This is a genomic window from Pseudomonas syringae (assembly GCF_002157375.1).
Classification (GTDB): Bacteria; Pseudomonadota; Gammaproteobacteria; order Pseudomonadales; family Pseudomonadaceae; genus Aquipseudomonas; species Aquipseudomonas syringae_T.
Genome location: NZ_MTSA01000001.1, coordinates 285855 through 401197, shown reverse-complemented (window position 1 = coordinate 401197; position 115343 = coordinate 285855). Strand labels below are relative to the sequence as shown.

At 57.8% G+C, this 115343-nt stretch carries 95 protein-coding genes and 6 pseudogenes; 45 read left to right on the top strand and 56 right to left on the bottom strand.

The window, feature by feature from the left end; all coding sequences use genetic code 11:
- Positions 1–98 precede the first annotated feature (98 nt).
- The 4 genes from BW686_RS01805 to BW686_RS01790 all read left to right on the top strand — a co-directional run bounded on the left by BW686_RS01805 (position 99) and on the right by BW686_RS01790 (position 5223).
- Complete coding sequence (locus tag BW686_RS01805; protein WP_084913935.1) at positions 99–1871, top strand: N-acetylglutaminylglutamine amidotransferase; 1773 nt, start codon at positions 99–101, stop codon at positions 1869–1871.
- Between the two features lie 3 nt (positions 1872–1874).
- Positions 1875–3623, top strand: coding sequence for an N-acetylglutaminylglutamine synthetase (gene ngg / locus BW686_RS01800; RefSeq protein WP_084913934.1), 1749 nt, complete (start codon positions 1875–1877; stop codon positions 3621–3623).
- An 81-nt stretch (positions 3624–3704) separates the two neighbouring features.
- Positions 3705–4901, top strand: a complete 1197-nt coding sequence (locus tag BW686_RS01795; RefSeq protein WP_084913933.1) for an osmoprotectant NAGGN system M42 family peptidase — start codon at positions 3705–3707, stop codon at positions 4899–4901.
- Between the two features lie 94 nt (positions 4902–4995).
- Positions 4996–5223 (top strand): YheU family protein, encoded by a 228-nt coding sequence (locus tag BW686_RS01790; protein ID WP_003314533.1) that lies wholly within the window; start codon positions 4996–4998, stop codon positions 5221–5223.
- A gap of 19 nt (positions 5224–5242) precedes the next feature.
- Here the strand turns inward: BW686_RS01790 and csrA are convergent, their stop codons facing one another.
- The 4 genes from csrA to BW686_RS01770 all read right to left on the bottom strand — a co-directional run bounded on the left by csrA (position 5243) and on the right by BW686_RS01770 (position 7420).
- Positions 5243–5437 carry a carbon storage regulator CsrA gene (gene csrA / locus BW686_RS01785; protein WP_084913932.1) on the bottom strand — a complete coding sequence of 65 codons (195 nt, stop codon included), beginning with the start codon at positions 5435–5437 and terminating at the stop codon, positions 5243–5245.
- A 171-nt stretch (positions 5438–5608) separates the two neighbouring features.
- A complete protein-coding gene (locus BW686_RS01780) occupies positions 5609–5941 on the bottom strand; it encodes a YnfA family protein (protein WP_084913931.1) in 333 nt (110 codons plus the stop codon).
- 181 nt (positions 5942–6122) lie between these two features.
- Positions 6123–6938 (bottom strand): SDR family oxidoreductase, encoded by an 816-nt coding sequence (locus tag BW686_RS01775; RefSeq protein ID WP_084913930.1) that lies wholly within the window; start codon positions 6936–6938, stop codon positions 6123–6125.
- Between the two features lie 104 nt (positions 6939–7042).
- Entirely contained in the window at positions 7043–7420 is a 378-nt protein-coding gene (locus BW686_RS01770) for a DUF2784 domain-containing protein (protein WP_084913929.1), read from the bottom strand.
- Between the two features lie 318 nt (positions 7421–7738).
- Between BW686_RS01770 and BW686_RS01765 the strand changes: the two genes are divergently transcribed.
- Positions 7739–7897 (top strand): DUF3309 family protein, encoded by a 159-nt coding sequence (locus tag BW686_RS01765; RefSeq protein WP_002552554.1) that lies wholly within the window; start codon positions 7739–7741, stop codon positions 7895–7897.
- 111 nt (positions 7898–8008) lie between these two features.
- Here BW686_RS01765 and BW686_RS01760 read toward each other — a convergent pair whose 3' ends face one another.
- From BW686_RS01760 to BW686_RS01750, 3 genes are all read right to left on the bottom strand, one after another.
- On the bottom strand, positions 8009–9667 hold the full coding sequence (locus BW686_RS01760; protein ID WP_084913928.1) for a cation acetate symporter: 1659 nt from the start codon (positions 9665–9667) through the stop codon (positions 8009–8011).
- Positions 9664–9975 carry a DUF485 domain-containing protein gene (locus tag BW686_RS01755; protein ID WP_002552552.1) on the bottom strand — a complete coding sequence of 104 codons (312 nt, stop codon included), beginning with the start codon at positions 9973–9975 and terminating at the stop codon, positions 9664–9666. Before BW686_RS01755 ends, BW686_RS01760 begins: the two co-directional genes overlap by 4 nt.
- Before the next feature lie 234 nt (positions 9976–10209).
- Complete coding sequence (locus BW686_RS01750; RefSeq protein WP_084913927.1) at positions 10210–11064, bottom strand: glycine betaine ABC transporter substrate-binding protein; 855 nt, start codon at positions 11062–11064, stop codon at positions 10210–10212.
- 1178 nt (positions 11065–12242) lie between these two features.
- Here BW686_RS01750 and BW686_RS01740 point away from each other — a divergent pair.
- The 3 genes from BW686_RS01740 (at position 12243) to BW686_RS01730 (ending at position 15066) form a co-directional block, all read left to right on the top strand.
- Positions 12243–13541 (top strand): serine/threonine protein kinase, encoded by a 1299-nt coding sequence (locus BW686_RS01740; RefSeq protein ID WP_084913925.1) that lies wholly within the window; start codon positions 12243–12245, stop codon positions 13539–13541.
- Positions 13534–14346, top strand: a complete 813-nt coding sequence (locus tag BW686_RS01735; RefSeq protein ID WP_084913924.1) for an MlaA family lipoprotein — start codon at positions 13534–13536, stop codon at positions 14344–14346. Before BW686_RS01740 ends, BW686_RS01735 begins: the two co-directional genes overlap by 8 nt.
- 132 nt (positions 14347–14478) lie before the next feature.
- Entirely contained in the window at positions 14479–15066 is a 588-nt protein-coding gene (locus tag BW686_RS01730) for a polyribonucleotide nucleotidyltransferase (protein ID WP_084913923.1), read from the top strand.
- A gap of 39 nt (positions 15067–15105) precedes the next feature.
- On the opposite strand, the gene BW686_RS01725 is transcribed toward BW686_RS01730, so the two are convergent.
- Positions 15106–16014 carry a LysR family transcriptional regulator gene (locus BW686_RS01725; protein ID WP_084913922.1) on the bottom strand — a complete coding sequence of 303 codons (909 nt, stop codon included), beginning with the start codon at positions 16012–16014 and terminating at the stop codon, positions 15106–15108.
- 109 nt (positions 16015–16123) lie between these two features.
- On the opposite strand from BW686_RS01725, the gene BW686_RS01720 reads away from it, so the two are divergent.
- Entirely contained in the window at positions 16124–17326 is a 1203-nt protein-coding gene (locus BW686_RS01720) for an MFS transporter (RefSeq protein ID WP_084913921.1), read from the top strand.
- A gap of 292 nt (positions 17327–17618) precedes the next feature.
- Entirely contained in the window at positions 17619–18695 is a 1077-nt protein-coding gene (locus tag BW686_RS01715) for a diguanylate cyclase (protein ID WP_084913920.1), read from the top strand.
- Between the two features lie 3 nt (positions 18696–18698).
- Here the strand turns inward: BW686_RS01715 and BW686_RS01710 are convergent, their stop codons facing one another.
- The 5 genes and pseudogenes from BW686_RS01710 to BW686_RS01690 all read right to left on the bottom strand — a co-directional run bounded on the left by BW686_RS01710 (position 18699) and on the right by BW686_RS01690 (position 25035).
- Positions 18699–19571, bottom strand: a complete 873-nt coding sequence (locus tag BW686_RS01710) for a hypothetical protein (RefSeq protein ID WP_084913919.1) — start codon at positions 19569–19571, stop codon at positions 18699–18701.
- Positions 19572–19774: 203 nt separating this feature from the next.
- Positions 19775–20494, bottom strand: coding sequence for a hypothetical protein (locus tag BW686_RS01705; protein WP_102047993.1), 720 nt, complete (start codon positions 20492–20494; stop codon positions 19775–19777).
- 197 nt (positions 20495–20691) lie between these two features.
- Positions 20692–20948 (bottom strand): annotated as a pseudogene (locus BW686_RS01700) (helix-turn-helix domain-containing protein).
- A 481-nt stretch (positions 20949–21429) separates the two neighbouring features.
- Entirely contained in the window at positions 21430–22746 is a 1317-nt protein-coding gene (locus tag BW686_RS01695; RefSeq protein WP_084913918.1) for an MFS transporter, read from the bottom strand.
- A gap of 117 nt (positions 22747–22863) precedes the next feature.
- A complete protein-coding gene (locus tag BW686_RS01690) occupies positions 22864–25035 on the bottom strand; it encodes a TonB-dependent siderophore receptor (protein ID WP_084913917.1) in 2172 nt (723 codons plus the stop codon).
- Positions 25036–25334: 299 nt separating this feature from the next.
- Here BW686_RS01690 and BW686_RS01685 point away from each other — a divergent pair, with 299 nt between their 5' ends.
- Positions 25335–25643, top strand: a complete 309-nt coding sequence (locus BW686_RS01685; RefSeq protein WP_084913916.1) for a PepSY domain-containing protein — start codon at positions 25335–25337, stop codon at positions 25641–25643.
- 94 nt (positions 25644–25737) lie between these two features.
- Here the strand turns inward: BW686_RS01685 and BW686_RS01680 are convergent, their stop codons facing one another.
- The 8 genes from BW686_RS01680 to BW686_RS01645 form a co-directional block, all read right to left on the bottom strand.
- Complete coding sequence (locus BW686_RS01680; RefSeq protein WP_084913915.1) at positions 25738–26901, bottom strand: PQQ-dependent sugar dehydrogenase; 1164 nt, start codon at positions 26899–26901, stop codon at positions 25738–25740.
- 62 nt (positions 26902–26963) lie between these two features.
- Complete coding sequence (locus BW686_RS01675; protein ID WP_084913914.1) at positions 26964–27284, bottom strand: hypothetical protein; 321 nt, start codon at positions 27282–27284, stop codon at positions 26964–26966.
- A gap of 349 nt (positions 27285–27633) precedes the next feature.
- Positions 27634–28830 carry a GAF domain-containing sensor histidine kinase gene (locus BW686_RS01670; RefSeq protein ID WP_084913913.1) on the bottom strand — a complete coding sequence of 399 codons (1197 nt, stop codon included), beginning with the start codon at positions 28828–28830 and terminating at the stop codon, positions 27634–27636.
- A 132-nt stretch (positions 28831–28962) separates the two neighbouring features.
- Positions 28963–30138 carry a PAS domain-containing sensor histidine kinase gene (locus BW686_RS01665; RefSeq protein ID WP_084913912.1) on the bottom strand — a complete coding sequence of 392 codons (1176 nt, stop codon included), beginning with the start codon at positions 30136–30138 and terminating at the stop codon, positions 28963–28965.
- The gene (locus BW686_RS01660) at positions 30128–30949 is read right to left on the bottom strand and encodes an alpha/beta fold hydrolase (protein WP_084913973.1); all 822 of its coding nucleotides are present in this window, start codon (positions 30947–30949) and stop codon (positions 30128–30130) included. Before BW686_RS01660 ends, BW686_RS01665 begins: the two co-directional genes overlap by 11 nt.
- A gap of 181 nt (positions 30950–31130) precedes the next feature.
- On the bottom strand, positions 31131–31568 hold the full coding sequence (locus tag BW686_RS01655) for a nucleoside deaminase (protein WP_084913911.1): 438 nt from the start codon (positions 31566–31568) through the stop codon (positions 31131–31133).
- 28 nt (positions 31569–31596) lie between these two features.
- Positions 31597–32097: a hypothetical protein gene (locus BW686_RS01650; protein ID WP_084913910.1), complete on the bottom strand. Its 501-nt coding sequence runs from the start codon at positions 32095–32097 to the stop codon at positions 31597–31599.
- 133 nt (positions 32098–32230) lie between these two features.
- Entirely contained in the window at positions 32231–33244 is a 1014-nt protein-coding gene (locus tag BW686_RS01645; RefSeq protein ID WP_084913909.1) for an ABC transporter substrate-binding protein, read from the bottom strand.
- A gap of 133 nt (positions 33245–33377) precedes the next feature.
- On the opposite strand from BW686_RS01645, the gene BW686_RS01640 reads away from it, so the two are divergent.
- A complete protein-coding gene (locus BW686_RS01640; RefSeq protein WP_179149142.1) occupies positions 33378–33788 on the top strand; it encodes a GNAT family N-acetyltransferase in 411 nt (136 codons plus the stop codon).
- A 24-nt stretch (positions 33789–33812) separates the two neighbouring features.
- Here BW686_RS01640 and def read toward each other — a convergent pair whose 3' ends face one another.
- The 3 genes from def to BW686_RS01625 all read right to left on the bottom strand — a co-directional run bounded on the left by def (position 33813) and on the right by BW686_RS01625 (position 35790).
- Complete coding sequence (def, locus tag BW686_RS01635) at positions 33813–34352, bottom strand: peptide deformylase (RefSeq protein WP_084913972.1); 540 nt, start codon at positions 34350–34352, stop codon at positions 33813–33815.
- A 46-nt stretch (positions 34353–34398) separates the two neighbouring features.
- Positions 34399–35370, bottom strand: a complete 972-nt coding sequence (locus tag BW686_RS01630; protein ID WP_084913907.1) for a YihY/virulence factor BrkB family protein — start codon at positions 35368–35370, stop codon at positions 34399–34401.
- Positions 35371–35598: 228 nt separating this feature from the next.
- Positions 35599–35790: a CsbD family protein gene (locus BW686_RS01625; protein ID WP_084913906.1), complete on the bottom strand. Its 192-nt coding sequence runs from the start codon at positions 35788–35790 to the stop codon at positions 35599–35601.
- A gap of 241 nt (positions 35791–36031) precedes the next feature.
- On the opposite strand from BW686_RS01625, the gene BW686_RS01620 reads away from it, so the two are divergent.
- On the top strand, positions 36032–36412 hold the full coding sequence (locus BW686_RS01620; RefSeq protein ID WP_084913905.1) for a hypothetical protein: 381 nt from the start codon (positions 36032–36034) through the stop codon (positions 36410–36412).
- A gap of 89 nt (positions 36413–36501) precedes the next feature.
- Here BW686_RS01620 and BW686_RS01615 read toward each other — a convergent pair whose 3' ends face one another.
- Positions 36502–36903 carry a DUF2177 family protein gene (locus BW686_RS01615; protein WP_084913904.1) on the bottom strand — a complete coding sequence of 134 codons (402 nt, stop codon included), beginning with the start codon at positions 36901–36903 and terminating at the stop codon, positions 36502–36504.
- Between the two features lie 1058 nt (positions 36904–37961).
- Positions 37962–38798 (bottom strand): CvfB family protein, encoded by an 837-nt coding sequence (locus tag BW686_RS01595; protein ID WP_084913902.1) that lies wholly within the window; start codon positions 38796–38798, stop codon positions 37962–37964.
- Between the two features lie 305 nt (positions 38799–39103).
- Here BW686_RS01595 and BW686_RS01590 point away from each other — a divergent pair, with 305 nt between their 5' ends.
- From BW686_RS01590 to BW686_RS01575, 4 genes are all read left to right on the top strand, one after another.
- On the top strand, positions 39104–39292 hold the full coding sequence (locus BW686_RS01590) for a hypothetical protein (RefSeq protein ID WP_002554403.1): 189 nt from the start codon (positions 39104–39106) through the stop codon (positions 39290–39292).
- A 165-nt stretch (positions 39293–39457) separates the two neighbouring features.
- Positions 39458–39973: a hypothetical protein gene (locus tag BW686_RS01585; protein ID WP_084913901.1), complete on the top strand. Its 516-nt coding sequence runs from the start codon at positions 39458–39460 to the stop codon at positions 39971–39973.
- Positions 39974–40113: 140 nt separating this feature from the next.
- Positions 40114–40842: a TorF family putative porin gene (locus BW686_RS01580; RefSeq protein WP_084913900.1), complete on the top strand. Its 729-nt coding sequence runs from the start codon at positions 40114–40116 to the stop codon at positions 40840–40842.
- Positions 40843–40911: 69 nt separating this feature from the next.
- Positions 40912–41775, top strand: a complete 864-nt coding sequence (locus BW686_RS01575) for a DUF6279 family lipoprotein (protein ID WP_084913899.1) — start codon at positions 40912–40914, stop codon at positions 41773–41775.
- Between the two features lie 208 nt (positions 41776–41983).
- Here BW686_RS01575 and BW686_RS01570 read toward each other — a convergent pair whose 3' ends face one another.
- From BW686_RS01570 to BW686_RS01550, 4 genes are all read right to left on the bottom strand, one after another.
- Positions 41984–42286 carry a hypothetical protein gene (locus tag BW686_RS01570; protein WP_084913898.1) on the bottom strand — a complete coding sequence of 101 codons (303 nt, stop codon included), beginning with the start codon at positions 42284–42286 and terminating at the stop codon, positions 41984–41986.
- Between the two features lie 184 nt (positions 42287–42470).
- Entirely contained in the window at positions 42471–43808 is a 1338-nt protein-coding gene (locus BW686_RS01565; RefSeq protein ID WP_084913897.1) for a DEAD/DEAH box helicase, read from the bottom strand.
- Between the two features lie 313 nt (positions 43809–44121).
- On the bottom strand, positions 44122–45150 hold the full coding sequence (locus tag BW686_RS01555) for an alpha/beta hydrolase (RefSeq protein ID WP_084913896.1): 1029 nt from the start codon (positions 45148–45150) through the stop codon (positions 44122–44124).
- A gap of 49 nt (positions 45151–45199) precedes the next feature.
- Positions 45200–46408 carry an MFS transporter gene (locus tag BW686_RS01550; protein ID WP_084913895.1) on the bottom strand — a complete coding sequence of 403 codons (1209 nt, stop codon included), beginning with the start codon at positions 46406–46408 and terminating at the stop codon, positions 45200–45202.
- A 106-nt stretch (positions 46409–46514) separates the two neighbouring features.
- Between BW686_RS01550 and BW686_RS01545 the strand changes: the two genes are divergently transcribed.
- A complete protein-coding gene (locus BW686_RS01545; protein WP_084913894.1) occupies positions 46515–47423 on the top strand; it encodes a LysR family transcriptional regulator in 909 nt (302 codons plus the stop codon).
- On the opposite strand, the gene BW686_RS01540 is transcribed toward BW686_RS01545, so the two are convergent.
- On the bottom strand, positions 47424–48464 hold the full coding sequence (locus BW686_RS01540; protein WP_256897980.1) for an XAC2610-related protein: 1041 nt from the start codon (positions 48462–48464) through the stop codon (positions 47424–47426).
- A 260-nt stretch (positions 48465–48724) separates the two neighbouring features.
- On the opposite strand from BW686_RS01540, the gene BW686_RS01535 reads away from it, so the two are divergent.
- Complete coding sequence (locus tag BW686_RS01535) at positions 48725–50035, top strand: mechanosensitive ion channel family protein (RefSeq protein ID WP_084913893.1); 1311 nt, start codon at positions 48725–48727, stop codon at positions 50033–50035.
- A 267-nt stretch (positions 50036–50302) separates the two neighbouring features.
- Entirely contained in the window at positions 50303–50545 is a 243-nt protein-coding gene (locus BW686_RS01530) for a hypothetical protein (protein ID WP_084913892.1), read from the top strand.
- 107 nt (positions 50546–50652) lie between these two features.
- Here the strand turns inward: BW686_RS01530 and BW686_RS01525 are convergent, their stop codons facing one another.
- A complete protein-coding gene (locus BW686_RS01525) occupies positions 50653–50958 on the bottom strand; it encodes a MafI family immunity protein (RefSeq protein WP_084913891.1) in 306 nt (101 codons plus the stop codon).
- A gap of 184 nt (positions 50959–51142) precedes the next feature.
- Here BW686_RS01525 and BW686_RS01520 point away from each other — a divergent pair, with 184 nt between their 5' ends.
- The 3 genes and pseudogenes from BW686_RS01520 to BW686_RS01510 form a co-directional block, all read left to right on the top strand.
- The gene (locus BW686_RS01520) at positions 51143–51700 is read left to right on the top strand and encodes a nucleotidyltransferase family protein (protein ID WP_084913890.1); all 558 of its coding nucleotides are present in this window, start codon (positions 51143–51145) and stop codon (positions 51698–51700) included.
- Positions 51701–51752: 52 nt separating this feature from the next.
- On the top strand, positions 51753–52166 hold the full coding sequence (locus BW686_RS01515; RefSeq protein ID WP_084913889.1) for a hypothetical protein: 414 nt from the start codon (positions 51753–51755) through the stop codon (positions 52164–52166).
- A gap of 220 nt (positions 52167–52386) precedes the next feature.
- Positions 52387–52560: pseudogene (locus tag BW686_RS01510) on the top strand (transposase domain-containing protein); the annotation flags it as partial.
- 87 nt (positions 52561–52647) lie between these two features.
- On the opposite strand, the gene BW686_RS01505 reads toward BW686_RS01510, so the two are convergent.
- Positions 52648–53187, bottom strand: a complete 540-nt coding sequence (locus tag BW686_RS01505; RefSeq protein ID WP_084913888.1) for an adenylate kinase — start codon at positions 53185–53187, stop codon at positions 52648–52650.
- A gap of 167 nt (positions 53188–53354) precedes the next feature.
- On the opposite strand from BW686_RS01505, the gene BW686_RS01500 reads away from it, so the two are divergent.
- Complete coding sequence (locus BW686_RS01500; protein WP_084913887.1) at positions 53355–53765, top strand: NUDIX hydrolase; 411 nt, start codon at positions 53355–53357, stop codon at positions 53763–53765.
- A gap of 23 nt (positions 53766–53788) precedes the next feature.
- Here the strand turns inward: BW686_RS01500 and BW686_RS01495 are convergent.
- Positions 53789–53923, bottom strand: a pseudogene (locus BW686_RS01495) (transposase domain-containing protein); the annotation flags it as partial.
- Positions 53924–53991: 68 nt separating this feature from the next.
- Between BW686_RS01495 and BW686_RS01490 the strand changes: the two are divergent.
- On the top strand, positions 53992–54285 hold the full coding sequence (locus BW686_RS01490) for a hypothetical protein (RefSeq protein WP_143514125.1): 294 nt from the start codon (positions 53992–53994) through the stop codon (positions 54283–54285).
- Positions 54286–55227: 942 nt separating this feature from the next.
- Here BW686_RS01490 and BW686_RS01480 read toward each other — a convergent pair.
- From BW686_RS01480 to BW686_RS27285, 4 genes and pseudogenes are all read right to left on the bottom strand, one after another.
- On the bottom strand, positions 55228–57081 hold the full coding sequence (locus BW686_RS01480) for a phospholipase D-like domain-containing protein (RefSeq protein WP_179149133.1): 1854 nt from the start codon (positions 57079–57081) through the stop codon (positions 55228–55230).
- A 1-nt stretch (position 57082) separates the two neighbouring features.
- Positions 57083–60835: a DEAD/DEAH box helicase gene (locus BW686_RS01475; RefSeq protein WP_084913885.1), complete on the bottom strand. Its 3753-nt coding sequence runs from the start codon at positions 60833–60835 to the stop codon at positions 57083–57085.
- A 1653-nt stretch (positions 60836–62488) separates the two neighbouring features.
- Positions 62489–63666 (bottom strand): annotated as a pseudogene (locus BW686_RS01460) (IS3 family transposase).
- 62 nt (positions 63667–63728) lie between these two features.
- Positions 63729–63800, bottom strand: a pseudogene (locus tag BW686_RS27285) (arsenical resistance protein ArsH); the annotation flags it as partial.
- Positions 63801–64520: 720 nt separating this feature from the next.
- Between BW686_RS27285 and BW686_RS01455 the strand changes: the two are divergent.
- Entirely contained in the window at positions 64521–64958 is a 438-nt protein-coding gene (locus BW686_RS01455) for a DUF3757 domain-containing protein (RefSeq protein WP_084913884.1), read from the top strand.
- A 57-nt stretch (positions 64959–65015) separates the two neighbouring features.
- Here the strand turns inward: BW686_RS01455 and BW686_RS01450 are convergent, their stop codons facing one another.
- Positions 65016–65591: a DUF1349 domain-containing protein gene (locus BW686_RS01450; protein WP_084913883.1), complete on the bottom strand. Its 576-nt coding sequence runs from the start codon at positions 65589–65591 to the stop codon at positions 65016–65018.
- 462 nt (positions 65592–66053) lie between these two features.
- Here BW686_RS01450 and BW686_RS01445 point away from each other — a divergent pair, with 462 nt between their 5' ends.
- A complete protein-coding gene (locus BW686_RS01445; RefSeq protein WP_084913882.1) occupies positions 66054–66599 on the top strand; it encodes a BRO-N domain-containing protein in 546 nt (181 codons plus the stop codon).
- Between the two features lie 78 nt (positions 66600–66677).
- Positions 66678–67412, top strand: coding sequence for an SDR family NAD(P)-dependent oxidoreductase (locus tag BW686_RS01440; protein WP_084913881.1), 735 nt, complete (start codon positions 66678–66680; stop codon positions 67410–67412).
- Between the two features lies 1 nt (position 67413).
- On the opposite strand, the gene BW686_RS01435 is transcribed toward BW686_RS01440, so the two are convergent.
- Together BW686_RS01435 and BW686_RS01430 are read right to left on the bottom strand one after the other, a co-directional pair.
- Positions 67414–68292: a carboxylate/amino acid/amine transporter gene (locus BW686_RS01435; protein ID WP_084913880.1), complete on the bottom strand. Its 879-nt coding sequence runs from the start codon at positions 68290–68292 to the stop codon at positions 67414–67416.
- Between the two features lie 42 nt (positions 68293–68334).
- Positions 68335–68574 (bottom strand): hypothetical protein, encoded by a 240-nt coding sequence (locus tag BW686_RS01430; RefSeq protein WP_143514123.1) that lies wholly within the window; start codon positions 68572–68574, stop codon positions 68335–68337.
- Here BW686_RS01430 and BW686_RS27365 point away from each other — a divergent pair.
- The gene (locus tag BW686_RS27365) at positions 68561–73393 is read left to right on the top strand and encodes a M10 family metallopeptidase C-terminal domain-containing protein (protein WP_084913878.1); all 4833 of its coding nucleotides are present in this window, start codon (positions 68561–68563) and stop codon (positions 73391–73393) included. The two genes, BW686_RS01430 and BW686_RS27365, sit on opposite strands and share 14 nt — an antisense overlap.
- A 214-nt stretch (positions 73394–73607) precedes the next feature.
- Here BW686_RS27365 and BW686_RS01420 read toward each other — a convergent pair whose 3' ends face one another.
- The gene (locus BW686_RS01420; RefSeq protein WP_084913877.1) at positions 73608–73922 is read right to left on the bottom strand and encodes a 3-phosphoglycerate kinase; all 315 of its coding nucleotides are present in this window, start codon (positions 73920–73922) and stop codon (positions 73608–73610) included.
- A 67-nt stretch (positions 73923–73989) separates the two neighbouring features.
- Between BW686_RS01420 and BW686_RS01415 the strand changes: the two genes are divergently transcribed.
- The 4 genes from BW686_RS01415 to BW686_RS01400 all read left to right on the top strand — a co-directional run bounded on the left by BW686_RS01415 (position 73990) and on the right by BW686_RS01400 (position 78350).
- Complete coding sequence (locus tag BW686_RS01415; RefSeq protein WP_084913876.1) at positions 73990–74913, top strand: LysR family transcriptional regulator; 924 nt, start codon at positions 73990–73992, stop codon at positions 74911–74913.
- A 13-nt stretch (positions 74914–74926) separates the two neighbouring features.
- A complete protein-coding gene (locus tag BW686_RS01410; RefSeq protein WP_084913875.1) occupies positions 74927–75715 on the top strand; it encodes an alpha/beta fold hydrolase in 789 nt (262 codons plus the stop codon).
- 137 nt (positions 75716–75852) lie between these two features.
- Positions 75853–76416, top strand: coding sequence for a peptidylprolyl isomerase (locus tag BW686_RS01405; RefSeq protein ID WP_084913874.1), 564 nt, complete (start codon positions 75853–75855; stop codon positions 76414–76416).
- 101 nt (positions 76417–76517) lie between these two features.
- On the top strand, positions 76518–78350 hold the full coding sequence (locus tag BW686_RS01400; protein WP_084913873.1) for an ABC transporter ATP-binding protein: 1833 nt from the start codon (positions 76518–76520) through the stop codon (positions 78348–78350).
- Positions 78351–78484: 134 nt separating this feature from the next.
- On the opposite strand, the gene BW686_RS01395 is transcribed toward BW686_RS01400, so the two are convergent.
- The 5 genes from BW686_RS01395 to BW686_RS01375 all read right to left on the bottom strand — a co-directional run bounded on the left by BW686_RS01395 (position 78485) and on the right by BW686_RS01375 (position 89073).
- The gene (locus BW686_RS01395) at positions 78485–79612 is read right to left on the bottom strand and encodes a GNAT family N-acetyltransferase (RefSeq protein ID WP_084913872.1); all 1128 of its coding nucleotides are present in this window, start codon (positions 79610–79612) and stop codon (positions 78485–78487) included.
- Between the two features lie 120 nt (positions 79613–79732).
- A complete protein-coding gene (locus tag BW686_RS01390) occupies positions 79733–80854 on the bottom strand; it encodes a beta-ketoacyl-ACP synthase III (protein ID WP_084913871.1) in 1122 nt (373 codons plus the stop codon).
- A gap of 239 nt (positions 80855–81093) precedes the next feature.
- The gene (gene hrpA, locus BW686_RS01385; RefSeq protein ID WP_084913870.1) at positions 81094–85005 is read right to left on the bottom strand and encodes an ATP-dependent RNA helicase HrpA; all 3912 of its coding nucleotides are present in this window, start codon (positions 85003–85005) and stop codon (positions 81094–81096) included.
- Positions 85006–85324: 319 nt separating this feature from the next.
- Positions 85325–87016: a long-chain-fatty-acid--CoA ligase FadD1 gene (gene fadD1 / locus BW686_RS01380; RefSeq protein ID WP_084913869.1), complete on the bottom strand. Its 1692-nt coding sequence runs from the start codon at positions 87014–87016 to the stop codon at positions 85325–85327.
- Between the two features lie 368 nt (positions 87017–87384).
- The gene (locus tag BW686_RS01375; protein WP_084913868.1) at positions 87385–89073 is read right to left on the bottom strand and encodes a long-chain-fatty-acid--CoA ligase; all 1689 of its coding nucleotides are present in this window, start codon (positions 89071–89073) and stop codon (positions 87385–87387) included.
- A 402-nt stretch (positions 89074–89475) separates the two neighbouring features.
- On the opposite strand from BW686_RS01375, the gene BW686_RS01370 reads away from it, so the two are divergent.
- Together BW686_RS01370 and BW686_RS01365 are read left to right on the top strand one after the other, a co-directional pair.
- Entirely contained in the window at positions 89476–89946 is a 471-nt protein-coding gene (locus BW686_RS01370) for a MaoC family dehydratase (RefSeq protein ID WP_007248673.1), read from the top strand.
- A gap of 173 nt (positions 89947–90119) precedes the next feature.
- Positions 90120–91628, top strand: a complete 1509-nt coding sequence (locus BW686_RS01365; protein WP_084913867.1) for a pectate lyase family protein — start codon at positions 90120–90122, stop codon at positions 91626–91628.
- A 267-nt stretch (positions 91629–91895) separates the two neighbouring features.
- On the opposite strand, the gene BW686_RS01360 is transcribed toward BW686_RS01365, so the two are convergent.
- Together BW686_RS01360 and BW686_RS01355 are read right to left on the bottom strand one after the other, a co-directional pair.
- Entirely contained in the window at positions 91896–92051 is a 156-nt protein-coding gene (locus tag BW686_RS01360) for a hypothetical protein (RefSeq protein WP_084913866.1), read from the bottom strand.
- Positions 92052–92138: 87 nt separating this feature from the next.
- Positions 92139–92477, bottom strand: coding sequence for an aspartate-semialdehyde dehydrogenase (locus BW686_RS01355; protein ID WP_084913865.1), 339 nt, complete (start codon positions 92475–92477; stop codon positions 92139–92141).
- Positions 92478–92707: 230 nt separating this feature from the next.
- On the opposite strand from BW686_RS01355, the gene rapA reads away from it, so the two are divergent.
- Complete coding sequence (gene rapA / locus BW686_RS01350; RefSeq protein WP_084913864.1) at positions 92708–95554, top strand: RNA polymerase-associated protein RapA; 2847 nt, start codon at positions 92708–92710, stop codon at positions 95552–95554.
- A 471-nt stretch (positions 95555–96025) separates the two neighbouring features.
- Here rapA and BW686_RS01340 read toward each other — a convergent pair whose 3' ends face one another.
- Positions 96026–97405 carry a spinster family MFS transporter gene (locus BW686_RS01340; RefSeq protein ID WP_086934786.1) on the bottom strand — a complete coding sequence of 460 codons (1380 nt, stop codon included), beginning with the start codon at positions 97403–97405 and terminating at the stop codon, positions 96026–96028.
- Between the two features lie 234 nt (positions 97406–97639).
- Here BW686_RS01340 and BW686_RS01335 point away from each other — a divergent pair, with 234 nt between their 5' ends.
- On the top strand, positions 97640–99937 hold the full coding sequence (locus BW686_RS01335) for a putative bifunctional diguanylate cyclase/phosphodiesterase (protein ID WP_084913861.1): 2298 nt from the start codon (positions 97640–97642) through the stop codon (positions 99935–99937).
- Positions 99938–100085: 148 nt separating this feature from the next.
- Here BW686_RS01335 and BW686_RS01330 read toward each other — a convergent pair whose 3' ends face one another.
- Positions 100086–100391, bottom strand: a complete 306-nt coding sequence (locus BW686_RS01330) for a DUF2288 domain-containing protein (protein WP_084913860.1) — start codon at positions 100389–100391, stop codon at positions 100086–100088.
- On the opposite strand from BW686_RS01330, the pseudogene BW686_RS27000 reads away from it, so the two are divergent.
- The 8 genes and pseudogenes from BW686_RS27000 to BW686_RS01290 form a co-directional block, all read left to right on the top strand.
- Positions 100390–100644, top strand: a pseudogene (locus BW686_RS27000) (hypothetical protein); the annotation flags it as partial. The gene BW686_RS01330 and the pseudogene BW686_RS27000 sit on opposite strands and share 2 nt — an antisense overlap.
- A gap of 73 nt (positions 100645–100717) precedes the next feature.
- Positions 100718–101842, top strand: a complete 1125-nt coding sequence (locus BW686_RS01320) for a branched-chain amino acid ABC transporter substrate-binding protein (protein WP_084913859.1) — start codon at positions 100718–100720, stop codon at positions 101840–101842.
- Between the two features lie 224 nt (positions 101843–102066).
- Positions 102067–102990, top strand: coding sequence for a high-affinity branched-chain amino acid ABC transporter permease LivH (livH, locus tag BW686_RS01315; RefSeq protein ID WP_084913858.1), 924 nt, complete (start codon positions 102067–102069; stop codon positions 102988–102990).
- Positions 102987–104252, top strand: a complete 1266-nt coding sequence (locus tag BW686_RS01310) for a high-affinity branched-chain amino acid ABC transporter permease LivM (protein ID WP_084913857.1) — start codon at positions 102987–102989, stop codon at positions 104250–104252. The genes livH and BW686_RS01310 overlap by 4 nt, the downstream gene beginning before the upstream one ends.
- Positions 104249–105016: a high-affinity branched-chain amino acid ABC transporter ATP-binding protein LivG gene (gene livG, locus BW686_RS01305; RefSeq protein ID WP_084913856.1), complete on the top strand. Its 768-nt coding sequence runs from the start codon at positions 104249–104251 to the stop codon at positions 105014–105016. The genes BW686_RS01310 and livG overlap by 4 nt, the downstream gene beginning before the upstream one ends.
- Positions 105017–105718: an ABC transporter ATP-binding protein gene (locus BW686_RS01300; RefSeq protein WP_084913855.1), complete on the top strand. Its 702-nt coding sequence runs from the start codon at positions 105017–105019 to the stop codon at positions 105716–105718. It abuts the gene before it with no gap.
- A 331-nt stretch (positions 105719–106049) separates the two neighbouring features.
- Positions 106050–106730, top strand: a complete 681-nt coding sequence (locus tag BW686_RS01295; RefSeq protein ID WP_084913854.1) for a COG3650 family protein — start codon at positions 106050–106052, stop codon at positions 106728–106730.
- Positions 106731–106825: 95 nt separating this feature from the next.
- Positions 106826–108439: an NAD(P)/FAD-dependent oxidoreductase gene (locus BW686_RS01290; RefSeq protein WP_084913853.1), complete on the top strand. Its 1614-nt coding sequence runs from the start codon at positions 106826–106828 to the stop codon at positions 108437–108439.
- 594 nt (positions 108440–109033) lie between these two features.
- Here BW686_RS01290 and BW686_RS01280 read toward each other — a convergent pair.
- The 5 genes from BW686_RS01280 to dinG all read right to left on the bottom strand — a co-directional run bounded on the left by BW686_RS01280 (position 109034) and on the right by dinG (position 115246).
- The gene (locus BW686_RS01280; protein WP_084913852.1) at positions 109034–109498 is read right to left on the bottom strand and encodes a glycine zipper 2TM domain-containing protein; all 465 of its coding nucleotides are present in this window, start codon (positions 109496–109498) and stop codon (positions 109034–109036) included.
- Between the two features lie 147 nt (positions 109499–109645).
- Positions 109646–110293: a pyridoxamine 5'-phosphate oxidase gene (gene pdxH / locus BW686_RS01275; protein WP_084913851.1), complete on the bottom strand. Its 648-nt coding sequence runs from the start codon at positions 110291–110293 to the stop codon at positions 109646–109648.
- A gap of 235 nt (positions 110294–110528) precedes the next feature.
- On the bottom strand, positions 110529–111689 hold the full coding sequence (locus BW686_RS01270; protein ID WP_084913850.1) for an OmpA family protein: 1161 nt from the start codon (positions 111687–111689) through the stop codon (positions 110529–110531).
- Between the two features lie 153 nt (positions 111690–111842).
- Positions 111843–112991, bottom strand: coding sequence for a serine hydrolase domain-containing protein (locus tag BW686_RS01265; protein WP_084913849.1), 1149 nt, complete (start codon positions 112989–112991; stop codon positions 111843–111845).
- 110 nt (positions 112992–113101) lie between these two features.
- Positions 113102–115246, bottom strand: coding sequence for an ATP-dependent DNA helicase DinG (dinG, locus tag BW686_RS01260; RefSeq protein ID WP_084913848.1), 2145 nt, complete (start codon positions 115244–115246; stop codon positions 113102–113104).
- Between the last annotated feature and the right edge of the window lie 97 nt (positions 115247–115343).

The window sequence follows — 115343 nt, the reverse complement described above, 5'->3', positions numbered from 1 at the left end:
TAACTTTTTGATCTAAAACTACCCCGCTCTCGTTAGGTCAGTTTCTGGGTGACTGCACTTTCTCAGTCACTTCCCCAACGGAAACCCGGTAAGGACTTATGTGCGGATTAGCAGGTGAACTTCGTTTCGACCATCAACCAGCGGACCTCGCCGCGGTTGAACGCATTACCCATGAGCTGGCGCCTCGCGGCCCGGATGCGTGGGGTTTTCATAGCCAGGGGCCGATTGCCCTTGGGCATCGCCGTCTGAAAATCATGGACCTGTCGGATGGGTCGGCGCAGCCGATGATCGACAGCAACCTCGGCCTGTCGATGGCCTTCAACGGTGCGATCTACAACTTTCCCGAACTGCGTGCCGAGCTAGAAAGCCTTGGCTATCAGTTCCATTCCGGTGGCGACACCGAGGTGCTGCTCAAGGGCTATCACGCATGGGGCGCAGACATGCTGCCCAAGCTCAACGGCATGTTCGCCTTTGCCATCTGGGAGCGCGACAGCAAGCAGCTGTTCATCGCCCGGGACCGCCTCGGCGTCAAGCCGTTGTACCTGTCGAAAACCGACAAGCGTCTGCGCTTCGCATCCTCGCTGCCTGCCCTGCTCAAGGGCGGTGATATCAGCGGGATGCTTGATCCGGTGGCGCTCAATCATTACCTCAACTTCCACGCTGTTGTGCCGGCGCCGCGCACGCTGCTGGCGGGCGTCGAGAAGTTGCCGCCTGCCAGCTGGATGCGTATCGACGCCAGCGGCAAGGTCGAGCAGAAAGTCTGGTGGACCTTGCCTTACGGCCCGCATGAAGACGAAAAAAACCTGACCCTCGAGGACTGGCGTGACCGTGTGCTGGACAGCACGCGTGAAGCGGTGGCGATTCGTCAGCGTGCCGCCGTGGATGTCGGTGTACTGCTTTCAGGCGGTGTCGACTCCAGCATGCTGGTGGGTCTGCTGCGTGAAGTGGGCGTCGAAGACCTGTCGACGTTCTCCATCGGCTTTCAGGATGCCGGCGGCGAACGTGGCGACGAATTCCAGTACTCGGACCTGATCGCCAAGCATTACGGCACGCGCCACCATCAGTTGCGCATTCAGGAAAGCGAGATCATCGATCAGTTGCCTGCGGCGTTTCGCGCCATGAGCGAACCGATGGTCAGCCACGACTGTATCGCCTTCTATCTGTTGTCGCGCGAAGTGGCCAAGCACTGCAAAGTGGTGCAAAGCGGCCAGGGTGCTGACGAGCTGTTTGCCGGTTACCACTGGTACCCGCAAGTCGACGGCGCGAGCGACCCGGTTGCAGCCTACCGCGATGCGTTCGTGGACCGCAGTTATGCCGAATACGCTGATACCGTTCAGCCAAAATGGCGCACAGCCAACGATGCTGCGGGCGACTTCGTTCGCGATCACTTCGCCCAGCCGGGCGCCAGCGCTGCGGTGGACAAGGCATTGCGTCTGGACAGCACCGTGATGCTGGTCGATGACCCGGTCAAACGCGTCGACAACATGACCATGGCCTGGGGCCTTGAAGCACGTACGCCGTTTCTCGACTATCGTCTGGTTGAGTTGTCTGCCCGTATTCCCGGCAAGTTCAAGCTGCCGGATGGTGGCAAGCAAGTATTGAAAGAAGCTGCACGGCTGGTCATCCCTTCGGAAGTGATCGACCGCAAGAAGGGCTACTTCCCGGTTCCCGGCCTCAAGCATTTGCAGGGCGATACCTTGAACTGGGTACGCGAGCTGCTGACCGATCCGAGTCAGAATCGTGGCCTGTTCAATCCGGTCATGGTCGACAAACTGCTGACCAACCCCGAAGGCCAGCTCACGCCGCTGCGCGGCTCCAAGTTGTGGCAGTTGGCTGCGCTGAACCTGTGGCTCAGCGAACAAGGACTGTGATTGATGAAACAGAACGCGACGACTTATAGCCAACGCCTGTTGCGCGGACAGTCGCCCTCGTACGAACGTCTGCAAGCGCGTCTCGCCGAAGATGGCAGCCAGATCGATGCGGAGCCTCTGGCACTGCATTGTGGCTGGGGGCGCCTGCTGATCGGTCACACGTATCCTGATCCGGCAGCGCTGGCGCAGGACTTGCTGAACGAAAAAGCCGGCGAGCGCGACATTGCCCTGTACGTGGCAGCGCCACAGCAGGTGCTGGCGCAAGCGCCGCAGCAGCTGTTTCTCGACCCGTCAGACACGCTGCGCCTGTGGTTCAGTGACTATCGCCCGGCACAGCGTGTGTTTCGGGGTTATCGCATTCGTCGGGCGCAAAACGAAGCCGACTGGCAGGCCATCAACAACCTGTACCTGGCGCGAGGCATGCTGCCCATCGACCCTGCCCTGCTCACGCCGCGTCACCAAGGCGGCCCGGTGTACTGGGTGGCCGAGGACGAAGGCAGCAACACGATCATCGGCAGCGTCATGGGCCTGAACCATCAAAAGGCGTTCAACGACCCGGAAAAAGGCAGCAGCCTATGGTGCCTGGCGGTTGACCCGCAATGCACACGCCCAGGCGTGGGTGAAGTGCTGGTTCGGCACCTGATCGAGCATTTCATGAGTCGCGGCCTGAGCTACCTTGACCTGTCGGTGCTGCACGACAACGAACAGGCGAAGGCGCTGTACGCCAAGCTGAGCTTTCGCAACCTGCCGACCTTCGCCATCAAGCGCAAGAACGGCATCAACGAATCGCTGTTCCTCGGGCCAGGCCCGCAGGCGGACTTTAACCCTTACGCGCGGATCATTGTCGAAGAGGCTCATCGTCGCGGTATCGATGTGCAAGTGGACGATGCCGACGCCGGTCTGTTCACGCTCAGCTACGGCGGCCGCCGCATTCGTTGCCGGGAATCGTTGAGCGACCTGACCAGCGCGGTCAGCATGACGTTGTGCCAGGACAAGAGCCTGACGCATCGTGCGTTGAAAGCAGCCGGGCTGCGTTTGCCGGCGCAACAACGCGCAGGTGACGAGGCTGACAATCGCGCGTTTCTGGAAGAGCACAAACAGGTCGTGGTCAAGCCGCTGGACGGTGAGCAAGGCCAGGGCGTTGCGGTTGATCTGCGCACGCCGGACGATGTGCAGAGCGCCATCGAACAGGCGCGTCAGTTCGACAGCCGTGTGATTCTGGAAAGCTTCCACGAAGGTCTGGACCTGCGCATCGTGGTGATCGGCTTTCAAGTGGTGGCCGCAGCGATACGTCGCCCGGCAGAAATCATTGGCGATGGCCGTCACACCATCAAGCAATTGATCGAGGCCCAGAGTCGTCGTCGTGCGGCAGCCACCGATGGCGAAAGCCGTATCCCGATGGACCAGGAAACCGAGCGCACAGTGCGTGAAGCCGGCTATGACTACGCCGATGTGCTGCCGATGGATCAGCGTCTGGCCGTGCGCCGCGCTGCCAATCTGCACACCGGTGGCTGCCTGGAAGACGTCACCGCGATTCTGCACCCGGTGCTCAGTGATGCGGCGGTGCGCGCTGCGCGAGCACTGGATATTCCGGTGGTCGGCCTGGACCTGATGGTGCCTGCCGCCGATCAGCCCGAGTACGTGTTCATTGAAGCCAATGAGCGCGTCGGGCTGGCCAATCACGAACCGCAACCCACTGCCGAACGCTTCGTCGATCTGCTGTTTCCGCACAGTTTGCCTGTGCATATCTGATCGCAGCTGCGAGTAACAGGCTGCCAACAGGGTTTCGACCCAGGCAGCCTGCGGCTTGCAACTGCTCCATAAGGAGCATTCATGACCCCTGCAACCATTCCCGATCCGGATCTGAAATACCTGCAGAAAGTTCTGTTGGAAATGCTCGCGATCCCAAGCCCCACGGGCTTTACCGACACCATCGTACGTTACGTGGCCGAGCGCCTCGAAGAACTGGGTATCCCGTTCGAGCTGACCCGTCGCGGCACGATTCGCGCCACGCTGAAGGGCAAACAGAACAGCCCGGACCGCGCTGTTTCAGCGCACCTCGACACCATTGGTGCCAGCGTTCGTGAAGTCAAAGACAACGGCCGACTGGCGCTTGCCGCAGTCGGGTGCTGGTCCAGCCGGTTTGCCGAGGGCAGCCGCGTCAGCGTGTTCACGGACACGGGCGTGATTCGCGGCAGCGTTCTGCCGTTGATGGCTTCCGGTCATGCGTTCAACACCGCTGTCGATGAAATGCCGATCAGTTGGGATCACGTCGAATTGCGCCTGGACGCGTATTGCACCACGCGCGCCGACTGCGAATCATTGGGCATCGGTATCGGTGACTTCGTGGCATTCGATCCACTGCCGGAGTTCACTGAAAGCGGCCACATCAGTGCTCGCCACCTGGATGACAAAGCCGGCGTTGCGGCGCTGCTGGCGGCGCTCAAGTCGATTGTCGAAAGCGGTGCCGAGCCGTTGATCGACTGCCATCCGCTGTTCACCATCACCGAAGAAACCGGCACGGGGGCGGCGGGTGTCCTGCCTTGGGACGTGAGCGAATTCGTCGGCATCGACATCGCCCCCGTCGCACCCGGCCAGCACTCGAGCGAGCATGCGGTCAGCGTGGCGATGCAGGATTCCGGTGGTCCTTACGACTATCACCTGTCTCGCCATCTGCTGCGCCTGGGTGTGGAAAACGAATTGCCGGTGCGTCGCGACCTGTTCCGCTACTACTACAGCGATGCGCATTCGGCAGTGACCTCGGGGCACGACATTCGCACCGCCCTGCTGGCATTCGGCTGCGACGCAACTCATGGCTATGAGCGCACGCACATTGACAGCCTGGCAGCGCTCAGCAAACTGCTGGGGGCGTACATCCTTAGCCCGCCGGTGTTTGCCAGCGACGCCAAACCGGCGCAGACATCACTGGAGCGGTTTAGCCATCAGCTCGAACACGACGCGCAGATGGAGTCCGATACCCGCGTGCCGCCGGTCGACAGCCTGATCGGTCAGAATCGCGAAGAGAGTTGAGGCCAGGGTCTGTTACCGCAGCCCCCAGGTGAATTGAATTGCGGTGCGTGGCACCGCAGTTCTATCATCGCCGCTCATCGACAAGAGATCCCTCATGCTTATCCCCTACGATCAACTGGAACCTGACACCCTCACCCGCCTGATCGAGGATTTTGTCACCCGCGAGGGCACTGACAATGGCGACGAAACACCGCTGCAAACCCGTGTCCTGCGTGTTCGGCATGCGCTGACCAAAGGCCAGGCGGTGATCTTTTTCGACCTTGAGAGCCAGCAGTGTCAGTTGATGCTCAAGCACGATGTACCCAAGGAGTTCTTCGAGTAAGGCTTGCTGCCCGATGGCGTTATTGGGGAGGTGCGGAGGTTTGTTGCGAAAGCTTGTGGGCGATTCGCTTGTACACCTCGGCGCGGTGGACCTTGATGTGCTTGGGCGCATTGATCCCGAGCCTGACCTGATTGCCGTTCACCCCCAGAATCTGCACGGTGATGTCATCACCGATCGAAAATGTCTCGCCAATTTCCCGTGTCAGTACCAGCATCGTCCTGCCCTCTTGGTGCGCAAAAGAGTCAGGGTGCATGCCGCACGCAGTGGCTTCAATGTGATGATGGCAAATCAGTAACGTCCTGCAAGGTCGTCGGAATTGACTGAAGGATATGTCTTACTTTCAAGCCAAATCTGTAGGAAAAGTCCTTAGGTAGCGCGCTCTTCCTCAGGACGCCGACCATCGCGGCCCCAGCAGAATAATGGTCGCGCCGATGACACAGAACGCCAGCCCCAGCCAATCGGTGCCCAGAGGCCTGATCCGCTCGACCAGCCCCAGCCAGGCAATCGACGCCACGATGTAAATCCCGCCATACGCCGCATAGGCACGCCCGGCATACGCTGCTTCCACGCGTGTCAGCAGCAACGCAAACACGGTCAGGCTGATCAGCGCCGGAATGACCCACAAGGCACTTTTACCCTGACGCAACCACAGCCAGAAGGCGTAGCAGCCGAATATCTCGAACAAGGCGGCGAGGAAGAACCACAGGTAATTGAGCATGAAGGGTTCTCAGGACAGGGCTGCAAGATGCCCGCAACCCTATCAGAAAACCGGGCGGTCATGACCGAGATGGCTTCGGGCATCTCAACCAAGACCACTACCCACTTGTGAGAGTGAGCCTGCTCACGAAGAGGCCATTGCAATCGTGCCCACGCTCCGCATTCGGTGCTGGCGCCCCGCGTCAGGCATGCCCTTTCTGGGCCTTGGCGCGCATTTTTGCGCACATGAGGGTCATTTCGTCGTACATTGCCTGAGGCTGCCTGCGCTTCATGTCCCAGGCCATACGGCCTTCGTCGTGGGGCAGGATCATGAATTCGCCTTTGGCAACTTCGTTGAAGATGCAGTCGGCAATGTCGGCCGCAGTAATCGGCGATTTCTCCAGTAACCTGCCAATCTGCGCTTTCATCGCGGGGGTCGGTCCCCGGAAGGAATCCAGCAGGTTGGTCTGAAAGAACGATGGGCAGACGACATGCACGCTCACCTCCTGATCGTGCAGTTCCACCAGCAGGCTTTCGGAAAGCGCCACGACGCCTGCCTTGGCAACGTTGTAGTTGCTCATGGCAGGTGCCTGCATCAGTGCAGCCATCGAAGCGATGTTGATGATCTTGCCCTTGCTCGCCTGCAGCATCGGCAGAAACGCCTTGCAGCCTTTGACCACACCCATGAGGTTGATCGCGATCTGCCAGTCCCAGTCCTCCAGTGACAGCTCGTTGAAAAAGCCGCCCGACGCCACACCTGCGTTATTGACGATGACGTCGATGCCGCCGAAGCGTTCCTCGCACGCCTGTGCAAACGCGGTGAGCTGGCTGTAATCACGAACATCGCAGCGTTGGACGAAGCCGTCACCGCCCGCCTCGCGCACCAGCCTGAGGGTCTCCTGCAAACCTGCGTCATTGACGTCGGACAACGCCAGTCGCCACCCTTCGCGCGCCCAGCGCAGTGCAATTTCACGGCCCAGACCTGAGCCGGCGCCAGTAATCATGATGCGGTTATGCATAGCCGAATGCCTTGTGATGTGCAGGAGTCGCCTGAGTGTAAACACAGCCGAGGCCCGGCAACCCCACCATCAAGGCGCTGAATGACTGGAGCAAACCTGCGGCTTTACGTTCGCCTGATCCGGGCTGCGCTTCGCACAAGCAAAACGCCATACACGAACACGTTGACCAGCAGGACAATGCTGCCCAGCCAAAGCTGTATGCCCGGCGTGAGCCCAGCGGGATAGATCAGCGGAATCAGGTAGTGCTCTACAAAACCGCCGTCGTAACCTTGCTCGCCGGCGCTGGCGCGCAGAGCGTTCTCCAAGGGCGTCAGCGGGCAATACAAGTGCAGAAACTCGACCGCTGCCCCCCACGCAATGGCCGGGACATGCAGCAACGCCAGCCAGGGCCTTCTCAGCACCAGCAGACCACCGAACAACACGAACAGAATGAACACCAAGTGGAATACAACCACCGCATCGGCGGCTATTCGATACACCATCAGCACCACCTCCAGGGGAACACTTGCTTCACCGGCCCCACGACCAACCCGGATACTTTATCGATTTTTTAGTTCAACGTTTTTTAAGACCGTTTAGTCCGATAAACGGCAAATCCCACGGATTTATTGTCGGACAAAATCAAGCTAAGCCTATGATTTGGATGATTTTTAAAATGTGTAAGGTTTTATTAAAAATACCCCGAACCTTTCCCGAAAGAGCGCAGTCGGATACGTCAAGCTGATCAATTTCTTACCGCACGGTTTGAAGAGCTGAATGGCATTCATTATTTACCTGGACTTTAAAGAAGGAACTCACCCATGGGCATCGGCACTATTCTTATCATCGTTCTGATTCTGCTGCTGGTCGGCGGTCTGCCAGTATTCCCGCACTCCCGCAGCTGGGGCTACGGTCCGTCGGGCATCATCGGTACGATCCTGGTGATCCTGCTGATTCTGGTGTTGCTCGGCAAGATATAACGGCAGCGCCTGCCACCGGCAGTAAAAAGAAACCCCGCGTGGCTACGCGGGGTTTTTTATGGCCCATGAAAAAAGCAGCCATAAGGCTGCTTTCTTCACTACACCGTTGAGTTAATGCGACACCGCGCCGCTGGCACCCAGCCCCGTTTGCGACCGTACGAATTGCGGGTAGAACAAGGCACGCTCGCCCTCTGCCGCTTTCGACTTGTCGGTGATGGAGAAGAACCAGATACCCACGAATGCAATGGCGATGGAGAACAGCGCCGGGTATTCGTAAGGGAAAATGGCTTTAGGGTTGTGCAGGATCTGCACCCAGATGGTCGGCCCGAGCACCATCAATACCACGGCGCTGATCAGCCCCATCCAGCCGCCAATCATGGCACCACGGGTGGTCAGGTTTTTCCAGTACATGGAAAGCAGCAGGACCGGGAAGTTACAGCTGGCCGCCACCGAGAATGCCAGGCCTACCATGAACGCGATGTTCTGACTTTCGAAAGCGATACCCAGAAGAATCGCCACTACAGCCAACGCAATGGTGGTCATCTTCGAGATACGGATCTCATCTTTCTCGTTGGCTTTGCCCGCCTTGATCACGCTGGCGTACAGGTCATGGGACACCGCCGACGCACCGGCCAGGGTCAAGCCCGCAACCACCGCCAGGATGGTGGCGAATGCCACAGCGGAGATGAAGCCCAGGAACAGGCTGCCACCGACCGCATCGGCGAGGTGAACCGCCGCCATGTTGTTACCGCCCAGCAAGGCACCCGCCGCATCCTTGAACGCCGGGTTGGTGCTGACCAGCAGGATCGCGCCGAAACCGATGATGAAGGTCAGAATGTAGAAGTAACCGATGAAGCCAGTGGCATACAGCACCGACTTGCGGGCTTCCTTGGCATCGCTCACGGTGAAGAAGCGCATCAGAATGTGTGGCAGACCGGCAGTACCGAACATCAGCGCCAGGCCCAGCGAGAACGCCGAGATAGGGTCTTTCACAAGGCCGCCAGGGCTCATGATCGCTTCACCTTTGGGGTGAACCTTGATTGCCTCGGAGAACAGCATGTTGAAGTCGAAGTTGACGTGTTTCATGACCATCAGCGCCATGAACGACGCACCGGACAGCAGCATCACGGCCTTGATGATCTGCACCCAGGTGGTGGCCAGCATGCCGCCGAACAGCACATACAGGCACATCAGGATACCGACCAGCACCACCGCGACGGTGTAGTCCAGACCGAACAGCAACTGGATGAGCTTGCCGGCACCGACCATCTGCGCAATCAGATAGAACGCCACCACCACCAGCGAACCGCAGGCAGACAGGGTGCGAATCTCTTTTTGCTTGAGGCGGTAGGACGCCACGTCGGCGAACGTGTACTTGCCCAGGTTACGCAGGCGCTCGGCAATCAGGAACAGAATGATCGGCCAGCCCACCAGGAAGCCGATGGAGTAGATCAGGCCGTCATAGCCGGAGGTGTACACCAGCGCGGAAATACCCAGAAAGGAGGCTGCCGACATGTAGTCACCGGCAATCGCCAGACCATTCTGGAAACCGGTGATCTTGCCGCCTGCCGAGTAATAGTCCGACGCAGTCTTGTTCTTTTTCGATGCCCAGTACGTGATGTACAGCGTGAAAGCGACAAACACGACGAACATGACAATCGCGGCAACGTTGAGGGGTTGTTTCTGTACTGCGCCGGTCAAAGCGTCTGCCGCCCAGAGGGTCGGAGCGAATGCGGCAAGGCCAAGTGCTGCTGATAGGCGCCGGATCATTGCTGAGCCTCCTTCAGGATCGCGTTGTTCAGGTCATCGAATTCGCCGTTTGCACGACGAACATAGATGGCGGTGAGCACGAACGCGGAAAGGATCAGCCCTACCCCTATCGGCATTCCCCAGGTAATGGTCGACGTGGGGCTTAGTTTGGCGCCCAGAATATGGGGTCCGTAAGCAATCAAAAGAATAAAGGCCGCATACAGGCCAAGCATGATCGCCGAGAGAATCCAGGCGAAACGCTCTCTTTTTGAGACCAGCTCCTTGAAACGGGGGCTGTTTTGAATCGAGAGGTAAATGCTGTCGTTCATTGTTTTTGTCCTCGCAGCACAGATGAGATGTTACGTAATGCACTTTAGTCGGGTCCGGCGCGCACTCCAGACGACCTTAGTATTAGAACGACATTAGTCGTCGATCGCGCCACACGCACGGGCGCGACGTACCGCCAGTCGGTCATACCCAAAATACATGGCTCCAGAACTGCAAAAGGCCGCCTGACGATAACGTCAGGCGGCCTTGAGAACCTCATTGCAGAGAGTGTCTGATTATTTGGCGGTCCAGGCAGCGACGCGATCCGGGTGTTTGGCCAACCAGTCCTTGGCAGCCGCTTCAGGTTTTGCACCTTCCTGAATCGCCAGCATGACCTCACCGATTTCGTCTTTGGATGCCCACTGGAATTTCTTCAGAAACGCCACGACGTCTGGCGCTTTCTTCTCCAGGCCGAGGCTGCCGACGCTGTCAACTGTCTCGGCAGCGCCATAGACGCCTTTGGGATCATCCAGGAAGCGCAGCTTCCATTTGGCGAACATCCAGTGCGGCACCCAACCAGTGACGACAATGGATTTTTGCGCCTTCTCGGCACGGGTGAGTTCGGCAATCATGCCCGCGCCGGAACTGGCCTGCAGTTTGTAGCCGTCCAGCCCGTAATCCTTGATGGCCTGATCGGTCTTGAGCATGACCCCCGAACCGGCGTCGATGCCGGTAATCTTCTTGTTGAAAGAGGCATCCGTCTTGAGGTCTTCGATGGTCTTGGCTTTCACGTACTCAGGCACGATGAGGCCGATCTTGGCGTCCTTGAAGTTGGGACCGTAGTTGACGACCTGGTCCTTGTACTTGGCGTAGTACTCACCGTGGGTGCCGGGCAGCCAGGCAGACAGCATCAGGTCCAGCTTGTCGGAGGCCACCGCCTGCCACATGATCCCCGCCGCCACGGATTGCAACTTGACGTCGTATCCCAGCTTTTGCTTGATCACTTCAGAAGCCACGTACGTGGTGGCGACACTGTCGGACCAGCCTTCTACATAACCGATGGTCAGGGTCTTGGTTTCAGCTATCGCCAGCGTGGAGCTGACAGCAACTACCAGAGCGGCGCCCGCCCCCAGTATTTTTCGCATCATCATTGTGGCTTCCCCGGAAGTCTGCACCGACGGTTGTCGGGCATCGTTAACGTTGTTTTTTCAGGACCGCACCCACGCCCGTCTTTGGGGCACGCCGCACCCTGCACGCTTTGATCGACGACGTGCGCAGTGACACACACTGCAACGTCACCTTGATCATCAACCTGCCGGGCCACCCGACATGCTCTGTCTGCGACACCGGGACAACGGGAAACGACAACAGACAGTCAGCAGCGACACGCCGACCGGAAAAACGTCAGGTTTCAGAAGAGGCGGTACATTCAAGCGCGCCAAGGCGCGTCAGGGTTACCGGGGAATGGAGGATCGTCGCACCGTCGTGCAAGTCCGGCTGCGCACCATCCTGGCCCACGCGGCAAAGGAAACAGGATGTGTTACCGCAGCATGACAGTGGCCAGCCTGAACGGGTAACACGGAAACATTTTTTGTGTCACTCAAGCCGCGTGATTTACGCCAATCACACCAACCCTATGTTTTAAAAGGAATTTATAAAACTGGCACGGCTTCTGCTATAGCTCTTGTACAACAAAAACAAGAAATGACGCAGCACCCCATAACAACAATAAGACGTAACGGCTCTGAGACAACAAGAACAACACGGACAGAGACGCAGCTAACAGATTTTTTTGGAGTGGATCAGCTTTACAGGGACCTTTCATAGAAAGGCCTCGCGACCGGGCAGAGAACAACAACACTACCGTCAGGTAGCGCCAGTACCGGTGGGATCATGATGTTGTGCAGACAGATGATTAAAGCAAGTCAGCGCTCAAAAAAATACGTTTGCTCTTGACCCTGAGTGGGGGTCGCGCAAGAACGCTGTAAACGGTTGGCCGCCAACAACAATAACAGGCCGACCGATAACAATAAAAAGAGCACGTAAACACATTGGAGGAGAGCGAAAGCTCTCCTTTGTGCTTTCTGCCGTCCCGCGCGCCTGCCGGTCGCTGAATGCCATGACGCTCAAGACGCCCCAACGGGCTGATCAAAGCAGCTCATTCCCGCTCTGTGCGAAAAATAAACCGCAGACCTGCATTGAAAAATCCCCAGACCGTGTATTGTTCCGTCATATTTACACGGTTAACCGGTGGATGCGGCACTTTGGCACTACACCTTGGTCATAGCCTGCGTATCTCATCAGCACTTCTTTCCCAAGGGATTTAGTCATGCTCCGTTTTCTGCGCTTCGCTACCGTTATAGGTGGCTTGTGTTTAAGTGCGTCCGCTCTGGCGACCAATGTCGACCCCGCCACCTATGGCTATCCGCTGACTAATCCGTTTGAAGCGACCATTGCCACCACGCCGCCCGATCTGCGTCCCGACTTGCCTGACGATGAGGATATCGATCAGGACGTCTACACGCTGAACCTGCACCCTGAACGCGAGTTCACACTGCCGGACAACTTCTGGGCCGTGAAAAAGTTGCACTACCGTCTGGCCAAACAGGACCACGCCGCACCGTTGATCTTCCTGATCGCCGGTACCGGTGCGCCGTATAACAGCACCATCAACGAGTTCCTGAAAAAGCTCTACTACGGCGCGGGCTACCACGTTGTGCAGCTGTCGTCGCCGACCAGCTATGACTTCATGACCTCGGCATCGCGTTTTGCGACCCCGGGCATCTCGTCGGACGATGCAGAAGACCTTTACCGCGTCATGCAGGCCATTCGTGCCCAGCAGGCGAAATTGCCGGTGACCGACTACTACCTCACCGGCTACAGCCTTGGGGCGCTGGACGCCGCCTTCGTCAGCAAGCTGGATGAAACGCGACGCAGCTTCAACTTCAAGAAAGTGTTGCTGCTCAACCCGCCGGTCAACCTGTACACCTCGATCAGTAACCTGGACAAACTGGTCCAGACCAACGTCAAGGGCATCAACAACACCACCACATTCTATGAGCTGGTGCTCGCCAAGCTGACGCGCTACTTCCGGCAAAAAGGTTACATCGACCTGAACGACGCGCTGCTGTTCGACTTCCAGCAGTCCAAACAGCACCTGACCAACGAACAGATGGCCATGCTGATCGGCACGTCATTCCGCTTCTCGTCGGCCGACATCGCGTTCACGTCCGACCTGATCAACCGTCGCGGCCTGATCACGCCACCGAAATTCCCGATTTCCGAAGGCACCAGCCTGACGCCGTTTCTCAAGCGCGCCCTGCAATGCGACTTCGATTGCTACCTGACCGAACAAGTCATCCCGATGTGGCGCGCACGCACCGACGGTGGCAGCCTGCTGCAACTGGTGGATCAGGTGAGCCTGTATGCACTCAAGGACTACTTGCACAGCAACACCAAGATCGCCGTCATGCACAATGCCGACGACGTGATCCTGGGCTCGGGCGACCTGGGCTTCCTGCGCAAGACTTTTGGTGACCGTCTGACCGTCTATCCTTACGGCGGCCACTGCGGCAACCTTAATTACCGCGTCAACACCGACGCCATGCTGGAGTTTTTCCGTGGCTAAACGTCTTTTATTACTTGCTGCTCTGCTCTGTGCCGGCACAGTCCAGGCCGCTGACGCGGATACCAGCAACAAAGCTCAGCACCCGGCCACCGTGGCCCGCCAGACAGACGCGGACGGTTTCACTCAGCCGCTCAAGTCGCTGCAGTTCAACCCGGGGCTGGATCAGCGCGAGTTCGAGCGTGCGTCCATCAACGCGCTGGAAGTCTACGACCCGCTGGAGTCCTGGAACCGTCGGGTCTATCACTTCAATTACCGTTTTGATGAATGGGTGTTCCTGCCGGTCGTTGACGGCTACCGCTATGTCACCCCAGGCTTCGTGCGCAGCGGCGTGAGCAACTTTTTCAGCAACCTGGGCGACGTCTCCAACCTGCTGAACAGCCTGCTGCAGTTCAAGGGCGAACGCTCACTGGATACCACCGGTCGTCTGTTGCTCAATACCACCATTGGCATCGCGGGCCTCTGGGACCCGGCGACCATGATGGGGTTGCCGCGCCAACCCGAAGACTTTGGCCAGACACTGGGCTTTTACGGTGTGCCTGCCGGGCCTTATCTGGTGTTGCCCCTGTTCGGCCCCTCGAACCTGCGTGACACGGGCGGCATGCTGTTCGACTACACCGCTGAAAACCAGATCAACTTCCTGAACGTTGCGGAAGTCAGCAGTGACCATCCGGAAATCACTGTATTGCGCGCGGTTGATCGCCGTTACGTGACCAGCTTCCGCTATGGCCAGTTGAACTCGCCGTTCGAGTACGAGAAGGTCCGTTACGTGTACACCGAGTCGCGCAAACTGCAGGTCGCCGAATAAGCGAGCCGCTTTGAAAAACGGCCAGCCAGGGTGATCGGGCTGGCCGTTTTTTTGTTTCTACAGTCCCTGACAATTCCAGGGCCGAGGCACACTACGCCCTCGGCTCGATACCCCATCAGAAAAGGAATTTCCATGAAGTCGTTCGGTTTCAAGGCAATGGTTGTATGTATCGCGCTGGCCGCTGGCCAGGCCGCCATCCATGTGCAGGCAGCCACCAAGCCTCAGGCTGGCGTACCGGCCGCTGCCGCTCAAAAGGTTTCGCTGCTGGGCGGCAAACTGGCGTTTACCGTGCCTGCGGGCTATGTCGCGGCCGAGATACCGGAAATTGACGAGAAGGCAAAAGCTCAGGGTATATCCGGTATGACCTACACCAACAAGGCTGAAAAGCGGGTAATCATCGTCACTGAGACACCTATCCCGATGGGCGTTGAGGCCAGCGATAACGACGAAATCGTACTGAGTGGCATGGCCACCGGCACGCTTGCTCAACAGCGCACCAGCTACAAGGATTTCAAGAAGCTGAACGAGCGCACGATCCTCAAGAAGAACGGGCTGGGCGTTCGTCAGGTCGATACCTCAGCCACGATGAGCGACATGAAAGTGTTGAGCACTACTGTTTTTGCCGCTTCCGGCTCACGGGCAGCAACACTGAATGTGCTGTCCAGAATCGAGAACCCGAAAGAGCACGCAGCACTGGTTAAAACCGTCATCGGTCAATGAGTTGAACCCCGGATGTTGATGCCGGATTCGGCCATCGGGTCAGTCCACTCGCAGCGCATCGGACAGCAACTCAACCAATACCTGCACCTTGGGCAATGACTCGCGACTGCGCGGCCAGGCCAGGTGCAGATCAAGACCTGCCGTGGCCAGTTGCGGCAGGATCTCTACCAGTTCGCCGCGCTGCAATTGCTCCTTTATCAGCCAGGTCGCCAGTTGCGCAATGCCCCAGGCCGACTTGACCGCCGCAACCTGAGCCTCGCCATTGCCGATCACCAGCCGCGCTTCGACGGCGCGAGCCTCCTGCTGCCCCTGCTCATCAACGAACAGCCAGGGGCTTGTGCTGCCATCCCCGCGACCAAACAGAATGCAGGCATGTCCGGCCAGGTCATCAAAGGTCTGCGGCGTACCGTGCCGATGCAAATACGCCGGGGCTGCGCAGAAGATCACCCGCTCGGTGCCCAGATAACGATGTGCAACGCCGGCAGGCCAGACCTGCGGCCCGCCAATGCGTACCGCCAGATCAATGCCGTCTTCAAGAAGGTCCACGAAGCGGTCGGTGAACGTCACGCGGGGGCGCAGCTTCGGATGCTGGCCCGCGAACTCAAGAATGAGCGGCAGCACATGCAAACGGCCAAAAGTGGCAGGCAAATCGATGCGCAGTTGCCCGGCGGGCTCAGAGCGCTGCGCCGCCAATGCAGTTTCGGCGTCGTCCAGTTCGGCAAGCATACGCGTACACACCGCGTGATAGGTAGCGCCCTCCTCTGTCAGCGCCAGGCTGCGGGTGGTTCGCTCGAACAGTCGCATACCGAGACGGCTTTCCAGACGCGCCACACTTTTGCTGACCGCAGAGTTGGTCAGGTTCAGACGCTCCGCCGCTGCGGTAAAGCTGCCTGCGTGGGCAACGGCGACAAATGTTTCGATGCCTTTGAGGCGGTCTGTGGACAACACGGAAAGCCCTGTTCTTGAATTTAATTCCACAATGTACGGAATATTCGCCAAAGATAGGAAACGATTTCTGCAATAAGCTGGCGGACTTATTTTTTCATGGGTTTGTATCATGCCGTCTCTGGAAACTGCCGCCTCCGGCACCACACGCGAAAGCGCGTCCGGTGCTGGCTTGTCCATCGCGATTCTGGCCCTGGCCGGTTTCGTGATCGTGACCACTGAATTTCTCATCATCGGATTGCTGCCTTCACTGGCGCGCGATTTGGGAATTTCCATCTCGACCGCCGGCTTGCTGGTCACGCTTTTCGCGTTCACTGTCATGCTGTTCGGCCCGCCGCTGACGGCCATGCTGTCGCACCTGGATCGTAAACGAACGTTCATCGTCATCCTGCTGATCTTCGCGGCTTCCAACGCACTGGCGGCAGTTTCGAGCAATATCTGGGTGCTGGCCTTCGCGCGATTCATTCCGGCGCTAGCACTGCCTGTGTTCTGGGGCACCGCCAGTGAAACCGCCAGCCTGCTGGCAGGGCCTAAGCGTGCGGGCAAGGCCGTCGCGCAGGTGTATCTCGGGATTTCCGCTGCCATGCTGTTCGGCATCCCGCTGGGCACGGTGTTTGCCGACGCAGTGGGCTGGCGTGGCGCATTCTGGGCTTTGACCCTGCTGTCTGGCTTGATGGCCGTGCTACTGGCGCTGTCGATGCCGCGCCTGGAGCCCACCGCCAAGGTGGGTCTCGCCGAGCAGGCGAAAATTCTGCGTGACCCGCACTTCATCGCCAATCTGCTGCTGTCGATTCTGCTGTTCACGGCGATGTTCGGTGCCTACACCTACCTCGCCGACACTCTGGAGCGCATCGCCGGTATCGAATCCGCTCAGGTAGGCTGGTGGCTGATGGGCTTCGGTGCCGTAGGACTGATCGGTAACGCGCTGGGCGGCCGTTATGTCGATCAAAGCCCACTGGGCTCGACCGTGGCGTTCGCCCTGCTGCTGGCACTGGGCATGACGGCCAGCGTACCCGCCGCTGGCTCCATGCCGTTGCTGGCTGTGGTGTTGGCGGTCTGGGGCATCGCGCACACCGCATTGTTCCCGATCTGCCAGATCCGCGTCATGAAAGCCGCACCTCAGGCACAGGCCCTGGCCGGTACCCTGAACGTGTCGGCGGCCAATGCCGGTATCGGGCTGGGTTCTATCATCGGCGGCCTGACTATCGAACACCTGGGCCTGGGCGCAGTGGGGTATGTAGCGGCCATCGTGGCGTTACTGGCCATTGCCGTCGCCTGGGTGACCAAGCTTCAGAAAAACAAGGTTTCCGCTTAACACTCAGTTGCCCTTCCTGCATCACCGGTCAACCGGGCTATCACTCATAGTCCGGTTGCCAACGATGCAAACATGCCTCTTCCCTTATGTTTCGTCATATTTTTGAACCGCTTTTACAGCCCTTTCTGTCAGTTAATTGACTCTAAGACAGTCAAGCCTTGCCAAGATGTAGTTATTTGACACTCCCCGGCAAAATACTCTTCCCATGACACTAGTGAACGCTCAAACTCCTGCCTTTCGGTCACGGGGTGGCAATTCTGACCGATTCAAAAGCAATGTTCGGTAAGAAACCATGAGTACATATCACCGCAGGGGACTGGCATTCGCCAAGCGGATTTATGCCCCGAGGATACTCGGTGTCGGCATTGGCTTTTTTACCATTGCCGTGTCTTTGTATTACGTGAATGCTGCGCACTGGGTCTGGTACCTGGCGCTGCTCAACTCATTGATATGGCCACATATCGCCTATCAGATTGCCCGCCGCTCACGGCAGCCCTACGAGGCCGAATGGCGCAACTTGTTGACCGACTCACTGTTCGGCGGCTTCTGGATGGGTGCCATCGGGTTCAGCATACTTCCGTGCGTCACGATCATCGCCATGATGGCCATGCATAACATGGCCGCCGCCGGTCCGCGTCTGATGCTGCAGGGCGTATGCGCACAGGCCCTGGGGGTTCTGATATCGCTGGCGGTGCTCAACCCGGTCGTCAATCTGCAAGGTAATATGGCGCAAATCTACGCCTGCGTACCGGTACTGGTGATCTATCCCATCGTCATCGGCTGGCTGAGCCACCAGGTCACGCTCAAGCTCTGGGAACACCGCAACATCCTGCGCAAACTAAGCCGCACGGACAGCCTGACCGGCCTTCTCAATCATGGCGCGTGGAAGGATCTACTCGATCTGGAATTCACCAAAAGCCAGAACGCCTATCAGAAATGCGTGATTGCCTTGATCGACATCGATCACTTCAAGATCGTCAATGACACTTATGGCCACCTCATGGGTGATACCGTGCTGCAAAATATCAGCGAGGCGCTACTTGGTAACCTGCGCGACTCCGACCTGATCGGGCGCTGCGGCGGGGATGAATTTTGCGTCATTCTGCCCGATACCAGCCTGGTTCAAGCAAGGGAAATCCTTGAGCGCATGCGCCTGGCCATTGATGAAATGACTTACTCGCTGCATTGCGATCTCAGGGTAAGCCTCAGTATCGGCATTGCTGCCTACACGCCGGAAATGTCCGATGCCGCTTCATGGCTGCATGAGGCCGACAAGGCGCTCTACCTCGCCAAAAGCACCGGCCGCAATCGCGTGGTCATCGCCCAGAACGAGTCGCCGGAACAACTGACCCTGGGCGCCAAGGCCTGAGCTTCAACGCCGGTCCTTGAACAGGGTATCGAACAGAGACGAAAAGCTCTCGACCCCCATCGCTTTAAAGAACGCCTTGCGCATGTCGTCGCGCAGGCTTTCCAGGGTTATTTCTTTTGGCTTTACGGCTTTTTTTGTGGGCGTCAGAATGTCCAGGGTGTCACCCTCGCCGGGTGTGTAGGTTTCCTTGGACAAGGTTCTTATATAGTCGTTTTTCTCGCTTTTAAACACGGCGAACTCAGCGCCCAGTGGCTGACTCCTCTCCCCCGACGTTGAAAACCGGTTGATCACTTTTTCCATGAACTCAAAATTATTGTGGCCTATCGCTCCGTAGTCCCTGTCAGTGATAAAGCGAATAAAACCCTGATCCAGCCGCGTCGTCTTTAACGCATCGCCCTCGATAATGCGCTGGGCCGTGGCCGCGTGCCGATCGGTAAAACGGTAGAACACCTTGTGACCTTCCATGTCATAGGTTTTGCCTTGATTATGACGAGACCATACTCTTCCATCATCTTTCTCCCTATACGATGCCAGCCCAAAGGCCAGATCATCGACATAACCCAGATCAGCACCCTGATCAGCCGCCCACTCATAAACGTCGCCCAGTAGCCTTCTATCATCCCGGTTTAAAAAAGAGGCTTGAGGCATCGACGTTCCGCATTCGCTCTTTCCGAGCAAAGGTGCGGAACGATTGGGGTCCACGAGCCCGAACACCCTTTGTTTGAGAAGGGCCTGACCGCTGATGGTCACTGCTGAGTCTGGCGAACTGAATCGCCGGGAAGTATCGGTCAATGTAGACGTAGTTTTTGCTGTCCTTTTGTCATCAAGTTGTTGCGCGGCGATCAGTGCTTCTGCGCCAGAACTTATAACTCGCATAATGCTGACTCCTGATGGATCAAGTCCCTGGCAGCGATCGCCGAAGGCTCACCATCACTGGGTTAAAAGAGAATGATGAGTACTCGCCTGAACTCATCAAACTTAAGAACACTCATTCGACTGGGACCTAACGCCATACTCGGCGTATTGCCGACAGAGACCCACACACTCGTGGAACATCGCAGCACCCGAACAGCGCAGGTTCAATCAATCGAAAGTTCAAACGAAGACAGGTTCTTCAACAACCACTCGGGGGTGTGAACCTTAAGCAATGCGGTGATGGGCTGTTCCATGATCAACTTGCCGTACAGGGCTTCTTCCTGTTCCAGGTAGGCCAGTTGAACGGCGCGGTAATCCAGCGGATAGATGCTTTTCTCAATGGGCAGCAAACGGTCGAAGTGTTCGAGCAAACCATGAAAGACAAGCCGTCGCTCGACAGTGTTTCGTGTGGTGGCGATGAGTTTGACGAAATACTCGCCGTCCTGACGCCGCAACGCTTCAAAGGCGGCATAACGCTCGACCAGTGTGTGCATTGAGGCATCATCGAACACGATGCAGCACAGGTCCTCTCGCAGCCTATCCTTGAAAGGGTTGTCGACTTCGGGTCGGCGACAATGCTTGCCGAGTGCGAATTGCACCGCCCGCTCGGCCAGCCACTGGCGCTTGCGCCCTTTCAGCCGTTCGACGTCCTGCAGCAGCGGCGACAGACGCCCCGAGGAACGGAGCTGTCGAGAAAGCTTCACGAACACGCCAACGGGACCCGACAGTTGTGCCTGTTGCTCGACGAGTTGCACGACAGACAGTGCGGCCTGCCGGGTGGCGAGGCGATGGAAGTCCGTCGTCAGATTCAAGCCAGGCCGATGCGGATCCAGCCGCAATGACTGATCGGATTCTGATTCGCTCCGAAGAAAACAAACAGTCATGAGTTGCTCCTTTTTATTGTTGACGATAGGGCGTGCAAGCAAGTCTTTTAACACCATACGTTTCGGATAAGTAGCCGATGCCTGCACATTCAGCAACGACAGCGCACTAGGCATAAGTAGACGCTGCCCGGCAGCGCTACTGCCCTGCTGACTGAACTAGTAAACAGCAGAAGTGACAGAACTCATTATGTAGCGAATCACGCGTTACACAATCCTACAGATGTAGGGGGTCAAAGTTTTTCCTGGGCAGCAGCAAAGAAACACAACGAGCCATGAGCTCGACACGCGTCTTTACCTGATTCTTTCTGAGCAGCGAAGACACGTGGTCACGCACGGTATAGTCACTGATACTGAGCTGCCTGGCTATTTCCTTGTTCGTACAGCCCTGCAGTAACAGGCCGAGTACCTCTTGCTCTCTGATTGTCACCGACATGATCTTCCCTCTTGCCATCATTTTGCCTAAAGGCAATTCTTGTAGGATGCTTCTTACATCTGTCCTCCATGACTTGAATACTGAATCGGCACAGAGATCGTTTTATTGAGTATTGTTTTCGCGCTTCTCCCGATTACGTAGCCTGACGCACAGAAAGAACAAGCCCATGTGTAAGAAAGTTCTTACCAACAGCTAAGTACCAAAGAAATTTCCTACACCATATAAGGAACAATCACTGCGACTTGTGTATAAAAATCGCAAACAGGCGATCCGTATGAATAGCTCATACTGGACAAACTCGAGAACAAACCATATTAAAAGCGTCAGTGATATAGACAGGCGCAAGATAGACTTGAGCAAACAGAATTACAATCAGTTGTTACAATTGAAACCGGTGAAGAGCAAACTTTCCTGATATCCGTTATGTGACCACTCCGCCCACGAAGGTGAGCGGAGGGATGTCACGGTGTTTCGAGCAGACACTGCAACTGTCCGGTGATTGTTATCCGGCTTTGCAGCCTTCGATAGCGTCCACGCTGACTCCACGGCGCAGGCCGAACACCGCAGCGGTCGTCAGGCCCACGATGCCCATGATCACGCTGTACCACACGCACACCCAGAGATTCCAGGGCATCAGTGCGATCAGCAGCAGCGGCGTGGTGCTGGCCCAAAACGCATAGGCGATGTTGTAGGTGAAGGAAATACCCGACACGCGAATGTGTGCGGGGAACAGTCCGACCATCACCGAAGGCACCACCCCGACGATTCCGCAGCCAAGGCCGGCAATCGCATAGGCAAGACCGAGCGGCAGCCATTGCTGGATGAGACTGGCGTAAAGCACGCCGATCCCCGCTGGCAGCAGCAGGCTGTAGATCATGACCCCGCGCCAGGCACCGATGCGGTCGACCAGCATGCCGGCCAGCACGCAACCGATATTGAGAAACACGATGCCGACAGCGCTCAGGGTAAAGGTCTGGCTGGCGCTGATGCCAAAGCGCTGCTGCATGACGGTCGGGGTGATCACCACCAGCACGACCACGGCAGAGGTCAGCACGAACGTCAGCAAGGCTGCGGGCAGCAGAGACCGTCGGTGATTACGCAAGACCTGGCCCAACGGCAGTTCTGGCGTATTTTCACGCTGGGCGTGCATGGCGATGAACACCGGCGTTTCACTCAGACAGCGTCGGAGCCAGACCCCCACCACGCCGAACACGCCCCCCAGCAGAAAAGGGATACGCCAGGCCCATTCAAGAATCTCTGCCGGGCTGAAGACGCGCGCCAGCCACGTGGCGGTCAGCGCGCCGAGCAGATAACCGAAGGTCAACCCCGCTTGCAGCACCCCGAGTGCGTAACCTCGATGCCCTGTGGGGGCATGTTCCGCCACGAAGGCCCAGGCACTTGGCACCTCGCCACCGACCGCAGCGCCCTGCAGGATACGCAATGCCAGCAGCACCAGCGGCGCCCAATAGCCGATCTGTGCGTAAGTGGGCATGACGCCGATCAGCAGACACGGCAGCGCCATCATCAGGATACTGAGGCTGAACACCCGCTTGCGCCCTAAGCGGTCGGCGAAATGCGCCATCAGGATCCCGCCCAGCGGGCGTGCAAGGTAACCGGTCACGAAGATCCCGAAGCTTTGCAGCAGGCGCAGCCACTCGGGCATGTCGGGCGGAAAAAACAGCTGGCTGAGGGTCAGCGCAAAAAAGACGAAGATGATGAAGTCGTAGATTTCCAGCGCCCCGCCCAACGCCGCAAGACTCAGGGTCTTGTAATCGGCTTTGGTGAACGGTTGGGGAGTGGGTTGAACGATGGCCGTCATGAAGCCCCCGAAACATGGCTGAAAAAAGCGTCTGGCGCTCACAGGGCGCGAAGAATAGCAAAGCTTGCAGCGCGTGTACTGCGAAGTTCCGCACCCGGCACACGCGAATCCACTGACTTAGAAATTGACCGACGCGGATAATCTGGCGGTTCTGGGCGCGCCCATGAACAGGTAATCGTCGCCCAGGTACTCACCGGCATCGCGCCAGTAGCGCTTGTCGAACACATTGTCGACGGTGAAGCGCAAAACAGTGTCGTACCCGCCCACCTGAGTGCTGTATCGACTGCCGATGTTGAACAGCGCGTAGTCATTGACCTGCACCGAGCCTTCGCGATCAGCGTATTTGCTGGCGCTGTACTGCACGCCGCCGAGTAACGCCAGGCCGCGAATCGGCAGGCTGTAATCGGCTTGCAGCGTACCGCGGTACTTGGGCACGTTGAGCGCCTGATGGCCTTCATAAGCCTCGGTGCCGCTGCCGTCGACCCGAGCCTTAATGGCCGCCGCACTGGCGGACACCTGCAAGCGGTCGGTCAACCAGCAGCTCGCGCCCAGTTCCAGCCCTGTGTTTTTCTGTTCGCCCTGCTGCACGTAGGTAAAGGTGCCGTCATCGTTGGGCCGGGAATACTGGTAGGCCTGACGGGCCTGAAACAGCGCTGCCGTGAAGCTCATGCGTTGCCAGTCATACTTGATGCCCGCTTCGAGCTGACGCGAGACCGTCGGCGCGAGGGTTTCGCTCGCATTGGTGGTGAACCAGGCCGCTGTCCCGCCCAGCGAAAGGCCCTTGCTGTAGCGGGTGTACAACGAAACGTTGTCCAGCGGCATGTAGATCAGCGCGGCTTGGGGCAGGAACACGTAGCGTTCGGTGTGCCGCGCGTCGCTGCCGTCTTCGTTGAACGCCTGCTCGTCGAGCCGTACCTGACGTCCGCCGAGCACGGTTTGCCAGTGTTCGTTGAAGCTGATCCGGTCGGTGACGAACAGCCCGTACTGGCGGCTGTCCAGGCGGCGCTCGGTGTGCGGCAGAGGCAGGCTGGACGGCTCGACCGACTCAGGCGGTTCATTGATGTTGCCCGAGCCCACAAATTCGTTGAAGGTGCCGCGCGTGTCCACGGTGCGGCGGTAGGCACTGGTGCCGAAAGTCAGTTGATGTTCGAGAGCCCCGGTCGCGAATGTGCCAGACATCGCCGCCTCGACCTCATCGTTGCGACGCGTGTCGTCGGGGCTGCGGAAGTCATAGATGTCGTAACCGCCTTCGGCGCTGAAGTGGTTGGGCACGGCCTCTGTCGCACAACTGGCCGAACCGTAGCAGCCCCAGGCGAAGGCGCTGTAGTCATCAATGACCACCCGGCTGCGCGACGCGCTGAGGCTGCCCTTCCAGCTGTCGTTGAATTGGTATTCGAACCGCCCGTTCATGTTCAACGAGTCAATGCCTACCGGGTTGGACCAGGACTGATAACCCAACAACTTACGTGGCGAAGCGTCGTGAGGCAGCGCGGTGCCGCCAAGCAGCTGATAGCCGGGCACCGAGCGCTGTTGTTTGTTCTGGTACTCGACGTCCAGTTGCAGCGAGGCACGCTCGCTGATGGTCCAGTCAAACGCCAGCGAGGCAAAATCACGCTGGCCGTCGGCGTGCTCCACGTACGAGCGAATGTCTTCATGAGCCAGATTGGCGCGCAGGCCGAACTGTTGTTCGCTGCCGAACCAGCCGCCGATATCGGTCGCGAGGTAACGCTCGCCATGCTCATTGGTGGAGACCGTCACAGAGCGGACGTCCTGCGGGCGCTTGGTCTGATAATTGACGACGCCGCCAGGTTCGGACACGCCGCTCTGCAGGCCAGACAACCCTTTGAGCAACTCGACCTGCTGCTTGTTTTCCAGTGCAACATTTTGCTCGCCGGCAATGCTGCGACCATTGATGCGATAGCTGTTGGCTGCGTTCAACGCAAAGCCACGCACCACAAAATTTTCGTAATACCCCACCGGTGCATAGCCGTCGCCTACCGACGCGTCGTTGCGCAGCACGTCGCTCAGCAGTTTTGCCTGACGGTCCTTGATCAGCGCTTCGCTGAAGACCGAAACCGACGCGGGCGTGTCCAGCAATGCTTGCTCAGACCCGGCGACCGAGGCGCGATCAGCTTTATAGTCGGACCTGCTGTCCTGCTCGCTGAAGCCCGTCACATTGACCGCCTCCAGACTGACCGGCTCGGCAGCCAGCAGCGGCGAGGCCACGGCCATGCCCAGAGGCAACAAACGCCAGGCGTAACGCATGGCAGGTCGGTAGGGCGTACTCATCGATCAGACTCCGCAAGGACAGGCGCCCGGACAGACGCGATGCACCTTCCGGCAGGGGCAACCTTTTACGTTCACCACCGTTTTTTTTCAACCTTTACGTGCAGTCAGCGGTTAAACACATTGCACTGGAAAACATCGCTGACAAAACAGGCAACACACACGCGGGTGCAAAAAGCGCAGCGGAGCGAAATAATTAAGCGTGAATTAAGTAAGCGTGGCTAATCTGAATTCAACAAAACCGCTGAACTCATCAGGGTTTCACGAATCCATTAAAACAGATCAATCAGAAGGAACACCGTATGAAACGTATGTCTGCCCTCTTCGCTGCTGTTGCCCTTACTGCTGCTGCCGGTGTTGCTCAAGCCGATATCGGTCCCGATGAAGTAGTACGCTTGCACAAGGCCGGCACAGTCGGTGATTTCGAACAGTTCAACAAAGATGCGCTGGCCGCCCACCCCGGTTTCACGATTCACGACACCGAGCTGGACAAAACCGCCACCGGCCAACTTGTTTACCAGATCGAACTCAAAGGCCCTAATCGCGTTGAATGGAACTACGACGTTGACGCCAAGACGGGCAAAGTGATGCGTGACGCGGAAGACCATTAATCCCGCAGCCTGATACTTGAATCAGGCCTGTAGCGCGCATAAGAAAATTCCCACGTAATTGTGGGAATTTTCGTTTTAGGCCTTTAATGCTTTATTACTTGGCCAACCCAACCTTCAGCACACTTCCCTTGTCGTCATCGGTCAACAGGTACAAGTAACCGTCCGGCCCCTGACGCACATCGCGTATACGCTGTTTCATATCTTTGAGCATCCGCTCCTCATGAACGATCTTGTCGCCATCGAATTGCAGCCTGATCAGTTCTTCGGTGGCCAGCGCGCCGATGAACAGGTTGTGATCCCAGTCCTTGATCAGGCTGTGGTCATAAAACGCCATGCCGCTGACGCCCGGTGACACTTCCCAGACCTGGAACGGTACTTTAGTGCCTTCGACAAACTTGCCTTTGGCTTCTGGAATCGGCTCGCCCGAGTAATTGATACCGTGGGTTGCAAGCGGCCAGCCGTAGTTCTGACCACGCTCGATGATGTTCAACTCGTCGCCGCCCTTGGGGCCGTGCTCATTGGTCCACACTGTGCCGGTCCACGGATTCAGCGCTGCACCCTGCTGGTTGCGGTGTCCGTAGGACCATATCTCGGGGCGGACGTTTTTCTGTCCCACAAAAGGGTTGTCTTTCGGCACGCTGCCATCCGGGTAGATACGCACCACTTTGCCTTGCAGCTTGTCCAGGTCTTGTGCGGTAGGCCGATCATTGTTCTCGCCCAGCGCGATAAACAGGTAACCGTCGCGATCAAAGACCATCCGCGCGCCAAAATGATTGCCGACCGACAGTTTAGGTTGCTGGCGGAAGATCACTTCAAAGTCTTCCAGCCGGGTCATGTCAGCCGACAGACGACCACGGCCTGCCGCGGTGCCTGCCGTGTCGCCTTCGGCGGCGGTTTTGCCGCTGCCCTCGGAATAGGTCAGGTACACCATGCGGTCCTTGGCGAAGTCCGGCGAAAGCACGACATCAAGCAGGCCACCTTGCTTACGCGCCCAGACTTCCGGCACGCCGGAAAGCGGTTTGGACAGCTTGCCGTCAGCCGACACCAGGCGCAGGTTGCCGGAACGCTCGGTCACCAATATGCCCTGCCGGTCAGGTAAGAACGCCAGCGCCCACGGATGGTCCAGCCCTTCAGCCACTGAGCTGACCGTCACAGTGCCCAGCTCGCTTTTGTATTGTTCCGTGGCAGCGTTCGCCGCCATCGGCAGGCTCAGAACGGCCGCTGTACACCATGTCGCGATCAGGGTTTTTTTAAGCATGAGCGTTTCCTTATGCATTGAGTCGGCGTCCCGTCAGGCAACGGGACCGCTTGATTGAAAATTCAGTTGCCGCGTTTGGGGTCGGTTGTCGGCGTGGACGGACGCGGTGCCGTCTGGCGCGTCGGGTAACCGTTTCCGATGCCGCCGTTCTCCAGGGTGGGTTTGCGCACGGGTGGCGCAATGTTGGGACCGGGGGCACGCGGCGTGCTCGATTCTGTGCCTTGACGGCTGTTGGGGTTGGACCGTTTGATCGGGCTGTTGTAGGGGTTGCTGGAGGCACCGTTGTTCAGGGTGCTGTTCGGCAAGGTCTGCGCCTGAATGGCGCTGACACCGGCCAGTGCCACGAGCACAACGCCCACACACTTGCGCACAAAACTGTTCATCACATACCTCTGGGTACAGGTGAAGACTCCGGGTAACGATGGAGACTCAGCCCTTTGATGGCAACCGAGGCGTCAGGTTCGACCCGAGACCGTCGATGAGCAAGTAAAGCGATGCGCGAGTTTGTAACAAGGATGGTCAAAGCCCGATGCGCCTGTAAAGCAAGACGCCAGGCAGGCGATGTTTTCCGCACGACCTGAGCCGGCAGGCAAGGTTTTGTACGAAAAGTCGGCGAGCAAAGGTCAGGCAAGGCAAAAACAGACGAGGAAGCGGAGTCTGTGTGTTGTAAATGAGCATTCTGAGCCTGTTTTTAACGCAGCATCACCGAGCGCAGCCACTTTCGTACAGAGCCTAGGAGCAGGCACTGGCCGGCTTCAAAGGCATGCTGAAGGTGAATACGGTGCCGCCCTCGTGCGTTGAGTTCACCTCAAGCGTGCCACCGTGGGCCAAGGCTATCTGGCTGGCGATATACAGACCCAGCCCCAGTCCGGCCTGCGGTTCACTGGTGATAGGCCGCGAGTAAGGCAGGAACAGTTGCGAGCGAACCGACTCGGGAATGGGCTCGCCCTGATTGGCAACGCTGAGCACAAACAGATCGCCGCGTACTCCGGCAACCACCTCGACCGAGCTTTCGGAGGCGCCATGAGTGATTGCGTTGGACACCAGGTTGGAGAGCAATTGGGCGATCCGCTCATGGTCACAGCGAATAAGCTCCAGCGCTCCGATGTCCGATCGAATCAGCCGGTCTGGATGCACACGCTGTATCTCGGACACAACATGCTCAAGCGTTTTATCCAGACCATGAGCGTTCTGGATGCTCAACGGAATGCCATGCCCCATACGGCCGCGGGCGAAATCCAGCACATCATCGACCAATTGCGAGGCACGATTGCCCGACGTCAGGATGTGCCGGGCAACCTGCAGCGTCTTGTCATCCAGCGGGCGGCGCAACAGCAGCTCGGCGCTCGCATTGATGGCGAACAGCGGATTACGCAAGTCATGCCCCAGAACCGCGATGAACTGATCACGCAGTTCGGCCACTTCCCGTTCGGCCAGCAGATCAGCCTGCACCCGCTGCATGTTTTCCTCGGCCTCGATCTGCAACGCCAACAGGCGCGCGAACGACACCATCATAGCCTCGATAGGCGTGCCGGTCAGTTTGGCGGGTTTGGGGTCCAGCGCGCAGATGGTGCCGAAAAAACTGCCATCGGTGAGAAAAATGGGTATCGATATGTAGCTCTGAAAGTTGTAGCGACGCGGCGTGTGATGCGCGCAGAACAGCTTGTCCTCAGCGACGTGATCAATCACCACAGGCTTATGAGAGGAACGTATTTCGTGGCAGATGGTGCTGGTCAGCTCCAGTTCGCCTCCGGGTTTCAACCCGAAACCGAGGTTGTCCAGAACTGCGCAGGCCGTCCAGGAATCTTCGGTTACACGCGCCACTGCCGCGAACCCCAAGCCGGTGGATTCGGTAATGACTTGCAGGATCGCCGGCACTGCGCTGATCCGGCTGATCGTGGCTACATCATGTGAAATGGATTGCCGCATGTAAGACCTGTTTTAGCCTGGAGGTAATGGCGCAGCACGGCATTCTACGTGCCTGGCGCTTTTTATGCGCTCACGGATCAGCCCGTATGAGCACCGCACGCGGGGCAAAACTGCCGTTGCGTCAACACCTGCTTATACGGCGGGCCGCGGAAAAGTAACCGTGAAGGTCGTGCCTGCTTCGGCCGAGGAACTGACCGTCACCTCGCCCAAGTGCGCCCGAACGATCTCACGAACGATGAACAGGCCAAGCCCGACGGTTCGGGTTTCATCGCTGTCGTTGACCACATGCATCACAGGCTCATAAAGATCGTCGACCTTCTCCAGCGGGATAGGCTCGCCAAAATTGTGTACCGAGAGCTTGATCAGGTAAGTCTCGAAGGACGAGGTGATCAGAATGTCGCTGCCCTCCGTGCCATAGTTGACGGCGTTGCTGACCAGATTCCCGAGCACCTGCAGCAGGCGATCCGGATCAGCCGAGCACGCGCCCTGCCCTTCGCGGCGATGAGTCAGCACGCGATGAGGAAAAGCGTGACGCTGCTCTTCTACGCCTCGGGCGACAACGGCATGCAGGTCGATAGGCTGGGGGAGTACGGCAATGCCGCTGCCGACTCGGGCATGGGTGAAATCCAGCAAGTCGACAATCATGCGCTCGGCACGGTCGGTCGAATGGTGAATATGCCCCAGAATCCGCTCCTGCCGCGACTCGAGCTGAGTCCGCTCCAGCAGCCCGGCAGCCATCTTGATGGCCGCCAGTGGATTGCGCAGGTCATGGCTGACAATGCCGATCATCTGTTCGGCAAAAATCGCGCGTATTTCTGCTTCGGCATGGGCCAGACGCAGGCGGTTGCGCGCCGAGGTCAACTCGGTCTGAACCGTCATCTGATGCTGCAGCAGCTCTTCCGCCATTTTGCGTGATGCCAGCAATTCACGTTCGTACTTGTTACGCTCCTCGGCCAGAAACACCGCCACCTCGTGCAGGAACCCCGACGGGTACTCGCGGCGCACGGCGTTGAGCATCATGGGCACGGCATGGCCATCGGCATGAAGCAGTTCGACTTTGACTTCGGCAATCGAGCCCTGGGTCTGCAACAGCGGAGCCCAGTGGGTCTGCAGAAAGACTTTTCCCGCAAGGTTCAGCAGGTCCTGAAAACGGCGGCCCAGAACCGCCTCGCGCTCCAGGCCCAGCCAGCGGCAGAAGGTCAGGTTGGCACGCTCGATGGTGCCGTTCGGCAGGGTCACGACCAGCCCGCAGGCCGCATGCTCGTAAAGGTCTTCCGTGACCGGCAGGCTCACCTGTTCAACCGGCATGTGCAGCGCTCTCGTAAGACACCAGAAATTGATTCATGGCCGTGATGCAGTCTTGCGGCGCGCTCATGTGCGGGTAATGCCCTACGTTGTCGATCATGTACAAGGTGCTGTCGGGGATGACCCGGTGCAGATATTCACCCACCTGAACCGGCACCACAAGGTCATCACTGCTTTGCAGGATCAGCGTTTTACTGGTGAGCCTTTCGACATCGGCACGATGATCAGACAGAAATGTCACCCGGGCGAACTGCTTGGCGATCTCGGCATTGGTGCGGCACAGACTGCTGGCCAGCTCCTCGCTCAACTCCGGCCGGTCCGAGGCGCCCATAAGGGTGGGCGCCATCGTACTGGACCAGCCCAGGTAGTTGCTTTCGAGGGTTTCCAGCAATGAATCGACATCGGCGCGCGTGAATCCCCCCACGTAATCACCGTCGTTGAGGTAGTGAGGTGACGGGCCGACCATGATATGGCCGTCGAACCGGCCAGGTGATTGAAGCTCGGCGAGTACGGCAATCATGCAACTGACCGAGTGCCCGACATGGATGACGGGCCCGCTGTCGGCAAACTCGCTCACCACTTCCAACAGGTCAGTTGCGTAGCCCTTGAGCGAGGCATATTTGTGCGGATACCAGGCCGAAACTTCCGACTGACCACTGCCCACCAGATCAAACAGCACGACTTTGAAGCGCTCGGCGAAGTGCGGCGCCATGAACCGCCACATGTGCTGATCGCAACCAAATCCATGAGCGAAAATCAGGGTGGCCGGTCCCTCGCCCATGACATTGACGTTATTGCGCTGCTGGACCGACATATCAGGCTCCGAAAAAATGACCACGCCACCGCCACGGTGTGCATGCACTAAGGATAATGAGAGGAGATTATCATCCTTAAAGGCACACTAGTGGCACAAACCGCAGTGCCGGATTAAATGCAGGGGCACCGCGCAGCACGGGATCCACACTCGGAACAGCCGACAATCAGCCGTCAGCGCGTTACTCGCCGATGTCTTCGTTCCACAGCTCAGGCTTGTCGGTAATGAAGTCCCGCATCATGTGCCGGCACTCAGCGTTATCAAGCACATCGATCTGCACACCGCGTGAACGCAGCAGCGCTTCCTCGCCCATGAAGGACTGGTTCTCGCCGATAATCACCTTGCGAATGCCGTAAAGCAGGATCGCGCCACTGCACATGGCGCAAGGTGACAGCGTTGTGTAAAGCACCGCCTCGCGGTACACGCTGGCCGGCTGGCGACCGGCATTTTCCAGCGCGTCCATTTCTCCGTGCAAGGTAGGGCTGGCTTTTTGCACACGACGATTGCGGCCACGACCGATGATCTTGCCGTTATGGACGATGACCGAGCCGATGGGAATCCCCCCCTCTTTCTGCCCGAGCTGCGCTTCGTCGAATGCAGCCTGCATGAATGCGTCCATGATGTTGCCTCGTGTCGTTGAGTAGGTATCAGTGTTGCAGTGTCATTTGAGCATTGCCCAGCGCACGTGCCACGAATTGTTCCAGCAGTTCAGAGGAGCGGGCCTTCATGTCGGCGCTGACCCGAGCGTTCCTGGCCCTGAACCGGCTTGCCAGTGTGGATGACCCTTCGCCCTGATTGAGCGAGCGCAATTCTTCGGCCGTGAACGAATGCGCATAGGACGCTGCGAGGTTGCGATCCCACTGGACCTGATAATCAGGCTGCAGATCCTGCAGTTCCTTTTGCACCAGCGTCTGGGCCTCGATCTTGCCAACGGCTTTCACGATACCGGCAAACGCGACCGTACGCGAGGCGACCTGATAACCCAGCCAGGCCAGACCCTCGCCAAGGTTTCGCTCCTCGACCAATGCCAGCGCCGTGTCGTCGACCTCCTCGGCGCCTGCCGGTTGCAGAGCGTCCAGGCCCAGGCAGGCAATCATCAGCACAAGACCTGCCCACATCCTGCGCGAGCCCTGGATATGATCAGTCATGACCCCTCCCACGCATTGATTGACTGAACCCTGAACCTATCAGCTCGACAAGGCTTTACCACTGAACACGTCGCATAACGGCCATGAGTGACGCTATCAGCTATGCCTGACCTCATCTGCCCCGGTCAGCGGCTTACAAACCACTGCTGACGCGGGCCGCCACATCGGCCGGCAGCCAGGCTTTCCAGACCTCGGGGTGCTGCTCGAGAAACGCCTTGGCGACCACGCGTGGGTCCTGGTGTTTTTCGCTCATTTCACCCAGTGTCCGGTTGAGCAGGTCAATGGGGAAATCCACGCGTTTGAAGAAGCTCACCAGTTCCGGATACTGCTTGCTGAACGCTGCGGACACACCGATAGAAAGCGTGGCTTCCAGTGAGGCCGAGCCGCGCGGGTTCGGATCACTGGCGTCGGTCAGGGTTTTCCAGGCATCGGCGTTGAACGGTGGCTCGTCGAGCTTGATCAATTTGTAGCTGCCCAGCAGCGGGGTCGGCGACCAGTAGTAGAACAGCACCGGCTTGCCGCGGCGAATGGCGGATCCGACCTCGGCATCCAGTGCGGCGCCCGAGCCTGTACGAAAGTTGACGAAGCTGTCGTTCAACCCATAGGCCTTGAGCTTCTGGGTATTGACGATCTCGGAGGTCCAGCCGCTCGGGCTGTTGAGGAAACGCCCCTTGTCTGGCGACTCGGGGTCTTTGAACACATCTTTGTAACGAACCAGATCAGTCACCGACTTCAGGTCAGGTGCCATAGGCTTGATGCCTTTGGCGGCATCCCCCTTGATCACGTATTCAGGCACCCACCAGCCTTCAGTCGCGCCTTTGACGATGTTACCCAGCCCGATTACCTTGCCGTCGGCCTCGGCCTTGACCCACACCGGGCTGCGTCCGGTCCATTCTTCGGCGATCACTTGAATATCATTTTTGGCCAGCGCGGTTTCCAGGCTGACCGTGCTGCCGGGCAATGTATCGGTCGGGTAGCCGTAGCCCTTTTCGACCAGGGTGCGCAAGACTTCAGTAATCAGACTGCCACTTTCCCAGGTCAACGCACCGAACTGGATCGGCGTGGTTTTTTCAGCCGCCATCGCGGGCGGCCCGAACAATCCCAGCGCCAGAAGTGAACAACCCAGCAGTCGTGTTATTGATCTCATGCTCACCTCGAATGGCGCGGAAAGAAAAAAGTGTGGTCAAGGCTATCGACATCGACGCGTTGCCATTAGTTGTAGCAACGTGGACCTCTGTATGATCCACGGCCATTATTCCGTGCCGGCGAGCCCGCTTGCGATGTCCGACATCCAGTTTTCCCTGTTGCCCGATGTGTGCCGCCCGCTGCTGGGCAAGTTCTATCGCGAACACCAGTCCTCAATGCGCGCGGCCAGCAAAGGGCCTGTCTGGGTGGCGAAGCAGGATGAAATCATCGGTGCCTTATGCCTGTCGCCCGTGGCGGAGGGCCATTGGCTGACCGGGCTGTTTGTCGCACCTGCGCATCGCGGCAAATCAGTAGCACAACGCTTGATCGATGCTGCGCTGCTGCCACTGTCAGGACCTGTCTGGCTGTTCTGTCATCCCGACTTGCTGGGTTTTTATCAGCTCGCCGGGTTTGATACGGCGCAACGCCTGCCACAGGCGCTCGGCGAGCGCTTGATGCGCTACAGCCGCAGCAAGCCGTTGATCGCGCTGTCTCGGGAAGCTTAGCGGACGGAGGGAAACGGGGGCCTGTCATTCATCCGCATTGGGGTCCATGTCCGGAAACATCACGTCCATGAAGCCGAATTTGCTGAAATCGGTGATTCGCGAGGGGTACAGACGACCGATCAGGTGATCGCATTCGTGCTGGACAACCCGCGCATGAAAGCCATGAGCAACACGCTCGATGGGCTGGCCAGCCGGGTCAAACCCTTCATAACGAATGCTTTGATAACGATCAACCATGCCCCGCAACCCCGGCACGGACAGGCAGCCTTCCCAGCCTTCTTCCAGGTTTGGCGACAACGGGGTGATCAGAGGATTGAGCAGAATGGTCTGGGGCACAGCCTCGGCTTGCGGATAGCGCTCACTGCGCTCGAAGCCGAAGATCACCAGTTGCAGGTCGATGCCGATCTGCGGTGCGGCCAGGCCGACGCCCCCCACGCTGTGCATGGTTTCGAACATGTCGGCAATCAGCGTTTCGAGTTCGCTGCTGCCGAACATCTCTATGGGAACGGGCGGAGCAATGCGCAACAGACGCTCATCGCCCATCTTGAGAATGTTACGGATCATGGCTGCCAGCCCTTCGAATAAAAAGCGATCTTGCCACAGATGGCCATCAGGTTTCGTCAGCCTTCGGCAGCGGCACGGAATGATCACGACCCAGTCCGGAAACATGCTGTTTGCCGCCGGCCTCATTCTGCTCGTCGCCCAGACCGTCGCCCGGCTCTTTCTCGCCCGCTTCCTTGCCTTCTGCGGACATGTGCTCGATCACGGCATTCATTTCTGCCCCTAACAACAGCACGGCGGCAGAAATATAAAAGTACAACAACAGCACGATGATCGCGCCGATGCTGCCGTACATGGCGTTGTAATCGGCAAAGGTCTTGACGTAGAAACCAAACGCCAGCGACGCCACGATCCACACCACGACGGCCAACACCGAACCGGGCGTGATGAAGCGAAACTCCTGTTTGACGTCAGGCATCACGTAGTAGATCAGCGCCACCGCGACCATTAACAAGATGATGATCGCGGGCCAGCGCAGGATGGTCCACAGCGTCACGATGAACTCTTCCATGCCGACTTGCGCAGCGATCCAGTTCATCACCTGAGGCCCGAGCACCATGAACGCCGCAGCCGCCAGCAACATGCCGGCAATGCCCACGGTGTACAGGATCGACAACGGGAAACGCTTCCAGATGGGGCGCCCTTCAACCACGTCGTAGGCCGCGTTCATGGCGCTCATCATCAGGCGAACGCCCGCCGATGCGGTCCATAACGCGATCACGATACCGATCGACAGCAAACCGCCCTTGGATTGCTGTAACTGATCAATGACCGGGTTGACCTGCTCGAGCGCCTGAGGCGGTAGCAGGAACTCGGATTGCAGGCGCAGCCAGGAGAAGAAGTCCGGCAGGTGCAAAAAGCCGATCAGCGCAATCAGAAACAGCAAAAACGGGAACAAAGAAAACAGCATCTGATACGCCAGCGCAGAGGCGTAGGTGGACATCTCGTCGTCAAGAAACTCGTTGACGGTGCGCACCAGCACTTTACCGACTGGCAGTTGACGCAAATGGGGGAAAATCATGGCGTTTCCTCTTGCTCCCTAACTGGAACACCGTACATCCTGAAGACCGGCATTTTCTGCATCGCGTGGCCCTGTCATTGCAAGGTTATACGCGAATACCGATGGCACATTGACTGGGCAGGTCGTGAAAGGTTTCAGTTCCGCAAGGCAGAAAGCATAACGGCCATCCGTGGATGACCGTTACAGGTGCTGCTGACTCCCGACCCTAAGGTGACGGGAACACTCCGTTTACACCTTGTCGACGCCTTTCTTGACAGCGTCTTTCACTTCGCCTTTAGCCTGCTGGCCTTCGCCTTTCAGCTCTTGCGCCTTGCCTTCAGCCCTCAATTTCGTGTTATCGGTAGCCTTGCCAACAGCCTGTTTGACGTTACCAACGGCTTCGTTGGCCATGCCTTTGACTTTATCGCTGGTGCTGCTCATCGAAAATCTCCTGGGTCTGAAGACCACACTGGAATCGGATGTCGTACTCGACAATAAGATTGACCTGCGCCAAGAACGAAGAGTTTCAAGATTTTTTTTGCGCCACAGTACCATTGGTCTGCTGGACGACGAGCTGCCATTCGAGCAGTGAAATGAGCCAGGGCCAGACTTTGTGCGAGAATGCGCGGCACCGTTGTCCGGCAAGGCCGACACGCTGAACAATCCGATTCTCAGGAACGCTATGAAACTCGATAAAAAACTGGCCATTGCACGCAGAAACCAGGCTCTGGGCGGCGCAGTGCTCGGCGTCAACAACACCCATTTCGCGGTGCTCGACCCCAAACGTAATATCTGGTGGTTCGACCTGCCGGTCCCGCGCCTGCAAGTGGGCCAGTACGAATGGCTGCACCTGCTGCTGCACACTCCGGACACCGACCAGTTGCTGCACCTGAAAGTGACCACCGTGTTCATGCGTGATCACATGGAAGGCCTGGAAGTGCGCAACGCTGACAAGCGCAAGCCGACCGTCAGCCTTGAGCTGAGCGCCGACAAGGACTCGTTCCTGAAAGACATGCGCCCCAAAGGCAGCAACCTGAGTTTTGCCGGCTTTTTGCAGAACTAGCCTGTCGGTTGCAGCACAGCGTTCGCGGATGAGCGTTGCCCTTCAGTGACGCTCATCGTTGCAGGCAGCTTTCAAGTTGCAGGCAGTTTTCATGTAAAGCGTCGTACCGCCAGGTACCCCGCCGTACCGGCCAGCGCCGACACGACCGTGCCCCAGGCCAGGTCGATCAGCGCCAGCTGCGCAGGCCAGCCCTGCAACGTGGCCCAGTTGGTCAGATCATAGGTGCCGTAGGCAACCAGCCCCAGCAGCCCGCTGAACAAGGTCGCGCGGCTCAACCGTTGCTCCCTCACCGCGGGCAGCACGCCGAACACCACCACTCCCGCGCCATAAAGCAGATAAAACGCTATCGCAGGCCCCATCACCGGTGTCGCCAGCATCAGCGGTCCGAGCCATTCCCGGTAGGTCGGCCCCATGAGCACGCCGAGCCACAAACCGTCGAGGATCAGAAACGCCAGCAATGTGCCGATGTACGCCGTCAGTATTTTTTTCATGGGACGTCCTTGGTCGAATGTCGGGCCAGGAAAGACCCGTATGAAGGTATGACCTTCATCGCTTGCAAGAATGCGGACGGCTTGAGGTGCATTTTGCAGAAAGCGCTAATGGGGCTTTTGACTATCGTGCCGACGCTCTGCGTCGGCATGCAGTTCGTGACGCTCTGCGTCACACGGCGGTTCTGCGAAATCAGATGGGTTGAAGTTCGACTCGGGTCACCTTTTCGCCCCTCCTGACTATCGTGCCGACGCTCTGCGTCGGCATGCAGTTCATGACGCTCTGCGTCACACGGCGGCTCTGCGATGTCAGATGGGTTGAAGTTCGACTCGGGTCACCTTTTCGCCCCTCCTGACTATCGTGCCGACGCTCTGCGTCGGCATGCAGTTCATGACGCTCTGCGTCACACAGCGGTGCTGCGATGTCAGTTGGGTTGGGGTTCGACTCAGGTCACCTTTTCGCCCCTCGGCGAGTTACTTTGATGGGGCCAAAGTAACCAAAGCCCCTGGCTCCGTTTCCGGCCCGACTTCGTCGGGTTCCTTCGTCCTGACACTGATCCGGGGGTCGCCGCAACGGGCCATCCATGGCCCGGTGCGGCTAGCCTGGCGTCCTGCCAGGCTACCCCCGGATCAGCGCCAGGACTCAGCCGTCACTTACGTCGCACTCTGCGTCGTCAGTGCCATTGCGGTTGAAAAGCACTTGTGCGGCAGGAGCTGCGGTTTTGACTATCATACCCACGCTCCGCGTGGGCATGCAGTTCGTGACGCTCTGCGTCACACGGCAGTGCTGCGATGTCGGTTAGATGACTATCGTTCCAACGCTCCGCGTGGGAATGCAGTTCTTGACGCTCTGCGTCACACGGCGGTGCTGCGAAATCAGATGGGTTGGGGTTCGACTCAGGTCACCTTTTCGCCCCTCGGCGTCGTCAGGGCCATCGCGATAAAAAAGCGCTTTCGTTTATGTGCAGTGACGATGAGCAGGGCATCACATTGCGTTGCAGCATAGGTTACAACCCTTAGCGCACAGCCGCGGCGCTCAGATGTCGAGCCAGGGCGATGTATCAGACCAGGTCGATACGGTCAGCGTGAATCACGATCTGGCCCTGTTTGTACAACGCGCCAATGGCTTTCTTGAAATTGCCTTTGCTGACGCCAAACAGACCGCTGATGACCTGCGGATCGCTCTTGTCGCTGACAGGCAGGGTGCCGTTGTTTTCGCGCAGTTTGGAGAGGATCTTCGAATTGAGGCTGCTTGCCGCTTCGGCCCCTACTGGCTGCAGGCTCAGGCTGATGTTGCCGTCGGCGCGGATTTCCTTGATGAAACCCTTTTCCTGCTTGCCGGCGCGCATGAACTTGAACACTTCGTTCTTGTGAATCAGGCCCCAGTGCTTGTTGTTGATGATCGCCTTGAAACCCATGTCGGTCGCTTCGGCCACCAGCAGATCGACTTCCTGCCCGACGCTGTAGTTTGCTGGCGTCTTGTCCAGATAGCGGTCCAGACGCGCGGTGGCGGTGATGCGGCGGGTGTGCTTGTCGAGGTAGACGTGAACCACGCAGTACTCGCCCGCCTGCAAGGTACGCTTCTCTTCGGAATAAGGCAGCAACAGGTCCTTGGGCAGGCCCCAGTCCAGAAACACGCCGATGCTGTTGACTTCGACCACCTTGAGGCTGGCGAACTCACCCACCTGCACCTTGGGCTTTTCAGTGGTTGCGATCAGCTTGTCTTCGCTGTCCAGATAGATGAACACATTGAGCCAGTCTTCATCTTCGGTGGGAACATCCTTGGGGATGTACCGATTGGGCAGAAGGATTTCACCGTCCTGCGCCCCGTCCAGGTACAGACCGAAGTTCGTGTGCTTGACGATTTGCAAGCTGTTGTAGCGCCCGATTAAAGCCATTTCCAGATACCCTCATTACGTGGGCGGCATTCTACCCGACTTTGTGTCCGGGTTCGCCTTGTGTCACCGCAGGCGCACGTGCATCATCCGCTCGTCAGTTTCCCGGTCATGCGCAGCCTGGCCGGTAGCGCGCCGCCCACACGAGGCACCTGAAAACTGTTATTTAAAACAGATATTTAGCGCGCCCCATCTGCAAAACTGCGCTCGCCGCGCGTTTATATGTCACTCGGCAGGTGCCATATTTGCCAAGCAACCGTCATGTATTTCCTGTATTCTGGCTGGCCGTATTACGTTTATGAAGGTAAATGGCAGCCATGCGTATCAAAGCATCCCACTCGAAAGCCAAACCAGCCCCAGCCGTTGAAACGAGCGACTCGATCAACGCGCAGATCGCGGCTTTCCTGAAGTCCGGCGGCGAAATTCAGCAAATTGCCAAAGGCGTGAGTGGCCAGACCTTCGCACCGTCCAAGCAGATCAATCTCGGTAAAAAATAAATCGCGCTCTGCCTGTCGATCTCTATGCGCCTTGACGCTCAAGGCGCTAGATTGACCATCCTTCGCTGGATATTCTTCCGGTCACGCTGCTACTCTCTCCTCTGATATCACTATGACCACGAGCTGGTTCACGCTCTGGAAGTTGTCTCCTTGTGGAATGCTCGAATGAAGAACTGGATGCTTTTCGGCGCACTTATCTACCTTGGCGGCTGCGCATCGCACCCGTGCGAAAACGGCTCCAGCAACGGACAGACGGCTGATGACAACTGCCGGGCCGAGCACTTGCTGTACCAGAACGACATGCTCCAGGCCAAATTGCTGATCAGCGAAGACAACCGCGAAAACTACGAACTGGCCGAGGCGATCCTGCGCCGTGCCGGGGTTGATGACGCGTCGGGTGAAGCCGAGTTCTATCAGGCCGTGCTGCTGATTCGTCAGCAGGCCGATCAAAAACAGATCATCCAGTTGCTGGAAACGGCAGCCAATAATCGGCATCCACTGGCCATCGCGCTGCTCTCCCAGCAGCTCAGCGTGAGCGATCCGAAGCAGGCCGAGCATTATCGAGCCGAGTACGCCCAGCTGGACGTTGCCAAGAGCGGCTACCCCTCGTTTGATCAGGCGCTGGTGGTGATTCGTGGCCTGGTGATTCCTCCGTCCCATACCGTTACCGCCAACCGATAACCTGCGATCTGACGAACGGTTTTTCCGGACGGTATTTCAACGGTATCCTTGCAGCGCTCTAGCTCGCGGCTTGTGTCGGCTCCTGAGCCATTTTGATACGCCATTCCTGACCACACTCCTCGCCTATCAGGGAGTGAGCCATGCTCAGCCATCGCTTACACGTGCTGTCCTTCAGCGCCTTGCTTGCCTGTCAATCCGCCTCTGCCCAGGTCATGGAGCGGGATTGGGGAGCTTTCGACCTGAAATTGGCGACCACGCCCACACGCAGCATGGCGCAAGGTCTGGTAACGCCCAGCGGCAGTTCGGATTCGTTCCACGGCGGGCTGGACCTGACCCACGAAAGCGGCTTCTACTTCGGCCAGTGGACCCCCAACATGGGCTTTGCCTCTGATTCGGGCATGGAGCTTGACTCGTACATGGGCTTCAAGAAGCCGTTCGACAACACGTTGGGCTATGAGCTGGGAATGATCCGCTACAGCTACCCGGACACCGACCAGGTTGACAGCCACGAGTTTTACGCCGGGCTGCGCATGCTCAACAGCCGAATCGGCGCCGCGTTCAGCAACGACGTCGGCAGCCGGGACAGCACCGTCTTTGTCGACCTTGGCGCCATCGAGCGACTGGGCGTGGGCGTGCGCATGCAGTACGCCAATCACCAGTTCGACATCCCCCAGGCGTCTACCGATGGCAGCCTGATCAGCGGCTTCAACGACTGGTCACTGAACCTCTCGCGGCCCTGGCTGGGCATCGACATGAACCTGATCTACAGCGGCTCAAGCCTGAGCGGTGGTGATTGCAGCGTCTACAGCGGTCACAACGCACGCTGCGACGGAACATTTACGCTCAAGGCCGTGCGTTCGTTCTTTTAATGGCCGAACCCGGTTGAACTGCCAGAGGCTAAACTCCTCTACTGCACGTCAGTACGCCAAGGAGTTGTCATGCCGTCTTTCTGCAAAGCCCTCATTACGCTGTTGATGACCGTGTCACTGCTTGCCGGATGCAATCAGGTCGGGCTGGCGTACCGCAATCTCGATGTGATCATTCCGTGGACGCTCAGCGACTATCTGGACATGAACTCGGAGCAGAAAGGCTGGCTCGATACCCGTCTCAAGGAACACTTGAGCTGGCATTGCAGCACCCAATTGCCCAGTTATCTGGCCTGGCTGGACAAGCTGGAGGACATGGTCAAGAACGATCAGGTGACCTACGAGGGGCTTGAAGCCCGCACTCGCGAAGCCAAAGAAGCGATAGCGAAAATCTCCCAGGAAATCACCCCGTCTGCGGTCGAGCTGCTTTCGCGCTTCGACGACAAGCAGGTGCAGGAGATGCAAGAGTCGTTTGCCAAGGACCAGCGCAAACGCGAAAACAAATACCTCGATCAACCGCTGGAACGCCAGATTGCCGAGCGCGCCGTGCGCATGGAAAAACGCCTGACACCGTGGATCGGCAAACTGAGCCAGGCGCAGGAAGACCGGATTCAGGCATGGTCTGCTTCGCTGGGCGAACAGAACAAAGCCTGGATCGACAACCGCACACGCTGGCAGAACCTGTTTCTGGCCACTGTTCAACAACGGCAAGCCGCCGACTTCCCTCAGCGCATCGCCGCCCTGCTGCAGGACCGCGAGACTTTCTGGACGCCCGAGTATCGCAAGGCGTATGACCAGGCCGAGAAGGCCGCTATATCGCTGATTGTCGACATCACCGCGATGAGCACACCGGAACAGCGCACCCGCTTGTTGAGCCGTATCGCCGACATGCGCAAGGACTTCACCGAACTGGATTGCCTGAAGTCGCAGAAGTAAGCTGACAGCCCCGTTTTCTTGCGCATGCCCTGCGTCCGGTGCTGAGTGCGCGGTACGGCGCAGAATTGTGACGCAGAGCGTTATCCCGTGCATTCCCACGCGCAACGTGAGGAACGGTCAGCCACTGGCGTACCCACGCTCTGCGTGGGCATGCCGTTCTGGACGCTCTGCGTCCTGCCCTGAATCGACGGGCAGGGTGTCGGCGGTCTTAGGCGATCTGTGGCTTTTTGGCGATAGTGTCGAAGAGCACAGGGTCAAGCGGGTCGCCTGCCTGCTCATTGAGTACCTGACGTGGGTGATCATTTCCCGGAATACTGCTGTCGATCAAAGACAGCAGGCTTGCGCCGCGCTTCGTCAGCATATACGTCGAACCATATCCGCCTTCTTCGCGAGGAAGAGGTTCGATGTAGCTGCGATTCAGCAGCGTCTCGAATTCCGTGGAGGTCGATGGGGTGCCGTTGTTCTGCACCTCGTGCAACAGACGCTCGATAAGATCCCAGTTATAAGTCATTTTTCTAAACCTCCGTCCAGCATGGATTGACCGCCCATGACATCCAGCCACAGGCATACGACTCGAAGAATGTGACCTGCGAGGTGTATGACGGTTCAGAGAAGCTGGCGGACGGTGTAACGAGGCGTTGTCAGTACTGTAAGGATGTTGATCGCTCCCACCTGCGCGGGAGCGATCATGGCAATCACTCGGCGGCAGGGGCCGGTGTGCTGCGTTTTTTCAGAGGCGCCATGCCGTCCTGGCTGACCAGATCAGACTTGGGACGGTTCACGGTCTTGCGCTTGGTCGGGCCTTTGGCCGCTGTTTTCTTCTTGTCGCCCTTCACGTCGGTCTTTTTCTTCTTGACGCCTACCGCCTTGCCCGACGCCTTGACCTTCTTCGGCCCGCCGTAAGTGCCTTTGACTTCCTTGATGACGCGACGCTCGAAGCTCTGCTTGAGGTAGCGCTCTACGCTCGACATCAGGTTCCAGTCGCCATGGCAGATCAACGAGATCGCCAGACCGTCGCTGCCCGCACGGCCGGTACGACCGACGCGGTGGACGTAATCGTCGCCACTGCGTGGCATGTCGAAGTTGATCACCATGTCCAGACCTTCAACATCAAGGCCGCGCGCCGCTACATCGGTAGCGACCATGATCTTCGCGCCGCCCTGCTTCAGACGGTCGATGGCGGCCTTGCGGTCCTTCTGGTCCTTGTCGCCGTGCAGCACGAACGCCTTGTACTCCAACGCAACCAGACGGCCATACAGACGGTCGGCCATCGCCTTGGTGTTGGTGAAGATAATGGCTTTCTGGTAGGTCTCGTTGGCCAGCAGCCAGTTCAGCACCTGCTCTTTATGCACATTGTGGTCGGCGGTGATGATCTGGTGGCGTGTGCCGGAAGCCAGCTCGCTGACGCTGTTCACTTGCAGATGCTGTGGATCCTTGAGCACCTTGCCGATCATTTCCCGCAGGCCGGCACCACCGGTGGTTGCGGAGAACAGCATGGTCTGCTCGCGACCGGCGCACTCGCCCGCCAGACGCTCGACGTCTTCGGAGAACCCCATGTCGAGCATGCGGTCGGCTTCGTCCAGTACCAGCACTTCAACGTGCTTGAGGTCCAGGTTTCCGGCGTTGAGCTGCTCCAGCAGGCGACCCGGCGTACCGATGAGAATGTCCGGCACCTTGCGCAGCATGGCCGCCTGGACCTTGAAGTCCTCGCCGCCAGTGATCAGACCGGCCTTGACGAAGGTGAACTGGGAAAACCGCTCGACTTCCTTGAGGGTCTGCTGCGCCAGCTCGCGCGTCGGCAGCAGGATCACGGCGCGGATATCGACGCGAACCTTGGCCGGACCGATCAGACGGTTGAGGATCGGCAGCACAAAGGCGGCGGTCTTGCCGCTACCGGTTTGCGCCGTTACCCGCAGGTCGCGCCCTTGCAATGCCAGTGGAATGGCGGCCGCCTGCACAGGCGTAGGCTCGACAAATTTCAGCTCGGCCACAGCTTTAAGCAGGCGTTCGTGCAGGGCGAATTCGGAAAACACGGGTGCTACCTCGACGAAAAACAAAAATACAGCTGCATAGCGTAACGGTTTCGAGCGCCGGGGCCGAGTTTCTTTACTACAAACGGGCTATTTTGTTTGCGGCAGTGCTCATTAAAGGCGTTGTCGCCCCGTACTGAACGATGCCGGGGACTGGCAAGGTGTCCGTGAAATCACACATGTTCAGTGCAAAGATGCCTCTTCACGGGTATGGCAACAGGGCGTTGTGACCGTCAGGTTTGAAGTTGCGGAAGACTGAACATGAAGAAGGCCCTGCTGTTGCAGGGCCTTCTGAAGTGCTCGGAGTACCGGATGATTACTTCAGGTTCTTCTTGAAGAACTCACCCAGTTTGTCGAACGGGATGAGGTCAACGCGATCATAGAGGTCCACGTGTCCCGCGCCCGGCACGATAATCAATTGCTTGGGCTGACCGGCCAGTTTGTAGGCTTCCTCACTGAACTCCAGCGAGTGCGCCTCTGAACCGGCGATGAACAGCATCGGCCGTGGCGAGATGGTCTCGATGTCGTTGAATGGGTAGAAGTTCATGAACTTGACGTTGCTGGTCAGCGTCGGGTGAGTGGTCAGTTCAGGTGATTGACCTTCCGGCGTGAACTCGCCCCGAGGCGTGCGGTAGAAGTCATAGAACTCGCGCTCGATCGGGCCGGACTTTTCAGTCAGTTTGTGTACCGTACCGCTGGTGTAGGCCGTGTCGCCACCGCTGAACTCTACGTCACGCTGCTGCGCCGCCTGCTCGAGGGTTTTCTTGCGTTGCGCCAGGGTCTGCGAATGTTTCAGACCGTTGCGATTGGCAGCGCCCATGTCATACATGCTGACGGTGGCGATGGCTTTCATGCGCGGGTCAATCTTCGCGGCACTGATGACGAAACTGCCGCTGCCGCAGATGCCCAATACACCGATGCGGTGCTTGTCGACAAACGTCTGAGTACCGAGAAAGTCCACCGCAGCGCTGAAGTCCTCGGCGTAAATATCCGGCGAAACAGCATTACGCGGCAGGCCCTCACTTTCGCCCCAGAACGACAGGTCCAGCGACAGTGTCACGAAGCCCTGCTCGGCCAGTTTCTGGGCATAAAGATTGGCGCTTTGCTCCTTCACTGCCCCCATCGGGTGGCCGACGATGATTGCCGGGGCTTTGACAGTCGGGTTCGAGCCTTTGGGGATAAACAGGCTGCCCCCGACCTTCATCTTGTACTGGTTATTGAACAGCACTTTTTGCGCAATGACTTTGTCGCTGTTGTAAAAGTTATCGGCACCGTGGGACATGTCTGCTCCTATCGCAGAATACGAGCTTATTAAAAGCCCGAGCATCAACAGAAAACTTTTCATGAAGCCTTACCTCGTCAAGTGATTAACCCGCGTTTGTTGTCCACGTTTTTTATGGCGTTGTTGATTGAGGGTCGGCGTTGCGCCGGGCCGCTGCGGCCAGCGCGGCCGAACCCGCCAGCACCACGCCCCCCAACACGAACGGGCTCCACCAGCCGAGGTTGTCGAACAGCGCACCGCCGATGCCTGCTCCAGCCGTGATCGCCATCTGAATGGTCGCCACCATCAACCCGCCACCGGCCTCTGCATCGTCGGGCAGCGTGCGGCTCAACCACAGGCCCCAGGCGACCGGCGCCGGTGTGGCGATTAGCCCCCAGACAGCGAGGACAATGGCAACCGCCTGAGGCGAATGGCCAAGGCCCGTGAGCGCCACGGCAAGCACCGCCATCACCAGCGGGATCGCGATCAGGTAGGCATACAGATGTTTGTGCAGCAGCCCGCCGATCAGGTACGTACCGGCCAGCCCGCTGGCCCCCAGCAACAGCAGCATCAGGGACAAGGCGGTGACGCTTACCCCGGTGATCTCTTCCAGAAACGGGCGCAAGTAGGTGAAGACGGCGAACTGCCCCATGAACAGCAGCATGATGGCGGTCATGCCGATGGCGACTTGCGGGGTGCGCAGCAATCGAAAGGGATTGCGCGCCCGACTGTTCGGCTGGCTGCTCATGGCCGGGAGGCTCAGCCACTGCCAGACAAAAGCCAGAGCGGCGAGCGGGATGACCAGAAAAAACGCACCTCGCCAGCCGATGTACTGCCCCATGAAGCTGCCCAACGGCGCGGCGACCGTGGCGGCCAGCGCATTACCGCCATTGATCAGCGCCAGGCCTTTGGCCACGGACTCCTTGGGCACCAACTTCATCACAGTGGCTGTCGACATCGACCAGAAGCCGCCAATGGCAACGCCAAGCAATGCACGGCCGGTCATGAACAACCCGCCGTTGGGCGCCAGCGTGACGACCAGACCCGACACCAGCAACAGCAGGCTGAAGCCAAGCAAGACATGCTTGCGGTCAAGATGCCCGGTCAACGATGTGTTCAACAGGCTGGTCAATACGGCGAAAAAGCCGGAAATCGAAATCGCCTGCCCCGCCTGGCCCTGGCTGATGCCAAGGTCCTGCGCGATCGGGGTCAACAGGCTGACCGGCATGAACTCCGAAGCAATCAGCACCACCACACACAGCGCCATCGAAAACACTGCGCCCCACGCCGGCGGGTGCGAGGTTTTCGTCGGCGTCCCCGTGGTTGATTCAAATGCACTCATGCGTCACTGACCTGCCGGTTATCAAAATAGTCGGCACAGGTTAGGGCAAAGGTATTAGGATGATTAGACGTCGTAATTTCCACGCGCTTGTGAGGAAGACTCAGCAATGAGCACACCAAAACTCAACGACCTGCAGGCTTTTCTGATGGTTGCCCGGGAACAGAGCTTTACCAAGGCCGCCACCAAACTGGGCGTCACGCCCTCTGCCTTGAGCCATACGATGAGAGGGCTTGAAGAGCGCATGGGCCTGCGGCTGCTGGCGAGAACCACGCGCAATGTGGCGCCCACCGAAGCGGGTGAGCGACTGATGCGCTCGGTCGGGCCGCTGCTGGATCAAATCGCTGCGGAAGTCGAGGTGTTGGGCGAACTGCGCGACAAACCCGCCGGCACCATTCGCATCACCTGCTCCGATGACGCCGCAGAAGGCATCATCAGGCCCATGCTTGCGGGGTTTCTGGCGCAGTATCCGGATATACAGATCGAGATCTGCATCGATTATGGCTTCACCAATATTGTCAGCGAACGTTTCGATGCGGGCATCCGACTGGGCGAATCCATCAGCAAAGACATGATCGCCGTCCGCCTCGGCCCCGACTGGCGCTTGTCAGTGGTGGGTTCTCCCGCCTACTTCGAGAAACACCCGGTGCCGGTGCAGCCACAGGACCTGACTCAGCATACCTGTATCAACATCCGGCACTCGCCAAACGGAAGCTGCTACGCCTGGGAGTTCGAAAAAGACACCCACAAACTCAATATCAGGGTCAACGGGCAGTTCACCTCCAACAGCATGATCCATGTGCTGAACGCAGCACTGGACGGCGTCGGCCTGGCCTACGTGCCGGACTCAATGGCCAAACCGCATATCGCCAGCGGTCGTTTGAAGGAGGTGTTGGTCGACTGGAGTCCGTACTTTGAAGGCTTTCATTTGTATTACCCGAACCGGCGACAAGCGTCGCCGGCGTTCAGTGCATTCGTCGAGGCAGTCAGGTATCGGGATCAGTACCCCATCACCTGACTACTGCGCGGCTTTTAAAGCCTCTGCGACCTTATCAAGCGAACCCTGGGCAGGCTCGGCAAGCAGTTTCAGCTCGGTGGTTTTGCCACGCACCACCACCTGCATGGCTTTTGGCGCCCCCTTTGCGTCACCCACGATCCGGTAAGCGGTGTCGCCGCGCACAAAGCTCAATACGTGACTGGCAGCGTCGTACTTCAGCTGCTCACCTTCAGCCTGGGGAAACAGCAGCCCGACCTGACTCTTGCTGTCCACTGCCGCGTAGAAGACCGGGCTTGCAGCCCCTGAGCGGAACAACACAATCTGCTTGCCGGACGGCGCGAGCCTGAACGACAAAAGAATCTCACGTTGCCCGTCTTCCTCCCAGACGATGCGGGTGGTGTGCGTCATCTTGCCATTCTGATTGCGACTGACTGTTTCAGTCGGCAGTCCCGACCCACCGGTATGGTCAAGGACCGTCTGCGTTTCCAGAACCGGCTCACCGTCACGAACGGTGTAAGTGGACATCTGGTGCCAGCAGCAACCGTCTTTGGTCATGGTCTCGATCTTGCGGGCTTTCTCATCCACGCTAAACAGGCCGCAGTTGTTTTGCGCCAGTTGGGTAAACGAATCGCTGTGCCGAAAACCACCGGACGTGCCGAGAAAGACCTGATACGAGGGGCCGTGATAGCAGCTGTTCTGCCCGTCCATCAAGGCCAGATCCTTGATGCCATCAAAGTTGAAATCCTGATAGATCAGTACGCTCTGTTCGCCATAGGGCAACTCATGCACGTTGGCTTTGACCTTGCCGGTTTTCGGGTCAGTACCCAGAACCAGCTCATCGGACCGAACCCGGAGCAGCTCAGCCCCGCTGGCCTTGTCGTAAACGCTGATCACGCCAGGACGAAACACATCGCCGCCGGCTGAGATATCCAGCGTCGCCCGGTAACGATCGGAGAAGTCCTGCACGGTGTAAGTTTCCCGAGGCGATTGCTCGAAGGCTTTCACATCCATCTCGCCATAGGCAGTCGGCACACCAGCCACACAGCTCAGCGTTGACATCATCAGCGCTGCCCCTGCGATCCATGCTCGTGAACAGCGCCACAAGGTACCGTTTTGAATGTTTGAGATCTGCACAGTGTCTTTCCTGCTGTGGATGATTCGATGGCTGACGAGTGTATTCCGTTTCAGTGTCATCCCAGGACGTTACGATGCGCTACTCATGGTCGGAATGCATCGCGCAGACCGATTTTGCCAGCCATCGCCCGACCGGACACCGTTAATGTTTTAATCGTCTCCCCGTTTCGCAAAAGAACTTCGTTTTAATGGACATTCACTCGCTTTGGCTCAGGACCCAGGAACTCTGGGACATGCTCGATCAGCATCCGTGGGTACGCACCGGGCTGGCCCTGATCCTGCTGATGACCACCGCACTGGTGCTGGGCCGAGTGGCGCGTTTTCTGGTGCTGTACACCGTGAGAATGCTGGGCCGTCAGCCTTCCCTGCACTGGGTCAACGACTTCCGCCATAACAAGGTTTTCCACCGGCTGGCGCAGATGGTGCCGTCGCTGGTCATCCAGTTCGGCCTTACACTGGTCCCGGGCTTGAGTACTGCGGGCAGGAACGTCATCGGCAATATCGCGATGGCCTTCACCATCCTGTTCATGACCCTCGCCATCGGCGCGCTGCTCAACGCGTTACTCGACATCTACGCCCGCACCGAACACGCCCGCACGCGCTCCATCAAGGGTTACGTGCAGCTGTCGAAGATGATTCTGTATGTCTTCGCCGGCATCATCATCGTCGCCACGCTGATTGATCGCTCGCCTCTGCTACTGCTGTCCGGCCTCGGCGCCATGTCGGCGGTCATCCTGTTGGTTTACAAGGACACCCTGCTCTCCTTCGTCGCCAGCGTGCAGTTGACCAGCAACGACATGCTGCGCGTCGGCGACTGGATCGAAATGCCGCAAGTGGGCGCGGATGGCGACGTGGTGGACATCACCCTGCACACCGTCAAGGTGCAGAATTTCGACAAAACCATCGTCTCCATCCCGACATGGCGCTTGATGTCCGAGTCGTTCCGCAACTGGCGCGGCATGCAGCAATCCGGCGGACGGCGCATCAAACGCAGCCTGTTCATCGACGCCAGCGGCGTGCGCTTCGTGCGCGACGATGAAGAACAGCAACTCATGCAAATCCACCTGCTCACCGACTACATCGGCCGCAAACAGGCCGAACTGCTGGCCTGGAACCAGGCACAAGGCAACGTCGCAGAAATGTCCGCCAACCGCCGACGCATGACCAACATCGGCACCTTCCGCGCCTACGCCCTGGCGTACCTGAAAAGCCACGTCGACATCAACCCGAACATGACCTGTATGGTTCGCCAGCTAGAGCCCACCTCGCAGGGCATCCCGCTGGAAATCTACTGCTTCACCCGCACGACGGTGTGGGTGGAATACGAGCGGATACAGGGGGATATTTTCGATTACCTGATTACGGTGATGCCGGAGTTCGGGTTGAGTTTGTATCAGCAGCCGAGTGGGGCGGATATGCGGGTGGGGTTGCGGGGGGAGACGGCGCGGGTGGGGGCTACACCGCTGGCAGAGCCGTTGCCTACAGAACATTCAGGCTGAACGGCGCAGATAATGCGTAACGCGTTGTGCAGGTGATGACCTAACCCTTCGTCCATAGCTAGCGTCCGTAAGGCCTTGAAAAGTAACCTGTCATGAATGGTCATCTTTGGTCGATTGCAGTCTTTCATGATGTACAGCTATCGGCCAAAAATAGACGGCCAGCCCACCATATTTCTTCAGGCAGAAGCTGCCGACAGGAAGGTAATCTTGAAAAGCATTTAAACTCACTTGGCGGTGTCCCAGACGTCAACATACGGAAATAGATTCGTGCAGATTCATATTATCTACACCCGAACAGTCATGTTGCTCTCCAGGCATCCTTACCAATCATGGAGAGAAATTCAAAATCAGTACCCTGACTACATGACGTCGCTCGGCCCTTGGGAAGAAGATACAGTCATCGAATACCTTGCAGATGAATACCCAGAGCTCTACCCGCATCCGCAAGAGCAAGTCAATGCGTTCATAGCGGATACTCAAGAGACAAGAGTGCTTACCTTTGCCACGTAAATAGTCCTAGCGAACATTTCGGAAGCTCACCCTCGACCTCCGCTTCGGGTTGATAGGTGCCTTCCGCTCCGACAATGGCACGTCCTGCTCTCCTGTCAGATCAAACCTCATGACCTCCAGTTCAAGGGTATTTCGAACACTTTAGCAACCCGAGCCAGTTTCTCGGCGGATCTGGCAGAGATAGCGAGAGAAGGCTCTTTGATCATGTAGAACAGATGTTCGAGTGCGACACCTGCCTCGCCGTGCGCGATGTAGTCCAGAACGATCTCTGCCCCCTTCTCAAGACCAGACTGTGCCAGTGGATGATTATCAGGCAGGGAGCTAAGCTGCGCATATGCAGCGGACATCAGTGTAGAAACCTCATCCAGCACTTCTAGGAGGTCTTCACGCAGAGCGGTACTCAGCTGATTCATTCGCTTCTATCCATGTCGTCATAGGCTCAGTTTTGTGCCACTAATGGCCGAAGAGTCGCAGCACAGGCTACATGACGGACGGCTTTCGGCCCAGCGTGTGTAAAAACGCTGTCCTTGGCGGAGCATTATAAGGCTATGGTGTATTGTCGATCGCTGGGGCTAGATCGATTCAAAAAGGATGAAAATGATGTTGACTGTCGAGAGATTGACCAAAATAGCAATGGCCAATCCATCAAACGCTGAAATCATCTCACGCTTACCTTCACTCGGCTTGAATCAATGCATGCTCACTGCTGGCTGCCTGTTCCAAGCCGTCTGGAATCATCAGTGTCACCTGCCGTCAGCCTGGGGGGTGAAAGATTACGACGTTTTTTACTTCGACAATGATCTGTCCTGGGAAGCAGAGAATGAGGTCATCGACTCTGTTCAGCGCCTCTTCCAAGACCTCAAAGTTAACATTGAGATCAAAAATCAGGCTCGCGTTCACCTGTGGTACAGACAGCGGTTTGGCGGGGATTATCCTCAGCTTCAGTCGGCTAAAGACGGGATTGATCGCTACCTAATTGCCGGTACCTGCGTTGGTTGGGATGTTGAAACTAGCGAAGTTTATGCTCCCAATGGCTTGGCCGACATCGAGCAAGGGCTACTTCGTATCAACCCAAAGAACCCCAAGCCAGATATGTTCGATCAGAAGGCGAAAAGTTATCAAGCTCGCTGGCCTTGGCTCAGGATCGTAGTGTAGATTCGGTAGACAAGCGCTTAACATTTTCAGCGGGCAAACAGAGAGTCAGTTGATGAAATACCAGTCGCGAGTGCATAGCGTGCTAGTAATAGCAGGCTTTGCTATTGCACTTTTACCTGCCACCTTAAGCGCCGCCTTGGGATTACTGTTGGCGATCTACGCGTTGCCTATAATTTTCATGGCCCCATTTTTGCTCATACCGATGGCGGCAGGTCTTTGGGGGTTAGTGTCTGGTTGGAGGCTCTTTCTTTTTTTCAGATCCGGTACAAATGAGCCGGGCGTCGGGTGCTGGCTCGGGGTGGTGGTTTTCATAGTCGTAACGCTCAGCAACAGCCTTTTCGGGGCTAGACCGAAGAATGAAATTCCATACCTATCCATTGCAGTAGGCTTGCACTGGCTGTGGCTGTATTGGAAAGACTTTTTGTTGGGCTGGCAGCGTGCGCCAGCACAGCGCGATTTACCATGAAAATAGGTATGATTGAAGCGCGGATGCTACTTCCTGAAGACCGTGAGCAGTTTGTAAAGGAAGCACAGTAGAAAGGTGTGCGTGCAGGACCTAGAGCAGAGGTGATCACTCCTTCGAAAAAGAGTCGCCTTAAGCCTTTCCGTCTTTATTGGCCTACGTGGCAGGCATAGCAAGAAACGCCCTGGAGTTCGCATAATTGCGGGCTTCGGGCTCTCGGTCAAAAAATTGGCTGTTCGCAGGTTCGTTATGCAATGGGAAACGGGCGGCGTCGATTATGAGCTTGACCTGGTCCGCGCGGCTGAGCGGGCATGATCCATAGGCGTATCTCAAGGATGCGCTGACGAGGTTGCCTAGGCAGAAAGCCAGTAAGGTCGAGCAGCTATTGCCGCATTAATGAATACCTGACTAACTTGCAGTACATTCCGGATAGGCGTTCTCTTCGTTGGAGATCATCTCAGGAAAATGCTGCGCCTGAGGCCTGCTACGATGCTTGCGACAGCGCACGAGTAACTCCAGCAGCCATCTCTTCCGCACTATTTGTGCCGTCAACTTGCAATACTGGAGACGCTTGTCCCAATAGCCATCGCTCGTGCCACGCCCGATTTCGTCCTGAAAAGTCCGGATTATCGTATTGCGAAGCCCATTCCCTGAATCCCGCATGTATTTCATGCATATCACCTCCGGGCGCTATACGTTCGCCAAAGCGTGATTTTTCACGAGCGTCTAACCGTTCCAGTCGGACGGGTGTTGGCGTCACAACGAATACGATCAAATTGACTTGAGTCAATAGTGCATCTCCCCAGACCATACAAGAACCCGTTAGTACCCAAGCCTCGTCGCCAAGCGCTTGCTGGATCAAGGGCACACGTTCGCTGGCAGGCCGCTTGGTCGTAAAAGGCGGGTTCGTCGGCATCCAAAAATAATCATCGACGTCGGCGTGTCGCAACCCGAGTTGCACGGCGAGGTTCTGACCTAATGTGGTTACACCCGCACACGAGGCGCCCGTAATATAAATTCGCATTTCTTCCTCTATGCATGTAGGTCGGTTTATGGGGCAGAAGATACGTAAGCGTCTAGACAACACACCTCTACGAGGCCTTCGCGTCATTCGGTTTCGATGATAGCTCGCTTCCTCTATGCTTCTCGACTTGCCTAAGGATTAGTTGGAACAGGAGAAGGTGTAACGGCATGAGAGCAGATAAATCTTGTCCTGTGGTTCTGCGAGTCAGTGAAACGCTAGAGATCCTGGCATTTGAGCATCCTTTGGCAGGGCTACAACTGGTCAAGGGCAGTGTGGAACCAGGTGAGCCAACCGACTTGGCTGCCGTGCGAGAGCTGAGAGAAGAAGCAGGGATTCAATCCGCAGTAGGGCGAAATTTGGGTGAGTGGCGTGCCATTGAAACAGGTCATACGTGGGTATTTCATGAGTGTCATGTTGCCCAAGACCTTCCCGATATCTGGGTGCATTTTGCAGAAGATGATGGGGGCCATGAGTTCAGATTTTTTTGGCATCCACTAATGAGTGAGCCTTCTGAAAGATGGCATCAGATTTTCAAGGATGCTTTAAGCTTTCTCAGGACTGCCCTTGCTGAAGTGTAAGTGTGTATTTAGCTCTTCTTGAATCAGCCAGGCCGGCGCCACCTATGAGGTAGCAGTTGACCGATTTCACTCGCCCGCTGTGTCGGCAGCCGTGTCAGCACATCTTTCAGATAGGCATACGGATCATGGCCATTCATGCGTGCCGATGTACAGCGGCTCCGTATGACGAGCACAGCCTCCATGCTCTGCAGGCCCAGCTCGCCTCGATTTGCTGCCAGAGATGATAGTGGACGTTTTTCTTGAAGCGGGTGACGACCAAGGCCTGTACGGACGCCAGAATTCGATGGGGGCAGACAGCGATGGTCTGCGCATGGCCATCTTTCCCTTGATGGAAGATTTCGGCGGAACCATTCTTGAACTGATTCGAGATTACCAAGAGAGCTTTCCATACGAATACTACGCGGTGCAGTTCTCCGCCTTCTCCGGCGCCACCCACGTCAGTTATACGGGTGGGGTTGCGGGGGAAGACGGTTGGCCACATCACACCGGGCGAAGGCGCTGGCTCACAGCGAAGGAATAAAAAACAGATTTCTTTGATAAAAAACTGAGGTAAAAGGCGAGATTCCACAAGGCGTCTCGCCCCCATGCTATTTCTTCTTACCTCCACTCGGCGGTTTTTTTGGAGTGGGCTTGTCCTTTTCCTTTACTGTCTCTCTGGGCCTCTTATCTGCTTCCTCCTTAGTGACATATTCTCCCGTCACCGCATCGCGATATCGTGTTGGCATAATCAAGTCCTCAAGCGCACGTCGCCACACCAGCGACTCATTCAAGAATAGTTCAGAAGAATGGGTAAGCAAGGGTCAGCAGCGGAGTATCCTCACGAGATGCTGTAAAAGTCGTCGTCTGGGGGAAGACTGATTAGCGCTATGCCGTGAAAAGGGATCGGGTCTGGAGTTTTTGCTCTACGGCAAACCTTTATTTGAGCGCCTCACAAATAAAAGCCCAGTCACGATGGCCAGAAATTTACAGAAAGAGTGTGAATGTGTAATTGCGTTTATGTAACCACCTGCTTGCATTCGAATTGACCAGTCATTTCCATTCGTGCTGACCAGCCGATTGCTTTGCTAATGACCGCTCAGTTTCATGCGATCTAACCACCTAGCCCTAGTGTTGTCCTCATAATTTGGATGAAGGAGCAACCGCCTAAGCTGAATTTCGCACAGGAAGTTTTGGAGCGTCGGTGGGGTTCGTTCTCAGAAGAGCTCTAGAGAGCCGAGCAAGGAACCACAACGTTATTTACGAAAAGGCTAGCCATTAGGAGAGTTGATTTGTAGAGCGGCGCATTAGTGTCGTTATTTAATCGCGAATGTTATACTGCATCGGCAGTAAAGTCTCAGCAACTCTACCGAACTAGCTTTATTGGACTGTTCTTAAAAGTAAAAAAGGAGCAGAATAAAGTCTATTGCTCTACCCTACTCCTGACCACTGATCTCAGCTCTAGAACTCTATCACACTTTCGACCCTAGGCCTTAACATAGTTTATAAACGATTCTTTTACCTTTGTAGCGACATCGTCACCGCGAAGATAAATACCGATCTCATCATAGTTATCTCCAGTGGTTGAAGCAGAGAGCCAATTCAGACTAGTTATAACGGCGTTATCATGATCCCACGTTAAAATTTTAGCATGAATCATAGGTCGACTAGCTTTCTCTATTTTTATACCCTGACCTGCTAGTCTTTCAGAAAGCGTGGCAGCATCGGCAGACTTCATTCCCCCACTCAGCGCCCCATAATAAATCTCTGCAGAGATAGCATTGGGAGCTCCGACGGACGCTATTAGAGGTGCAATTATTGGGCGGTCAGCAAAATGACTGATTCGATGACTGCATACAAATATTTGATGAGCCGCCTCGTCGCGTGCTTTCCTTATGAATTCATGATGTTGACTTTTCAAAACTAACTGCACACCAATCCCCGCAACTTCTGAAGCTTTAGGTCTAGATATATCCATCCCCGTTTTTTTTATATTTCTAGCTAATACGGCAAGCTCTCTACTCAAATTATTCGAAACCCGAGACAATCCTCTCGCGAGGCGGCTAGCTATAGTTAGCATCTCAACAACTATCTGAGTATTTTGAATGCTGACAGAAGCTTCGAATCTATTAAAGCCGCTTGCGAGCCAGTTGCAGGAGCCTAGAGTTACAGCAAATTCATCGTCATGATCGTCGGCGATAATGAATTTTGAGTGAGAATTAGTCGGCTCGACGTGAACCACGAATAAAGTACCCAATCCCTCGTTCTGAATCCGACGATTCAGGCCATTTAGATACTTTAGGGTCTCCTCGTATTGTTGAATCTTGACTGCTTCGTCTGGTTCCACATGTCCCCATAAAATATCTATCTGAACATAGCGCCTAGCTGCATCCATCAAATTTGGTATCAATTTCTCCAAGTTTGTTGGATTTATAAATGTAGAATGTATAATTAATCTGTTCTTCGCGTTACTGATCATTTTTATTAGGTGTGCCTCGTGCTCCTCTGGCCCTAACACCAATTGGTATTGATCCACTGCAATTCTATGCTCCACATACAGATGATCTATCGATGCCCCCTCGAACGATTTAAAAGGGAGTGTATCGGGGCTTTCTATAGATGACTGTAAATTACGCATATCAATATGCTCAGACATTTTTCGAGCAGACTCGATAATTTGAGCCCTAAGTTCCGGCGAGATATCTGGCACGCCAGATATATAGTCGTGTTCATCTACAACTGCTATCGCATATCTGATATTTGAACTGTACGGTCTCTCAAGAGCATGTTCCTCGTAACCGATAACTTCCTCATCATCTTCAGCAACACATTCCAATACATCAATTAGATCAGGTTGAGTTCGTGCATTTCTAATTATAAGTTCCGATGTTATACTAGCTTTATTACGAAGAATTTCTGCAATTTTAAAGTCGCTATATATTTGAAAACTTTGTTGCCGACTTCCCACTCGATAACACTGCCCTGTAACAGGGTCAATTATAAATTGCCGAAACGAGAGTATAGGGTCTTTCTCTATTGGTAATTCATCACTCGACGCAACAACTAAACCTCGATCGGTTGCTTGAAAAAAGTAGCCTTGATCGTTCTTTACTAACTGCACCCATCCTACACGCATAAAAGGGATCATAATCTCTATAATCAATCGCCGAGGCAAATTGGACTGATCCGCCAATTGCTGCGCAGAGCATGGCTGCTGCACTACTTCCTGAAGTAAAAGGTGATCTACGGCGCCCCAGTTTTGCCCCTTAAGAATTTTAAATCGATGTTGCCCCTGGCAGAATGGAACTTTAACGATTACCGGCCTGAGTGCTGTCGACATGTTATCTACCATCCTTTGGCTTGTTTCTACGTGACGTAGTTAATTCCTTGATCAACGTGGCATTTTTACTGGCTTTATTTTGAATATCGCGAACGCCAGTTGTATAAATTGATTGCCATGGAACAACTGCAAGCTTTCCGTTAGACTCATATTGTTTTAGCTTGGCTACCAGTCGAATCAAGAACTCACTATTTTTGTGCTCAGGAACATTTTGCGTGGCATTGATTTTTTCCGCCCATGCCCTAATGAACTGTAAGGACCCCACGATGACTAGTTGATATCTTGCGCGACTAAGCAAGACGTTCATCCGACGTTCATCTACCAAAAAGCCCAACGCACTGCGCAAGCTACCCTTATCATTATTTCTGACCAAAGATACTACAACGATATCTGCTTCACTGCCTTGGAATCCATCAACAGTGCTACAAAAGCTTTGGTGATCATCAGGCTTTGAAAATGCATCGAGATTTGACAGGAAACGGCTAGCTGGATCTTGTTTAGTTAAAGCCTTGGTAAGACGATTAACCTGTTCTGCATATGGCGACAAAATAGCGAGCTTCGGCTTCCTCTCAACACCATTGGAAGCTCTTAGTCTTTTTAAAATCTCAACTACTACTTCTGCCTCTTTCTTATTGTGCCATCGTGGAAGAGAATCACCTTCTTTCATGGTCTTGGTTGTTTGCACATCGGGCATGTCGATCCAGACTACAGCGGCAGAGCTCTTAAGTTCCGAAGGACTTGTAAAAGAGAATGGCCTAGGATTAGGCACACTCAAAAAGTGATCAATTTTTTGGCGATCTGTTTCGAGCCCCCCACTATAGAACACCTCGGAAATGATATCCGCGATATCGGGGTGCATACGGTGCTGTACACTCAGCATGCTGCCTATGGCTTTTCGACTAGTCGTAGAGCCAAAAGCGGCTTGATACGCTGCGGTTTCACCTTGCTCGTCTTTAACAAGAGTCTCAAATAGCATAAGATTTCGCATTGCACTAACACCCATCTCCCGAATTTTTTCGTCGGTAGGGAACGCTTCATCTAGCATAGACTTAACTGCTTCACCTTTAATTCTTGAGTTAGATATCTGCTCTGATTCCTGAAGCACGGTTCGCAATTTTTCTACATCAGATAGTATTGCTCTAGTTTCAGTTGATCGATAAGGGGGTAGTTGTTTGTGATCACCAATCATTAGTCTTCGATGAGACAGGAGTAGAGGGCTTAGAAGTTCGATCCCAGTAACTTTTCCTGTTTCCTCCATAATTGACCAATCAAATTGAGCCTTATCACGGATCATTCGCTCGACTTGTTCTGAATTCGTCGTTGAAAACACCATGTTAGCTGATCTTAGGAGTTGATTTATCAGCGGGTAGCGTTTGGATTTTACGCCATCCAACATTTTTATTATTGAACTCTTGACCTCAGAGGACTTTGATCTCTTAAACAAGTCACTCGCTAACAGTCGTCCCAAGTACTCCTTGGCTTTGATGTCAGCATCCGAAGTTTCATTTTCGTCATCTTTATCTTGCTTGCTACACCGAATTATTAAGAGCTCATCTCGTGTGGATGCATATGACTGCGATGAAAGCGCCGTGTCAATTTCATGGTAAAGATGCTGTACAGTGGAATGACTTTGAGCTGTAAGCAGAACTCGGCCATCCGGTTCTTGCTCAAACACTTGTTTGATCAATGAAGTAACGAGGTGTGTTTTGCCTACTCCAGGTGGACCCTGCACCAAATACATAGGTAGCGTCCGGAGGATTTTCTTAAAAGCTGCCTGTTTTGACTCATCTAGTTTTTGGTAAGTTTCGTTCTCAGGAACTGAATCTTGAGTCGTGAGGAGATTTTGCTGAGGGTGAATCAGAACGTTCATAAGTTCAGCGTGTGTTTCTAGAGTGTCTAGGGCTTTTGCACGTCGCCCTAATTGACGAAACGTACCTTGCAGAGACTCCGGAGCGATGAAGTATTGCTTAAAGTTCGCAGGTGCGGTCCTAGAATTAAATACATAGATAAGCTGATCTTCAACAGTTGTTTCATATTCCTGAAAAGTTATTACCGTTTCATTCTCATCTTCTTTAGCAAGGAAGGAGTTCCCGACTAGACTCCAAGTGATCGTTTCAAATTCGCCTTCATTCTTAATAAGCTTTTTCTCAAGTCGAGCAGCGGGAGCCTCTAGCCCCATAGAATGAGACAGAGCTTCAGCGTCAGGCGAACGGATACTGGCAAATTTTATTTTCCAGGTTCCGTCCTCAACCATAACTTTCTCTAAAATTTCTACGGGGAAAATTTCGGCACGAGCGTAAGAGATTTCAGTAAGATGGCAGGCTGCAAGCCCTTGAATCAGTGACCGTTGCTCTGGTGTTTTTGAGTCCGTATCTTCATCAAATTTTGCGTACACCGTATTCCAAGTGGTTTGAGAAAGGTCTCCAGGCGCTGTCCGATACAAATGTCTAGCCTCAGGAACCGTATAGAGCTTTATTTGTTCAGATCTCAAATCAATAGTAGTCTTCTCTTGGTACATCCAGTGCGCTGGCTCCAAGTAGCCTTTCTGACATGTACCAATCTCCCAAGTGTACTCTTGAGTCTTCGGATTCACCAAGAAACTCTCAACCTGATAAATTAATTGCTTACCTTTAATTAATAGCCTTTTTTCAGCTTTATTCTGTGTAGTAGAGAAAAGCAACGTAGGATTATCAGAAAGGTCTTGGTAAATGAATTTTTTAACCTCGTCAGTCTGATCGTTAGAAATGGTTACACCATGTTTTTCTTTGTACTTTTGCTGCACTAGAAAAAATATAGGAAATGGCGCCCTAATGCTTTTGGCATCAGGATTAATGTTTATAGCGAGATCGTATACTTGAGGCTTCTTATTGGTGATATTTTTCAAGGATTCGATTATAGCTTTGGTGGTCCTCTCTATTAGATCGCCATTTAGAGCACTGTGTGGGTTATTTGCCTGCATTGGCATTATGCCCACTAGCGCTCTTATCATACCTATTTCGCTTAACATTAGCCCCGTTGACTCTACTAAGTCACCAACAGAGCCCGACAAATCCTGTACTTTATCAATCGCCAAATTTAGTAGATTGGCAATGAGCATTCCAAGATCGGCCCAGTCAGTTGCAAATGAGTAGATCGTCGAACTGTTATTATCTACAGATATTCCAATGGGTGCGGTCGTTAATGTAGGAACCCTAATAGACCATTCGAAACCCGTCAATTGAAAGTCAATCAGATTATCATTAGATTCGGATTGACTCAATAGAGAGTTGGAATCCAGATGACGGTGTAAAAGACCTTGAGCGTGTAGTAGCTCGATGGCTTTCACAACTCTTAAGATATTCTCCCAAAAAACAATCCGCATATCGGGTGTGCGAAGTCGCTTCAACCAATGGGGTTTCAATTTTAAAACTGCGGTTCTTTCAAGTATGTTACTCAATGGTAGCCGCCCTTGAGTGTCAAGAACCAAATAAAATCCATTTACGCCTTTTCCCGAATCGACCAAGGATGAAACGTAGTCACCAACGCCCGGATATCCTTTCAAGCGGTGAAGCTGACGAAGCTCATGAAGCCAAATATCCTCAAGATCATCATCATTAACATCCGGAGTTCGAGGCCAATATTTAATTAAATATGGCTCTCCATTTTTCTCTGCGCTGATCAGATTCGGTTGGCCTGAGTTAGGCTCCGCCTCAAATAAAAAAGAGTCGTAAATCTCGTAACCGCTCTGCAGCAAGTCCTTCTGAAGCTCTTCCATGCTTTTTCCTTGTTAACTATTACAATCCCAAAAAAACGTATCAAGTTATAGGATCTTGCATATTGTTTTGCACACTTCTACATGCCGATTATGTGGGTGCTGAGCTTTTAGAAGGGTGGGTGGACCAACAGCGAAAAACTTCATTAATGAGCATAATCAAATTCCTTTTGAGCGTATGACTAACACCACAATGACAAAGATATCACATTGCCACCATCATGCCAAATTTTGTTATTTTATTAACTATCGTCGACTCGGAATTACGCGAGAGATAAACTTAAGGCGCCAGCAGCGCTATATGATACATACACGATACCAAATGGCTAAGAAACCAGTAATTCGCCGAATCATCAAGTTGAGGGAAAATTCTATTGATTGACGCTGGGGCTAGCGCACAAAGTGTTAGATTGCGAGTCACAAGCCCCTATCTGTCAATACACAGTTATGTAACTGGATCCGGCCTACGGCTCACCAGGTAGTACATCGCTGTGCTGGTGGCAATTCGGGTCAAGCTCGATTCTATCTATGTCAGCAGACGCGTCTCTAATTACGTAACAGCGAGGTGATTCGATGATTAATGCACGTACACAGGTCACGTTGGAATCAATTCCATTGCGCTCGTCTTCTTCAACTCGAGTTAAAGCGATGTGGTGATCCCGATGTTTTAACAACGTGAGCGGATAAAAAACGCTCCGATTTACCTCCAAGAATGCACGTCCTTCCCCATATCCTAAGAGATGTAGCCTATTCAAACTTTTTGATCAGATCAGCGGGGATTTCATTAATATCGGTTCTTAACTCGAACTGAGGCCTCATGGCGTGCTGGTCGTCGAGTCCCATGGCGCCATGCATCAACTGCCCATTACTTTCACTCTATGCTTCCATGGCAAACATTTGCCACGTCGTTGAGGTGTTTGATAAACCATCAGGTTGAGATATGCCGATGCGTGTATGTAGTCAGTGTTGGTCATCCATAAGGCCAAGTGAGGGAGCAACCCTATCGGTAGAAGCGCCGAATGAAAAACCTCTGAGCCTTTGCTGTAGAGATATGTAGTGTCTATATCTAGCGCTTGTAGCGTGCTCACGGCACGAGGATTCAGTTGCCCGCTTGAGAAGTAGCCCGAACTTACGTCAGTAAAGTGAGCGAAGGCTTGGTGTTCGAATGGATGCTCGCTGAACGCGATTCTGAATTCAGTACGCCAAGCGTAATGGCCGGATAGAATTGAATCAGGTCCCCGTCGTGCTTGCGTTTGTGAAGGAAGCTTTGAGCCTGGCGGGGGGGGGGGTAGTCGTTTGGGCGGCGCTCCGGAGCGGCGAGCAAGGAATCGCAATTTAACGCGCTAGATGGCTAGGCTCTGTACGAAAAGTGGCTGCGCTCGGTGATGCTGCGTTAAAAACAGGCTCAGAATGCTCATTTACAACACACAGACTCCGCTCCCTCGCCTGTTTTTGCCTTGCCTGACCTTCGCTCACCGGCTTTTCGTACAGAACCTAGTCATTCGAAGAGTTGATTCGAGATTGCAGCTACACGCATCAAGAGAAGCCGTGGCTCACTGACCAGGCCACTGGGGAGGTCTCGCACGCCCAAATGTTCGTGGCTATGACCTTGCCCCCGAGAAACGTATCCCTTAACCCGGCGTCGGGGTTGAGTATCTAAGGTTGTTGCATTTGCCAGCTCTGCTCGTAATGCATCGGACTTACGTAATGAAGCGTCGAGTGCAGGCGCTCTTGGTTGTACCACAGCAGCCAGTTCATGACCTCGTCCTTGGCGGCGCGCCGGGTTTTGAATTTCAGGCCATGCAGGCGCTCCACTTTCAATGAGCCAAACACAGTCTCGCTGCACGCGTTATCCCAGCAGTTGCCACGTCGGCTCATGGAACTGGCGATCCCGTAAGCCAAGAGGGTATTTCGGAAGTCGAAGCTGGCGTACTGACTTCCGCGATCACTGTGAAACAACAACCCTGAGTCCTTCTGCGGATGGCGCTTGAACCAGGCCATGCGTAACGCATTGATCACCAAACTGCTTTTCATCCGTTCATCCATCGACCAACCCACAATCTGACGGCTGAACAGGTCGATAACGACGGCCAAAAAGAGCCAGCCCTCATCGGTCGGGATGTAGGTGATGTCGCCCACCCAAGCCTTGTCAGGCTCTGTCACGGCGAACTGACGATCCAGCAGGTTGGGTGAAATAGGCAAATCATGGGCACTATCCGTAGTGACCCTGAAACGTCGTTTGCCCTTGCCGTAAATACCGTGGAGCTGCATCAGTTTCTGCACTCGTTCCTTGCCGACACGAACACCGTCGGCCAACAAACACTGCCAGATCCGAGGCCAGCCGTAGCTGCCACGGCTGCGGGCATGAGCGACGCGGATATGCACGAGCAATGCCGTGTCGCTGACTCCTCGTCGAGGACAATTGGCTGCACAGCGGACTTGGTGGCCGTGAAAGTCGGTAGCACTGACACCCAGCACCCGGCATTACACGCCAATAGGCCAGAGACGCCGATGATCAAAGATGAATGCGTACTTCAGCTGGATGCTTTTGCGAAGTACGCCGTCGCCTTTTCCAGAATGTCGCGCTCCATCTTGACCCGCGTCAGCTCAGCTCGCAGACGGCTTATCTCCATCTGCTCGGGGGTAACAGGCTTGATGTCAGCCCCAGTGAGCCTGCCTTGACGATGCGCCTTGACCCAGTTGAACAGGGTCTGGTCGGACATACCCAGAGAGCGGGCAGCGGCAGCAAGCGTCAGGCCGGTATCAACCAGTCGCACGGCCTCAAGCTTGAACTCGAGGGTGTATTTAACGCGATCTGTCTTGGACTTAGTCATGTCGTATCCTTGCGGCTATTGAGGCACCTGGCAAGGGATACGTTTTTCAGGGGCAAGGTCACTATCGATCTTTGATTGACCCTTTTCGAGAGTGCCCCCGGGCTTTCCTTACGCTCCAAGTAGCGGTCTAACAGAGGCAGGACACGGGTTAGCATGCGCCTCAGCACGCGAGCGAATATCTGATGTTCAAATTGATACTCGCTAAACGCGATTTGGGATTCAGTACGCTAAGCGTAATGAGCAGGATAACTGGTCAGGTCGAATGCAATTAAGTGGTCAGTGCGAATGCAATCAACTGGTCAACAGCTATGGAATTGGGTGGTCAGATCCTAGGTGATTTTCCATGAACCCAGTCATCGTGTAAAAGCGCCTTTTACAGGTGAAGATCGTCAAATCTAGAGGTGCCCGAGAAATTGGAGTGAAGGATTAAATATCTTTATGTTCCGACGAAGTCGATAGATCGGTGACGCTCTAAGAAGCACATTCCTCGCTTACACGTTGGTGTACCTGAAGCGCCATACCGACATCACCCCGGCCTGCCCCGCAGGCCTCTCCTGCCATAGCACTCTTCAATAGATGGCTAACTTTGGCAGATTTTCACGCCTATACATGCGCACAGAAAATAGTGCCATTTCCTACAACCGGTCACGGCATCAAGACGCAGACAGCGTAAAACTGAATGCCTAACATTCGTTCTTGTCTCGTTTGAAGCAAAGCAGGTCATGGCTAAGATGCTTTCACTTTCTTATACCACCGCCACTCGTGCGAAATGTGACCTTCAAGTCATCTACAGCATAAGCAGCACTCACTATTGCCAAACGCATGAGTGTTGAAATCATACATAAAGGATTATCATGAAAAAAGTATTCATCAGCGCCGCAATTGCTACTTCCATGCTGGGAATGTCTATGGCCTCTCAAGCCATGGAGAACTGCCCGTCCATTGAAAAAATCCAGAAGGTATCTACGGGCGTCTACCGTGCGAACGGAACGGACGGCGAGTGGACTGGCATCCTTCAAGGTGCTGTGACAAAAGACGCCACAGTGCAGTCGTTTGATATGGCACTGGCCACTCAGGAAAGTAAAACCGGCCCACAGCGAATTCAGTACTGCACCTATAATTTGGGCGGCACTGACACCATCGACATGCGTTTTATTGCAACCAGCGGCAAACCTGTCACGGTAAAAACTGAAGGCAGTGCCTGGCAACAAGAAGAAGGACCGCTGGGTCTGACCTACAACGTGTGTGAGAAAACATCGCCCGAAAACTGCACCTTCACCCTCAACAAGTAACCCGATCTGATGTGTGAAACCCTTCAACTGGCTTGCAGATGCCAGTTGAAGGGCAATTTACGTCAGGTCATGCAAATCCTTGCCCAGCGCAGGCATGACTTCAAAATGGGAAAACACCACCTCCAGCCCTCCTCGCTCCGGGCTGCAGCACATTGGGCCTACTGCATAAACCTCACTCGCGGGAAATGACGCCAGGCGCAGCAGCGGCCAGCGCAGTCCGTCGCTGGAGTGCTGAATACGCAGCACGCCCTTGGCGACGGTGACTCGCAGCCAGAGGCCGGATGATGAATCATCAAACGCACCTGTGGCCCAATCGGATTGTCCGCAGGTCAGAACGCTGCCCAGCATCAGGGCGCCGTCGCTGACTTCAACACCGGTTTTGACCCAGTTGCGCTCGTCAATGCGGACCATCAAGCCCGCCTGATCGTAAAGCGTCTTGAAATCACCCTGCACATGCACTTGCGCGGTGAAATCGCCCGTCACCGAAACACTCAGAAAATGCCCCGTGTCGCGGCAAAAGCCGTAGTGCGTCTGTTGCCAGAAATCGGTTTGCGGGTCTGTGATGACTGTCAGACGCTCGTCCTTCAAGCTGCAGTGCCGAGGTTGGTTCAGCCAGATGCCTTTGTCGAACATGTCGCCTCCTGTGTGGGGTTGTCGAGGTTGACGGGCAGATTACTGAGTGGCCTGACCCCATCTACTCCATGCAGATAAGTACGTTCCCGATGATAAACATCAACCGGCAGCGCAGCATCTGACCACAACGCAAAACCTCATGCACCTTACCCTCCCCAAAAAAACGCCATTTCCTACGCCCCAAACCCACGTCCACACCCTTGTCACCCCACCCCCACCACGCTAACCTCCCCGCCGTTCGCTGCCAAATCAGCGGCCGGATTTAGCGATCCGTTCTATCCAGGCGTGTCAGCGCCCCACACACTGCATCAAGGTAAACTTGAAGTACGTGCTATGGCGGCTGTGCGTCAGAGACCTTCGGGTCTGCCGGTTTCCTGGATACCGGTTCGCTAACCTTCGCACAGCTGCCACCCATTCGTTTAGCGACGTCTTGTGGCAGTCTCATCTCCAGGAGCTGCACCCATGTTCACTGCAACCCCCTGCGTGACACCTACGCCCCATTTCGAAGCCATTCTGTTCCTGCGCCACCGGCGCACGCTGCGGGCCATTTTTTCTGAAGCTCAGGCGTGGTTCTGCCTCGCGGACCTTGCCCGCTTGATGGACAAGGCGCTGGACGAACGCGCCACGCTCAAGCTCGATGCGGATCAGCGTCGCGAGGTCTGGCTGGAAGCTTATGGCGAGTGCCAGCGGCAGTTGATGATCAGCGAGTCTGGCGTGCTGGCGCTGCTGGTTCATCATTATGTGCCGGAGAACCGCGCTCTGCGGCAGTGGCTGACGCATGAAGTGCTGACGACCTTGCATGATCAACAGAACGTCACGCTGGATAACCCCAGAATGAGCCAGCTGCAATGGCCCGGCACATCACTGAGCGTGCTGCACTGGCGCAGCGAGACCTGGGTTCGCTTGCGGGACATGCCGAATGTGGTAGCCGAGGCAGCTCCTCGTGCGAAGCGGCCGTTATGGCGCAGGGTGTTGAAGCGCATCAACACCCTGCGCACTGCCGCCTGACAGGTACCGCGTAAACTCCGTTGACACCCCTCCCACCAAAAAACATGATGCAGCTACCCTAAAAACCGGAACGCACTCATGGGCAACAAGAAAAAGCTGCTGCTGACTGGCGCGAGCCGTGGGATTGGTCACGCCACGGTCAAGCATTTCAATGCCGCGGGTTGGGAGGTGTTTACCGCCTCCCGGCAGAACTGGGTCGCTGACTGCCCTTGGGCAGAAGGCCTGCTCAACCACATTCACCTGGACCTGGAAGACATCGGCAGCGTCAGCGAGAGCATGGCGGCGATCAAGGACAAGCTCGGCGGGCGGCTCGATGCGCTGGTCAATAATGCCGGCGTTTCACCGAAGACCGAGGACGGCGGGCGCATGGGTGTGCTGGAGTCGGATTACAGCACCTGGATCAAGGTGTTCAACGTCAACCTGTTCTCCACCGCGCTGCTGGGTCGGGGTTTGTTTGACGAGTTGAAGGCGGCCAAAGGCAGCATCATCAATGTCACCTCGATTGCCGGCTCGAAGGTCCACCCGTTTGCAGGCGTCGCCTACGCCACGTCCAAGGCAGCGCTGTCGGCGCTGACCCGGGAAATGGCCTTCGATTTCGGTCCGCACGGGATACGGGTCAATGCCATTGCGCCGGGTGAAATCGATACGTCGATTCTGTCACCCGGCACCGCAGAGATTGTCGAGCGGCTGGTGCCGATGCACCGGCTGGGCAAGCCCGAGGAAGTCGCTTCGCTGATCTACTTCCTGTGTACGGCTGGTGCGTCCTACGTGAACGGTGCGGAGATTCACGTCAACGGCGGCCAGCACGTCTGACTCAACGTGTGCCGGAAGCGCTCTCCGGCACACGCCGCACGCCCAGGCGACTGATCCACACCGACGCCACGATTACCCCGCCGCCGATCAGCAGGCGGGTGAAGTCCTCATGCTGGTTCCAGATCAGCAGATTGATCAACAGCCCCAGCGGCACATGCAGGTTATTCATCACCGCCAGGGTGCCGCCGTTGACCATGCACGCACCTTTATTCCACCAATACATGCCCAGCGCCGTCGAACACAGGCCGAGGAACAGCAGCACGACCCATTGGGTCGGCGCTTCGGGCAGGTGTTGCGGGTTGCCGAACATCAGAAACGCGGGCAGCACCACCGCCAGTGCGCCGAGGTAGAAGTAGCCGAAGCGTCGGTAATGCGGCAGGTCGCTCGGGTGGCGCGCCACCAGATGCTTGTACAGCACCTGCCCGGCGGCGTAGGTGAAGTTGGCCAGTTGCAGCAGCAGGAACCCGCCGAGGAAGTCGCCATCCAGACCGTCATAGCGAATCACGCCCGCGCCCAGCACCGCTATCAGCGCAGCCAATAGCGCCCACGGGTTGAAGCGTCGGTTCAGCGCGTCTTCGATCAGGGTCACGTGCAAGGGCGTGAGGATGGTAAACAGCAGCACTTCCGGCACCGTCAGCACCCTGAAGCTCAGGTACAGGCAGACATAGGTCACGCCGAATTGCAGCGCGCCGATCAGCAGCATGCTGCGCATGAAGCGGGGTTCGACCTGACGCCAGCGGGTCAGCGGGATGAATACCAGACCGGCCAGCACCACGCGGACCAACACCGCGAAATAACTGTCGACGTGCCCGGCCAGATAGACACCGATCAGGCTGAACGAAAACGCCTGAATCAGTGTGACGAAAAGTAGATAGCCCATGCCCGCCCCCCAGTTTTGAAGGGCGCGACCTTAGCGGTTGCATCACTCACTGTCCACTCGAAGGTCGCCGCTTTTTGACGCCAACCGGTCGCCGCGCCCTGCGTTACCCGCCACAAATATGACAGCCGCATTATTGACACACATGTCGTCGGTTTCGGCGAAAATATAGCCTATATCGAGCAACTTTTCCTGAACAAAAGGTCTTATCATCCAGACGCTGCAATATTGACTCAACTCATCCACATTCGTCGTCGCCTGGAGCAACACCATGATATTTAACACAAAAGACTTCGGCGCACTGGGCGACGGCGTTACTGATGATACGGCTGCCATTCAGGCCACAATCGACGCAGCCGCTGCGGCAGGCGGCGGAGAAGTGGTCATGGGGGCCGGCACTTACATCGTGTCCGGTGGCGAGGAGCCGTCAGACGGCTGCCTGATGCTCAAGAGCAACGTCACCCTGTCGGGCGCGGGCATGGGCGAGACAGTCATCAAGCTGGCGGACGGCTCGGACACCAAAGTCACCGGTATCGTCCGCTCGGCCTATGGCGAAGAAACCCACGACTTCGGCATGAAAAACCTGACGCTGGACGGTAATCGGGACGCCACCACCGGCAAGGTGGACGGCTGGTTCAACGGTTACATTCCAGGCGCTGACGGCAAGGACTCGAACGTTACCCTCGACAGCGTCGAGATCAAGGATTGCTCGGGCTACGGCTTCGACCCGCATGAGCAGACCGTCAACATGGTGATCCGGAACAGCGTGTCCCACGGCAACGGCCTGGACGGTTTCGTGGCCGACTACCTGAGCGACAGCGTGTTCGAGAACAACGTCGCCTACAACAACGATCGTCACGGCTTCAACGTGGTCACCAGCACCCACGACTTCACCCTGAGCAACAACGTCGCGTACGGCAATGGCAGCACCGGCATTGTGGTGCAGCGCGGCAGCGAAAACATTCCCTCCCCCGCCAACATCACCATCACCGGCGGCGCGGTATACGGCAATGGCGCCGAGGGCGTACTGATCAAACTGTCCAGCCAGGTGTCGGTCAGCGGCGTGGACATCCATGACAACGGCAACGCTGGTGTGCGCATCTACGGCAGTTCCGGCGTGGACGTGTTTGATAACACGTTGAGCAACAACTCCCTCGGCGCTCCGGTGCCGGAAATCATCATTCAGTCTTACGATGACACCTCAGGTGTTTCCGGCAAGTATTTCAACGGCAGCGACAACCTGATCCGTGGCAACACCATCACCGGCAGCGACCATTCCACCTACGGCGTGGCCGAGCGCAATGAAGACGGCACCGACCGCAACAGCATCGTCGGCAACACCATCAGCCACACCAGCAAGGGCCTGACCCTGGTCTACGGCGAAGGCAGTTTTGCGGGCGATGCGTTCCCGCTGGTGACGGTCAATGGCACCGACGCCAACGACGTCATCACCGGTGGCGCGGCCCACGAACTGATCTTTGGCCTGGCGGGCAAGGACACCTTGAGCGGTGGTTCAGGTGACGACATCCTGGTCGGCGGTGCCGGAGCCGACAAGCTCACCGGCGGCGCGGGTGCCGACACCTTTCGCTTCGATCAGTTGACAGACAGCTATCGCACGGCGACCACCAGCGCGACCGATCTGGTGTCTGACTTCGATATCAGCCAGGACCGCATCGACCTGTCGAACCTGGGGTTCACCGGGCTGGGCAGCGGCAAGGCCGGCACGCTGAATATCAGCTACAACGCCACCCTGGACCGCACGTACATCAAGTCCCTCGACGCCGATGCCAGCGGCAACCGCTTCGAACTGGGCCTGAGCGGCAACCTGAAAGACACCCTCAATGCCAGTCATTTCGTGTTCCAGCGTGTCACCGAAGGCACCGCTGGCGGCGATACCCTGACCGGCACGGCTGCCAACGACATCATCAACGGCAATGCCGGCGTGGACCGCATCGACGGCGGCGCGGGGGCAGATACGATCAATGGCGGCGCTGATGCCGACATCCTGACCGGTGGCGCCGGGGCGGACGTTTTCGTCTACAACTCGCGCCTGGACAGCTATCGCAATTACACCGCCAGCGGCACCAAGCAAAGCGACACCATCACCGACTTCAACCCTGCCGAAGACCGGATCGACCTGTCCAGCATCGGCTTGCGTGGCCTGGGCGATGGCAGCGCCAACACCATTTACCTGTCGGTCAATGCCGACGGCAGCAAGACCTACATCAAGACCAACGCAGTCGACACCACCGGCAATCGCTTCGAGATCGCCCTGCAAGGCAATCTGCTCGACAAACTGGATGCGTCCAGCTTCATCTTTTCCACGGCATCGGCCACCAATCAGGCACCGGTGCTCAACACGCCGCTGATGGATCAGAACGTTACCGAACTGAAGGCGTTTTCCTATGCCGTGCAGCCCGGCAGTTTCAGCGATCCGGACAGCACCGCGCTGACCTACAGCGCGACCCTGGCCGACAACAGCGCCCTGCCCGACTGGCTGAAGTTCGACAGCAAGACCCTGACATTCAGCGGCACACCGGGCGGCACGGCATCCGGGCTCTATTCGGTGTTGCTGACAGCCAGTGACGCGACAGGTGCTTCGGTGGCTGACAGCTTCGCCATCAACGTGGGCAACGTCGCGCCGGGCATCATCACCGGCACCGACAACGCCGAAGCGCTGTACGGCACCGAGGGCGATGACACGCTGCTGGGGCTGGGTGGCGACGACACCTTGCGCGGCGACAGCGGCGCCGACGTGATCAACGGCGGCGCGGGCCGCGATGCCTTGTACGGCGGCGCCGACGCCGACACGTTTGTCTACAGCGCGCTGACCGACAGCTACCGCGACTACGATGCGGGCGGGCTGACGGCCACCGACACGATTTACGACTTCACGCCGGGCCAGGACAAGATCGACGTGTCCGCACTGGGCTTCCTGGGGCTGGGCAACGGCGAAGACCACACCCTGTACATGACGCTCAACGAGGCTGGCGACAAGACCTACGTCAAATCCGCCACCTCCGACGCGGACGGCAACCGCTTTGAAATCGCCCTGAGCGGCAACCTGATCGACACCCTGACCAACGCCGACTTCGTGTTCGGCCAGCGCGAGTCCCAGGAGATTCTCTACCTGCCGACCCTGGGCCAGTCGAACGCGCGGCTGCTGCGCATGACCGAGGACGACAACCAGTCCGGCACCTCGGAAATGGTCAAGGACCTGGCTCGCTACACCGATTACGACGTGCGCAGCCAGTTCACCGATGCTAACGGTGACGGCATCGACCTCGCCGTGGGCGGCAGCACCGTGGTGGGTTACTCGACCGCCAGCGCGGAAGAGCAACGTGTTTCCTGGTGGCTGACCGATACCGACCAGCCCGGCCCGGCATTGCTGCGTGCGACCGAATTGCTGAAGTCGCAACTGGCGAGCTTGACGGCAATCGACAAAGTCACCACCGGCATTATCTGGGGTCAGGGCGAAGAAGCCGCTCAGGAAATAGCACGCGCCACCGACAAGCAGGCTGCGGCTGACCTTTACAAGGCGTCGACCCTCAAGGTGTTCGACTACCTGCACGCGCAGATTGGCGACTTCACCGTGTACATGGCCGAGACGGGGCATTACCAGACCGAAGCTGCCAAAGCGCGCGGTTACACCGATGAAAAGATCAGCGCCATTGTTGAAGGCGCCGGTTATGTGCGGGCGGCCCAGGAGGCAATCGCTAACGAGCGCAGCGACGTCAAACTGGCCGTCGACTACACCGACCTGCCCTTGCGCTACGAGGTCAACCCGCTGGTCTACCCGGACGACGTCTGGCACTTGCACGAAGAGTCGGCAGAAATAGTCGGGCAGCGATTGGCCGACTTCATTGCCAATGATCTGGGTTATCGCGGCGATGCCAGCGACAACAATGATCCGGCAAGAATCTTCGACGCCGGCCAGAACGAAGGCGGCCATATCTTCGGCACCAGCGACGACGACACCCTGGTCGGCAGTGCCGGCAACGACATACTGGACGGTGATCAGGGCGCCGACGACATGACAGGAGGCGACGGCAACGACATCTACGTGGTCGATAACGCACTCGATACGGTCACGGAGAGCAATGACTCGCCCTCGCAAATCGATACCGTGGTGTCTTCAGTCAGCTGGGCGCTGGGCGCCAACGTGGAGAACCTGCTGCTCACGGGTGTGTCCGCCATCGACGGCACCGGCAATGCATTGAGAAACGTCATGACCGGCAACGCAAACAACAACGTTCTGAATGGTGGCGCGGGCGCTGACCTGTTGACCGGCGGCGACGGGTCGGACAGCTATTACGTGGACGATGCCGCCGACCGCGTGGTCGAGACCAACACCGATCAACAGGTCGGCGGCACCGACACCGTGTACAGCGCGCTGAGCAGTTACACGCTGGGGGCGAATCTGGAAAACATCGTCATCACCGGCACGGACGCCTCCAACGCAACCGGTAACGCGCTGGATAACGTGCTGTATGCAGGCGCTGGCGACAACGTTCTCGACGGTCGTGATGGCAATGACACGGTGTCTTACCAGCTCGCCACTGCCGGGGTCACCGTGGGGCTGAACACCAGCGCCCGGCAGGTCACGGGCGGCTCGGGCATGGACACCCTCAAGGGCACTGAAAACCTGACGGGCAGCCAGTTCGCCGACTCGCTGACCGGCAACAAGAACGCCAACGTTCTGATAGGCGGTGACGGCAACGACACACTGTCCGGCGGCGCGGGGGATGACGTGCTGATGGGCGGTGCGGGCGCCGACACCTTGATCGGCGGCACCGGCGCTGACCACTACGTGTTCAATAACCTCAGCGAAACGGGTCTGGGCGCCTTGCGCGACATCATCAACGGCTTCAAGACCGCCGAAGGCGACAAAATGGACTTCTCCGGCTTCGACGCCCGACCGTCTACCGAGGCGGCAGATGCGTTCATGTTCATAGGCAACTCGGCGTTCAGCGCCAACAACACCGGCGAGCTGCGTTTTGCCGATGGCGTGCTGTACGGCAATATCGATGACAATGCCGGCGCGGACTTCGAAATCCAGCTGACGGGCGTACAGAACCTGCAAGCGGCCGACATTATCGTCTGATCGCGGCCGTACGCCGGGCTCATCGTTATACACACGCCCCGATGAGCCCGGAACGCGGGCCTTGCACCTCATTCACGCTTGCCCCCACACTCTGCGTGGACGCGAGCGTCAGTTCCAGCCGTTAAACCTCGATTAAAGATCAACTTGTCGATCAAAAACGCAATGCCCCTCAGCCCCTCCTTAAATTTGTTTTATCCATAAGAGCGCTCTACTCTCAGGCTGGCTGACACGTGAGCTTGAGGCGCAACTTGATGATGCTGCGATTGAAGCTGGATGAAACGTCAACGCTCTTGCCCGCACCGACCTGCACACGCCGGGTGCGCGGCGCTTCCGGCCCATTGATGAACACCACTGAACATTTGGCGTCTACGTCTCCGTAGTTATTGACGGTGATCGCCCCTGTGTCGTGATAGACGTCATGGGTGACGTAGTCGATCTTCACGCCTTGGTACTGTTTCTCCACTTCGATGGGGTACGCAAACGCCGTGACAGGCAGTATGACCAGCAGTAAACAATACAGTCGATTCATTCGGCGATCTCCGGGACGGGATTGTCAGAGTAGAACAATAGCCAGCAGTTTAAAGAGGAATGACAGCATGAAAGCGCCCCGCGTGACGCTCGACCAGTGGCGCACGTTGCAAGCCGTAGTCGATCACGGTGGTTTTGCTCAGGCCGCCGAGGCATTGCACCGCTCGCAATCATCGGTGAGTTATACCGTGGCGCGCATGCAGGAACAGCTCGGCGTGCCGTTGTTACGCATCGACGGACGCAAGGCTGTGCTGACCGAAGCCGGGGGGGTGCTGCTACGGCGCTCGCGGCAACTGGTCAAACAGGCCAGCCAGCTTGAAGACCTCGCTCACCATATGGAGCAAGGCTGGGAAGCCGAGGTCCGGCTGGTCATCGACGCCGCCTACCCGTCGGCGCGCCTGGTCAAGGCCCTGACCGCGTTCATGCCGCAAAGCCGTGGTTGCCGGGTACGCCTGCGCGAAGAGGTGCTTTCGGGCGTCGAAGAAGTGCTGCTTGAAGGCGTGGCGGACCTGGCCATCAGCGGCTACAGCATCGCGGGCCATTTGGGCACGGAAATGAGCTCCGTCGAATTCGTTGCCGTCGCGCACCCGGAACACGCCCTGCACCAGGCCAATCGCGAACTGACCTTTCACGACCTGGAAAGTCAGCTGCAGGTTGTCATTCGCGATTCAGGCCGCCAGCAACCCCGGGATTTCGGCTGGCTGGGCGCCGAGCAGCGCTGGACCGTCGGCAGCCTCGGCACCGCAGCGACCTTTGTCAGCAACGGTCTGGGCTTTGCCTGGCTGCCGCGGCACATGATCGAACGCGAACTCCGGGAAGGGCTGCTCAAGCCCCTGCCGCTGAACAAGGGCGGCAACCGCAACCCGACGTTCTATCTTTACTCCAGCAAGGACAAGCCGCTGGGGCCGGCCACGCAGATTCTGATCGACCTGATTCGCACCTTCGACACGGCCCCCTTGACCACGGCGCCCAACGCGCTGCAACAGGCCTGACAGGAATCGGCACATGGCGTTCTTCGAGCATGACGAGTGTTCACTGCACTATGAAGAGTACGGTCAGGGCGAGCCGGTCCTGCTGCTGCACGGGTTGGGGTCCAGCGGTCAGGACTGGGAATACCAGATCCCGGCGCTGGCCAGACATTACCGCGTCATCGTCATGGACATGCGCGGTCACGGTCGCTCGGACAAACCGCATGCGCACTACAGCATTCAGGCGATGAGTCACGATGTCGAGGCACTCATCGAGCACTTGCGTCTGGGGTCGGTACACCTGGTCGGCCTGTCGATGGGCGGGATGATCGGTTTTCAACTGGCGGTGGATCAGCCGTACCTGCTCAAGAGCCTGTGCATCGTCAACAGTGCTCCGCAGGTCAAGGTCCGAAGCCTCGCAGACCTCTGGCAGTGGGCCAGACGCTGGACACTGTCACGTCTGGTCAGCATGGAAACCCTTGGCAAGGCGCTGGGCAAGCTGCTGTTTCCAAAACCCGAGCAGGCCGACCTGCGGCGCAAGATGGCCGAACGCTGGGGCAGGAACGACAGACGCGCCTACCTGGCCAGCTTCGACGCCATCGTCGGCTGGGGGGTGGAGCACAAGCTGCAGCGCATCATCTGCCCGACGCTGGTCATCGCTGCCGACCATGACTACACGCCGGTATCGCTGAAAGAGGCTTACGTCAAACAGATCGCCCATGCGCGACTGGTGGTCATCAACGACTCCCGGCACGCCACACCCCTGGACCAGCCCGAGCGATTCAATAGCACGCTATTGGAATTCATCGACAGCACCGGGGTCTGAAAACCGTGCCTCATGGTTGCGCAAACCGTCGCATCAAGCACCGCGCAACCTGAAACGCCACACTGGGCAAAAAAAGCCAAACGTGTTTACCTTGCCGGCCACAGTCGATATCTCTTTTATGAAGGACGTGTTGCCACATGCTGAAAAAAATAGCCCTCACCGCCTGCTCCGTGCTGTTTGCCACCCACCTGATGGCTGCTCAAGACAAGGCCACGCATGTGGTACTCGACACCAGCTTCGGTCAGATCGAAATCGAGCTTGCAGACACCAAAGCCCCCATCAGCACGCAGAACTTCCTGGGCTACGTGGACAGCGGTTTCTACAACAACACCATTTTTCACCGCGTGATCCCGGGCTTCATGGTCCAGGGCGGCGGGTTCACTCAGCAACTGGTTCAGAAGCCGACCAAGTCTCCGATCAAGAACGAAGCCCAGAATGGTCTGCATAACGTGCGCGGCACCATCGCAATGGCACGTACCTCAGACGTGAACTCGGCCACCAGCCAGTTCTTCATCAACACCAACGACAATGCCATGCTCGACAACGGCACCCGCGACTTCGGTTATGCGGTGTTCGGCAAAGTCGTCAAGGGCATGGACGTGGTCGACAACATCGTCAACGCACGGACCGGCAACCAGAAAGGCATGCAAAACGTGCCAATGGACCCGATCCTGATCAAGTCCGCCAAGCGCGTCGACTGATCCGGAAACCTGCACCGCATGAAGCGCCCGGCTTCATGCGGTCCGGACGGGAGAGCCTCCACTTATCGAGGAGAACCCACAGCGTGTGGGTGTGATAGCCAATGCTTTATCGTCGTTTTGAACAACTGATCGATATCTTCAAAGACGCCCCTACCGCTTCCCCGCCCACCACCGTCTTCGCGTTCTACCTGTACTACCTGCGTCAAGTCTGGCCGACGTTTCTTGCATTGTTGGTCGTGGGCCTGATCGGTGCGCTGATCGAGGTGTCGCTGTTCAGCTACCTGAGCCGCATCATTGACCTGGCCCAGAACACGCCGCCCAAGGATTTTTTCAGCACCCACGGTTCCGAGCTGATCTGGATGGTGGTCGTGGCCCTGCTGCTGCGTCCGATCTTCGTCGGCCTGCACGACCTGCTGGTCCACCAGAGCATCAGCCCCGGCATGACCAACCTGATTCGCTGGCAAAACCACAGCTACGTGCTCAAACAGAGCGTCAATTTCTTTCAAAACGATTTTGCCGGGCGTATCGCCCAGCGCATCATGCAGACCGGCAACTCACTGCGTGACTCGGCCGTGCAGTCGGTGGACGCACTCTGGCATGTCCTGATCTACGCGATCAGCGCGATGGTGCTGTTCGCCGAAGCGGACTGGCGCCTGATGATCCCGCTGGGCACCTGGATTGCCGCGTTCATCCTGGCGCTGATGTATTTCGTGCCCAGGGTCAAGCAACGTTCGGTGGACTCGTCCGACTCGCGTTCCAGACTCATGGGCCGGATCGTCGACGGCTACACCAACATCACCACCCTGAAACTGTTCGCGCACTCCCATCATGAGCAGCAATACGCGCGTGAAGCGATGCGTGACCAGACCGAGAAAAGCCAGTTGGCCGGCCGGGTCGTGACGTCGATGGACACCACCATCACCACGATGAACGGCGTGCTGATCGTCACCACCACCGGCCTGGCCCTCTGGCTGTGGACCCAATCCATGATCTCGGTGGGTGCCATTGCTCTGGCCACCGGGCTGGTGATCCGCATCGTCAACATGTCCGGCTGGATCATGTGGGTGGTCAACGGCATCTTTGAAAACATCGGCACCGTGCAGGATGGTCTGGAGAGCATTTCGCAGCCGATCACCGTCAACGACAAACCCGGAGCCCTGCCGCTGAAAATCGACAAGGGCGGCGTCAGGTTCGATGGCGTCGATTTCCATTACGGCAATGGCAACGGGATCATTCACAACCTTGACCTGGACATAAAACCGGGCGAGAAGATCGGCTTGATCGGGCCGTCAGGCGCAGGCAAATCGACGCTGGTGAACCTGCTGCTGCGCATGTACGACGTGCAAGGTGGCAGGATTCTGATCGACGGCCAGGACATTTCCGACATCACTCAGGAAAGCCTGCGCGCGCAGATCGGCATGATCACTCAAGACACTTCGCTGCTGCACCGTTCGATTCGCGAAAACCTGCTGTATGGCAATCCGGATGCGACCGATGAGCAACTGTGGGAATCGATCCACAAGGCCCGCGCCGACGAGTTCATCCCGTTGCTGTCGGACTCTGAAGGCCGCACCGGTTTTGATGCGCATGTCGGTGAGCGCGGCGTCAAGCTGTCCGGCGGGCAGCGCCAGCGTATTGCGATCACGCGTGTGCTGCTCAAAGATGCACCGATCCTGATCATGGACGAAGCCACCTCGGCGCTCGACTCGGAAGTCGAAGCGGCGATTCAGGAGAGCCTGGAAACATTGATGCAAGGCAAGACGGTCATCGCCATCGCGCACCGGCTGTCGACCATCGCCCGCATGGACCGTCTGGTCGTGCTGGAAAAAGGCCAGATCGCCGAATCCGGCACCCACGCCGAGCTACTGGCCCGGGGCGGGCTGTACGCACGATTGTGGCAACACCAGACCGGCGGGTTTGTGGGGGTCGATTGAGGGCTGGGGAGGTGTGTTCAGGGCTATTCGCGAGCAAGCTCGCTCCCTCAAGGTATCCAGGAGTGCCCAGCACCGTGCAACACTTCACTTGCTCACGAAGAGGCCAGTGCAGCTGCTGAATGCCTGCGGGTCGGTTAGTCCACCTGCCGATACGGCAACGCGCTTCGTGCGTCCTCGGCATACGCCAGTACGCCGACGCGCTCCTGCTCCAGAAACTCGCTGACGGCGTCTTTCAAACCCGGATGCATCAGGTAATGCCAGGAACGGGTGATCTGCGGTTCGAAGCCGCGGATCAGCTTGTGCTCCCCCTGAGCGCCCGCGTCGAAACGTTGCAGCCCGTGGGCGATGGCGTAGTCCATGCCCTGATAGAAACAGGTCTCGAAATGCAGGCGGTCGAATTCGGCCAGACAGCCCCAGTAGCGCCCGTAAAAACTGTCGTCACCGATCAGGCTGAAAGCCATCGCCACGGGTCGTGAGCCTTGCAGGGCGATGACCACACGGATGGATTCCGGCATGCGTTCGGCCAGCAGGCTGAAGAACTCACGCGTCAGATAAGGCGCCTGCCCGCGCACTTCATAGGTATTGGAATAGCAGGCATAGACGAAGTCCCACAGCACCTCGCTCATCTGCGCGCCTTCAAGCCATTCGAACGCGATGCCCTGCCCCGCCACCTGCTCGCGCTCCTTGCGCATCTGCTTACGCTTGCGCGAACTCAATGCATCAAGAAAGTCCTGAAAGTCCCGGTAACCGCGGTTGTGCCAGTGAAACTGACAGCCGAAGCGTTGCAGCCAGCCCGGCTGCTGCTCGAGCAAGGCATCGGCGGCCGGGTCGGTGAAATTCACATGTGCGCTCGACAGCCCTTCGCTTTGCAGATACGCCGGCAGTTCGCCGAGCAACTCCAGGCCACCTTGCGGCGTTGCAGACAAAATGCGCGATCCACCGACCGGGCTGAACGGCACGGCCACCAGCAACTTGGGGTAGTAAGCGATTCCGGCGCGGCGGCAAGCGTCGGCCCAAGCGTGATCAAACACATACTCGCCGTAGGAGTGCCACTTGCGGTAGGCAGGCAATGCCGCCACCAACTGATCGTTTTCGTAGTGCAGCACATGTTCGGCACGCCAGCCGGAGCGTGGCCCGAGGCTGCCGCTGTCTTCCAGCGAACTGAGAAAGGCATGGCGCAGAAATGGCTGGTTGCCTGGCACCAGCGCATCCCACTGGGCGGGCGCGACGGTGCCGAGATTGTCGATAACGTGAACGGGCATGCAGGTTCCCCGGAGTTTGAAGACCGGCGTACGCCTCTCGACATGACCTGTGAAGAGACGACGCCCGGCCTGACACCTTATCAATCAAACCATATCGCGGGGACGAGCGCGACCGCCGTATCAGCGCTTGCGCAGAATCACGCTTCCAATCGAATAACCGGCGCCGAACGAGCTGGGTACCGCCAGCGCGCCTGCGGGCAGATCATCCTGATAGGTATGGAACGCAATGACCGAACCGGCCGAGCTGGTGTTGCCGTAGGTATCGAGAATCACCGGCGCTTCTTCGACAGTGGCTTCACGGCCCAGCAGCTTCTTGACGATCAGGTGGTTCATGCTCAGGTTGGCCTGGTGCAGCCAGAAGCGTTTCACATCACTGATGTTGATGCCGTTGTCCTGCAGGTGCGCGCTGACCAGTTCGGCGACCATCGGGCACACCTCACGGAACACTTTGCGCCCTTCCTGCACGAACAGCTTGTCCGGTGCGTTCTGGCCCTCGTCCGCGGTGCGGTTGAGGAAGCCGAAGTTGTTGCGGATGTTATTGGAAAACTTCGTCAGCAAACGGGTACTGACGATATCGAATTGATAAGGCGAGGTGGCAAGGTCTGCCCGCTCGACCACCACGGCCGTCGCGCCATCACCGAAAATGAAATGGCTGTCGCGGTCACGAAAATTCAAATGCGCGGTGCAGATCTCCGGGCTGATGACCAGCAAGGCACGGGCCTGACCAAGTTGCACACTGTTGCAGGCGGCCTGAATGCCGAACGTTGCCGAAGAACAGGCAACGTTCATGTCGAAACCGTAGCCTGCAACGCCCAGCGCTTCCTGAATCTCGATAGAGATCGCCGGATAAGCCCGTTGCAGGTTCGAACACGCGACGATCACACCGTCGATGTCTGCTGCCGTCTTGCCTGCGCGCTGCAAGGCCTGTTCAGCGGCTGCAACACCCATCTGGCAGAGGATCGACTGTTCGTCATTACCGCGTTCCGGCAAGTGGGGCTTCATGCGTTGCGGGTCGAGAATGCCCTGCTTGTCCATCACGAAGCGGCTTTTGATGCCTGACGCCTTCTCGATGAACGCAGCGCTGGACTCGCTGAGCGCCTCCACCTCGCCGCGCTCGATGGCGGCCGCGTTCTCACTGTTGAACTGTGCAACCCAGGCATTGAAAGACTGCACCAGCTCTTCATTGGAAATGCTGTTGGCCGGGGTAAACAGGCCTGTGCCGCTGATGACGACGTCGTACACGGTCGTTCCTCTCTTATTGAGTTGCAGGTAATACCTGCTCAGGCATGGCATCCGAAGACCCGCGCGTTATCGGGACCCACGTACCCATGCGACTGTAAAAGCTGCCCGCAGGAGGAGCAGCGTTTCATGACACGGTGAAGACAGGCGCGGAGTGTGCCATAGAGCCCGGTTTTGGCGCTATCGGCCAATGAATATCGACCCGATAGACGCTTTTGGGTAAACGCGTGCCCGGCTTGGGATCAGCCCTCCACCTGGCTCCACTGCTTGCTCAACCGTTTGTCCGACACCGGCATTTTGGTGCCCAGTTGTTGCGCGAACAGCGAGACACGATATTCCTCCATCCACCAGCGATACAGCGCCAGCTCCGGGTCGCGCTTGCCTTCCTGAGCGTGCTTGTCGGCACGCGCCTGATACTGCGCCCAGAGGCCCGCCAGCTCGAGGCTCCACACCCGGTCCTTCTGCACCTGACCCGGCAGTTTTTCCAGGCGCATCTCGATGGCTTTCAGGTAGCGCGGCAATTCCTTGAGCCAGAGCGCCGGGGTTTCCCGCACGAAGCCGGGGTACACCAGCTTGCCCAGTTGCGCCTTGATGTCATTGAGCGCAACGGCCTGCGACAGGTCGATCTTGCCCTTGAAACGCTTTTGCAGACCGTGCCACAGCTTGAGGATTTCCAGGGTCAGCTTCGCAAGCCGCTCGGCGTGTTCGGTCCAGTCGGCACGCTTGCGCTCGGCCAGCGACAGCAGACCGGCACCGTCACGTGGCAGCTCGGCCTCGCCTTCCAGCACGCAGCTGTCGAGACTGGCCAGCAGGATGTCCTCGATCAGCGCATCAATGCGCCCCAGTTCACGGTGCAGCAAGCCCAGTTCGGTCTGACCCGGCAATTTGTTGCGCAGAAACTTTGCCGGCTCGGCCAGTTGCTGCAACAGCAAACGCTGCAAGGCGCGGCGGTGCTGGTACTCGGCTTCGGCCTGGGTAGAAAACCGGCCTTCCTTGACCGCACCGCCCTCTTCGACCAGCGCCGGGTAGACCGTCATCGACAGCCCGGCAATGTTCTGTTGCGTCTTCTGTGCCACCGCAGCAAAGGCCTTGGCCTGCACCGGCTGCTGGCTTTTAGCGGTTTGCGGCACGGCCAGTGCGGCCTGACTCGCCTCGGCAAAACGCGCCGTCAGCTCGTCCAGGTCACGGCCTTCACCGAGAAACTTGCCCGCGCCATCGACGATTTCCAGGTTCATCTTCAGGTGGCCTTCAAGCTGCTGGGCAGCCTCGGCCCAGGCTTCGTCGCTGACCCGTGCCCCGGTCATGCGCAGCAGCTCGCGACCCAGCGCCTGCGGCAGCGAACCTTCACCAAAGGTGATGCGTTGCAGCGCCGCCTTGATGAAGTCCGGGACCGGTACGAAATTCTTGCGCACCGCTTTGGGCAGGTTGCGGACCAGCGCAATGCACTTGGTCTCCAGCAACCCCGGCACCAGCCATTCCAGACGCTCGGCAGGCAGTGACAGCAGCAACGGCGCGGGCACGCGCAGGGTAACGCCGTCACGCGGGTGATTGGGCTCGAAGTGGTAACTCAGCGACAGGCTCAGATCGCCCAGGCGCAAGGTGTCGGGGTACTGCGCCGCCGTGACTTCACTGGCCTCGCGGGCCAGCACGTCCTCTTCGCGCATGATCAGCAACTGCGGGTTCTTCTGGCTTTCGGTCTTGTACCAGCTGTCGAACGTGGCTGTCTGGTGAATCTCGGCCGGGATCCGCGCCTCGTAGAAACCGTACAGCGTGTCTTCGTCAGCCAGAATATCGCGACGTCGGGCCTTGGCTTCCAGTTCATCGAGCTGTTCGAGCAAGCGGGTGTTGGCGCTCAGGCACTTGGCCCGGGACAGAATATCGCCCCGCACCAGCCCTTCGCGAATGAACAGCTCGCGCGACACCACCGGGTCGATAGGGCCGTAATGCACAGGACGTCGACCGACCACGATCAGACCGAACAGGGTGATCTGCTCGAACGCCACGACCTGCCCGCGCTTCTTCTCCCAATGCGGCTCGAAATGGTTCTTTTTGATCAGGTGCCCGGCGAGCGGCTCGATCCAGTCCGAATCGATTTTGGCCACCATGCGCGCGTACAGCTTGGTGGTCTCGACCAACTCGGCAGCCATCAACCACTGCGGGCGTTTTTTGCCCAGCCCTGAGGACGGATGAATCCAGAAGCGTCGCTGGCGCGCACCAAGGTAATCGCCTTCGTCGGCTTTCTGCCCGACCTGGCTCAACAGGCCGGACAGAATGGCCTTGTGAAATTTCGGGTAATCCGCCGGTTCTTTGTTGACCGTCAATTGCAGGTCGCGGCAGATCAGGCTCAATTGCCGATGGGAATCACGCCACTCGCGCAGGCGCAGGTAATTCAGGAAGTTGCGTCGACACCAGTTGCGCAACGGACTGGCCGTCAGCGCCTGGCGCTGCTCCTCAAAACCGCGCCACAGATTGACCAGCCCGGCGAAATCCGAATCGGCGTCTTTCCATTGCGCGTGGGCCTGGTCGGCGGCCTGCTGGCGCTCGGGTGGACGCTCGCGCACATCCTGCACGGACATGGCACTGGCCACGATCAGCACTTCTTGCAGGCTGCCCTGCTTTGCAGCTTCCAGCAGCATGCGCCCCATGCGCGGGTCTACCGGCAGGCGCGCCAGTTGACGGCCCAGCGGGGTCAACTGATTCTCGCGATTGACTGCCGACAGTTCCTGCAACAGGTTGAAGCCGTCGCTGATCGCTTTGCCATCCGGCGGTTCGATGAACGGAAAATCGGTGATCTCGCCCAGACGCAGGTGCAGCATCTGCAAGATAACGGCGGCCAGGTTGGTGCGCAGAATCTCGGGATCGGTGAATTCGGGGCGGCCGTTGAAATCTTCTTCGCTGTACAGCCGCACGCACAGACCGGGCTCGACACGCCCGCAACGGCCCTTGCGCTGGTTGGCGCTGGCCTGCGACACGGCTTCGATCGGCAGGCGCTGGACCTTGGCGCGGTAGCTGTAGCGGCTGATCCGCGCCGTACCGGTGTCGATCACATACCGAATGCCCGGCACGGTCAGCGAGGTTTCCGCCACGTTGGTGGCCAGCACCACGCGACGGCCGGGGTGCGACTGAAAGATGCGCTGCTGTTCGGCGGGTGAAAGCCGTGCATACAGCGGCAGAATCTCGGTGTGCCTGAGCTGGGCCTTGCGCAGCATTTCGGCGGCGTCGCGAATCTCGCGTTCGCCGGGCAAGAACACCAGCACATCGCCAGGGCTCTTGCGCTCGCTGCGTTCAAAGTCAGCAAGCTCTTCCAGTGTGGCCAGAATCGCCTGATCGACGGTCAGGTCGTCTTCGACGCTGTTGCCTTCTTCGTCCTGCTCGCTGGTCAGCGGTCGATACCAGACATCCACCGGGAACGTGCGGCCAGACACTTCAATCACTGGCGCATCGTTGAAATGCTCGGAAAAGCGCTGCAGGTCGATGGTTGCAGAGGTGATGATGACTTTGAGGTCCGGGCGACGCGGCAGCAGGGTTTTCAGGTAGCCGAGCAGGAAGTCGATGTTCAGGCTGCGCTCGTGGGCTTCGTCAACAATGATCGTGTCGTAGCGCTCAAGAAAGCGGTCGTGCTGGGTTTCGGCCAGCAGAATGCCGTCGGTCATCAGCTTGATCAGGGTATTGCTGTCGCTCTGATCCTCGAAACGCACTTGATAACCGACCAGCGCGCCCAGCGGTGTGCCGATTTCTTCGGCCACCCGGCTCGCCACACTGCGGGCTGCAATCCGGCGCGGCTGCGTATGCCCGATCAGCCCATGCTGGCCGCGACCGATTTCCAGGCAGATCTTCGGCAACTGGGTGGTTTTCCCCGAGCCGGTCTCGCCTGCAATGATCAGCACCTGATGCTTGAGCAACGCCTCTTTGATTTCGTCACGCTTGGCGGCAATCGGCAGGTTGTCGTCATAACGAATCGCCGGCACGCTCTCCCGCCGCGCTGTCACCTGCGCGCACGACGCCTGAACCCGAGCCACCCACTGCGCCAGCTTCGCCTCGTCAGGCTTCTTGCGCAGCTCGTGCAACTGGCGACGCAGACGATGGCGTTCGCTGATCATCGCTTGGTCGAGGTTTTTCAGGAGTTGGTCGATAGAGGGCGATTCGTCGGTCATCAGGTGCGCAGGGTCTTTTCAAATGGCAGGTGCGGATTGTCGCAGATTGCGGTGGGTTGTGACGATGATCTGCTCCTCAGACGGTCACGGGTGGTTGGTATGACCATCGGCACGAGAATGCCTTGACCATCGTTCCCACGCTCCGCGTGGTAACGCCTGTCTGGACGCTCTGCGTCCGATCCTGAATGCGCAGTGCAGCGCAGCCTTTGACGCGGAGCGATACGAAAGGCATGCCGACGCGGAGCATCGGCACGAGAGTCAGTTGAATTAGAAGATGAACAAGGCGCGTGAAAGCAAATGCGGTTTCAGACCCACTGCCCTACTTCTTCACGCCCAGCTTCTTCAATTCCTCATCACGCAGTTCGCGACGCAGGATCTTGCCGACGTTGGTGGTCGGCAGAACGTCGCGGAATTCGACGCTGCGCGGCACTTTGTAGCCGGTCAGGTTGGCGCGCATGTGCTCCATAACCTGGTCCTTGGTCAGCGTGACGCCCGGCTTGGCGACGACGAAAACCTTGATGCTTTCACCCGACTTCTCGTCCGGCACGCCGATGGCCGCGCATTGCAGCACACCCGGAAGCGTGGCCAGCACGTCTTCCAGCTCGTTGGGGTACACGTTGAAGCCGGAGATCAGAATCATGTCTTTCTTGCGATCGACAATCCGGATATAGCCGTCAGGCTGAATGATCGCGATGTCACCGGTCTTGAGCCAGCCATCGCTGTCGATCATTTCGTCGGTGGCGTCCTGGCGCTGCCAGTAGCCTTTCATGACCTGCGGGCCTTTGATGCACAGCTCGCCGGTGTCACCGAACGCCAGCTCGTTGCCGGCGTCATCGATGACTTTGCACAGCGTCGAAGGCACCGGAATGCCGATGGTGCCCATCTGAATGTTCTGCGACGGATTGACCGTAGCGACCGGGCTGGTCTCGGTCATGCCGTACCCTTCGCAGATGGGGCAATCGGTCACCTGTTTCCAGCGTTCGGCGGCCGCCTGTTGCAAGGCCATGCCACCGGAGAGCGTGACTTTCAAGGCCGAGAAATCAAGGTTGCGAAAGCCCTCGTTATTGCACAGCGCCACGAACAGCGTATTGAGGCCGACAAACCCGCTGAACTTCCATTTCGACAGCTCTTTGACCATTGCCGGCAGGTCGCGCGGGTTGCTGATCAGGATATTGTGGTTACCCAGCAGCATCATCGCCATGCAGTGAAAGGTGAAGGCGTAGATGTGATAAAGCGGCAAGGGCGTGATGAGGATTTCACAGCCCTCATCCAGGTTGGAGGCCATCAACGCCCGGCATTGCAGCATGTTGGCGATCAGGTTGCGGTGGGTCAGCATTGCGCCCTTCGCCACACCGGTGGTGCCGCCAGTGTATTGCAGCACCGCCACATCGCCACTGCCAGGCGCAACGTCGGTGACCGGTTGACCGCGCCCCTTGCCGAGTACGTCATTGAACCTGATGGCGTGCGGCAAGTGATACGCCGGGACCATTTTCTTCACGTACTTGATGACGCTGTTGATCACCAGCCTTTTGAGTGGCGACAGCATATCGGCCACTTCAGTGACGATGACATGCTTTATCCGGGTCTTGGGCACGACCTTTTCGGCCAGATGCGCCATGTTGGCCAGGCACACCAGCGCCTTGGCGCCGGAATCGTTGAACTGATGTTCCATTTCCCGCGCGGTGTACAGCGGGTTGGTATTGACCACGATCAGGCCGGCGCGAATGGCACCAAAGACGGCGATCGGGTATTGCAATACGTTGGGCAGCTGCACGGCGATGCGGTCGCCCGGCTGCAGATCGGTGTCCTGCTGAATCCAGGCGGCGAACGCGCCGGACAGCTCGTACAGCTCACCGTAAGTGATCGTCTTGCCCAGATTGCTGAACGCCGGTTTGTCAGCGAAACGCTGGCAGGACTGCTTCAGGACCGCCTGGACGTTCGGGTACTCGTCAGGATTTATATCGGCCGGAATGCCGGACGGGTACTTATCCTTCCAGAAGTTTTCAATCATTCAGCCAGCTCCGTAGCGATCGCGAATTCTTCACATCGCTTCGAGCGATGATTTTCTTGTATCTGGGATGATCCAGTAGACGCTTTTCCGCTTCATGACTGATCAAAAAGCGCGCCGAGAGTAGCAGCTTTGTAAAAGGCCGCCTAGATGCAATAGAGGGCCAACCAGTCACCAAAAAGACCAAAACACGAACATCAGTCACTTTCGGGACGGAACCCCCACGGCGGCAGACTCTGCGAAAACGACCGGACCATAGGGTTTGAAGTGTTATTCAGGGCCTTTCGAGGGGCGATGACCTCGAACGCGGCACACTTCAAACCCCGCCACAGAGACGGGAAGACTTACGGATTGAGAGACGATTCCTACAATCAAGCGAGATCCCTGAGCGCCCGCCGCAGAATCTTGCCCACGGGCGTCATCGGCAATGAGTCTCGCAGGACGATCTGTTTGGGGACCTTGTAGGCCGTGAAATTCTCTTTGCAGAACGTCTTGAGTTCCTCAACGCTGACCCCCGAATCCCGTGGCACGACAAACAGCTTCACCGCCTCCCCGGAGCGCTCGTCCGGCACACCGATGCAGGCGCAACTGGCGACTTTCGGGTGAGCCATGACCACGTCTTCGATTTCGTTGGGGTAGACATTGAAGCCGGACACGATGATCAGGTCCTTCTTGCGGTCCACAATGCTGACAAAACCGTCGGCGCCGATCACCGCAATGTCGCCGGTCTTGAACCAGCCGTCGGCGCCCAGAGACTCGGCAGTGGCATCAGGCTGGTTCCAGTAGCCTTTCATGACCTGCGGCCCCTTGATGCACAACTCGCCGCGCTCGCCGAAGGGCAACTCGGTGCCCTCGTCATCGATGATTTTCATCGCCGTGCCCGGCACCGGAATACCGACCGTGCCCAGGCGCGCCAGCGAGCCATACGGATTGGCACTGGCAACCGGTGACGTTTCGGTCAGGCCATACCCCTCGACAATCGTGCAGCCGGTCATCTGCAACCAACGCTCGGCCGTGGCCTTGACCAGCGCCGTGCCACCGGAGTTGGTGCTTTTCAGCGACGAGAAATCCAGCTTGCTGAATTCCGGATGGTTCATGAGCGCCACGAACAGCGTGTTGAGGCCGACCATCGCCGTGAACTTCCATTTGCGCAGTTCTTTGACGAAGCCGCTGATATCGCGAGGGTTGGTGATCAGGATGTTGTGGTTGCCACTGAGCGTCATGCACATGCAATGCGCCGTGAATGCATAGATGTGATAAAGCGGCAACGGCGCGACCATCACCTCGCCGCCCTCTTCGAACGCAGGGCCGCCTTCGGGAAGTTGCTGGCGCATGCAGGCATAGACCTGCTGCATATTGGCGACCAGATTGCCGTGGGTCAGCATTGCGCCCTTGGCCAGGCCTGTCGTGCCGCCGGTGTATTGCAGCACGGCGATATCATCCAGCCCCTGCGGGACAGGCTCGATACGGCTGTCGCGCCCGAGCCGCAGGGCACGCTTGAAGCCGACAGCCTGGGGCAGTTGAAACGCGGGGACCAGCTTCTTGACCTTGTCGACAATGGTATTGACCAGCCACCCTTTGGCCGCCGACTGCATGTCACCCATTTTGACTTCGATCAGGTATTCGATGGCCGTGTCCGGAAGCACTTCCTGCACCAGCTTGCCGAACAGGTTGAGGTACACCAGCGCCTTGGCGCCCGAGTCCTGAAACTGATGGCGCATCTCGCGTGCGGTGTACAGCGGGTTGGTGTTGACCACGATCAGCCCGGCCCGCATCGCACCGAATACCGCGATCGGGTACTGCAGAAGGTTGGGCATCTGTACCGCAATGCGGTCGCCCGGCACCAGTTGCGTGTGCTGTTGCAGATACCCGGCAAACGCAGCGGAATGATGATCGAGTTCAGCGTAGGTCAGCGTCACCCCCATGTTGCTGAAGGCAGGGCGATGTGCGAATTTCTTGCAACTGCGATCAAACACATCGATGACCGATTGATAGGCTCGCAGATCCACCTCGGCGTCGACCCCGGCGGGACGTTTGTCATTCCAGAAATCAGCGTTCATTGTTTTTATCCTCTTCCCTGCCTATGCCTGGCCCGACGTTAGCAGTTAAAAGGCAGCAGGCAAATCGTCACCCGAGCGTCATCAGCGGCATGAATCTCGTCGCTGTTCAGACTGCAATCTGCCGCTCGCTATACACTGACCGGCGCAGGCCCCGAAGCCGACGTCGGTTGGCAGCGCGCCAGTGCCGTGAAAGCCCTGTTTTCAAGCCCGTGGCTTATTATTCGTGGCGAATGTGATCCGGTGAGCCTCAACAAACGTCTGAATGATCTTGCCGGTGTATTGGCAGTAGTGAGTCATCAAGTGTTACAAAACACGGTCTATTAACGGCGCGACCCAAGGGCGCGGCTACGCAGGTCGAATGAACGGCCAGCTTCAACTCATTTTCATTGTCAGGACAGCCACATGACTCAAGTCACCAACACGCCCTACGAAGCCCTTGAAGTCGGTCAGACCGCCAGCTACAGCAAGAAAGTGGAAGAGCGTGACATCCAGTTGTTCGCCGCCATGTCCGGTGACCACAACCCGGTCCATCTGGACGCCGAATACGCCGCCAAGACCATGTTCAAGGAGCGTATCGCCCACGGCATGTTCAGTGGCGCGCTGATCAGCGCTGCGGTCGCCTGTGAGCTGCCTGGCCCGGGCACCATTTATATCGGTCAACAGATGACCTTCCAGAAGCCCGTGAAACTGGGCGACACCCTGACGGTGCGCCTGGAGATTCTGGAAAAACTGCCTAAATTCCGCGTTCGTATCGCCACCCGCGTTTTCAACCAGAACGATGAACTGGTTGTGGACGGCGAAGCTGAAATCCTCGCCCCGCGCAAACAGCAGACCGTCGACCTGACTGTACTGCCCGAGATCACGTTCGGCTGATACCGAAGGCAAGCGCGTGTCCGGACGACACGCGCGCAAGACTCGCTTGTGGCATGAGCACAAATTCATGATGCACCCGGAACTCTTTTCCTGCGCTTTCCACTCAGGGAACACGCAGCACGTTGCTGTCCGGGATCACGAATTGTTCATTCCCACAGGCGGGAACATCAGCCATGAATACGATCAACAGAAATTACTACCCCGTCTCCGGGCTGTCTCCCCAGGCCCTCAACCCAGAGACTGACAGTCATCCGCCGAGCGAACGCAAACCGGACCACACCGGCAACCAGATCGATTTCAGCCCGCCGCAACACGCAACGGGTGTGCAGTCACCGCTCGACACCCTGAGTTCCCGCCTTCAAACACCCGCCACGAACGCCTCTTCGACCGGGCATGAAAACACCGTCGAATTGCTGCTGAACAAGCTGGTAGAGGCCATTCGCAACGTCCTCAAAGACCTGTTTTCCAGGTCGCCGGCAAATCAGCCAGACAGCCCGACGCCTGCGCAGGCTCGACGCGAACAGGCACCGACCGCCTCTCAACCGGCATCGTCGCCTTCGACCGCATCCCCCGCATCGCCGTCAGTGGCCCAAGGCAACACAGAAAAGCCCTTTGTGGTGCAGAACGATCATCCAGCGGATGCGTCAGCCAAATTAACTGCGGCCCCTGCGCTGCAGAAAACGTCAGCGCCTGCCGCCGACAAACCTGACGCCGCAGAAAAAGTGGCAAAACCCGCAGCGCCTGCCGCTCATGGCCTGGGGGCGGACATGTCGGGCATGGTCGGTTTCGCCAAAGAAGCCAACACCACCGGCGGCAACGATGGCGATGTCGTCACCGTCAATACCGTGGCAGACCTCAAGAAGAACATGGAAGACGACACGGCCCGCACCATTCGCCTCGGTGCCAACCTGACCGCCGACAGCAAAGTGACCATCAACTTCGGTGCCAACAAAACCCTGCTGGGCACCGACAAGGGCAACAGCCTGCATAACATCTACCTGGCCAGTGGCAAAAACGCAGGCAATGACATTTTCCAGAACCTGAACTTCACCCATGACAGCCGTTACCGCGAAAACGGTGACATGCAGATGTTCATCAGCAGCGGCCAGAAATACTGGATCGACCACAACACCTACACCGGCACCAAGGATCAGAACCCCAAGGGGCTGGATAAACTGCTCTATGTGGGCGGGACGGCGGACAAGGTCAGCCTGACCCATTCAAAATTTCAGAACAACGAATATGGCGTGATCCTCGGCCAGCCGGACGACTCCCCTGCCGCCAGGGCCGAGTACAGGGGCTACCCGCAAATGACCATCGCCAACAACGCGTTCAACAACCTCGACGTGCGGGCACCTGGCCTGATGCGTCATGGCGATTTTGACGTGTACAACAACAAGGTCGACAACTTCCACCTCGGCTTCACCGCGACCGGGGACGCAAACATCCTGTCGCAGGCCAACTATTTCGAAAAAGGCGTGGATGTCTCCAACAAGGCCAGCAACGCCGGTGTGCTGGATGACTACGGCGACGCCCACTTCAAAGACATCGGCAGCAATGTCAGCTTCACCCAGAAATCACCGGTAACAGCCTGGACCCCGAGCTACCAGCGGCACGTCATGACAGCAGAAGAGACGAAAGACTATGTAGAGGCCAACGCAGGGGCAAAAACGGTAGGCTGACAGCCCGGGCACTTGATGCCACAGCCGACGCGCAGACGAAAAAAAGGGCGACCGGAGTCGCCCCAAATGCCTTGCGTGCTCGTGTCAATGACCGACGCCCCTCGGTCTTTTTTGATGCCGCCTGGCAACGCCGCTGTGATGCCCCTCACAGCGCGTTCAGTGGGCTCAGATTAATCGCAGTTGTAACGGCGCGCGTTGATCCAGATCAGTTCTCTGGCCGTCGGGCAGACGTTGAGAATCGACCCGATCAACGGGGCAAGGAAGGGATCAGCGTTTTTTCGGTTTTTTCTTGGGCTTCTTGCTGCTCAACGGCATCGCCTGCTCGAAGGCGTTGCGCACTTCGTTGAGGCGTTTATCGTTCAGATCGTGAATGCGCCTGGCGCGCTCGGCACCCAGGTCGATCAGTTTTTCATCATCGCTCATGACTTGCCGCTCTCGAACACCGGAATCAGCGCCAATAATGCTTAATCACATCGGCCATGACCAGCGCGGATCCGGCGATTTTCGCGGTCAGACCTGAATATCCACCCAGAGTCCCTGGCGCGGCTCGTCGTCGATGAGCGGTACAACCGGAACGGTGTTGTCTGCGTTCAGGGAATCACCCGGAACGACCAGGCCCTGATACTCCTCCGCTTCTTCGGAGGATCGGCCCTGCTGCTGTTGCTGACGCTGCTGCTCTTCACGCAACAGTAATGCGCTGCGTTCAGCATCCTCGTTGTGCAGATCGATGGACGTCTCGTTAGAGCTCTTCTCCACGGCCGCGACAGGCGGGATGTCCGGCATGCGTTTGGCCGGGTCCAGCTGTGATGTCACGGGCACCACACTTAGCGGAAGCATAGGTTGCAGCATGGTTATATCCTCTTACCGGGGTGTCGGCCGTGCGCTCGGCAACTTGAACCGGGCTGGCATGGTTTGCAGTAATTTAGGGTCTTTTTGGACTGCACTGAGTGAAATAAGTGTCATGGAACCAAAAATCAAAATGCGGTCGGCGCACGATCTGAGGTTTTTTCACGTCGCCTTTGGTCTTCGGGGCGCGTTCCGTTAACATAGTCAGCTTTTTCAAGCGGGAGACAGGCAGCATGGCGCAGCAGTATCAACCGGGGCAACGCTGGATTAGCGACAGCGAAGCCGAGCTGGGTTTGGGCACCGTTCTGGCACAGGACGGCCGCTTGTTGACCGTGCTCTATCCGGCCACTGGCGAAACACGCCAGTACGCACTGCGTAATGCACCGCTGACCCGCGTGCGTTTCTCGCCGGGCGATGTGATCACTCACTTCGAAAACTGGAAAATGACCGTTCGCGAAGTTGACGACGTCGATGGCCTGCTGGTCTACCACGGCCTGAACGCGCAGAACGAAGTGGTCACGCTGCCGGAAACCCAGCTGTCCAACTTCATCCAGTTCCGCCTGGCAACCGACCGCCTGTTCGCAGGGCAGATCGACCAGTTGTCCTGGTTCTCGCTGCGTTACAACACCCTCGAACACACCAGCCGCCAGTTGCAGTCCTCGCTCTGGGGCCTGGGGGGCGTGCGGGCGCAACCTATCGCGCACCAGTTGCACATCGCCCGTGAAGTCGCCGACCGCATCGCACCACGCGTATTGCTGGCCGACGAAGTGGGCCTGGGCAAGACCATCGAAGCCGGTCTGATCATTCATCGCCAATTGCTGTCGGGGCGCGCCAACCGCGTGCTGATTCTGGTGCCGGAAAACCTTCAGCATCAGTGGCTGGTGGAGATGCGTCGCCGCTTCAACCTGCAGGTTGCGCTGTTCGACGCCGAACGCTTCATGGAAAGCGATGCCGGCAATCCGTTCGAAGACACCCAACTGGCGCTGGTTGCGCTGGAATGGCTGGTCGAAGACGAAAAGGCTCAGGATGCCCTGTTCGCGGCGGGCTGGGACTTGATGGTGGTCGACGAAGCGCACCACCTGGTCTGGCACGAAGACAAGGCCAGCCGCGAGTACTCGCTGGTCGAGCAACTGGCCGAGGTCATTGCCGGCGTGCTGCTGCTGACCGCTACCCCGGAGCAACTGGGCCAGGACAGCCACTTTGCACGCCTGCGCCTGCTCGACCCGAACCGTTTCCACGACCTGAAAGCCTTCCGCGCCGAGAGCGAAAACTATCGCCCGGTGGCGCAGGCCGTTCAAGAGCTGCTCGACAAGGGCAAACTGTCCGCTGCCGCGCAGGACACCATTCGCGGGTTCCTGGGCGCCGAAGGCGAGACGCTGCTCGCTGCCGTCAATACCGGTGACGACGAAGCCAAGGCGCGCCTGATTCGCGAATTGCTGGACCGTCATGGCACGGGCCGCGTGCTGTTCCGTAACACCCGCGCCGCCGTGCAGGGTTTCCCGGAGCGCAAGCTGCACCCTTATCCGCTGCCCTGCCCTGTCGAATACCTTGAGTTGCCGGTGGGCGAGCATGCCGACCTCTACCCTGAAGTGAGCTTCCAGGCGCATTCGGACGTCAGCGAAGAAGAACGCTGGTGGCGTTTCGACCCGCGCGTCGACTGGCTGATCGATACGCTCAAGATGCTCAAGCGCGTCAAGGTGCTGGTCATCTGCGCCCATGCCGAAACCGCTATGGACCTGGAAGACGCACTGCGTGTGCGCTCCGGCATTCCGGCCACGGTGTTCCACGAAGGCATGAACATTCTCGAGCGCGACCGCGCCGCTGCGTATTTCGCGGACGAAGAGTTCGGCGCTCAGGTACTGATCTGTTCGGAAATCGGCAGTGAAGGCCGCAACTTCCAGTTTTCCCACCATCTGGTCCTGTTCGATCTGCCGTCGCACCCGGACCTGCTGGAGCAGCGCATCGGCCGTCTGGACCGGATCGGCCAGAAGCACACCATTGAACTGCACGTACCGTTCCTCGAAACCAGCCCGCAGGCGCGCCTGTTCCAGTGGTATCACGAAGCGCTCAACGCCTTCCTCAATACCTGCCCGACCGGTAACGCCTTGCAGCACCAGTTCGGACCGCGTCTGTTGCCGCTGCTCGAAAGCGGTGACGATGACGAATGGCAAGGCCTCATCAATGAAGCCCGTGCCGAGCGCGAGCGTCTGGAAAGCGAACTGCACACCGGCCGCGACCGCCTGCTGGAACTCAACTCCGGCGGTGCCGGTGAAGGCGAGGCACTGGTCGAAGCGATCCTCGATCAGGATGACCAGTTCAGCCTGCCGATCTATATGGAAACCCTGTTCGACGCTTTTGGCATCGACAGCGAGGACCACTCGGAAAACGCCCTGATCCTCAAGCCGAGCGAAAAAATGCTCGACGCCAGCTTCCCGCTGGGTGACGACGAAGGCGTGACCATCACGTACGACCGCAATCAGGCGCTGTCTCGCGAAGACATGCAGTTCATTACCTGGGAACACCCGATGGTTCAGGGCGGCATGGACCTGGTGCTGTCCGGTTCGATGGGCAACACCGCCGTGGCGCTGATCAAGAACAAGGCGTTGAAGCCGGGCACGGTGCTGCTGGAGCTGATTTACGTCAGTGAGGTGGTTGCGCCGCGTTCATTGCAACTGGGGCGTTATCTGCCGCCTGCCGCCCTTCGCTGCCTGCTTGATCCGAACGGCAATGATCTGTCGAGCCGCGTGTCGTTCAATACTCTTAACGACCAGCTCGAGAGCGTGCCACGCGCCAGCGCCAACAAGTTCATTCAGGCACAGCGTGATCTGCTGACGCCGAGGATCAACGCGGGCGAAGAAAAAATCACGCCGAAGCACGCTGAACGCGTGGCCGAGGCCCAGCGTCGTCTGGCAGCCGATACCGAAGAGGAACTGGCCCGCCTGACGGCATTGCAGGCGGTCAACCCGACCGTGCGCGACAGTGAACTGGTTGCCTTGCGCACCCAGCGCGAACAAGGCCTGGCGATGCTTGAAAAAGCCGCGTTGCGCCTGGAAGCGATTCGGGTGCTGGTCGCGGGTTGAAACCACGCTAACGCTCGTCCCCATGCTTTGCGTGGGGATGCATTTCGTGACGCTCCGCGTCACAAAGTGGCCTCTGCAAAACGTCATGCCTTACTTGAAACCGTTGCTAAAAAGCGCTTTTTTGCCGCGATGGTACTGACGACGCAGAGTGCGACGTAAGTGACGGCTGAGTCCTGGCGCTGATCCGGGGGTAGCCTGGCAGGACGCCAGGCTAGCCGCACCGGGCCATGGATGGCCCGTTGCGGCGACCCCCGGATCAGTGACAGGGCGAAGGAACCCGACGAAGTCGGGCCGGAAACGGAGCCAAGGGCTTTGGTTACTTTGGCCCCATCAAAGTAACTCGCCGAGGGGCGAAAAGGTGACCTGAGTCGACCCCCAGCCTATCTGATATCGCAGCACCGCCGTGTGACGCAGAGCGTCACTCGATGCATGCCTACACAGAGCATAGGCACGAGACTCAGCCAGCATCACTCAGCGTCTGGCCACCACAATCCCCTCCTCCAGCCCCGCCACTGGCTGTTCAGCCACCATCCGCGCCTTCATCCGTTCGGCATCCCGGCTGAAACAGCGTGAGGCCTGGTACAGAAACAACAGGGTCAGGAACAGCGCTGCCGGGATCAGGTACATGGCATCGTGCAGCCCGATGGCCTTGAAGCTTTCATTCATCACCTCGACACCCGCCAAAGCCATCGCCGAATGGGCGAAGTGATCAGACAGCAGGCCGACCACCACCGGGCCGAGGCCTCCACCCAGCAGGTAAAGACCGGCGAAAAACAGCGCCATGGCCGTTGCCCGCAAACGCGGCTCGACCACGTCCTGGATCGCGGTGTAGACGCAGGTGTAAAAGTTGTAGGCAAACAGCCAGCCCAGACTGAAAACGCCCACGAACACGCCGATTTCGATACGCCCTGCGTGCAACGCGTAGCCTGTCGCCAGCGCGGCCACCAGCATGCTGAACGTCGCGAACAACAGCCTTCCGTTAGGAGAGCGCTGATGCAGCTTGTCGGCTATCCAGCCGCCGAGGGTCAGACCGATCAACCCGGTGACACCGACGATGACGCCCGTTGCAACGGCGGCTTCCTGCAACGGCAGCAGGAAATAACGCTGCAGCATGGGCACCATGAATGAGTTGCAGGCGTAGGTCGCAAAGTTGAAGGTCAGGCCACCCAGCACCAGCCAGCGAAAGGTCGGGATCGACAAGACGCGGCGGATCGGCTTGTCGATCTTTACCTCGGACATGCGCACGTCTTCAGCCGCGCCGCGCCGGGGCTCTTTGATGAAGAAGATGAACACGGCCAGCAATAAGCCTGGAAACGCTGCAATGAAGAACGGTGCCCGCCAGCTGTCAAACGCCTTGACCATTGCACCGATGGTGAAGAACGCCAGCAGCAGCCCCAACGGCAGCCCCAGCATGAACAGCCCCATGGCCCGCGCCCGTCGATGGGCTGGGAACAGATCACCGATCAAGGAGTTGGCGGCAGGCGCATAGCTGGCCTCGCCGATGCCAACCCCCATGCGGACCAGCAGAAACGTCCAGAAACTGCCCACCATGCCGTTGACCGCCGTCAACCCGCTCCAGACCGCCAGGCCGCAGCCCATGAGCTTCTTGCGTGAGCCGTTGTCGGCCATGCGCCCCAGCGGCAGCCCGGCGATGGCGTAAACCAGCGTGAACGCAGTGCCCAGCATCCCCAACTGAAAGTCGCTCAGGTGCCACTCCAGCCTGATGGGCTCGACGATGATCGCAGGGATGGTGCGATCAAAGAAATTGAACAGGTTGGCCAGAAACAACAGGAACAGAACACGCCAGGCGTTGGCAGCCTGGGTAGCGTTTTGCGGCTGGGGCTCGTTCATGTGGGCGTCCGTCCCTTTATCGTTATTCACTTCAATCTAGAAGCCGCAAGGCTATCTGTCTGTAAACATTCGTAAAGACAGCGGACAAGTGATGGCCTTTTATAACTATTCGTTATTGAGGACATATCAAAATGACAGCTCATTTGCGTGGCAGGTCGTAAACAGCCTCTATACTCACTCGAAATCGTCAGGCTTTTAGCCTTGGCGCCCTGGTAGTGAACAATAGGGCACGCTATGGAGTGGCTGGGTTTGGACATGTTCGCTGGCCTGCCAGCGGACGGGCAATTGCTGATTGACTGCAGTCATAATATTTTTCTCGTGGCACTGGCCTATGGTGTGGCCTGTGCCGCGTGCTTTGCGACGCTCGACATTGCTGACCGGGTCATCCAGGTGGAGGCCACCAGAAGCCGCCGCCTCTGGAAAGCACTGGGCGCGCTTTGTCTGGCAGGCGGTGTGTGGGCGATGCACTTCATCAGCATGCTGGCATTTCAAGCTCCGCTGACCATTGCCTATGACCTGACCGTCACCTTGATATCACTGCTGATCGTGTTGCTCACCGCGCTGGTCGCGATGAAAGCGCTGACGATCCCGACGCTCACTACCCGACGATGTTTGCTCAGCGCGGTCGTCATGGGCATCGGCATCGCCACCATGCACTACCTGGGCATGTCAGCGATGCGTTCCGCCGCCACTCAGTATTACGAACCGAAAATGTTCGGGCTTTCGATCCTGGCTGCCATTTTGTCCAGCGTGGCGTTGCTGACGCTGTCCCGTCATTTGCGCCAGCACAGCGGCATGTTCCACCAGATGTTCCGTTACGGCGTCAGCCTGCTGCTGGGCGCGGGCCTGCTGACCATGCACCTGATGGGCATGCGGGCGTTGAGGCTGGTCATGCCCGAAGGCACCGCGCTGCACATTCCCAGCACCGAAAACAGTCAGCAACTGGGGCTGACCATTGCGGTCATCACCCTGCTGATTATTGCCGGGAGCATCAGCGCGGCGATGGCTGACAAGAAGCTGCAAGGCAAGGACCATGACCTGCAACGGGTCAATGCCCTGCTCAGCCAACTGGATCAGGCGCGCGTCTCGCTGCAGCAGGTGGCGCATTACGACCCATTGACCAACCTCATTAACCGTCGCGGATTCAATCAGATTTTTGCCGAAAAACTGCTGGAGCACACTCAGAGCAACGGCATGCTTGCGGTGATGTTTCTGGACATCGACCATTTCAAACGCATCAACGACAGCCTGGGCCACGACGCTGGCGATGAATTGCTCAAAGTGATTGCCGAACGCATCCGCAGTGCGACCCGCGTTCAGGATGTGGTCGCGCGCTTCGGTGGCGACGAGTTCTGCATTCTGCTGAGCATTCCGGACTATGAAGAGGCTCGACACCTGGCCCATCGGGTCATGCACAAAATGAAGGAGACCATCGGGCTGGCCGGAAGGCGCATGGTCATGACCACCAGCATTGGCATCGCCGTGTTCCCGCGTGACGGCTCATCCTGCGATGAATTGCTCAAGCATGCGGACCTGGCGCTCTACCAGTCCAAGGGCAACGGGCGAAACAGGGTCAATTTCTTCAGCCCGGCGCTCAAGACCAAGGCCAGTCTGGAGCTGCATCTGGAGGAAGAACTGCGCAATGCCTTGCGCGAAGAGACAGGGCTGCAGGTCTACTACCAGCCGATCATCGACCTGCGGACCGGCCACGTTGCCAAGCTGGAAGCCCTGGTGCGCTGGAATCACCCGCAACACGGCTTGCTGACGCCCGATCGCTTCATCAGCATTGCCGAGGCCAACGGTCTGATCGCCGAGCTGGACAACTGGGTGCTGCGCCGTGCCTGTCACGATCTGGGCACCTTGCACCGTGAAGGGCTGGACCCGGTGATCATCACCGTCAACTGCTCGGCGCTCAATCTGAGCCGCGACGAACTGCTGGAAGAAGTCCAGCAGGCACTGGCTGACGCAGGGGCCGCGCCTGGCCGGCTCGAACTGGAGGTGACCGAAAACGCCCTGATGGGCAATATCAGCAACACCATCCTGCTGCTCAAGCAGATCCGCAGCCTTGGGGTTTCGCTGTCGATCGATGATTTCGGGACCGGCTATTCGTCGCTTGCGTACCTCAAGCGCCTGCCACTGGACACACTCAAGATCGACCGGTCGTTCATCGCCGATATCCCTGAATCCCCTCAGGACATGGAGATCGTGCAGGCCATTATCGTCATGGCGCATACATTGCGCCTGAAGGTCGTTACCGAAGGCGTTGAGACGCCCGCACAGCTGGAGTTTCTCAGCAAGTTCGGCAGCGACTACGTGCAGGGCTATCTGTTCAGCAGGCCACAGCCGCTGGAGCGAATCATCCCCCTCGTCAAACAGATGAACGAGTGCGAACCCGCCAGTCGCTGGCCAACCCTGCCGATGCCGCAACCGCAACCGCCGGAACAGGAAGATGAAAACCCACGGTCAATGGACCTGTTCACCGACCTGCCCGACACTGAAAACTATTCAAGCAGGGGGCGCGCTCGCAGCTGACACTTCGCAGCAGGCGCCACGCAAGCCACCCGAGCGGAGGCCGGCAAAAATGCTCACTTGAAGGTGGGGTTTTACGCTACGCAGGTGTCCCCACAGTTACCTTCCAACCCACTCGCTCAACGCAAGCAGCACTGTATTGGTGCGTCGATCAATCCTGCGCCCTGTCTTGAATCAAAATCCAAGGTGCCACTACGACAGCCCACAGCGTCGGATCGGCCTCCACCAGCTCAAGCGCCTTGGTTTCAGACACCTTGCTCACCTGACCGTCGGTCAGCCATGCAGACACCTTGTCTGCCTCATTTTCGGCCACGGCCTCGGCCACTTCGATCAGGTCCAGAGGCCGCTCGACCCACAACAGGGCACCCTTGGCAAAGAATGGTTGCAATTCAGTCCAGGTAATTGAGGCGGTTTCGCCAAGCAGTTTGGCATAGAGGGTGCTAGGTTCTTGCGTCATGGGTTTCACCAGAAAGAAAATCGGCACAATGATAGCGCCGACTTTCCCACCGGCAAGCCCAGATGCAGGTGATCAATCGCAGGGAAGTGCAGATAACCTTATGGATCTGAAGTGATTTCAGGCACTCAAGCGGTTGGATTCTGTAACTTTCTTTCGATTAGGCGACACTCATCGGTTTGTCCCCAAACGCCCGGCTATCCAAGCCAACAAGCGGCACTCTAAACTGTTCCGGTACAGTTGGCGGCGTGGGAAAACCGGTGATCGAATCCGGTCCTGGAGCTTTAGCCATCAGGATTATAAAAACGACAATGCAAGAGTGGAGCATCATGACTAAGGGTACTAATAAGCTTTCCAGGCTGTTTGCCGCACTGGTTATGGCGGGGGTTGCCAGCCATTCGTTCGCAGCTGACACCATCAAGATCGGCATCGCCGGCCCCAAGACCGGCCCTGTCGCCGAGTACGGCACCATGCAGTTCAATGGTGCAAAAATGGCCATCGAGCAGATCAACGCCAAGGGTGGCGTGGATGGCAAGAAGCTTGAAGCCGTCGAGTACGATGACGCCTGCGATCCGAAACAGGCCGTTGCCGTCGCCAACAAGGCGGTCAATGACGGCGTGAAATACGTGGTCGGTCACCTCTGCTCCAGCTCTGCCCAGCCAGCGTCCGACATCTATGAGGACGAAGGCATCATCATGGTCACTCCGGCCGCCACCAGCCCGGACATCACCGCTCGTGGCTACAAACTGGTGTTCCGTACCATCGGCCTGGACAGCGCCCAAGGCCCTGCCGCAGGCAACTACATTGCCAAGGTCGCCAAGCCGAAAATTGTTGCTGTCATTCACGACAAGCAGCAATACGGTGAAGGCATTGCCACTGCAGTCAAACAAACACTCGAAAAAGACGGTGTGAAAGTCGCGATCTTCGAAGGCATCAACGCGGGTGACAAGGACTTCGCGTCACTGATCGCCAAACTCAAGCAAGCCAATGTCGACTTCGTCTACTACGGTGGCTACCACCCTGAGCTGGGGCAGATCCTGCGCCAGTCCAAGGAAAAGGGCCTGAAAGCCAGGTTCATGGGTCCTGAAGGCGTCGGCAACGAGTCCATCTCGCAAATCGCTGGCGATGCCTCCGAAGGCCTGCTGGTCACCCTGCCGAAGTCTTTCGACCAGGACCCGGCCAACCAGGCGCTGACCGAAGCCTTCAAGGCCAAGAAAGAGGACCCGAGCGGCCCGTTCGTGTACCCGTCCTACTCCGCCGTCCAGGTCATTGCCGACGGCATCGCCGCCGCCAAGTCCGAAGACACCACCAAGGTGGCAGCCGCCATCCATGCCGGCACCTTTAAGACGCCCATGGGCGAGCTGAGCTACGACGAGAAAGGTGACCTGAAGAACTTCCAGTTCGTGGTCTACGAATGGCACTTCGGCAAGCCGAAGACCGAAGCCGCTCAGTAAGCTGCTTGCATCAACCCTCAAAGCCCACTGCCAGCGCAGTGGGCTTTGTTTTACGAATCCAGGCCCGTCCGCACACCTCCGGAAACAGAGCTGCGCACGAAGCCACCTGAACATCTTAAAACCGTCACCAGCGGTTCTCTGACAGCGTCACGAACAACGCATCGACAGAATGCGACCCGGTTCATCCCAGAGAAATGCAGATCAGGTTTTCAGGAGCGCGGTAAATGCCCGAGTTATTCCACTACATGCAACAGCTGGTCAATGGCCTGACCATTGGCAGCACGTATGCATTGATCGCCATCGGTTACACGATGGTGTACGGCATCATCGGAATGATCAACTTCGCCCATGGCGAGGTGTACATGATCGGTTCCTATGTTGCCTTCATGGCACTGGCCGGTCTGGCGATGCTGGGTATTCACAGCCTGCCGCTGCTGATGATTGCCGGTTTTGCCGCAACGATCATCGTGACCAGTGCCTACGGCTACAGCATCGAGCGCGTGGCCTACCGTCCGTTGCGTAACAGCAACCGTCTGATTCCACTGATTTCTGCGATCGGCATGTCGATCTTCCTGCAGAACTCGGTTCAGCTTTCCCAGGGTTCCGGCAACTTTGCCATTCCCAACCTGCTGCCTGGCAGTCTTTCGTTCGGCCCGGGTGGCGCGCAGGAAGTGCTGATTTCCTACATGCAGATTGTGGTGTTCGTCATCACCCTGCTGGCCATGACCGGCCTGACCCTGTTCATTTCCCGCTCGCGAATGGGCCGCGCCTGCCGCGCCTGCGCCGAGGACATGAAAATGGCCAACCTGCTGGGGATCAACACCAACAACATCATTGCCCTGACCTTCGTGGTCGGTGCCGCGCTGGCGGCGGTCGCAGCCATGCTGCTGAGCATGCAATACGGCGTGATCAACCCCAGCGCCGGCTTCCTCGTCGGCCTGAAAGCCTTCACCGCTGCCGTGCTGGGCGGTATCGGTTCGATCCCCGGCGCAGTGCTCGGTGGCCTGGTACTGGGTGTCGCCGAAGCGTTCGGCGCCGACATTTTTGGTGATCAGTACAAGGACGTTGTGGCCTTCGGCCTGCTGGTTCTGGTGCTGCTGTTCCGACCGACCGGCATTCTGGGTCGTCCGGAGGTTGAGAAAGTATGAGCAAGTCTTTTAAACAGGCGCTGTTCAGCGCCGCATTGGTCTGGGCAGTCGCCTACCCGGTGTTCGGCCTGAAACTGGCGTTTTCCGGCGTTACCCTGCAAGTGCAGAATGCCAGCCCGCTGACCCTCACCGTCATTGCCGTGTGTTCGGTCCTGCTGTTCCTGCGGGTGCTGTTCGCCGAGCAGATCAGCGGCATGCGCGTCGGTTCCGATAAGCCGCTGATCCCGCAAAAGACCAGCGACTTCCTGACCCAGCCGAAAACCCAGCGCTGGGGCCTGGCGGCACTGATCGTACTGGCATTCATCTGGCCCTTCTTCGGTTCACGCGGCGCGGTGGACATTGCGACCTTGATTCTGATCTACGTCATGCTCGGCCTCGGCCTGAACATCGTGGTCGGGCTGGCAGGCCTGCTGGACCTGGGCTATGTCGGCTTCTACGCAGTCGGGGCCTACAGCTACGCCCTGCTCTCGCATTACTACGGGCTCGGTTTCTGGATCTGCCTGCCGATTGCGGGGTTGATGGCGGCGCTGTTCGGATTCCTGCTGGGGTTCCCGGTGCTGAGGCTGCGCGGTGACTACCTGGCCATCGTCACGCTCGGGTTCGGCGAGATCATCCGTATCTTCCTGCGCAACCTGACCGACATCACGGGCGGTCCGAACGGCATCAGCAACATCGACAAGCCGACCTTCTTCGGCCTGACGTTCGAGCGCAAGGCTGCTGAAGGCATGCAGACCTTCCATGAGTTCTTCGGCCTGCCGTACAGCTCGATCAACAAGGTCATTTTTCTCTACCTGATCGCCCTACTGCTGGCGCTGGCCGCACTGTTCGTCATCAACCGCCTGCTGCGCATGCCGATCGGTCGGGCCTGGGAAGCGTTGCGTGAAGACGAGATCGCCTGCCGCGCGCTGGGCCTGAACCCGACCGTGATCAAGCTTTCGGCCTTCACCCTCGGCGCAGCGTTTGCCGGTTTCGCGGGCAGCTTCTTTGCCGCGCGCCAAGGCCTGATTACCCCGGAATCGTTCACCTTCATCGAGTCGGCAATCATTCTGGCCATCGTGGTGCTGGGCGGTATGGGCTCGCAACTGGGCGTGATCCTCGCGGCCATCGTGATGATCCTGTTGCCTGAGCTGATGCGTGAGTTCAGTGATTACCGCATGCTGATGTTCGGCGCACTGATGGTGCTGATGATGATCTGGCGTCCTCAGGGCTTCCTGCCGATGCAGCGCCCCGAAATGAAATTGAAAGCGGAGCTGCCAAAATGAGCCGCCCATTACTGCAAGCCACAGGCTTGAGCATGCGTTTCGGCGGTCTGCTGGCGGTCAACGGCGTGGCCCTGACGGTCAACAAAGGGCAGGTCGTGTCGATGATCGGTCCTAACGGCGCGGGCAAGACCACGGTCTTCAACTGCCTGACCGGCTTTTACCGGCCCAGCGCCGGCACCATTCTGCTGGACGGCGAGCCGATTCAAGGCCTGGCGGGCCATCAGATTGCGCGCAAGGGCGTGGTACGGACCTTCCAGAACGTGCGCCTGTTCAAGGAAATGACCGCGGTGGAAAACCTGCTGGTTGCCCAGCACCGGCACTTGAACACCCACTTCCTGGCCGGTCTGTTCAAGACACCGGCGTTCCGTCGCAGTGAACGCGAAGCGATGGACTACGCCGAGCACTGGCTCGAGGCCGTCAACCTGCGGGAGTTTGCCAATCGCCCCGCCGGAACACTCGCCTATGGCCAACAACGGCGCCTGGAAATCGCGCGCTGCATGATGACCCGCCCGCGCATCCTGATGCTCGACGAGCCTGCTGCCGGTCTGAACCCTCGGGAAACCGACGACCTGAAAGCGCTGATCGGCGTGTTGCGCAACGAACACGATGCCACCGTCCTGCTGATCGAACACGACATGAAGCTGGTGATGAGCATTTCCGACCATATCGTGGTGATCAATCAGGGCACGCCTCTGGCGGACGGCACACCGGAACAGATTCGCGACAATCCTGACGTGATCAAAGCCTACCTGGGGGAAGCGTAAATGCTGCAGTTTGAAAACGTCTCCACCTTCTACGGCAAGATCCAGGCGCTGCACAGCGTCAACGTGGAAGTGCGTCAGGGCGAGATCGTCACCTTGATCGGTGCCAACGGCGCCGGCAAGTCCACCCTACTGATGACCCTGTGCGGTTCACCTCGCGCTCACAGCGGCAGTATCCGCTACATGGGCGAAGAGCTGGTCGGGCTTGAGTCGTCGATCATCATGCGCAAGAGCATCGCCGTGGTGCCGGAAGGCCGTCGTGTGTTTGCGCGCCTGACGGTTGAAGAAAACCTGGCGATGGGCGGTTTCTTCACGGAAAAGGCGGATTATCAGGAGCAGATGGACAAGGTCCTGCACTTGTTTCCACGCCTCAAGGAGCGCTTCAACCAGCGCGGCGGCACCATGTCCGGTGGCGAACAGCAAATGCTCGCCATTGGCCGGGCGCTGATGAGCAAGCCCAAGCTGTTGCTGCTGGACGAGCCGTCACTGGGTCTGGCCCCGATCATCATTCAGCAGATTTTCGAGATCGTCGAACAACTGCGCAGTGATGGCGTGACCGTGTTTCTGGTCGAGCAGAACGCCAACCAGGCCCTGAAAGTCGCCGACCGCGCGTACGTGCTGGAAAACGGTCGCGTGGTGATGCAGGGCACAGGCGAAGAACTGCTGGTCGATCCGAAAGTGCGGGATGCGTATCTGGGCGGGTAGTCCCGAGAAGCCGAAGCGGTTTTGCAGGAGCGAACGTGTCCGCGAAGGCGGTCGTTAAGACGATGCATTTTCGTCGAACACAACGGCTCTTTCGCGAACAAGTTCGCTCCCACAGTCAGAGTCTCAGAGTCTTAGAGTCTTAGAGTCTTAGAGTCAGAGTCTCAGGGTCAGAGGGTCAGGGTCAGGGTCAGGGTCAGGGTCAGGGTCAGGGTCAGGGTCAGGGTCAGACCTGCACGACAGTCATAGCCACTGATGGCGCGATAAACATTCCAACCCTTGTGATGCACCACCAGTCTGAGTAACGTGACGGCACTTGTCTGGAGATCAATCCATGTTTGCTGCGCGTTCCGCCCTCGTATTTGCCCTTCTCCCCCTGTTTGCCGGGTGCCAACTGCTCGGCAGCAAGGCCGATGCCCCGCAGGTTTCCACCGCCGGCATGCTGCGTATGCAGGGCGATCTGACCGGCAGCAATGGCCAGTTGCTGTTCAAACCGTGCAATGAGCAGCGCCGTTATGTGGTCAAGGATCGCGGCAATACAGGCATCCTGCAGGAAGCCACTTCGCTGGCTGACAGCAACGGCAAGGTGTTTGCCGATCTGCGCGGCAGCTTTGCTGCCAGCAAGGCGGGCAACAGCGATGGCCAGCTGGATCTGCATCAACTGTATCGCGTCGAACGCCCCGGTCAGGCCTGTGAAGACCTCAACTTCAAGCGCCTGACGCTGCACGTCAACGGCAACAAGCCTGCATGGAACGTCAATGTCAGCGGCAAAGGCATGGTGCTGGAACGCGAAGGCGCCGCGCCGCTAGCCGTGCCTTATGTGGAAGAAAAATTGCCCGACGGCAGTTTCAGCATCAGCAGCGAAGCCAATAACCAGCGCATCGAGATCTGGGTGGCGCCGCAACGTTGCGTGGACAGCGTCGACGGCTCGGTGCAACACCTGACCGCCGAGCTGCGTATCAACGGCCAGGCCCAGCGTGGCTGCGGTTATTACGGCGGTTCGCGCGACGACTGACCGGCAGGCTCGCCGCCAAAGGGGTTCAGCGCTTATAATCGCCGGTCTTGTAGTGCTGTCGGGCTGAACCTGCGGCCCGAAAACTGGACCCCTTAATGTTACGAATCACCGAACTCAAGCTGCCGATCGATCACCCGGAAGAAGACCTGCGCGTTGCACTCCTGCAGCACCTGGGCATCGACAGCAGCGAATTGCTGGACTTCACCCTCTTCAAGCGCAGCTACGACGCGCGTAAAAAGTCCTCCGAGCTGTGCTTCATCTACACCATCGACTTTCAGGTCAAGGATGAAGAGGCACTGCTGCGCAAGCTGGCCAATGACCGTCATGTCGGCCCTGCACCGGATGTCAGCTATAAAGTCGTCGGTCACGCCCCCGAAGGCCTGACAGAGCGCCCGATAGTCGTGGGCTTCGGGCCGTGCGGCATTTTTGCCGGACTGCTGCTGGCGCAGATGGGCTTTAAACCGATCATCCTCGAGCGCGGCACCGAAGTCCGCCAGCGCACCAAGGACACCTGGGGCCTGTGGCGCAAGAACGTGCTCAACCCCGAGTCCAACGTGCAGTTTGGCGAAGGTGGTGCCGGGACATTCTCGGACGGCAAGCTCTACAGCCAGATCAAGGACCCGAAATTCATCGGCCGCAAAGTGCTGCACGAGTTCGTGAAGGCCGGTGCGCCTGAAGAAATCCTCTACGTCAGCAAACCGCACATCGGCACGTTCCGCCTGACGGGTGTGGTTGAAAACATGCGGCACCAGATCGTCGCACTGGGCGGTGAAGTGCGTTTTCAGCAGCGCGTGACCGACTTGATGATCGAGGACGGCCAACTGCTGGGCGTCCAGCTGGACAGCGGCGAGCAGATCGAGTCCCGCCATGTGATTCTGGCGCTGGGCCACAGTGCCCGCGACACCTTCCGCATGTTGCACAGCCGTGGCGTGTTCATGGAAGCCAAGCCGTTCTCGGTGGGTTTCCGTATCGAGCACCCGCAGTCACTGATCGACCGCGCCCGTCTCGGCAAGTATGCCGGTCACCCCAAGCTGGGCGCTGCCGATTACAAGCTGGTACACCACGCCAGCAACGGTCGCTCGGTCTACAGTTTCTGCATGTGCCCTGGCGGGACCGTCGTCGCGGCAACGTCGGAGCCTGGCCGCGTGGTCACCAACGGCATGAGCCAGTACTCGCGTAACGAGCGCAACGCCAACTCGGGCATTGTGGTCGGCATTTCGCCGGAGCAGGATTTCCCTGGCAGCCCACTGGCCGGTATCGAACTGCAGGAGCGTCTGGAATCTCACGCTTACCTGTTGGGCGGCAGCAACTACGAGGCCCCCGCGCAGCTGGTCGGCGACTTCATCGCCGGTAAAGCGTCGACCGCATTGGGCAGTGTCGAGCCTTCGTACAAGCCGGGCGTGAAACTGGTGGACCTGGCTGACGCCCTGCCCGCCTTTGCCATCGAAGCCATCCGTGAAGCATTGCCTGCGTTCGACAAGCAGATCAAAGGCTTTTCGCTGCACGATGCGGTACTGACCGGCATCGAAACCCGTACCTCGGCTCCATTGCGCATCACCCGCGGCCCGACCCTGCAAAGCCTGAACACCAAAGGCCTGTACCCGGCCGGTGAAGGCGCCGGTTATGCAGGTGGCATTCTGTCAGCAGGCGTGGACGGCATACGGATTGCGGAAGCGCTGGTGCGCGATATGCTGGGGATCGAGGGCTAAATCCCACGATGATTATGACTATCGTGCCGATGCTCCGCGTCGGCATGCAGTTCTGGACGCTCTGCGTCACATCCATGCAGCAACACAGCGCCATGCCTTACCCGCAGCGTCTGCAAAAGAAAAGCTTTTTGATCGCGATGGCATGGACGACGCAGAGTGCGACGTAAGTGACGGCTGAGTCCTGGCGCTGATCCGGGGGTAGCCTGGCAGGACGCCAGGCTAGCCGCACCGGGCCATGGATGGCCCGTTGCGGCGACCCCCGGATCAGTGTCAGGACGAAGGAACCCGACGAAGTCGGGCCGGAAACGGAGCCAGGGGCTTTGGTTACTTTGGCCCCATCAAAGTAACTCGCCGAGGGGCGAAAAGGTGACTTGAGTCTTATGTAAATCTACTCGACATCGCAGAACCCTTGTGTGACGCAGAGGACGCAAAGCGTCCAGAACTGCATGCCGACGCGGAGCGTCGGCACGATAGTCATGGTTGAGATTATCGTGCTCTATGCGTGGGAATGCCTTGCGCAACAATCCATCTGACGCAGAAACAAAAAAACCCCGAGCCTTCCGGCTCGGGGTTTGGGTGTGCGCCGCTGCGGGATCAATGCGAAACGCGGCTGGTACCGTTGACGCTCATGATGCGTACGCGTTCACCGACGCGGAAAATCTCGTTTTCCTGAACCTGCTGAACGTAGGCACGCATGCTGCCGTCATCCTCACGCACGGTGATTTCAACACCTTGCGTACGGGTCAGGCCTTCTTCGGTCGCTGAACCCAGCAGGCCACCGGCCACTGCACCGATCACTGCTGCCACAACGCTACCGCGACCGCCACCGATGGCGCTGCCACCAACGCCGCCGACGACCGCACCTGCAACGCCGCCGATTGGCGTTTTGGTGCCTTCGATCTTGACCGGACGCAAGGATTCGATGGTCCCCATGCGGACAGTCTGTACGGTCCTGGCCTCATCGCGGGAATAGGAATCACCGGTCAGGTTTGAGGTACAGCCACCCAGCATCAACGCCATCGCGGTGAATGAAGCAACCAGAAAAGCAGACTTGCGCATAAAGTGTATCTCCAGAGGAACCAGTGGCCATTAGACTACCCGACAAAGGCCCTGTCACGATCACGGTCCCGCAAATTAAGTTCATTCAGGCGCTATACAGCGAGTGCCTGTACAACGCTCAGACGATTCGGCAAGCGAATAATTCCATCAGGGAGCAAGACGCTCGCGTGCCCATCCGGCGTTTATCAAACGATAGTTCAAACGGTCGTGAAGGCGACTGGATCTTCCCTGCCAGAATTCGATCCGTTCAGGCAAAAGGCGGTAGCCACCCCAGTGCTCCGGGCAGTGCGGCCGGGTGTCTGCGAAGCGTTGTTCCGTTTGTCTGATCAGGCCTTCCAGTTCGTCGCGATCGGCAATCACCTGGCTTTGCGGTGATGCCCAGGCGCCCAGCCGGCTGCCCAGTGGACGGACCTGGTAATACGCATCGGATTCTTGCGCGCTGACTTTTTCGACGCTGCCTTCGATACGCACCTGGCGTTCGAGCGTCGGCCAGAAGAACGTCATGGCCGCAAACGGGCGTGCAGCCAGTTGCTGACCCTTGGCGCTCTCGTAGTTGGTGAAGAAGGTGAAGCCCTGAGCATCAAGCCCTTTGAGCAGCAACACGCGGCAATGCGGACGCCCGTCCTCATCGACAGTGGCCAGGGTCATGGCGTTGGCCTCGACCGGTGGCTGTTCGGTCTTTACCGCCTCTTCGAACCATTTATGGAACAGGGCAAACGGCTCATGCGGTGACTGCGCTTCGGTCAAACCATCGCGAGTGTAATCACGGCGCATGTCGGCCAGGGTCTGGGTCATGGTTTCATTCCTGCGCGCACATCATGAACGTTAGCTAATTCTCGTACGAGGCTCGGCGCTCGTCGTTATCACACATTCGTTTTGATTCTGGCCGAAGGCCGTGGGAGCGAACATGTTCGCGAAAGGGCCGATACAGTCTATGAAACGTATCGTCCGAATTACCGTCTTCGCGAACAATGCGGATCGCCGCCCCGGTCGCTCCCACGCTCTCCGGGCAGAAGCCTGAAATCAGGCCTCAGTTACTGGCCTGGCTGTCATCTTTCTTGGCAGGCGCCTTGGCCGGGGCTTTGGTGGCTGCTGGTTTTTTAGCTGCGGCGGTGGTCTTGGCAGGCGCAGCCTTTTTGGCGGTGCTGGCCTTGGCCGGCGCTTTCTTGGCCGTGTCTTTCTTGGCCGTGTCTTTCTTCGCCACGGCGGCTTTCTTGGCCGGTGCGGCAGCCGGTGCTGGCGTTACTGGCTTGACGTCCTGCGCGGCCACCATGGTCGGCGCAACCGGCGGCAGCGCGTAGCGGCTCATCAGAACGCGCATGGTGTCCTGCGGCGTCATGAGGATCTCGACACGGCGGTTGAGTGCGCGCCCTTCAAGGCTGTCGTTCGCAGCACGCGGCATGACCGCGCCCATGCCACGCTGGCTCAGGCGGTTACGTTCCAGACCGCTCAGGCGGAAGATCGCGGCAACGGACTGCGCACGCTCCTGGCTGATCTTCTGGTTGGCTTCGGTCGGGCCGGAAGTGTCAGCATGACCCAGGATCAGCACTGCGGTTTTCTGATCACCTTCAACCACTTTAGCCAGACGGGTGATCGGACCCAAGGTGTTCGGCAGCAACATGGCCGGGCGATCCGGATTGAACGAGCTGTCTACCGGTGCGGTGATCGCCAGCAGGTCTTCGCGACGTTCCAGCTGGAACGGGCTGTCCTTGATCGCAGCGCGCAGGCGTGGCTCGTACTCGTCCAGCCAGGCCTGGGTCACTTTCGGATCAGGCATCGGCAGCGCTTTAGGTTCGTCCTTCGTACCTGCACTGCTAAACGGCCACCACCACTTGGTGTCGGTTTCCGACTTGGCAACCAGCGCCGGCGCTGCCGGTTTGTCTGCGGGCTTGCTGGCAACCGCATCAGGTTTTGCCTGAGCGTTGTCGCTGGAGCCGAACGGCCAGTACCAAGGGCCGCTGCTCTCGCCGCCAGTTGCCGGTGCTGGTGCCGCAGCCTTGGCCACCGGAGCAGGGGCAGGAGCCGGGCCAGGTGCAGGAGCGTTAGAAGCAGCGCTGGCATCAGAAGACTCGCTGCCGGAACCGAACTGCCACCAATGGCCTCCGGATGCAGCAGAGTCGGATTGTGGGGTTTGAGCACAGCCAGTGACGGCGATACACAGGGCAAGAACGAGGCTTTTATTGGACGACATGGTTGACCCGCAACGGTTTTGATCAGACAGAAGGACGTGACTACGCCGGTATAACATGCATAAAGATGCAGTTGGAAAAAGAAACCGTCGTACGGTTCCTGTTACAGCCATTTAACTGACAGTCGGTATGAAACAAGCACTTATGGCCGATACTTACTGCAAACACTCACGCAGAACGCCGACCAGCTTCTGAGCGCGCGGGTCCATCAGGATGTAAGGCCCCAAGGTATTGGTGACAAAGCCGAACGCCACGTCGTAATCCGGGTCGGCAAAGCCGACTGAACCGCCAGCGCCCGGATGACCGAACGCCTTCGGACCCAGACCGAACGTCGCATTGGGCACCGTCGGTTGATCCAGCATGCAGCCCAGCCCGTGTCGGGTTGAGGTCAACAGGGTCTTGTCCTGGCCGATACTGTGTTCGCGGGTCAGTTCATTGAGCAGGTCGGCTTCCAGCAGGCTGCCATCCAGCAGCCCGGTATAGAAACCGGCCAGACTGCGCGCATTGCCATGACCATTGGCGGCCGGTTGCTGCATGCGGCGCCATTCGGGTTTGTTGGTGCTGGTCATGATCGAGGGCGGATTGGTAAACGCCTTGGCAGTGATCGATGCCGGCTCGCGCATCGTTGCCTGCAGCACGCGCTGAGCAGCAGCGTCGCCCGCATTGCCTTTGCCGCGAGCGATATGGGCAACCCGGTAGAACTGGTCATCCGCCAGCCCGAGATGGAAATCCAGCCCCAGCGGACGCGAAATGCGTGCAGCAATCGACTCGCCCGGACCACGGCCGTCGGCGCGGCGCAACATTTCGCCCACCAGCCAACCGTACGTGATTGCTGCGTAACCGTGGCCCTGCCCCGGCGTCCACCAGGGTTCCTCGGCAGCCAGCGCCGCGGTCATGGTGTGCCACTCGTAAAGGGCTTCGGCGGGCAGTTGCTCACGCAATGCGGGCAGACCGGCCTGGTGGCAGAGCAACTGCCGCAGGGTGATCGATGCCTTGCCAGCCGTAGCGAATTCAGGCCAGAGCCGGGCAACGGGTTCGTCGAGCTTCAGCTTGCCCTCTGCGACCAGTTGCAGAACCGCCACGCTGGTGAAGGTCTTGGTGCAGGAAAACAGATTGGCAAGGGTGTCGGTGTGCCAGGCCTCGGCGCCGTCCTTATCGGCAGTCCCCGCCCACAGGTCGACCACCGTCTGGCCGCCGACCTGAATGCACAACGCTGCGCCACGCTCCTGAGGATCGTCAAAAAGCGCCGCAAAGGCTTCACGTACTGCTTCGAATTGAAGTTCGTAATGACCCTGGATCTGCAACGGCTGACTCCTGCTGGTGTTACCGAGCCTGATGACAGGCTCAATGGGCGCGTATTGTTCCAGCGATCGGGCGCTTTGGGAACAGATGTGAAACGCTCTTCATCTTTGAATCAGGAAATCTCACGACGAAACGGTGGCAGCGCGTTGAGAATGGCCTTGCCGTAGCGCTGGGTGACGACCCGGCGATCCAGCAGCGTGATGGTGCCGCGGTCTTCTTCGGTGCGCAGCAACCGGCCACAGGCCTGTACCAGACGCAATGAGGCATCCGGCACGGCGATTTCCATGAACGGGTTGCCACCGCGCGCCTCGATCCACTCGGCCAGCGCGGCTTCGACCGGATCGTCCGGCACCGCGAACGGAATCTTGGCAATCACCACATGCTCGCAATACGCGCCGGGCAAATCGACCCCTTCGGCAAAGCTGGCCAGCCCGAACAACACGCTGGACTCGCCGCTGTCGACCCGCGCCTTGTGCTTGTTGAGGGTTTCCTGCTTGGACAGGTTGCCCTGAATGAACACCTGCTTGCGCCAGTCACGGTCCAGGCCGTCGAACACGTCCTGCATCTGTTTGCGCGACGAGTACAGCACCAATGTGCCCCGCGAACCTTCCACCAGACCGGGCAAGTCACGAATGATCGCCGCCGTGTGGGCGACGGAGTCACGCGGATCGGCCTTGAGGTCCGGCACCCGCAGCACACCGGCGTCGGCGTGATGGAACGGGCTGGGCACCACTGCAGTTACAGCACATTTCGGCAAACCGGCACGCATGCGGTAGCGGTCGAACTTGCCCAGCGCGGTCAGCGTGGCCGAGGTCACCAGCGCACCGTAAGCGATGTTCCACAGGTTACGGCGCAACATTTCAGCTGCCAGAATCGGACTGGCGTTGACCTCGATATCGAACAGCGCACCGCTGTCGGCCAGGGTCAGCCAGCGAGCCATCGGCGGGCTGTCTTCCGGGTCTTCGGCGGTAAACGCCGTCCACAATTCCCAGTTACCGTGGGCGCGGGCCAGCAGGCTGCCGAACAGCGGGTACCATTCTTCGGCCTGATGGCTGGCGATACCGATGTTGACCTCGCCGTCCATGCCTTCTTTAAGCAGTTCAGTCAAACGCGTGAACAGATCGTCCAGGCGCGCGAAACCCTTTTTCAGCTCGATGCCCATCTCGCGGATGTGCTCGGGAATCACGCCGCCCACAAACCGGTGACGCGGTCGCTCGCGGCCTTGCATGTCTTCACCGGGGCGGAAATCCGCCAGTTGCTCGCAGGCCCCGAACATGAACTGCTGATGGCCCTTGATTTCACGGGCCAGCTCCGGCACCTGCTCGATCAGCTTGCCCAGATCACCGGGCAACGGGTGCTGAGCCAGCAATTTGGCGAGGTTCTTGGCGGTCTGTTCCAGCCAGTCGGCGGTGGATTTCAATCGGGTGTAATGGGCGAAGTGGCCGATGGCCTTGTCCGGCAGGTGATGGCCTTCGTCGAACACGTACAGCGTGTCACGCGGGTCCGGCAACACCGCACCGCCGCCCAGCGCCAGATCAGCCAGCACCATGTCATGGTTGGTGACGATCACGTCGACCTTGCCCATCCCTTCACGCGCCTTATAGAAGGCGCACTGCTGGAAGTTGGGGCAATGACGATTGGTGCATTGGCTGTGATCGGTGGTCAGCCGCGCCCAGTCCTGATCAGCGAGTTCCTGAGGCCAGCTGTCGCGGTCGCCGTCCCATTTGTTGCCCGCCAGTTTCTGCAACATGCTCGTGAACAGCTTCTGGCTGGCTTCATCCACTTCGATCTTGAAGCCTTCTTCTTCGAACAATTGCGCAGTCGCGTTGGTCGCGTCACTTTCCTGCAGCAGCATGTCGAGCTTGGACAGGCACATGTAACGGCCGCGCCCCTTGGCCAGTGCGAAGGTGAAGTTCAGACCGCTGTTGCGCATCAGGTCCGGCAGGTCCTTGTAGACGATCTGCTCTTGCAGCGCGACGGTTGCCGTGGCGATGACCAGCCGCTTGCCCGCCGCCTTGGCGGTGGGGATCGACGCGATGGCGTAGGCCACGGTCTTGCCGGTGCCGGTGCCCGCTTCGACTGCGACCACCGCAGGGTCGCCCGAACGACGCCCCTCTTCATCGGTATCAATGTCCCCCAGCACTTTGGCGACTTCAGCGATCATCAATCGCTGGCCATAGCGCGGCTTGAGACTCTTGGCTTCGAGGAAACGCGAGTAGGCGCCCTGAATCTGGGTTTTGAGTTCGGTACTGATCATTGGCTTCGGTTCGGGGGCACGGCTAAAAAGGCTGGATAAATTTTCAGTGGTTCTGAGTGGGCGCTATGATAGCGCGCTAAATCCATCCGCGCAGAAC

Coding starts and splice junctions, on each gene's coding strand:
- BW686_RS01805 (WP_084913935.1), top strand. CDS start 99: ATGTGCGGATTAGCAGGTGAACTTCGTTTCGACCATCAACCAGCGGAC.
- ngg (WP_084913934.1), top strand. CDS start 1,875: ATGAAACAGAACGCGACGACTTATAGCCAACGCCTGTTGCGCGGACAG.
- BW686_RS01795 (WP_084913933.1), top strand. CDS start 3,705: ATGACCCCTGCAACCATTCCCGATCCGGATCTGAAATACCTGCAGAAA.
- BW686_RS01790 (WP_003314533.1), top strand. CDS start 4,996: ATGCTTATCCCCTACGATCAACTGGAACCTGACACCCTCACCCGCCTG.
- csrA (WP_084913932.1), bottom strand. CDS start 5,437: ATGCTGGTACTGACACGGGAAATTGGCGAGACATTTTCGATCGGTGAT.
- BW686_RS01780 (WP_084913931.1), bottom strand. CDS start 5,941: ATGCTCAATTACCTGTGGTTCTTCCTCGCCGCCTTGTTCGAGATATTC.
- BW686_RS01775 (WP_084913930.1), bottom strand. CDS start 6,938: ATGCATAACCGCATCATGATTACTGGCGCCGGCTCAGGTCTGGGCCGT.
- BW686_RS01770 (WP_084913929.1), bottom strand. CDS start 7,420: ATGGTGTATCGAATAGCCGCCGATGCGGTGGTTGTATTCCACTTGGTG.
- BW686_RS01765 (WP_002552554.1), top strand. CDS start 7,739: ATGGGCATCGGCACTATTCTTATCATCGTTCTGATTCTGCTGCTGGTC.
- BW686_RS01760 (WP_084913928.1), bottom strand. CDS start 9,667: ATGATCCGGCGCCTATCAGCAGCACTTGGCCTTGCCGCATTCGCTCCG.
- BW686_RS01755 (WP_002552552.1), bottom strand. CDS start 9,975: ATGAACGACAGCATTTACCTCTCGATTCAAAACAGCCCCCGTTTCAAG.
- BW686_RS01750 (WP_084913927.1), bottom strand. CDS start 11,064: ATGATGATGCGAAAAATACTGGGGGCGGGCGCCGCTCTGGTAGTTGCT.
- BW686_RS01740 (WP_084913925.1), top strand. CDS start 12,243: ATGCTCCGTTTTCTGCGCTTCGCTACCGTTATAGGTGGCTTGTGTTTA.
- BW686_RS01730 (WP_084913923.1), top strand. CDS start 14,479: ATGAAGTCGTTCGGTTTCAAGGCAATGGTTGTATGTATCGCGCTGGCC.
- BW686_RS01720 (WP_084913921.1), top strand. CDS start 16,124: ATGCCGTCTCTGGAAACTGCCGCCTCCGGCACCACACGCGAAAGCGCG.
- BW686_RS01715 (WP_084913920.1), top strand. CDS start 17,619: ATGAGTACATATCACCGCAGGGGACTGGCATTCGCCAAGCGGATTTAT.
- BW686_RS01710 (WP_084913919.1), bottom strand. CDS start 19,571: ATGCGAGTTATAAGTTCTGGCGCAGAAGCACTGATCGCCGCGCAACAA.
- BW686_RS01705 (WP_102047993.1), bottom strand. CDS start 20,494: ATGACTGTTTGTTTTCTTCGGAGCGAATCAGAATCCGATCAGTCATTG.
- BW686_RS01695 (WP_084913918.1), bottom strand. CDS start 22,746: ATGACGGCCATCGTTCAACCCACTCCCCAACCGTTCACCAAAGCCGAT.
- BW686_RS01690 (WP_084913917.1), bottom strand. CDS start 25,035: ATGAGTACGCCCTACCGACCTGCCATGCGTTACGCCTGGCGTTTGTTG.
- BW686_RS01685 (WP_084913916.1), top strand. CDS start 25,335: ATGAAACGTATGTCTGCCCTCTTCGCTGCTGTTGCCCTTACTGCTGCT.
- BW686_RS01680 (WP_084913915.1), bottom strand. CDS start 26,901: ATGCTTAAAAAAACCCTGATCGCGACATGGTGTACAGCGGCCGTTCTG.
- BW686_RS01675 (WP_084913914.1), bottom strand. CDS start 27,284: ATGAACAGTTTTGTGCGCAAGTGTGTGGGCGTTGTGCTCGTGGCACTG.
- BW686_RS01670 (WP_084913913.1), bottom strand. CDS start 28,830: ATGCGGCAATCCATTTCACATGATGTAGCCACGATCAGCCGGATCAGC.
- BW686_RS01665 (WP_084913912.1), bottom strand. CDS start 30,138: ATGCCGGTTGAACAGGTGAGCCTGCCGGTCACGGAAGACCTTTACGAG.
- BW686_RS01660 (WP_084913973.1), bottom strand. CDS start 30,949: ATGTCGGTCCAGCAGCGCAATAACGTCAATGTCATGGGCGAGGGACCG.
- BW686_RS01655 (WP_084913911.1), bottom strand. CDS start 31,568: ATGGACGCATTCATGCAGGCTGCATTCGACGAAGCGCAGCTCGGGCAG.
- BW686_RS01650 (WP_084913910.1), bottom strand. CDS start 32,097: ATGACTGATCATATCCAGGGCTCGCGCAGGATGTGGGCAGGTCTTGTG.
- BW686_RS01645 (WP_084913909.1), bottom strand. CDS start 33,244: ATGAGATCAATAACACGACTGCTGGGTTGTTCACTTCTGGCGCTGGGA.
- BW686_RS01640 (WP_179149142.1), top strand. CDS start 33,378: ATGTCCGACATCCAGTTTTCCCTGTTGCCCGATGTGTGCCGCCCGCTG.
- def (WP_084913972.1), bottom strand. CDS start 34,352: ATGATCCGTAACATTCTCAAGATGGGCGATGAGCGTCTGTTGCGCATT.
- BW686_RS01630 (WP_084913907.1), bottom strand. CDS start 35,370: ATGATTTTCCCCCATTTGCGTCAACTGCCAGTCGGTAAAGTGCTGGTG.
- BW686_RS01625 (WP_084913906.1), bottom strand. CDS start 35,790: ATGAGCAGCACCAGCGATAAAGTCAAAGGCATGGCCAACGAAGCCGTT.
- BW686_RS01620 (WP_084913905.1), top strand. CDS start 36,032: ATGAAACTCGATAAAAAACTGGCCATTGCACGCAGAAACCAGGCTCTG.
- BW686_RS01615 (WP_084913904.1), bottom strand. CDS start 36,903: ATGAAAAAAATACTGACGGCGTACATCGGCACATTGCTGGCGTTTCTG.
- BW686_RS01595 (WP_084913902.1), bottom strand. CDS start 38,798: ATGGCTTTAATCGGGCGCTACAACAGCTTGCAAATCGTCAAGCACACG.
- BW686_RS01590 (WP_002554403.1), top strand. CDS start 39,104: ATGGCAGCCATGCGTATCAAAGCATCCCACTCGAAAGCCAAACCAGCC.
- BW686_RS01585 (WP_084913901.1), top strand. CDS start 39,458: ATGAAGAACTGGATGCTTTTCGGCGCACTTATCTACCTTGGCGGCTGC.
- BW686_RS01580 (WP_084913900.1), top strand. CDS start 40,114: ATGCTCAGCCATCGCTTACACGTGCTGTCCTTCAGCGCCTTGCTTGCC.
- BW686_RS01575 (WP_084913899.1), top strand. CDS start 40,912: ATGCCGTCTTTCTGCAAAGCCCTCATTACGCTGTTGATGACCGTGTCA.
- BW686_RS01570 (WP_084913898.1), bottom strand. CDS start 42,286: ATGACTTATAACTGGGATCTTATCGAGCGTCTGTTGCACGAGGTGCAG.
- BW686_RS01555 (WP_084913896.1), bottom strand. CDS start 45,150: ATGAAAAGTTTTCTGTTGATGCTCGGGCTTTTAATAAGCTCGTATTCT.
- BW686_RS01550 (WP_084913895.1), bottom strand. CDS start 46,408: ATGAGTGCATTTGAATCAACCACGGGGACGCCGACGAAAACCTCGCAC.
- BW686_RS01545 (WP_084913894.1), top strand. CDS start 46,515: ATGAGCACACCAAAACTCAACGACCTGCAGGCTTTTCTGATGGTTGCC.
- BW686_RS01540 (WP_256897980.1), bottom strand. CDS start 48,464: ATGATGTCAACGCTGAGCTGTGTGGCTGGTGTGCCGACTGCCTATGGC.
- BW686_RS01535 (WP_084913893.1), top strand. CDS start 48,725: ATGGACATTCACTCGCTTTGGCTCAGGACCCAGGAACTCTGGGACATG.
- BW686_RS01525 (WP_084913891.1), bottom strand. CDS start 50,958: ATGAATCAGCTGAGTACCGCTCTGCGTGAAGACCTCCTAGAAGTGCTG.
- BW686_RS01520 (WP_084913890.1), top strand. CDS start 51,143: ATGATGTTGACTGTCGAGAGATTGACCAAAATAGCAATGGCCAATCCA.
- BW686_RS01515 (WP_084913889.1), top strand. CDS start 51,753: ATGAAATACCAGTCGCGAGTGCATAGCGTGCTAGTAATAGCAGGCTTT.
- BW686_RS01505 (WP_084913888.1), bottom strand. CDS start 53,187: ATGCGAATTTATATTACGGGCGCCTCGTGTGCGGGTGTAACCACATTA.
- BW686_RS01500 (WP_084913887.1), top strand. CDS start 53,355: ATGAGAGCAGATAAATCTTGTCCTGTGGTTCTGCGAGTCAGTGAAACG.
- BW686_RS01480 (WP_179149133.1), bottom strand. CDS start 57,081: ATGTCGACAGCACTCAGGCCGGTAATCGTTAAAGTTCCATTCTGCCAG.
- BW686_RS01475 (WP_084913885.1), bottom strand. CDS start 60,835: ATGGAAGAGCTTCAGAAGGACTTGCTGCAGAGCGGTTACGAGATTTAC.
- BW686_RS01455 (WP_084913884.1), top strand. CDS start 64,521: ATGAAAAAAGTATTCATCAGCGCCGCAATTGCTACTTCCATGCTGGGA.
- BW686_RS01450 (WP_084913883.1), bottom strand. CDS start 65,591: ATGTTCGACAAAGGCATCTGGCTGAACCAACCTCGGCACTGCAGCTTG.
- BW686_RS01445 (WP_084913882.1), top strand. CDS start 66,054: ATGTTCACTGCAACCCCCTGCGTGACACCTACGCCCCATTTCGAAGCC.
- BW686_RS01440 (WP_084913881.1), top strand. CDS start 66,678: ATGGGCAACAAGAAAAAGCTGCTGCTGACTGGCGCGAGCCGTGGGATT.
- BW686_RS01435 (WP_084913880.1), bottom strand. CDS start 68,292: ATGGGCTATCTACTTTTCGTCACACTGATTCAGGCGTTTTCGTTCAGC.
- BW686_RS27365 (WP_084913878.1), top strand. CDS start 68,561: ATGATATTTAACACAAAAGACTTCGGCGCACTGGGCGACGGCGTTACT.
- BW686_RS01420 (WP_084913877.1), bottom strand. CDS start 73,922: ATGAATCGACTGTATTGTTTACTGCTGGTCATACTGCCTGTCACGGCG.
- BW686_RS01415 (WP_084913876.1), top strand. CDS start 73,990: ATGAAAGCGCCCCGCGTGACGCTCGACCAGTGGCGCACGTTGCAAGCC.
- BW686_RS01410 (WP_084913875.1), top strand. CDS start 74,927: ATGGCGTTCTTCGAGCATGACGAGTGTTCACTGCACTATGAAGAGTAC.
- BW686_RS01405 (WP_084913874.1), top strand. CDS start 75,853: ATGCTGAAAAAAATAGCCCTCACCGCCTGCTCCGTGCTGTTTGCCACC.
- BW686_RS01400 (WP_084913873.1), top strand. CDS start 76,518: ATGCTTTATCGTCGTTTTGAACAACTGATCGATATCTTCAAAGACGCC.
- BW686_RS01395 (WP_084913872.1), bottom strand. CDS start 79,612: ATGCCCGTTCACGTTATCGACAATCTCGGCACCGTCGCGCCCGCCCAG.
- hrpA (WP_084913870.1), bottom strand. CDS start 85,005: ATGACCGACGAATCGCCCTCTATCGACCAACTCCTGAAAAACCTCGAC.
- fadD1 (WP_084913869.1), bottom strand. CDS start 87,016: ATGATTGAAAACTTCTGGAAGGATAAGTACCCGTCCGGCATTCCGGCC.
- BW686_RS01375 (WP_084913868.1), bottom strand. CDS start 89,073: ATGAACGCTGATTTCTGGAATGACAAACGTCCCGCCGGGGTCGACGCC.
- BW686_RS01370 (WP_007248673.1), top strand. CDS start 89,476: ATGACTCAAGTCACCAACACGCCCTACGAAGCCCTTGAAGTCGGTCAG.
- BW686_RS01365 (WP_084913867.1), top strand. CDS start 90,120: ATGAATACGATCAACAGAAATTACTACCCCGTCTCCGGGCTGTCTCCC.
- BW686_RS01360 (WP_084913866.1), bottom strand. CDS start 92,051: ATGAGCGATGATGAAAAACTGATCGACCTGGGTGCCGAGCGCGCCAGG.
- BW686_RS01355 (WP_084913865.1), bottom strand. CDS start 92,477: ATGCTGCAACCTATGCTTCCGCTAAGTGTGGTGCCCGTGACATCACAG.
- rapA (WP_084913864.1), top strand. CDS start 92,708: ATGGCGCAGCAGTATCAACCGGGGCAACGCTGGATTAGCGACAGCGAA.
- BW686_RS01340 (WP_086934786.1), bottom strand. CDS start 97,405: ATGAACGAGCCCCAGCCGCAAAACGCTACCCAGGCTGCCAACGCCTGG.
- BW686_RS01335 (WP_084913861.1), top strand. CDS start 97,640: ATGGAGTGGCTGGGTTTGGACATGTTCGCTGGCCTGCCAGCGGACGGG.
- BW686_RS01330 (WP_084913860.1), bottom strand. CDS start 100,391: ATGACGCAAGAACCTAGCACCCTCTATGCCAAACTGCTTGGCGAAACC.
- BW686_RS01320 (WP_084913859.1), top strand. CDS start 100,718: ATGACTAAGGGTACTAATAAGCTTTCCAGGCTGTTTGCCGCACTGGTT.
- livH (WP_084913858.1), top strand. CDS start 102,067: ATGCCCGAGTTATTCCACTACATGCAACAGCTGGTCAATGGCCTGACC.
- BW686_RS01310 (WP_084913857.1), top strand. CDS start 102,987: ATGAGCAAGTCTTTTAAACAGGCGCTGTTCAGCGCCGCATTGGTCTGG.
- livG (WP_084913856.1), top strand. CDS start 104,249: ATGAGCCGCCCATTACTGCAAGCCACAGGCTTGAGCATGCGTTTCGGC.
- BW686_RS01300 (WP_084913855.1), top strand. CDS start 105,017: ATGCTGCAGTTTGAAAACGTCTCCACCTTCTACGGCAAGATCCAGGCG.
- BW686_RS01295 (WP_084913854.1), top strand. CDS start 106,050: ATGTTTGCTGCGCGTTCCGCCCTCGTATTTGCCCTTCTCCCCCTGTTT.
- BW686_RS01290 (WP_084913853.1), top strand. CDS start 106,826: ATGTTACGAATCACCGAACTCAAGCTGCCGATCGATCACCCGGAAGAA.
- BW686_RS01280 (WP_084913852.1), bottom strand. CDS start 109,498: ATGCGCAAGTCTGCTTTTCTGGTTGCTTCATTCACCGCGATGGCGTTG.
- pdxH (WP_084913851.1), bottom strand. CDS start 110,293: ATGACCCAGACCCTGGCCGACATGCGCCGTGATTACACTCGCGATGGT.
- BW686_RS01270 (WP_084913850.1), bottom strand. CDS start 111,689: ATGTCGTCCAATAAAAGCCTCGTTCTTGCCCTGTGTATCGCCGTCACT.
- dinG (WP_084913848.1), bottom strand. CDS start 115,246: ATGATCAGTACCGAACTCAAAACCCAGATTCAGGGCGCCTACTCGCGT.